We start from the raw sequence: 96,330 nt of genomic DNA, 5'->3' as shown, positions 1-96,330 counted from the left end.
GACTGTTAGAAGGTGTTTTACCAACTATTTTTGACCATTAGATCGGGAAAAATAAAAAATCGCATTGGTTATTCTAGACCAATGCGATTTTGATTTTTAAATCAGAAACTGGAATTCCTCCACCTTCCTCCTCCTACAAAAAAACCCAGAGAAATTCCAAAGTAGCTGTTCTCGGTTTCTCCAATAACATTGTTACTTACATCCACAATATCGCTGACAGGTAAAAAATTATAATCAAGAGAAAGCCTGAACTTGCCTGTCTCAAAACCGCCTCGGACCATTCCAAAAGTTGCGGAATTTGTAGAAAGCTGCCCAATATCATCTCCATCACCTATTGGGTCTTCAATAGCCAGGTTTGAGAACAAAGCCCTTCCAACACCTGCACCTAAAAACGGTGCAAAATTACTTCCTTCTTTGTGGAAATGATAGTCATAAGTCAGGGCAAATGATCCATTACCGGAAACCTCTCCTTTGACAGTTTCATTGGAAGTATTGTAAACCACGTCTCGCGCCATTCCTACTACCCCAAATCTCAATCCGATATTCATGTTGGATTTGAAATTATATTTAGGTTCAAGATATAATAATGCACCTCCACCTCCGACTTTCGGAACAGCAAAACCTAAATCCATTCCTACTCTAAACCTGTCTTCTTGCTGTGCGAAAGCCAGATTCACACTGAGTACTATTAAAAGTGTAATGATGATTTTTTTCATGTGGTCTTGAATTATGTTGGTTAATGTAAGAAAATCGACGTTTATCTTCAAGTCTTAAACCAAAATCCGCCGAAGGCGTTACATTTGCCGAAGATCAAAAACTTTTACGTACGCCATCATGCTTGAGGTTTCGGGATTAATCAAAAAATACGGTAAGCAAAACGCCGTCAACAACATCAGTTTTTCATTACAAGGCGGTGAAGTGGTCGGGCTATTAGGTCCAAACGGAGCCGGTAAAAGTACCACGATGAAATGTATCGTGGGTCTGCTTCGCAAAACCGCAGGTGAAATTCAGATCGCTGGTCATGACCATCTTTCGGTAGCGGCAAAAAAATATTTTTCCTACATCCCTGAAACACCACATGTTTATGACCTGCTGACCGTCAAAGAACACATGCAGTTTATTGCACAGGCTTATGGCATCAAGGATTGGAAAGACAAAGCAACCGAACTGATGGAAATCTATGACCTGACGGACAAAGCAGACAAACTTGGCCGTGATCTGTCTAAAGGCATGCGTCAAAAAGTTTCTATCTGCTGTGCCTTGTTGCCGGATCCACAGGTTTTGTTTTTTGACGAGCCAATGATCGGACTTGATCCAAAAGCCATCAAAAACACCAAAAAAATATTCAAGGAGCTCAAAGACCAAGGAAAAACCATTTTGGTCAGTACACACCTCATCGATAGTGTGGAAACAATCGCAGATCGGATTATGATCATGAAAGACGGCAATATCATCGGAAATGATACCATATCTAATCTCAAGACAGCCTTTAGCAGTGCCGGCGATTCAAGTTTAGAAGACCTCTTTTTAGAATTGACCAAAGATGAATGAGTTCAAACTTCTAATCCGCAAAGACCTTTTTATTCTGGTCAACAATATAAAGCTGATCCTTAGAAATCCCCTGAGGCTGTTACCTTACATATTTGTATTGGGCTATTTCAGTTTTTTCTATTTCCGTAGAAGTGGGAAAAAGTCTGAAATCAATACCGAGGAAATCGGAAACCTTCAGGACGCTGCCGGGCAATTCGAACAGGTTGATTTTGCTGTTCAGAATATTGCCGGGGGAATTACCCTTTTGGCTTTGGCTTTTTTGATGTTTCAGCTTTATAGAGCCACAAAGAAAAATATCAGTTTCTTCAGTATGGCAGATGTGAACTTGCTTTTCACTTCTCCCGTTTCCCCTCCAAAGTTATTGATGTATTACATGATACGGTCAATTGTTCCTTCGCTTGGAGGCTCTTTTATTTTTGTAATTTACAGTACTGCCCAACTCAATGATGTTTTTGACCTCACTCCTTTAAATCTGATCTTGATGTCCATCGGAGTGACCATGTTCTTCTTTATTCTTTCACCAATCAAGTTTCTGATCTACACCCTTAATACCAAGTACAATATCTTGGGTTATATCAAAAACGGGGTTTTTGCACTTGGGGTGATCCTTCTCCTGATGATCTTGATCCCAGGTCTTATGGCGGAGAAATTCTGGCAGGGAATGTTTGCCTGGATCAGTTCTCCTTGGTTTGATTTCTTTCCATTGGTTGGTTGGAGCCGTGGAATTATCACTTTTGTCAGTCATAATAATATCTGGATTTCCCTCGGCTTTATCGGCGTTTATCTTCTTTCCTTTTTGATAATTGTGCAATTGGTACTGACCCACGCAGGATATTATTACGAAGATGTACTCGATTCTACCCAATCCAATGAGGAGGTTAAGGAAAAAGCAAAAGGAAAACAGCAGGCTTCTGAATCTACAGGAAGTCTCAACCTCAATAAGAAACTGGAACTGAAAGACTTCGGAACCGGTGCCACGGCTTTGTATTGGAGAAATTACGTTCACAGTTCAAGACAGGATTTTCACCCTTTATTTGGGCTATATGGTTTGGGATTTTCAGCCATTGCCATCATTATGGCTATTTTATCCAATTTTGATTGGTTTTCTCATAAGATCATTTATGGCTATTTGATCATGATGATTGGTATGTACTTTATGGCTGGAATGGGAAGGACAAGTATTGGAGATCTCAAAAAGCCATATTTCATTTTGATTCCTGCTTCTTGGACTTCCAAATTCTGGAACATGATCAAACTTGATATTTATCAGACATTGATTATGTCGGTGATTATGGTTATCCCAACAGTGCTAATCGCAGATTTGAGCTGGGGATTGATGTTCCTTTTTCCCTTTTGTATGATAGCATTTTACCTGACCGGCTTTGCCATAACACTGACTACACAAGTGGGTTTTGACGAAGGATGGGACCGGAAGCTGATCAAGCCCGTTATTATTGGAGGGGTGTTTTTGTTTGGAATTCTTCCTTCTCTGGCGGCAGGAGTATTTGGGTTTGTCATTTCTAGACAATTTATATTTGCGATGACCGGCGTCAGCATGGGTATATTCATTGTGGCAGCAGTGATGCTGCACGTGACCTTGGATATCATAAGCAAGGTGGAGTTTAAGGAAATGTGATGATTTTTTAGCTCACGCAAAGACGCAGAGGAAAATAAATGATGAATTCAATTATGAATGAATCTGCTGCTCTGTTTCCTCTGGGCACTCTGTGATAAAATTTCGAAATCCCCTTTTTGCGACCATTGCGATACCTTCGTGTCCATTGCGGTAAAAAAAATCAGGAAGTGAATTAGGAAGTCCAAGTCCAAAGACTTGAACTATGCTTGAACTACCCAATTTCAATCCCATATTTCCCCAATAATCCTGGCAGTCCGTCAAGGGCAAACTTTGCCTTTTTGATCCTGCACCGGTCGGGATCGATATTAAAATTGGAAGCATGCCTGAAATCAGCCTTTTCCAAAACGGTATTGTCAAAAACCGCTCCTGAAAGATCAGAACCGTCAAAAACGGATGCACTGAAATCTGCTTCTGAAAAGTCCGCTTCCTTCAACCTGCAATTTTTGAATACCGTCTTCTGCAGCTTCGTTCTGAAAAATGAAGCATGGTCCAAAACACAATTCTCAAATCCCAATACCAGACCTATAATTTCACATTTGTCAAAACGCAAACCCAATAACTTGCAGTCTTTGAAAACCACCTCTCTAAATGCAGTTTTGAAGAGGTTTGCCATGCTCAGGTTACAACCCAAAAATTCACATTCAATAAAAACCGATCCTGACAAGTCCGCATTTGCCAGATCGGCACCCTTGAATGTACATGACTCATATTCTCCTTTTTTGAAAAGTTTGGATTCGAAATCAGCACTGGTGAAAGTTTGGGATTGGAAATAGGAAGGCATACTTAGAGGTTCTATATATTTTTTGGTTGATCTGCAATTCTGACACTTTCCAAATACAATTCAATGCTATTAGATATTAATTGATATTGGATACTCATTGATATTGTTTCTGTTACCAACTCATTATTTGATCTTAAGAGTTTTAAAATGAGTGCGAAAAATTGTATTTAAATATCACACATTATTTGGCAAAAAATAAATTCTTAATTCAATTGCTATTTACCCTTCTGGAAATCAATCTTTCAGTAAAATCATTTACTGTATCCTTATCCAAATCATTCCAAGAACCAGAAAAAGATAAAATCTCTTCTTTATATAAGGCAGGATTTTCAAGCTTAAGGATAAAATTCTCCAACAACTCCAGTTTATCTGAAGGTATCTGTTTGATTTTTTTGGAAAGCCTGTTTCTTAACTCAGTTTCTTTAATCATGGCCGTAACTTTAATTGAATGTAAGGATTTTTACGAAAAATTGGTTTACAAAAAGATTCAATAAATCTCGTTAATCGAAATTCTTACCATTTATTTGTACTAGAATTTAAAGAAATTAATGGAACGGAATCCTTTCCGCATCTAATTGTTCCATTCGACCAGAAGCTTTCCCTTTTCTTCAAAATTTCCCTTATTTTTAATTTCTAACTCTTTGCCCCTGAATATGAAAGCGCTGGTACTGGAATCCTACAATAATCTGGTGTATAAAGACATGCCCGAACCGGAATACAAACCGAATGAGGTTTTGGTTAGGGTCAAGGCCTGCGGGATCTGCGGAAGCGATATCCATGGTTTTGACGGGAGCTCGGGGAGGAGAAATCCACCCCTGATCATGGGACACGAGGCATCCGGAGTGATTGTCGAAGTTGGCGCTTCTGTCAAAAACTACAAGGTCGGCGACCGGGTCACTTTCGACTCTACTGTTTACGACCTTGATGATTGGTACACACTCAAAGGAAAATACAACCTCAGCGATAGCCGGATGGTGCTTGGCGTTTCTCCCAAGGAATATAAAAGGCATGGCGCTTTTGCGGAATATGTTGTTGTACCCGAGCACATCCTTTACCATTTGCCGGATTCGGTGACTTTTGAGCAGGCGGCCATGGTGGAGTCCGTGGCTGTCGCGGCCCATGCCATCGACCTCACGCCCATCAACCTCCGTGACACGGCTTTGGTAGTGGGCACAGGCATGATCGGGCTGTTTTTGGTACAGTTGCTCAAACTTTCCAATGCAGGTACCATCATCGCCATAGACATCGATGACAAAAAACTGGCCCTTGCCAAAAAATTTGGAGCTGACCATACTTTCAATTCTGCAACAGATACCAATATCCCTGAATCCATTTTGGCACTCACCCACAACCGAGGCGCAGATGTCGCTTTCGAAGCGGTCGGTGTCAGTGCAACGATCAAAATGGCAATTGAAAATGTAAGAAAAGCGGCGACTGTGACTTTGGTGGGCAATATTTCTCCAAAAGTAGAAATCCCGCTTCAGGCTGTTGTCACCCGGGAAGTCCGGTTGCAGGGCAGTTGTGCCATCGCGGGAGAATACGGCATCGTCCTCGAATTGATCGAAAAAGGACTTGTCGATGTAGATTCATTGCTTAGCGCTACAGCCCCATTGGAAGATGGTGCAGATTGGTTCAAAAGGCTTTATGCCAAAGAACTCGGACTGAACAAAGTAATCCTTCAACCCTAACCTAACCAACATGTATAGAACCGGAATCATCGGATGCGGCAAAGTAGCCCACCTCCACGCCAAAGCATTGAAGCACCTTCCTACTTCGGATTTTGCAGCAGTATTCAGCAGGACTTTGGACAAAGCAAAATCTTTTGCTTCGGAATATGGCGTAAATGCCTATGACAATATCACGGAGATGGTGGAAAAGGAAAAACTCGATCTCGTCATGGTCTGCACGCCACATCCAAATCACCTTGACCCCACCCTCGAAGCCATGGCGGCAGGCGCACATGTGATCGTCGAAAAACCCTTGGCTTCAACTTTGGAGGACTGTGATGTGATGATTGCTGCGGGAAAAAAATACAACAAGAAACTGGGAACAATCAGCCAAAGGCGATTCTATGAACCGGTCATCAGGTTGAAAAAAGCCATTGACGATGGGAAAATCGGCAGACCCATCCTCGGCACCATCAACATGCTGAGTTGGAGAGATGAGAAATACTATAAATCCGACCCTTGGAGAGGTTCTTGGGAACACGAAGGCGGCGGCGTGATGGTCAATCAGGCACCACATCAACTTGACCTGCTTGTATGGCTGATGGGAGAAATCGATGAAGTATATGGTACTTGGGCCAATATGACCCATCCTTATATCGAAGTCGAAGACACAGCTTTAGCAATTGTAAAATTTAAAAACGGTGGCCTCGGAAGCATCTTCCTCAGCAATTGCCAAAAACCGGGAATCCATACCAAAGTACAGATTCACGGCAGCAATGGCGCTTCAGTAGGTGTCACCCCTGAAGCCGGCGCCATGTTTATCGCAGGCGTATCGGGCATCGCAGGGCCACCGGTCAATGACCTTTGGACAGTTCCGGGGGAGGAACACCTCATCGAACAATGGACCAAAGAAGACACAGAGATATTCAACAGCATCGATCCCACAGTCCATTATATCGAAAAGCAGATCGAGGAATTTTTGGACGCACTTACTGCAGGAAGAGAACCCCTCATCACAGGCGAAGAGGGACGAAAAACAGTAGAGCTTTTCACCGCCATCTACCGCTCTACCCGCGACAACAAACCCGTCAAATTCCCCCTATTCCCAGAAAAAGACAGAAAAGATATGGATGGGAGGTTGAAAGAGTGAATAGATAAGGGATTCGAGAGTTTGGTGAAAATCAAGATTTGACAAACCCCGAAGGGGTGTCAAGATTATAGAAAACCAAGATCTCATAAGCAAAAACCCCGAAGGGGTGACATGTTTCATTGAATCCAATCGAACAAATATTTTTCTTCATATTGAATTTCAAACTTCTTCAAAAATGAAATGTATTCCTGTTTAAAGGAAGTTTTTCTGTGATGCTCTTCTTGGTTTAAAATATATTGATAAACATTATCCAATTGGGAATGGGAATAAGAAAACGCACCATATCCTTCCTGCCATTCGAACCTCCCTTTTACAAATTTATTTTCATTGATGAAGTTGGAAGAATTGTTTTTAACATCCTTGATAAGATCAGATATTGACATCGCAGGTTTAAGTCCAACAAAAACATGTACGTGATCAGTTACACCATTTACAATTATAGGTTTCTGGTTTTTACCTTTTATAATTCCTGCCATATATTTAAACACTTCCTCTCGCCAAGGATTTAGCAAGAGGTTTTCTCTGCCCTTCACGGCAAATACATATTGAATATAGATTTGGGAAAATGTTCCAGGCATGTAGCATATCACCCCTTCGGGGTTTTGGTGGTAAAACAATAATTTTTTTCTATAATACTATCACCCCTTCGGGGTTCAAAATAGAGAATACATTTAGAATGAAAATTGCAGAAATGTTTAGGTTATTTAGCATATCACGCCTTCGGGGTTTTGATGGTAAAACAATAATCTTTTCCTATAATATTATCACTCCTTCGGGGTTCAAAATGGACAATCATATCTCGAATCTTTAAATGAAAACTCGATCCCATTCTCTAAACCACTCTACTTCCGTCTTCCGACTTCCGTCCTTCCCTACTTCCCCCTCCCACTCTTCTTCAATTCAATATCTGTCAGGTCGGCGACTTTGATGGGTTTGCCGGATTCGATGGAATTGCGGGCGGCGATGCCGACGAGGATGGACATGGCTCCGTCACGGGTTCCGGCGGATTGGCGGTAAGGATCGGCCATATTGGGATCCAGGAAAAGTTTATCTTTGAGACGTGTGTCCCCGCCTCCGTGACCACCGCCGCCATGGGGAATCACGATCAATTCTGTTTCTCCAAAGTTTTTGGTCAGGCGGATTTCGTCCTCCTCCTTTTCCTCCCAAGGTTGGCTTTCCTTGATCCAAGCCTCCACGCGGCCTTTGGTACCGTTAAAGGCAATCCGGTAACCTTCATAGGGTGAATATGTCGTAAGCGAGTAGCTCACCTGCACCCCATTCATATACCGGATCTGAACGGCCATTTTATCATAAATATCAATGTCTTCCCTGAAAACACAGCCGTCTCGCAGGTAACCGTCATGGTGCTCATTATTGACATAAAGTTCCACCATGTGCTTGCTTTTGGTGATGTCCCAATAAAAATCGCATTTGGATTTGTGCGGACAGGGACGGCAATTGGTGCTTCGGAAAGGGCCGTTTTTTCCATAAAACTCCAAAGCGCCATAAGCAAAAACTTCCTCCGGATCTGAGTCCAACCACCAATTGAGCAGGTCAAAGTGGTGCGTGGATTTGTGGACAAGGAGCGTCCCTCCTTTGGCTTTGTACCCGTGCCACCTGCGGAAATAATCTGCCCCGTGGGAGGTATTCAGGTACCAATGAAAATCCACAGATGTAATGTCACCGATTTCACCGTTGCGGAGAATTTCATAGATCCGCTGACGGTGGGGAGAATAGCGGTAATTGAACGTGACGATGACCTTCTTGCCGGATTTACGCTCGGCGTCTAGAATAGCCTGACACTTGTCTTCATCTGTGGTCATCGGTTTTTCAGTGATGACATTGATCCCTGCTTCCAAGGCCTTGATGATAAAGATGTGGTGTGTCGAATCCATTGTGGTGACGATGACGACGTCAGGTTTGCGCTCAATAAGCATTTGGTCAAAATCGGTAAAAAGTGGACACTCCACTCCAAGGTACTTCTTCCCAAATTCCAAACGACCGGGATTGATGTCGCACAGACCCACGAACTCGATCTGATCCTTGTATACGTTTTGGACGTCTCTCCCAAACATATTGGCTCCACGAACTCCCAAACCAACGAGGGCAATTTTCATTTTTGCAGCAGGATTGTCATGGAGGGTAAGAGCTTCTGCAATGCCATTGAGAAAAACTGAACCTGCTGCGAGTGTTGCGGATTTTGCTAAAAATTTTCTTCGTGAAGAATCAGTGGAATGGGTTTTCATGGGTTAGAATGTTGGTTGATCTTAAAAATATCAAATTAAGTTTTATTGTCCATCCTTTTCTTTCGGGTAGAATCAGATTTTTTTATGGAAGGAAATCATGCCTCCAAAACAAAACCATGACATTTATCATCTTCTCCAGCAGTATTGGTCATGAAAATCCGCAGTCTAAAAAGTGAAATTTGTGAGAAATATTTGTAGCAATGACAGCAATCGCACCACGACTTCTCCAAAAATATAACGTACCGGCACCACGCTATACCTCCTATCCGACCGTACCTCTTTGGGCCGACGACCTCAAAGAACGAGGTTGGATCAGTTTGGTCAAAAAGGCCTATGAGGACTTTGGGGAATCTGAAGGAATCACGCTCTATATCCATCTTCCTTACTGCGAAAGCCTTTGTACCTACTGCGGCTGCAACAAGCGGATCACCAAAAACCACGCTGTAGAAACGCCCTACATCACTTCGATCATGAATGAGTGGGACGCTTATTTGAAAATATTAGATACAAAACCCAAACTTGCCGGAATCCATCTTGGAGGGGGGACACCCACATTTTTTTCCCCCGAGTCATTGGAAGAAATGTTGGGAATAATCATCGGAAGTTCGGAAGTCATGCCGGATGCCGAATTCAGTTTTGAAGGACATCCCAACAATACCACCCGTGGACATTTGCAGACTTTGTTTGATTTGGGTTTCCGAAGGGTGAGTTACGGCATTCAGGATTTCAACGAGGAAGTCCAAAAAGCAATCCACCGCATTCAGCCCTTCGAGCGGGTCAAGGAAGCCACCGATGTAGCCCGGGAAATCGGTTATACTTCAGTGAATTTTGACCTGATCTATGGCTTGCCGCATCAGACAGCAAAGACGATCAGCGCTACTTTTGAGAAAGTCGCCGAACTCAAACCGGACCGCATTGCCTTCTACAGCTACGCGCACCTGCCATCGGCATTTCCTGCCCAAAAAAGTTTTGAGCAATTCCTCCCCAAGGAATCAGAAAAAAGGAATCTCTACGAAAAAGGAAAACAAATCCTCACAGAGATGGGATACTTGGAGGTTGGGATGGACCATTTTGCCTTGGAAAATGACCCACTTTATATCGCCAAGAAAAACAAAACCCTCCACCGTAATTTCATGGGTTATACTACATCTCCTTCCAAAATTTTGCTTGGCTTGGGCAACAGTTCCATTTCCGATGTGTATTATGCCTACGCCCAAAACACCAAGGAAATAGACCTTTACAAAGAACAAATCAGCTTGGGACATTTTGCGATCAGCAAAGGACACATGATGTCAAAGGAAGATATCGAAACCAGAAACTTGATTTTGAAACTGATCTGCAACCATGAAGCGGATTGGAACTTCTGCTACTATTCTGTATTGGGAAAGAGGAATTGGGACAAACTGAAAACTTTTGCCGAAGAGGGAATCATCGAATTTGACGCCAAGGGAATCAAAATCCTGTCCACAGGACTTCCATTTGTCCGCAACGTATGCATGGTTTTTGACCTCAGGATGCAGGAAAAAGAGGAGAGGAAATTTGGATTCAGTAAGTCGATTTGAAAATGGTTATTTGGTTATTTGGTTAATGGTTAATTGAAGTGATATCAAATCATATCCCAATATCTAATAATATCATTTAAATGCTTTAGTCGTTTTGTAAACCCGTTTAACTATAGAAAAAGCCCCGATATGGGGCTTCTTTTATTTTACCTCGTCATCCTGAATATGAGGTACGAGGATGAAGGATCTCAGAATAAAAGGGATACTTAAGTTCACTACCATTAACGCAAATTTCGGCGTCGTCACCCTGAGTGAAGCGAAGGGTCCCACCTAGTATAATGTGATCCTTCAGTTGTTCCTCCTTCAGGATGACGGGACACCAATCGTCATTATCCTTTTTGTATAAGCCGATTTTATTTACACAGGTGGACCATGGACTTTTTGGCCATTTTTCACCTACTAAAATACGTCATCATCAAGATCGAGCCAGCGGTGCCGTCCATGGTGGGTTCGTTGGTGCTGTAATCGCCCACATCGTCATGGTAGACCACATGTTCATTTTGGAATTGGGCAAAAACATCCGGTTTCAAAAGCCTCAAACCAAGTAGGTTGTTGTAAATCGAAGTATAGACCGGTCCATCTACCAATCCTCCCGGAACCTGCATATCCAACAAGACATAAGGCGCTGTATGCACCTCAACCGGATACTCCCCTCCTTCAGGCATCCGGGTAAACATGGATGTTCCCCAAGGATTTCTACCAAAAAGCCAATCCCGCTGGGCCTTCAAAAAGGGTTCAAACTGCTTGTCCCCACTCATTTTCTCATACAAAATCACCTGAGTCGCCAAGCTTGTCAAGAGATTGTTGCTGCACCAAATGAAAGGAACTCCCACATGAAAAGGGTTTTGCTGCGCCCGCTTCAGGGTATACTTGATTCCGTCAAGGTAATATCCCTCCAAGGTTTTTTGGAAATCCGCATCCACCACGCCATGAAGTGCAAAATGTCCCATGTTGATAAAGGGATACAACTGGTAATGGGAAGCAGAATCTTTGACCGTCCAACTGTCAGCCGTATTGCTCAGCACAGCATATTTTTTAGCTTCTTCCAGGTAGTTCTTGTCCTTGGTGGTTTTATATAATTCGGCAGCCGCCCACTCCATGTCATCCGCCCATGTCTCTTCATTGTAGCGGTAAGGCGCACCGTAGGAATTCCCCTGTTGGTAGCCTTCCTTTTCTCTTCCCATTTGGTACAAGGATATAGCCGCTTTCCTGCATGTCCCGGCAAACTCCGGATCTTTTAAATCTTTTTCCCAGATCCTTGCCGCCAAAGCCAAAGCCGCAGCACTTCTTCCGGCAAGGTTGGCCACTCCCGTTGCTTCACTTTGGTACTTCATCAGTCCCTGTGGTTTTCCCGTGGCAAAGTATGCTGCCCGGTAGCAATTGGCACCCCAACCATAATCCGCGTTGTCTTGGTTTGGAATCTTGAATCCCCTGTGGTCCCGGTCGTCAGCTACCTGATGGAAAAGTTGGTCCGGCGCAGGATGCATTTTGAGAATCCAATCGAGGCCCCACTTGGCTTCGTCCAATACATCCGCGATTCCGTTTGGACCGGATTGACCCAAAGCATTAACCTTGTCCTCAAACCTGTCGGGATACATTTCATACGCCATCAGCATGTGCGCAGTCGCATAGCTTGAAGTTATGAGGTATTTGAGTTGGTCGCCGGCATCGTGCCAACCGCCACTCAGGTCCACATAGGTGCTATCTGCCATCGGGCCAAAAAATGTCCGTCCGTCTTTTGCATGGCAGACCATGTCCAAAGTGGGATTGTAACCACAGCGCTGCTGCCTCATAAATTCCAAAAGAGATTCCTGTTGTCCGGTGTAGGTCCCCTCTCCGATCGGAAAAACCGAAGATTGGGATTTGCTTTTTTTCCCTTGGAGAAAATAATCACCGGGTTCGGTGACTTTGGAAAAATCTGTTTCCCAATAAAGAAAACCTCCCCATTCATTGGTTTGGAGTCGCTCTGGCTTGATTTCCAAAGCTACTTTTCCGGTAGCTTTGTTGATGAGTTGGAAGTTTTCTTTGACTGGAAACTTACTAAAAACAACCGCAACTTTGGTATCGGAAGGCAGGTAACCGAGTTGGTTGATGCGGATGTGGATTTCGTTTTGGGAATATTCGGCGGTCTCGACTCCGCCAAAAATGAAGGTTAATAAGAAAATAAATTGGATCAAATACATAGGTCTACTTTGGATTTCTTGAATTTAAAAATAAGAAAACGCATCCTATAGAATTTACCGATTGTATAAATGAAAGATTTTCTAAAAATCATTTTTTCATAATTTTTATGATTTCCACTGTGTCTTCAATTTCAAACAGCCATAATGGATGAAAATCCAAAATAATCTACCCTACAAATATTATTGACAGCATAAAATAGACTTTTTGATTATCTTAAAAATCCATTTTCAAAATCATTCCTATGAACATCAACCCAAGATCAATCTTCCAATTCTTGCTCTGTTTTTTGGTCAGTTCAAGCTTATTGGCCCAAACCACTTCAATCAAAAAATCCCCGCCCCTTTCTGAAGCACCTCCCCAAAGTGTGGGAATTTCTCCTGAACGGTTAAAGAAATTGGATGCCATGTTGGAGGAGTCCATCAAAAATGAAGAATTGCCGGGCTTGGTAGCGCTCATCGTCCGCAACGGTAAAATCGTTTACCACTCTGCAAAAGGTTTTGCAGATGTGGAATCCAGCAAAGCCATGCAAAAAGATGCGATTTTCAGGATCGCCTCGCAGACAAAAGCCATCACTTCCACCGCGGTCATGATGCTTTGGGAAGAAGGGAAATTCAGGTTGGACGATCCGATTTCGAAGTTTATCCCTGAATTCAAAAATCCGCAGGTTTTGCAGAATTTCCGCTATGGCGATACCTCTTACACTACTGTTGCCGCCAATAAGGAAATCACCATCCGCCACCTGCTGACCCATACTTCAGGTTTGGGCTATGGCGTGATTGATGGGGACGAGCGGATGCGGATGATATACAACAAAGCCGGCATCATCGACCTCTACACTACCGAAAATATCAGCATCGGGGATAATGTGAAGAAGTTGGCCAAACTGCCACTCCACCATCATCCCGGTGAGAAATATACCTATTCCGAAGGATTGGATGTATTGGGATATTTGGTAGAAATCGTGTCGGGCAAGCCATTTGATCAGTTTTTGAGAGAGCGTTTGTTTGAGCCATTGGGCATGCAGGATACCTGGTTTTACCTTCCTGAAACAAAAGCTTTAAGATTGGTAACCATCCACCGCAAAACCGATGGTAAATGGGAAGGATTTCCGACTACCTTCTATGATCCTAATTACCCAATCACAGGTGCAAAGAGATTCTTCTCGGGAGGGGCCGGACTTTCGAGTACTGCAAAAGATTACGCCACTTTCCTTCAGATGTACCTCAATGGTGGAGAACTCAACGGTATCAGAATCCTCAGCCGAACCACCATCGAAACCATGATGCAAAATCAGACCGGGAATCTTTGGGGCGGAGGAAAGCATTATGGGTTGGCATTTGGTGTGGTCAATGAAAAAGGAATCGCCGAAGGAGGTGCAGGAAGTGTGGGAACATTCGATTGGGGAGGCTATTTCAACACGCAGTATTTTGCCGATCCGGAGGAAAAAATCATCGGCATCCTCATGAAACAAACCCAACAAATCAGCGAAGAAACAGGCTGGAAATTCCGTCAGATGGTATTCACCTTGGTGGATGATTGAGGGATAGTTTGACAGTCCACAGACCAAAGTCGACTGTGGATTCTCTTGAACTTCAGGGTTTGTTTGGTGGGGTTTAAATTGAAATTGCTAAAAAGAAGAATTGAAAGTCAGGTGAGAACCTGGCTTTTTTTGTTTTGTCAAAATCTGAGATTAACCTTTAAAACAAATTGGAGCCTCAAACCTGACTTTTGTGATTCTTTAAAAGGTGAAAGATTGTAGCCAAATAAAAATGCTACCGTATGGATTGGGTAAATCAGATATTAGTTATATATTTAGATAATAGGGAATTAGATGTAACAATGGTGTGTTTCACTCCAAATAAGAATGTTTCGCACTTTTTTGCATGAAGTGATTCGTTATTCTTAATTGCCCTTACTTCTAAAAGTTAACTTCATATTCTATCTCTTTTTAATTGAATTAAAAGATGAAATTTTCAATACTAAAACATATGTTAATAAGTGAAGATTAAAACAAAATGCCACAGCCTATATTTTATTTCAGCAAAATATCAAGTTGGGACAAAGTTACCATAGGTTTGTATATAATCCTTTCGATTTTTCTATGGCATTATTTTGGAAATGCAGCAAATAATAAAATACAACGAGACATTCTTTTTGGTTATTCAATCGGGACACAATTTTTCCTTTACTTTTTCAACTACAAATCTCTACGTAATCTGTCTGTTTATTTTTTCTGGGTTGGGATTGGAATTTTACATTTATTCATTTATTTAGAATTAAAAGATGTTGAAATGTTGCAAAATGTTCGTGGACACTCAGCAACAGGACTAAGAAATACAATTATTTTGCTTTTCCTTTTTCAAGTTTTACGTTTTGTTAGTGCAAAGACCCAGGGACAAGAGTTAGTTTGTCCCTCAAAAGGCAGCAGGACAGACTTTTTTGACGAAAGACGAGTTACGATTTTAGACTTTATATTATTTGTAGTTTACATTGCTACAACTTTTTTGCTGCTATTTAAGGACTAGCCTTAAATAATACACCCAATTAAGTATAACCGCGAGGTAACATGTCATGGTCTTTATGCACCACGGTACTTAATTCGCGAACTACTGCCAATATTTATCAACATAATGATCTTTCTGCAATTGTGGATGCGGTTAAGTAATTTATAAGTTTCGTTTTGAGGTATTAAAAAAGCATCGTTCTTCACCTTTTATTCTATGGCTTAACTGCTTAAAGGAACGGATATTGATCATCATTCTCCGCATTAACTTACATTCCTACCCAATAAAAATTCCCGCAATTCCCAAATCTAATTTTTAGATCCGGGAACTGCGGGAATTTGTGTTTTTAGATGGTGCTTAAGATGGAATTATTTCCAAATCAATAAGCCAAAATCCAGATGGTTTCGTCATTGAATTCTCTTCTGAACCTGTTAATATTTTTTGCAGCTTCTTCCATGCTTGGATACACTGCTACTGAAAGCCTGAAATTGGAGGTTCCGTCTGTAGGAGGTATCACGTTGACTTTGTAGGTACCGGAAAGTTCCTTAGCCCTCAAGCTTGCCATGTATTCGGTCTGCCAGCTTTCGATGATGATGTAGTGGTTGTAATTGTTTGATGGAGCAACTGTATAAGCGCCTTCTATGGCAGGGTCTACTTCTATCTCTTCTTCGGAAACTACTATTTCAACATTGACCGGTACAGCCTGCAATTCCGGCACGGCAAGGGTCTCGATTCTTTCTTTCTGATCAGGATCTTCAAATTTGAAAGATTCATAAGGAAGATTTTTTTCAAATGAAGCAAGGTTCATGATGACAAATTCCGTCCTTCTGTTCCTTTGATGCTCTTCTTCAGAACATTCCACTACATCCACACAGTCATTGACAAGTTTGGATTCTCCCATTCCAACGGATCTTACCCTTCGGGATGCAATTCCTTCCGAACTTAAGAAGTTGACAACTGAAAGACCTCTCGATTCAGAAAGCTTTTCGTTGTATTCTGCCTTACCCCTTGAATCAGTATGAGAATACATCTGAAGTCTGAATTGCGGGTTGTCACGCATCACCTCAATAATTTTCCTCAGCTCAACAGAAGCATCAGACCTGATATCGGCGCTGTTGTAATCGTAATAGATATCAAAAATCCTAATCCCTTTGTCAAAGGAAACTTTCTCAGAGTATACATTCAGATCAAGCTTGTTGTTTTGGTTAGGCTTGGTTGAGAAGCCTTCCTTAATCTGATTGAAATATCCTGAGGTAATTGTCTCGATAGTGTAGGTATTGTTCAATGGCAGGATGAAGGCGAATCCTCCCTTTTCATCACTTACCACTGAGGTATTGACTCCTGTAGCGGTGTCCGTCAGTGTCACTACGGTATTTTCTATAGGTTCGCCGGTTTCTTTATCCTTCACGACTCCTGTCACTGTGAAAAATTCTTCTTTCAATTCCTCTATGAAATAAATATCATCAAGTCCCTTGCTTCCATTTCTGTCTGAGGTAAGGAAAACCTGCCCGTTTCTGGATCTATCTTTGAAAAAGAAGAAATCATCTTTGTTGGAATTGAATGGTACACCAAGGTTTTCGGGAGTAGAAAATGAAGTCCCTACCATACTTGACTTATAAATATCCAATCCTCCTAATCCTCCCAAGCCTTCAGATGAAAAGTAAAAGATATCATCATAGATAAATGGAGACCTGTCATTTCCAAAGGTGTTGATGTCTTTTCCAAGACTTACCGGTGAGGACCATTTGTCACTTCCCAAATAATCCACGTAATAAATATCACTTCCTCCAAAACCTCCAGGCATGTCAGAAGAAAAATAAAGTCGTTTTTTGCTTTCATCCCAAAAAGGATCTGCGACGGCATATTTCAGTGAGGAATTGACATTGAGCGGTTTGGCTTCGCCAAATGTCCCGTCAGCCTTCTTTTCTTTATAAAGGATTTCAGGATAAAGTGTTGTTCCAAATCGCCTTCCCTCTCTTTTGTTTGTTTCATTCCCTGCTTCAGTCACAGTATAAAACATCATGCTTCCAGACTTGTGGACCGGTCCGATATGGTTTTCATTTTGGAAAACTTTTGAAAGGGCGATGTTTTCCAAGTCATCATTGGTTTTATTCAAATTGGCTTCATAAACTGTAAGGAAGCCATTGCCGGTCCAGCCATACCTTTGGTTTTTGAGGTTATCAGTCATGACTACTCCTGCTTTTTTATCAGATATCCTGTCTGAACTGAAGAAAATCACGCCTTCGTCAATGGTTAGACCAAATTCCGAAAAAGAAGTATTCAAAGACTTCAATGGTTTGACTTGGAATTTTGTAGGCGTATTCAAGATGGCTTTGGCTTCTCCTGCAGATTTTCTGAGCATCATCCACTTTTCATCTTTGCTTATTTCACCGTTTTTCAAAATCATATTGTCCAATACCTTGGCAGATTCATCAAACTTGGAATTGGCAATCAGTGATTCTGAATAGCGATAAGAATCCTCGGCAGTAAGCTCATCCTTGTCAGCCAAGTAACTGTACCAGGCAGCAGCTTTTCCAAAATCTCTCATTTTATAGTTGGAATAGGCAAGCCCACGGGCAGTTTCATTGTCTTCTTTTTTCTCCCATGCTTGGCTAAACTCGTAGGCCGCATCTTTGAAATTATACAATTCGAGCTGTTGGTTTGCTCTTTTGATACTGCTGTTGTACGAAGAGCACGATGTCCCAATTATGATTGGGGCTAAAAATAGGAGGTGTAGGTATCTTTTGTTCATGGTATTGTTATTTAAAAATGTCTTGGAGAAACCACCCTTACGAGGTTAGGGGCAAACATATACCCGATGGAAATATCGTGGGTGGAAAAATTCCTGACATCAAAGCCTGTAATATTATGATCATATGCGTAACCGATTCTGAGTCCGTTTTTGACAAAAAACTCAAAAAGGAATACTAGGGCTGTTCCTTTTTTCAAATTATCAGACGTTGCTCTGTTGGCATAATCAAGCGCAGTTCTGTAAGTAGTACCAAACCAGAATTTCTCTTTGTAAACCATGGAGGCGGTCAAGTCAAGTCTAGAAGGAGCGTTAAAATCTTCAATCATCATGAATGTTGGGCGCAATGCAATATCAGGAGATAATTCTACTAAACCACCACCTGAGAGGTATAAATGCGTCCTTGGTTCTACAAAAATATCAGTAGTGCCGGATTCATTCATCGGTGTAATCATATTGTCAATCGCTACCCCAAAAAACTTACTGTCATCGTAGTAAAACATTCCCAACTTCAAATCAGGGTAAGAGATTTGGTTTTTTACAGCAGGAATGCTCGGGTCATTGGGATTACCTGTAGAAAGCATGCTCCCATCTATCATAGAACCTATATAACCGACCCCGATTCCAAAACTCAGGTAGCTCGACTGTGCAATGTGAAGGTGATAGGCAATATTGCCATAGACAGCATTGGTACGCTGCGCACCGATCTTATCGCTAATGCCAACTAGACCTACTCCGATTCTCGATTCCGGCAAGTATCCATCCGCTCCGATCGCAAATGTCTCAGGACTTCCGTCCACTCCAGACCACTGCTTGCGGTAGTAGGTCTGAACATAAAGCTGTTCTTTATAACCTGTATAGGCAGGATTGATAAATAGTGGATTAAACATGTATTGGCTAAACTGCGGCACCTGCTGACCCACCAAGTATTGGGAAAACAACAGCATAAAGAAAAATACAAAGGATAATTTTTTCATAACGCTACTTAATTACGGTCAGATAACCGGTGAAAACTTCTTCCTTGCCATCCTGTCCTGAAAGGGTCAACTGATAGAAATAGGTACCTTCGCCTACGCCTTGACCACTCCAATCATTCTTATAATTGTCGGTTCTGAATACTTCTACCCCTAACCTGTTTACAATTACCAATTTATTGTTTGGATATATATCCAAAAGTCCCTTGACTACCCATTCTTCATTGATGCCGTCCCCATTAGGTGAAAATGCGTTTGGTATCAAGAACTCTAATTGACGGTGAGAAACTGAGGCCTGATTATCCAAGTCATTTGAATCCTTTTCATTCGAAATCACATCAGCGATATTGGTGACATCTGCAACTACCTCAGCGGTTACTTCTATTTCAAGGGTGACTATTTCGCCCGGAAGGATTTCTTCTATTTCCAGAATGACCGCATTCTCCGCGATGTCATAATTTGGAGTTCCTTTTGAGGCTGTTGCATTTTTGTACTTAACTCCCTCAGGTAAAGTGTCAGTCAGTACTACAAGGGTAGCTTTGGTATCGCTGATATTCTCCACTGTCAGTTTGTAAAGAAAAGTACTTCCCTTGGCTACGACATTGGCGGATACTTCTTTGGAAAGTTGAAGGTCTACCTGATTCAATGTCAAAGCAGGAGAGGCGGCTTCTACATCCTCAAAATTAGAGCCTGTGACCTGCACCTCATTGATGATGGAACCCTCTTCCAAAGTTACCATTACAGAAACTGTCAAAGTGAGGGTTTCTCCAGTTGGGATCGTTGGAATATTCCAAGTGACGGTATTGTCTTCAATAATTCCTTGATTTGAAGCAGACAATGGCATCAATCCGTCCGGAATCGTATCAGTGATTACCAAATCTTTGGCATCAAAATCACCAATATTGGTCACCTCAATGGTATATTCCACCATATCGCCCGGGGAAGCTGAGGCAACTGAAACCTCCTTTGAAACAGTGACTTCAGTATCTTCAAGCGAATTGTTTATCGTGACTATACTTGGTTCTGAGATATGGGGACTATCGGGGTCAGTTGGGGAAGTCGCAGAGGCAATATTTGAAATCACAACTCCTGTAGCAAGCCCGTCCAATGCATTTACAGTAAGAATAATGTCTAGCTTTTCACCTGCATTGAGGGTTGGGATTGTCCATGTCACTATTCCGTTTGCATGTACGCCTCCATTGTCGGCACTGACAAAAGCAGTCGAAGCAGGAAGGGCATCAGAAACAGTGATGTTTCTAGCTGTACTTGGACCATTGTTTTGAATGGAAATGGTGTATACAATTTCTGCTCCAGCCAAAACTTCCGGAAGAGGAGTAGTTTTGGTGATCGTCAATTCGGCAGAAGTAATGATTTCGACTTCCAAAGCAGGATCTGAGCTACTTTCAACCGGATCATTCAGGTCATCAGGACTATCTGCTTCCGCTATATTCTGGATTTTGGTACCTGCTAAGACATCTTCCCCAACTTTCACAGCCAAAACCAAAACGATAGATTCTCCTGGCTCGATGGTTCCCAAAAGCCATGTGACTATACCGGCATCATGGGTTCCTCCATTCCCTGTGGCAATGAAAGTAGTCCCTGCAGGAAGTACGTCTGTAACCGCAACATTGGTAGCAGGTGCATTTCCCGTATTGCTGACTGTAATGGTGTAAATTATTTCATCTCCTGCAAGGGTGGTATTGGCATCCGGAGTTTTGGTAATTTCGAGAATTGGCGAGCTGTTGTCAATGGTGACAATACTTGGTTCGGAGGATTTAGGGCTTGTTAAATCTGAAGGACTGCTGACTTCAGCGGTATTACTGATTACTGTGGCATCTGGAAGGGCAGCCAATGAAGTCACTGTTACCTGAAGGTTGATTTGGTCTCCAGCCTCAATTGTACCCAAAGACCATTGGACTATCCCGTTTGCAAAGACACCTCCATTCGTGGCACTTACAAAAACTGTTCCCGCAGGAAGCACATCATCCACTATGACTCCAAGGGCATCGCTAGGCCCATTATTGATGACCGAAATTGTATAGACAATATTTTGCCCTGAACGGATGGTCGGTCTGTCGGCCGCTTTGGATATTTCCAAAGTTGCCAAATTTTCAACCGTAACTTCCAGACTTGGATCTGCACTGCTTTCAATAGGACCCTCAAGGTTGTCCGGACTGTCCGCAGTTGCAATGTTCTTTATTTTGGTTCCGGCAGCTGTACTTGGATCAACTTTTACCACTAAAATCAAATCAATGGTGTTTCCTGCTTCCAAAGTTCCCAAAGTCCATGTTACCACTCCTGCGGTGACAGTGCCTCCATTATCCGCCGAAACAAAAGTGGTATTTGTAGGCAAAGGATCAGTCACTGTCAGATTGGTGGCAGGGGCATTTCCTGTATTCCTTACTGAGATGGTATAGGTAATATCCTCTCCGGCATTGACAGTTAAGCTTCCGGGTATTTTGTTGATATCCAAAACCGGCGCAATAACCTCCACTGTAACTACACTTGGGTCGGAGGTGCTGGTATTGGCCGGATCGGCGGGGCTGACAGCAGAGGCGACATTACTTATTTGAGTCCCGTCAGTAAGATTTTGATCAGCAGTGACAGTAAGTATAAGTTCTACCTGCTCTCCTATCGGCAAGTCTGCGATGGTCCAGGTTACGGTTCCATTATTGTGAACACCGCCATTATCCGCATTCAAAAAAGTAGTTCCCGTAGGCAAAACATCCGTAATGAGGACATCTTGGGCGTCTGCGGTACCAAGATTAAAAACCGTTATGGTATAGGAAATGGTATTACCGGGATTGACTTTTGGAGATGCAGCTGATTTGGTGACAACAAGTTCGGGCAAGGAAACCACAGTAACCTCGTTGTCAGGATCAGGTTGGTTTAGTACGGGAATTGCAAGGTCCGGGCTTTGCACCCTGATTCCATTGATGATAATTGTACCGTTTGGCACTGTAAGTCCGACCTGGACGACAAGATTCACCTGTACAGTAACTCCGGGATTGATTGTCCCCACAGTCCAGGTAACAGTACCTGCATTGTGGGTTACGGAATTGTCAGCAGAGATAAAAAATGTACCTGCCGGCAATTGATCTGTGATAGTGACATTGGTGGCAGGTGCCGTACCAAAATTGGTTACTTCAATGGTGTAGGAAATAAATTCGCCTGCAAAAACGGTAGGAGCATTTGCTTTTTTTGTAACCTCGATTTCAGGTTTGACTTCTTCTACAGTAACCTGACTTGGGGCAGAGTTCTTTGGGGTATCAGGATCTGAAGGGCTTACTGCTGTTGCTATATTGCTGAGGACTTCACCTCCCACAAAGTTTCCATTTACCAAAACTACTAATGTAATATCAATGGTCTGACCGGGGGAAAGCAGGCCTATGTTCCAATTCACTGTTCCATTTGAATGGACTCCTCCCCTATTGGTAGATACAAAAGTAGTTCCTGTCGGCAGCACATCCGAAATAGCCACTCCAGTGGCAAAGGCATTTCCGGAATTCGATACCCTAATGGTATAAGTAATGGTTTCTCCAAGCCTTACGGTACTTCCACTTGAGGTTTTGGTGATATCAATAATTGGCTTGATACCTTTGAGTACTGTCACTTGGGCATTATTGGAAACCTTCGGAGAAGCAGGATCGTCGGGACTTGAAGCCTGTGCCTTATTGATTAGGACAGTACCTTCTGTTACACCTAGATTGACCAATACCCTGACGGTCAAAACTTGGGTTTCACCTGCGGCTATGCTGGGAAATTCCCAGGTTACAGTCCCGGCTTGAAATGTACCTCCATTGGTAGCTGTAACAAAGGATGTCCCCACAGGAAGCACATCAGTAACAGTGACATTGGTGGCGGCATCAGGTCCATTATTCACCACATTGATCGTATAAAGAATCTCTCCACCCGCCTGCACTATAATCACATTGGAAACTTTAAAAACTTCCAATCCTGCTGCAGCCTCACCTGTAGCATCAACACCATAAGTATTGGAATTGGCTCCTGAAAGCACATCAGCTCCAGCTTCCATTTTTTCTTCAGAAAAGGAAGGGATTAAATGAGAATGAAAAAAATCTGAGTAGGCATGGACCTGAAACCAGGAGATAATCAGGACTACAAGCAAAACAGATTGTTTGCAAAATTGCTTCATGAACAATCTTATTTAGGGTAGAAATTTATTAACTAAAATAGGCAACTCTAACAGCGATTTTCATAAATCCAGGTCGAGTTTTTACTAGGGGCTTTTAGGCTAATTTCCCACTATTGGCACTTCGGGTGACTTGCCAAACAATGACAGATAGATCATTTATTGGGCTAAAGTACATAGATAGTTTGGAAAAAATAATATTTTAACAAGAATCTTATCCATGGAAATATTATCAAAAAAGCACTACGGAAAAAGGAAATCATTCAAATTAATTTTTGGTAAAATGGCGATTTTAAGCCGTAGGGGCATAAAGTGCAAAGGAGTAGTGATGAATTCCAAAAAAGTGACAAAACAAAAATTCCAGCTTTTTTACAAATTCTCGGATTTGTTGAAAATCCACTCAAATTTTTTTTTGAAAAAAAATATATTTTTTTCCCCTCGACCCTCGTTGAGAGGAATTTTATCAAAAATTTTCTCCAATTTCCATTCTGACTCATTTCAAAATAGTCAATATTAAGAAAAAAAAGTATGGGTGAATTAAGCAAAACTGAGTCTCCAAAAAATCCGGATTCGATCCAAAAATTATTGGAAGAAATAACCGGACTCGAGGCCAATATTTCCGTCATTAAAACACAAATCCAGACCTTTGAAAACACCATCCGTGCAAAGCTTAATCTTCTCATTTCCCGGCTGATTGTTCTCAACCATAAAATGAAAGAAAGACAACAATTGAAAAAAGAAAAAAGACTCGAACAAAAGAGGCGTGGGAAAAACTATAAAGAACCGATCCAATCTATCACAACAAAAAAAATAAACAAAACAGAAAAACCTACCAACCAAGAAGAAGCACTGGAACTCAAACGATTGTACAAAGAAGCAGTGGTTCATGTTCATCCTGACAAAATCGGGACAAATCAGGAAGAGGATGCCATCAAAAACGCCACTGACCTCACTGCCCAACTGAATGGCATCTACAAAAACAGTGACTTGGAGGCCTTGTTGGATTTTTACCAAACTATCATCCTTGCCAATCCCTCCTCAGAAAACAGGCCATTTGAAATGCCAAATGTGAATCCAAAAATCAGGTTGGAGTCACTGATTTCAAAAAAAGGAACTTTGACAAAAAAACTTCAAGAACTGGAGGCCAATTACCTCTACCATGTATTAAAAAATTATGAAGATCCGCTGACCTTCATCGATGAGTTGGAGTTACAGTTTCAGGAAAAAATTGCAAAACTTGAGAAAAGGACCCGGAAATTATGACCTATTTGATCCTGTAATTTAAGGTCAGATTGATCTGTCTGACCACATTCTGGAAATCACCCACTGTCACAAAACCCTCCCCTTCGGTGATAAACCTGTCTCTGCGGGAATTAAAAATATCAGCGATTGTCAAAATCAACTTTCCCCTTCCTTTCAGGACATCCTTGCTTCCTGACAAATCCATAAAGAAGATGGATTTTCGCTCTCCCTGCGCCGTTTTTTGATTTGCTTGGTAATTGGCCCTCAATTGGATATCGTACCCCTTTCCAAAAATAAACCGGGAATTCTGTCTCGCATACCAAGAAACAGTAGTAGCCACAAAGTCGTCCTGAATATTACTCCCGTCTATTTTGGCATAGAAAAAGTTGAAATTGATATCTGCCTTCCACCAAGGGAAAATGGCATAATCGGTCGTGAATTCAATTCCATAAGCCTTTTCAGAATTGAGGTTTTCTGTGATTGTAATGGCATTTCCTTGGTTATCGACTGTCCTGATCCTGTCGATTTTGTCTTTGGTATCCCTGTAATACACGGTCGAAAAAAGTGACCCTTTCTCAAAATATTTGATATGGCCCAATTCAAAAGCATCGGTAAATTCGGGTTCAAGGTCTGGATTTCCACTGAAGAAATTTCTTGCATCTGAAAAAGTCACAAATGGACTCAGGTCATTGTACACAGGCCTTCTCACTCTTCTGCTGTAGCTTAGCTGAAAGGCGTTTTCTTTGCTGACATTGTAGGTTAAATGGGCACTTGGAAAGAGATTGACATAATTCCTCGGGTTGACTTCGTTGGTTTTGACCAAAGTGGTCGTTACATCTGTCAATTCCGTACGCAATCCGCCCTGATAGCTAAATTTGTTGGATTTGTTACCCAAAATGCCATAGATGGCATGGATATTTTCTTCATAGAGAAAGATATTGTCAAGCCCGGGAATTGGAAAAAAATCACCGTTCTCATTCTTTTCCTCCACAGTAAAATCATTTTCCATATTCCTAAAACTGCTCCTCAATCCTGTTTCAAATTTTCCGCCGCCGGTACCAATCGGTTTGGTGTAATCGATCTGAATGAGGTATTGCTTTTCAAACTCATCATTGACCGAAGTCTGTACCAAGGATTGTCCTGGTTCTATCACCCCCTCAGGAGAAAAAGTATCCTCGGTAAACAACTGATCGGAATTTTCCCAATAATCCAGGTAGGTAAATGCGGCAGTAAAATCGTGCCCTTTCTGTTCAAATGAGCGTTTGTAGCTCACGATGATTTCCGAATTGGGTTCCATTTCGGTCTCGTCCTGCCTTCTTTTGCTGTAGCTCTGGAGATTGTCTTTGGAAAAAATGTAATCGTCATACCTGATATCGGTGATCCTGTGCGCATCACTTCTCCTCCACAGATACGAACCTGTCAGGATGCTTTTTTCATTGAAATAATAATCCAATCCCGCCCGGATATTGTTGTTGAGGCTATTGACTACACCCGTGGTGGATTGGTCAGAAATGAAAAGAGTATTTCCTCCAAAAGCTTCCTGAAACAAGGTCCCGTTTCGTGGCTGTCGTCTTTTGGCCAAGCCATAATTGACAAACCAATTGATTTTCTTGTGCCTGTAATTCAGGTTGGCAGCCAATCCAAGATTGAGAGGATCGCCTACTGTAGCTTCAAAAGAACCGTTGAAGCCTTGGTTGTTGTCTTTTTTCAGAATGATATTGATCACGCCCGCCATCCCTTCTGCTTCATATTTTGCGGAGGGATTGGTGATGACCTCGACACTTTCGACCATACTCGCCGGTAGTTGTTGCAGTCCACGGCTGCCTTTGAAACTGACCAAACCTGAAGGCTTCCCATCGATCAGTATCCGCACATTTCCGGATCCTCTCAGGCTGACATTTCCTTCCGTATCTACCGACACCGAAGGCAGGTTCATCAGAATATCGGCAGTCGTCCGACCGGCATTGGCCAAATCCTCACCGACGTTGAATACCCTTTTGTCCAAAGCAAGTTCCATAAAAGCCTTTTCACCTTCCACGACCACCTCCGATAGGTTGCTCATGGTCGGACTGAGCTTCAGAGATTCAAAACGGTATACCGGCTGCTCTTTGGTAACTTGGAATTCGGGACTTTTGAAAGGCTCAAAACCCATAAATTCTATCAAAGCATAGTATGTTCCAAAAGGAATATCGATGGTGAATTCGCCTTTGTCATCCGTGATATTCCCCTCCACAAGCTGCTCGGGACTTTTATAGATGGCTACTGTAGCAAACGAAAGGGGATTTCCTGAATTGGCATCTGTGATTTTTCCTGTCACTTTCCCCTTGCCTCCCTGCTGCGCATGAAGGGGAGCAAATAACAATAGCAAAATTGAGGTAATGACTAAAACCAAAACCTTGGATCGGGATTTTGATGGATTCAGGTGCGGGTTCAAAGTAAGGTCTGAAATTAGGTTTATCAAATAGGCTTGAGGTGATTAGAAATTATCCTCTCCAATCAACAGAAAGCAATATATTCTTTTATCGACCCTGAAAATATTGATTTTTGATCAGTGGAATTTTTCAGACTCCCTTATACTGATTCCTTACTTTTAAACAAATACAACTGCCAAAAAACCTAAATCACAAAATCCTACCTCTACTGTCTTGGCTCCAACAAACAAAACTGATAAGGCTCAAGCCAAAGGTATTCATGGTCAGGACCTACCTGAATTTCTTTTTGCGACCAATGATCGAACAGTGATTCAGGAGACTCTCCTTTTTCCCTGAATGCATACCAAGTCAGGTTTTGGTATTTGTCGCTGAAATTGAAAACCCCATAAAATGACTTTCCTTCAAAAGATCTTAAAAAAGCCGCGATGTGGGTGTTGTGCGGCGATATCCAAGTGAGGTTTTTGTAATCTCCGATCACAGGCAGGTTCTTTCGGATTTTGATCAATGCCTGCATTTGGGAGAAAATCCTGTTTTCGACCGTTCCTTCTTCATTTCTTCTGTTTGCTTTTTCCCAATCAATCAAAGGCCTGTGCAGCCATCTGTTGTCGTAGCTTTTTCCCGGATCATCACTGAAGCTGTAATCATTGGTATACCCTATTTCATCTCCGTAGTACAGCATCGGCATTCCGCCAAGAAATAGGGAATGCGCCTGCATCAGGATGATTTTTTGGATGGAAATGTCTTTTCCTTGGGAATCATTTTCATACAGTGATTTTTCAAGCCCACACAAAGAAGCCAATGTGCCACTGATTCTGGCATCACCGGTTTTGGGATTGAAAGAAAATAGTGCTCCTCTAGCCGGGGTGCCGGGAAGATTTCCGGAATAATAATCCATCAAATACCTGCGGTGCCTGAATGGTGTTTTACCGGTCATTTCAATCATATAATCTTCATAACCCATCCCGATATCGTCGTGGCATCGGGTATAAGAAATCCAGGAGGTTCCAAAGGGTTTTTCCAAAATCGCATGTTGGGCGGCAAGCATCACGTCGGTTTCGCCGGTGGCAAGCATGTCCCATTGCAACGCCATATGGGTGGCGTTGTAGGCAAAATCACATTCCTTTGCAGTGTAATCCCCTGTCCCAAAGTATTTGATGATTTCCTTTGGTGCGACAATGGCTTCTCCCAATATCGCCATTCCCGGAGCAGCCACGAGGACGCATTCCTTGATCAACTGTAGCAGTGTATGTACCTGAGGGAGATTTTGAGAAGTGGTTCCTGTTTCTTTCCAGATAAATGCCGGAGCATCCACCCGCAGCACATCCACGCCGAGATTGGCATAAAACAGGACGTTGTCCAACATTTCCCTAAAGACCAGAGGATTCATGTAATTGAGATCCCACTGGTAATTATGGAAAACCGTCATGACCCATTTTTGACATTCCTCCACATAGGTAAAATTGCCTGCTGCAGCTTCGGGGAAAATCTCAGGCATCTTCTCCTCATATTGATTAGGAATCCACCTGTTGTCAAACATGTAAAAGAAATCCTGAAAATAAGGATCTCCGGATTTGGCTTTTTCGGCCCATTCATGCCTGTGGGAAGTATGGTTGAGGACAATGTCCAGCATCATGTACATCCCTTTTTGCTGCATTTCTTTTCTCAACCCAATCAAATCCTCCAATATGCCAAACTTCTTATCCACCTTTCGGAAATCCGATACAGCATATCCGCCATCACTTTCACCTTCAGGGCTTTCAAAAATCGGCATCAGGTGCAGGAAGTTAACTCCGAGTTCCTCTAGGTAGGGAAGTTTGGTTTTTAGTTGCGGCAGATTCCCCGCAAAACGGTCCACATAGAGACTCATACCGACAAGTTCATTGCTCAAAAACCAATGTCCTTTTTTGGCTTTTTCTTCATCCCTTTTGCAAAGGTCCTTTTCCCGGGATTGGTAGGCACGGACTAGAGTCGCTATCAATTGTTCAAAGAGTTCATCCTTTTGGGGATGGGTACTGTAAATCTGATAGTATAAGTGGGTGATGGAAGCCATTCCGGCATTCAGCCGCGCAATAAAAGCTTTGTCTTTGATAGATAATTTAAGCTCGTTGGCGGAAAGAATATTACGGATGAAGTCTGTCAATGAATGGTCTGTGGCCATGGAAAAGGGTATTAATTTCTTTTGATTTAGTAATTGAACAACAATATCTGTATCAATGTCCGCCTGCCATCGGGGCTGATGCGGTATCGATGTCATGGGTTTCTTTGATTCTCAAAGTGGCCAATGCTGCCAAAAGCAATAATGCCCCGGCAAAAGTGATGGCAAACCCGGGATTGTTGCTGAGGATATATTTGGATATAAATCCAAAACTCAAGGTCTGAAGGATCATCGGGATTACAATCATCATGTTGATAATGCCCATGTAAACACCATATCGTTCTTTGGGGATTTCATTGACCACAAGCAGGTAAGGAATCCCCATCATGCTCGCCCAAGCGATCCCAAATCCGGTCATGGGAACGAGCAGGGCATATTTGTTTTCGATATGGGGAAATGCCAGCAAGCCAACTCCTGCAAGGATGAGGCAAATAAAATGGACTTTGCGAGGGCCGAATTTTTTGGCTACACCTACCAATGCAAAAGCTGACAAAAAGGTGACAATATTGTACCAGCCATTTACCAGACCTGTCCATCCCACTGCTTCTTCAAATAACTTCATATCGGCAGCGGGAGAAGTTTTCCAAACCGATTGGGCGATGCTTTTGGCGGCATTCTGCCAATAGACAAAAAGTGCATACCATTGGAAAAGATAAACCAATGCAAGTTTCCACATCACTGAAGGCATGTCCACAACAGCATGGATGATTTCCAGGTTTTCGCCAAACAGGATCCGTGAATACTTGTTTTTCTCCATGGCAACAATCATCCTCGGGATCAAAGTCCTGTCAAAAACCGAAGGAATCAACAACAGTGCAAAAAGGATATACACCACCAATGAGGTAAACACCGAAAGGAAAAACTGAATAACGGGATTTGGTAGACCCTTATTTTTCTCATTTAATACTGACAATTCCTCTTCACTCGGAGGAATTTCGGGCGTCTTATAGATGCTCCATCCCACCGAAGTAATCGAACAAACAGATCCTAGGAAAAAGGAAGCATACACCCAAACAGGCAGCGACCCCGCCGTACCGGGGATGTACATCTGAAAGATAAAGAGTGAAATATTGGCGAGCGTTATCCCCAATCCGGTAAAGAAACTTTGGGACAAAAACCCTGTGGCATACTGTTCTTCAGGAAGTTTGTCAGCAATCAATGCACGGTAAGGTTCCATCGCGGTATTATTGGCTGCATCCAAGACCCAAAGCAAGCCTGCTGCCATCCAAAGTGAACTGCTGAACGGATAAAGAAAAAGACAGATGCTGCAAAAAACTGCCCCAATGAAGAAAAAAGGCTTCCTTCTGCCAAATCTTGGGCTCCATGTCCGGTCGCTCAAAGCTCCGATGATCGGCTGTATGAGCAATCCTGTCATCGGTCCGGCAAGGTTCAGGATGGGGATTTCATGCGGTTGAGCCCCAAGCATGTCATAGATCGGGTTGACTGCACTCTGCTGCAATCCAAAGCTGTATTGAATGCCAAAAAAGCCGACATTCATATTGATGATCTGTGCGAAGGAAAGCCGTGGTTTACTCATACAAGGGAGGTTAATTGGGTCAGGTAACTTTGAGTTGTTATCCAAAAATGAGGAAACCCAATTTTGGAAATTCTAAAATAGAAAAATAATCTTCTAAAAATTCATCCTATGGAAAACGATGAAATGGCTAAACAGCACTTAGACAGCGTTTTTTGAGGAAGTACCAAACCCAAATCCCGCTTTTTAACCGATCTATAACGGTTGCGGAAAAAGATCGAACAATTGCCTCTTTTTAGTAAAAAAATTTAAAAAAACAGGAGAAATTTATCCTTTGTAAATCAAAAGTCGGAACTTTCATAAACTCTTTCCATCACCACATAATCTATCCCTGCTTTTTCAAAGGTAATTTCCGTTTCTTTCATCCTGAATTTTTGATAAAAACCTGCTTTTGAAATCCTTGCATTGCACCAGATTCGGCTGATGTTTTTTTCTTCCAAAAAATCAAAAATGTACTGAAGGAGTTTTGATCCATATCCTTTTCCCTGAAACTGTTCCAAGGTGGCAAACTTCCTGAATTGGGCTTCCTGCCCGCGGATAAAAACGGAAACCACCGAAATCAGATTCTCCTCCACAAACAACCCAAAGTGGATTCCATGTTCATCTTCAGGAACCCGGACAAAATCAATGGGCTTATCAGGCCACATGACCTGTTGACGGATGGGAAGGATTTGGTCTATAGAAACTTCTTTGATTGTCATCTTTTAATTCTCCTATCAAAAAATCATTTCCAACAAAATAAAAAACAGCGAAGGACAGATCAGGCAACCCAATCCCGTATAGAAAGTCGCAGTCACCGCGCCGTAGGGCACCAATTTGGGATCTGTTGCCGCTAATCCGGCAGCCACTCCACTTGATGTTCCCATCAATCCTCCAAATGCCATAGCTGATTCCGGGCTGTTCAGTCCTATTTTTTGAGCCGCAATTGGCGTAATGATGGTTACCGCGATCGTCTTGACCACGCCTGCAGCAATGCTCAGCGCAATCACCTCCGAACTCGCACCTACAGCAGCACCGGTCACCGGACCTACAATGTAGGTACAAGCTCCCGCACCAATCGTACAGAGACTTGCTGCATCCCGATATCCCCAAGCATAAGCGAGCAGAACACCCATGAAGAAGAAAAGCCCAATACCAAAAAACAAAAAAATCATGCCCAACAAACCCGCCTTCCGTACCAAATAAAAACTAGCTCCGATAGCAGTGGCGACGATCGCAAAATCCCGGAACATCGCTCCACCCAAAATCCCGACTCCCTTGAAAATGGCAATGTCTGACAATCCTTTTTCTCCCCCTGTAAATACTCCACTCACATACCCGAGAACCAAGCCCAAGAAAATGGCAATTGCCGATCCCGGAATTTTGGAGTTCAAAACTTTTTTGGAAAAAAGCTCAGAAAAAGCCACAATTACCCCGATTACCAAAAATCCAACGATCAGGCCGTTTTTCTCTACCAATTTTAGGAATATCTCCATGTCAGATTTTATGGAATTTTTTGAGGATCAAAGGGAAAACAAAAAATGCCGCAAGCACAGGAATTGCCCCGGCCACAACAGCCAAAGTTCCTGTCGAAACTGCGGATTTGACATTGAGGCTTGCCGCCATCGCAATGACCACGGGGATATACATTTTGTTCCAAAAGTCTATGCCGAAATCTATATCAGGACTCATCCAACTGTTTTTAATAAACCATTCCTTCAAGACCATCAAGATGATCATCGCAAACCCTACTCCCCCGACATTGGCATTGATGCCGAGCAGGTTTCCAAAAAACTCACCCAACCACTGCCCGATCAGGTAGGAAAGTGCCAAAAGTGCGACTCCGTAAATTATTTTCATGTTTTCAGATTAAAACAGTTTTTTCAATTCATTTTTGGTGACTTTGCCCATCGCATTTCGCGGTAAATCTTTCACCAAAAGGTACTTTCTCGGAGTTTTGTAGGCAGGCATCCTTTCTCTTATCCAAGCATTAAGGACACTTAAATCTATATTTTTTTCTGTCACCAAAGCTGCGGCTACCAATTCCCCCCATTCCTCATCGGGAATTCCTATGACCCCACAATCCTTGACACCCGGATATTTCCGAAGGACTTCCTCGATTTCTAAAGCGGAGATTTTGTATCCTCCGGATTTGATGATGTCAACAGAATCCCTTCCGAGGATCTTGAAATAACCGTCCTCTACGACGGCGATATCTCCGGTTTTGAACCAACCATCTGATGTGAATGCTTTTGCTGTTGCTTCTGGTTTTCCCCAATATTCTTTGAATACATTCCCACCCCTGACCTGGATTTCTCCTGGTTGGTCCGACGGAATTACCCTGTCGGCCTCATCACATAGTCTGACCTCCACTCCCTTGAGTGGCATGCCGATATAGCCCGCACGCCGTGTACCCTCGTAGGGATTGCTGATGGCCATGCCGATTTCGGTCATGCCGTACCTTTCGAGCAGGTAATGTCCCGAGATCCCGTGCCACTTCTCCATCACTGATACCGGTAAAGCCGCCGAACCGGATACCATCAGCCTGAATTTCTTCAACTTTTCCGTAACCTTCATTTGCTCAGTCTGTGAGAGGTTTTCATAGTAAGCGATCAACTTGAAATAGATGGTGGGAACCGCCATAAAAACATTGACCTTGCCTTCCATGAAAATTTCAAAAACCTTTTTAGCATCAAAATTTGGCAAAAATTGCACGGTTGCCCCGGACCAAAGTGCACAGGAATTGACGTTGATAATACCGTGTACATGATGCAGGGGCAAGATCGAAAGGGTGTAATCCGAAGAACTCCATTGCCAGGCATCTACCAAGGTACTGACCTGCGCTTCGATATTGGCATGGGTGGTCAGGACTCCCTTGGGCAGACTTGTCGTCCCGCTGGTATAGAGAATCATCGCTCCTCTTTGGTTTTCTATTTCAGGTAAATTCCCAGATTCATTTTTAGATAAACCTGACATCCTGGTAAATCGGATGTTGGGCATCATAGAAAAAGGGGACAGGATATCTTCATATTCCGGTCCACAAATGATCATTTCTGCGACCGTATCTTCCACCACATATTGGAGGGAAGGCAAAGGATAAGTGACACAAAGCGGTACCGCTATGCCTCCTGCCCGCCAAATGCCCCATTGTACCGCCACATAATCAAACCCCGGCGCTATCATAAAGGCAATCCGCATTTGGCCAAGGTCCTCTTTTCCCTGAAGGAGATGCAAGGCAATCACCTCACTCCTGTCCAAAAGGTCTCGAAAAGAATATGAATCAGATTGGTCCACAATGGCGCATTTGGTTGCAAACCTTTTGGCATTTTCAATAAGTCGAAGCATAATAGGTTATTTTGGAAGGCTTAAATTAAACCGAAATTCAATCGATTGTTGATGTCGGAGCTAAAAAATGGTCCGAGTTCCAAAAGGCGATCATTTATTTGATCCAACTTGATTGCAATATTCAACAATCAAAGCCTATTTTAGTAAGAATTTATTAGCCTCATCCATATGACATTCAACAGACGCAATTTCCTCAAACTCGCCTCATTGGCCCCCGGCCTGGCTGTTCCTTCATTAAGTTTTGCAAACAGCCAGGAAAAAGACCTTCCAAAGGCTTTGAAAGGGTTAAAGCCCATGACCGCGGACATTGTTCCCATCAGTCGTGAGGAAAGGATGGGCAGGATAGCCAAAGCACAAAGTCTGATGATAGCAAACAAAGTAGATGCGCTGTTTCTCGAACCGGGGACGAGCATGGCGTATTTTCTGGATTTCGACTTTTTTCTTTCCGAGAGGATGGTGGCAGCTGTGATTCCTGCCAAAGGAGAAATTGCCTTTGTCTGCCCAAAGTTTGAAGAAGACAAAGTGACAGAATTGGTAAAATTCGGTTCCGACATACGCACTTGGGAAGAGCACGAAAGCCCTTATCAAGTGGTTGCGGGAATTTTGAAGGACAAAGGCACACCCAATCAGACCGTTGGAATAGAAGAGCGGTCGAGGTTTTTTCTTTATGATGGCATCAAAAAAGAAAGCTCGAGGTTGAATTTTGTCCTTGCAGATCCTATTACCGCGGGATGCAGGATGTATAAATCCCCTGCTGAAATTTCCCTGATGCAAAAAGCCAATGACATCACCCTTGCTGCCTACAAAGTGCTTTTTGATTCGCTTTATGAAGGCATGACCCAAGCGGATTTCAGCAGAGTTGCCACCGAGGCGCATCTGGCTTTGGGAGCAAAAGGCTCTATCGGGGCAAATTTTGGGGAATGGTCTGCATTCCCACATGGAAGCAGCACCCCACAGAAACTCAAAGAAGGCGACCTTATCTTGGCCGATGGAGGCTGCAAAATAGAAGGATATACCTCAGACATCAGCCGTACCATTGTTTTTGGAAAACCAACAGCCAGACATACGGAGGTATGGAACATAGCAAGGGAGGCTCAGCAAAAAGCGATAGAACTTGCAGCAAAACAGGGGACAACCTGTGAGCAAATGGATGCTGTGGCAAGGGGAATTGTCAGCAAAGGTGGATTTGGACCTGATTACAAATATTTTAGCCACCGGCTTGGGCACGGGATAGGCCTTGATGTCCACGAATGGACCAATCTGGTGCGTGGCAACAAAACCCCGCTTCAAGAAGGAATGTGTTTCAGCAATGAGCCTGGGATCTACATCGTGGGTGAGTTTGGCGTCAGGGTGGAAGATTGCTTTTACATGTCTGCCTCAGGACCTAAGTTCTTAAGCGCTCCGAGTCCTGCAATAGACAAGCCTTTTGCTTAGGTTGAAAAGGAAAATACCTGAGAAAAAAAGGGTTTCCGTTATTGGAAACCCTTATTTGTTAAACCCAAATTATCCCGTTTTTCAAGAAATGAAAACGTCGTCATTGTTAAGAAGTATCTCATCGAGGTTTTCTCCAGGGAGGGCAATGATCCTCTCATTTTCCGCATCCCATTCTATTCGTCTGCCGATTTTGTAAGAAAGCCCTCCCATATGCGCGGTGATGGCTTCTTCAAAACCCTCTTGGATCCCACAACTTGGATTTCCACCATTACGGATACAACTCATCCATTCTCTGAGATGAAGGAATGTTGAGTCCACTCTTTTGCCGTCTCGGTAGGTCCAAAGCAAACCCTTGTTGGCAAAATACTTGGCCGTAGCGGAAGTGACTGCATCTACGCCATTGGCACTTGGGTCATATTGGTATATAGGAACAGAAGGATCTACCCTATTTTCTTTAATCAAATCTTGGTATTTGGTAGACCTTGGGTCAGCATAGATGGTGACCATGTTGCCCAACTCCATGGAAGCATCGTGTCCCATCAGTACAGTTCCCCGGTCAAACTGATTTCCCAAAGTAGCACTGTAAACCAAACTCATACCTTTTTCTTTACCTGGGGTCTGACTCGTACCGGTACTGAATTCCGGAAAATCCATGTTGACCTGCATCACGTCAGGCACATTTCTTCCATCCCTGTGTGTATAAACCCCACCCGAGGCAGTCACATATTTGGGAATTCCCATTTTCAAAACACAATTGATCCGGTCATAATCATGTGTCATCAGGTCACCGGATAATCCTGACCCATAGGCCCACCATTTTCTCCACCTGAAAAAATGTTCAGGATTAAAAGGAATTTTAGGGGCTGAACCCAAAAACATATCCCAATCGATGGATTCGGTATTTCCATCGGGATGGATTTCATATTGCCAGGCTCCGTTGTCATCGTTTCTGTTGGTCGCGGTCACGACTAAGGACACGTGACCCAGGGTATTTTTAGCTATAGCATCCTGTGCTGTGAGAAAACTCTGCGTCTGTCTGTGTTGGTGACCGACTGCAAATACTGCTTTGGGATTGTTTCTTACTGCATCTCTGATGGCATAGGTTTCTTCAATGCTGTGCGTCATTGGTTTTTCAACATAGACATGGACGCCTGCATTGATGGCATCTATGGACATCGGAGCATGCCAATGATCGGGAGTGGCAATGATGATTGCATCCACTTCCCCGCTGTTGATTAAATCCAAATGTGTTTTGTACCTTTTACATGGATTCTCTTTGGTATTGAAAGACCGAAGGGCTTTTTCTGCCCTGACATCAAAAATATCACAGATTGCGGTAAGTCTGACGTTAAGTCCCTCTTGGGCTTTAAATTCTGCCAATCGGGTATCATTAGGATTTTCTGCTGCGGATTTGGCCATGTCATCGAGCCATTCTACGGTAGCAAAACCCAAAGAACGCATCAATTGCTCGCCTCTTATCCCAAACCCAATCAGGCCGACCCTTAGCGGTTCCCCGGTCATTGGGCCTGAAGCGGGAGGTGCGGATGCTTTGATATTAAGGGTTTCGAGCAAGAGATTACGCTCGCTCAATGCCTTTTCATTGGACCTGAAACCTGCTGACCACACTGCCCCAAAAATCGGAATACCTCCGAGTATTTTGAGCCATTCCCTTCGGGAAAAGCCCTTGAATAAATTCTTGTCAGTTGCCATATGCTTCAGGGGATTGGGTTTGTGGATACGGTCTTAGGTTTTGCAAAGAGCCTTGCAATTCCAAAAGAATAGTCTGTAGGAAATAAAAAGAGGACAAAAAGCGCAGCGGCTTCTATCAGGTTTTTGTTGACAAGCCAATAGCTTCCCTCACTTGGACCTTGAGGATATCCCGGAAATGGGGGATGTGCCAGGTAATACAACAACAGAAGTCCAATGCCAATGATGCTTGCCCACCTGGTTTTGAATCCTATTATCAGACAAAACCCAACCAAGAGCAAAGCCCCGATATTCAGGGTATCAATGATGGGAATGATGGATTCGCCTGCCATCCATTTGAAAAAAGACTCCATATAACTCGCGCTGAGCAAGTATCCTTTAGCAGTCCAGGAGGGACTGTACAATTTGATAACACCTTCGTACAAAAAGTGCCAACCGATCAGCAAACGGAGCAGTACCAAGCTGCTTGTTTGCAATGAGGTAAATCTGGAAGTTTGATCCATAGGTTTTTTGTTTATTGATGCACGATATTACCACATCAAACCCCAAAAAAACATGATCTAGGTCAATCCAAAACATGATGTATATCCCTCTATGTAGCAGGGATTTTGAAAGGGGAAAAAAGGAAATTCTATTTAGAGAGATAAGGCGAAAATGTTTTTTTCGTAGAATTACGAAATTTTCGTAGGAAGTCTAAAATGTTTCTTTTAAATTTATTTTATGGAAACATTGACGAAATACGAAGAAAGCCTGATGCGGATATTCTGGAAGCTGAATAAAGCTTTGGTAAGAGACGTTTTGAATGAACTGCCAGAGCCCAAGCCACCTTACACCACGCTTGCATCAAATATCAAGCTTTTGGAAAAAAAAGGGTATTTAGACCACAGGACTTACGGAAACATCCATGAGTACTTTCCCACCATTACCCAGACAGAATATAGGAAAACCAGTTTCAACGAATTATTGGAAGACTATTTTGAAGGTTCGGTGGAGAATGTTTTGTCATTCATGGTCAAGGAAAAAGGGTTATCTGAAAAAGATATGGAAGAACTTCAAAAATTGATTGACAACATGGGTAACTCCTCACAGCCATGATTACCATATTCAACTACCTCTTGGAAGGCAGCATTATCCTGCTGCTACTTTATGCTTTTTATGTCATATTTCTTTCCAAACTCACTTTTTTTGGATGGAACAGGGTATACCTATTAGGTTCTTTGGGATTGGCATTGGTCATTCCTTTACTCTCATTTGAGTTGGGTACAGGTTCAATCTCAGCCTTGAACCCTGAGGTTTTAACTTATTACTTACCGGAATTTGCACTGACTCCAGAAGATGGGATTTCCGCCAAATCTATTTTGGTTTATGGAGCTATCCTTATTTACTATTCTGGACTTCTATGGACCATTAGCCGATTGGTATTGGGAATTTTCAAAACCTTTTCTTTGATTAAATCCTCAGAGAAATTCAGCCACAAGGATTTGACAATTGTGGTAAATCCAAAATTTCCACCTTCTTCATTCTTCAATTTTATTCTTTTGCCGGCTTATCAAGAAGGGAATAAAGCCCAGGAATTGATCATTCTCCATGAATCGGAGCATGCCTCAAAATTCCATACACTGGACTTGATTTTCATGCAGCTTACCAAATCGGTTTTCTGGTTTCATCCATTGATCAAACTTTTCGAGTCCAGTATCCATGAAGTCCATGAATTTCAGGCCGATACCAAGGTGACCACTTTTCATCCCAAAAAAGAATATGCCCAACTCCTGTTGAACCTGACAGCAACCAAAAAAGAGCAGCAGTTTGTTAACAACTTCAACCAGTTTCAGCTCAAAAAACGGATTATCATGATGAATACCGCAAAATCCGGATTAATCCATAAATGGAGATTTTTGCTTGCATTGCCTGTTCTTGGATTGATGATTTTTGTTTTTTCCTGTGAAAAGGGTGCTGACAATTCTTTTTCAGAAGTCATGGAAATACCGATGTCAAAGGAGGAAACAGCTCCGTCCATTCCTGATGAAATCAATTCAAAGATTTTGGATGCAGATGAGGTTTTTGATGTAGTCGAGGAATCTCCTGAATTCCCAGGTGGAATGGAGGCGTGGAATAACTTTTTGAAAGACAACCTTAAATATCCAAGTCAGGCAAGGCGAATGGGCATAGAAGGTACCGTTTATTTAGTCTTTGAAATCAAGACCGATGGCAGTGTGCACAATATAGAATTGTTAAGAGGAATCGGTGCAGGCTGTGATGAGGAAGCGAAAAGAGTGATAGGAGAGTCTCCAAAATGGACCCCGGGAAAACAAAGGGGAAGATTGGTCAACGTCAGGATGAGGATACCGATCAGGTTTCAGTTGGGTTAAATCCTTATCGAAAAAGCATACCAGATATTCAAAATAAATCAACCATATAAACTAACCACAAGATGAAAGCAAACAATTCAACCCCAAATTACAAAAGCAATCTTCTCACCGTCCTCCCGCTAATGGGACTGATGATGGTATTTTTTTCCTGTGACTTTCAGGGATATGACGAGAAAGTAGTATTGGAAAATGGCGAAGTGACAAGCAAGAACATAGAAACTAATGAAATTTTTGATGTCGTGGAAGATTCTCCGGAGTTTCCCGGTGGCATGGAAGCTTGGAATGAATTCCTTATGAATAACCTCAAATACCCTGAAAAAGCCAGGGAAATGGGAATTGAAGGCACTGTGTATGTGGTCTTTGAAGTAAGGAAAGACGGTTCGGTGAAAAATGTAGAACTATTGAAAGGAATCGGTGCGGGTTGTGATGAGGAAGCCAAACGCGTCATCATGCAATCTCCCAATTGGACTCCCGGCAAGCAGAAAGGACACACTGTCAATGTCAGGTTGCGGGTTCCGATCAAATTCAAACTCGGGGAAAAAGAGGTAATCGCTTAAAGTTCATAAACCATTTCCATAAATCACCTTTTGTAAAATCAATTTAAGCAATCAAAAACCTTCCCTAAATGAACACCAGCTCATCAAAATCAAAAAGTACAAACAATTTCCTGTTGGTCATCATCTTATTGTCCATGATGGTATTTGTTATCTCCTGCAAAAGCTCCAAAGATTCCGCTTTTTCAAAAACCTTGGACATTCCGATGGGTGAAAATTCTGCTCAAGGATCATCAGATGAAGTCTTTGATATGGTGGATGAATTTCCGCAATTTCCCGGCGGGATCGAGGCTTGGGGAAATTTCATGAAGGACAACCTGAAATACCCCGCATCCGCGAAAGACAAGGGCATTGAAGGAACAGTCTACATTACTTTTATCATCAATAAAGATGGTTCAGTGAGCGATGCAGAGATTCTAAGAGGAATCGGAGGAGGCTGTGATGAGGAAGCGCTGAGGGTTGTCAAAGCTTCACCAAACTGGAACCCTGGAAAAAAAGACGGTAAAATAGTCAGATCCCGAATGAGGCTACCGGTCCAATATGCTCTTGGCAAAAAGGATAAATCCTGAACAATCAAAAAGAGGGATTCTCAGATGGGAATCCCTCTTTTTTCCTAAACAGTGGTATAATCTGCCCAAAAAACTGATTTGACTTTTTACAATTCTATACGCCATAAAGATGTTCATCTAAAAACCCGTTTCGGAATTTTCCTTCGGGGTCGTGTTTGGCGAGAAGGGATTTGAATTCCTCCATTTTTGGGTACCGCTCTTGGAGTTTTTTGGAAGAAATGGTGAATAATTTCGCCCAATGCGGCCTTGGACTAAAGGGTTCCAACTTGGCTTCCATCTGAGGCAATAGTGCCTGGACTTCTGGAATTTCTTGTTTCCAAGTGGTATGGACTGCAATGGAATCCCTTTGGTAGCAGGTACTCATCCACAATTCATCCGTTTTGATACTTCTGATTTCGGAGATGAAAAGGTGAGAAGAGATTTGATCTGCCATTTCCTTCACTGCCATGAGTGCTTCATATCCATTTTCCATAGGTACAAAATATTCTGACTGCAATTCCTTGCCAGCACTTGGCTGAAATTCCATCTTAAAATGTGGCAAGCGCTCATACCAAGGGCCGGGAATCGCCAACTGCTCAGAGCAACTTTCAGCAGACATTTCCTGCACAGGATGCATATGCACTTTTGCTTGTTTGGCTCCGAAAAACTCCTCAGGAAAATCAAGCGCCACACCAGGGACTATTATTCGCTTTACCCAGACTTCATTGACATTGTCACTTTTCCAGTCAATAAACAAGCTTACACTATACCCTGAAGCCATGATTTCCTGGAAATTGTCCTTTAGGACATCCATAGGCATATCCATATACACGACCTGAGCGACCTCAAAAGTCGGAAGCAGGTCCAAAGTCACTTTGGTAACAGGTCCAAATCCTCCCAAACCAACTACGGCACCAAAAAAATCAGGATCTGTTTCTTTTGAAAGCTGAACCAACTCACCTTTGGCGTTGACAAACTCAATGGCAGCAACTCCCGTGGAAAGGTTTCCGTTTTCGACTCCCGAGCCATGGGTGGCTGTGGCTATTGTTCCGGCAACAGAGATATGCGGCAGAGAGGCGAGGTTGTGGAGGGCATATCCGTTTTGATGGAGGTAGGCGCAGAGTTCACCGTACTTGATACCTCCTTCCACCGTAACCTGGTTTTTTTCCTTGTCCAAGGAAATGATTTTGTTCAGATTTTGAAAAGAAATGAGGTTATCGTTGCTGTCAGCAATCCTGTTGAAGGAATGTCTGGAACCCAACACCCTCAGTTTGTTACATTTTTTGACCAAATCCCACTTCCTCCACTGTTTTGGGATAATGAACATTGGTCGTGCTGAATTCAAAATTTTCAGCCCAGTTTTTCAAATAGTCGGGTGTCATGGTTTCTGCGGGTTTTTGGGGGGAGCAAGATAATATCGGTTGGATCAAAACCCCTCCAACGAGGAGGGAAGAGTTTTTTAGGAAGGTTCTTTTTTTCATTTTGGGTTATGTCAAGAAAGAAAGTTTTTATTATTAAATGGCAGCAATTTTTTCTCAATAATTCACCTTCAGTTCTTTCACCTTGGTCGGTAGCCAAACCTGCATTTCACTTGCTCCACGGTTGGCCCAAGTGTAATAGGGAATGGCGGTGATGCTCTTGGTTTCAGTTTTTACAGTGGACCCATCCTCCGAAACGGTCACCACCGGCACATTTGCCTGAATTGCCATCACCCTTTCATTCAGGACCTGATATTCTACTTCCTGAAATTCGGTATTCGCCGGAACCACAATGTTCCAAGCCCTTCCGGCATTGTCAGCTCCCTCCACACAATAAACCAAAGGTCCTCTTTGTAAAGCAATCCTGTCCCGATTGGCTTCCACTTCATTTCTTGATTTTACTTTCCTGATTTCCATAGGCAACGAATATTGGACAATGTCACCTTTGCTCCATTTTCTTGATATGGTGATGTATCCATTTTCCTGTGTGTATTCCACAGGCTTGCCGTTAAGTGTTACGGTGAATTTTTCTTTGGCTGTACCTTCGAATCGATACAAATCCCCGGGTACCGGCTGTTCCTTAGCCCATCCCGGCAACCTTAAATTGAGGCTGTAGGTGGTTTTTTTCTCAGGATTCATGGCGATGTTCACCACCCCATCCATTGGGAAATTGGTTTTGATTTCGACCGGCACATTTACCTTTCCAATTTGGATATTGGTCTGACTTCCGATAAATAAGTTAACCCAAATACCGTCATCCGAGGTAGCATAGATATAATCACCGACAGAAGCCACCAAGCGGGAAATATTGGAAGGACAGCAGGCAGTTCCGAACCATGCCATGCGGGAATGTTGCCCATTGGAAGCCAGCGGATTTCCATAAAAAAACCTATCGCCCTGTAGGCTCAAACCGTCCAAAGCTGCATTGTAAAGACTCCTCTCCAAGACATCGATGTATTTGGAATCCCCTTCCAGGGAATTCATGCGCTGATTCCAGAAAACCATTCCTACCGAGGCACAAGTTTCACTGTAAGCCCTTTCGTTTGGCAGGTCATAATCTACAGAAAAACCTTCATTGCTGCCCGAGGAACCTATCCCTCCTGTGATGTACATGTTTCGGTAGACAACATCTTCCCAAACGGTCTTCATGGCATTCATATACCCATCATCATTTTTTGCTGCCGCTACATCTGCAGCACCGGTGTAGAGATACATTGCCCGGACGGCATGTCCTGTGATTTCTTTTTGTTCTTTGACTGGTACATCATCCTGCGCATATTTTGGACCCCAGTTTTTATTGTTCCAAATTCCCCCTACACCATGTCCACGTCCTCTTTGGTCCAAAAACCAATCTGAAAGTTCAAGGTATCTTTCTTCATTGGTGACTTTATACAATTTGACCAAAGCGAGTTCGATTTCCTCATGGCCGACAACCCAAGGCCTGTTGGCTTGTCTGAAAGTCTGATCAATATGGTCGGCCATCTTGATACCGACATCCAGGAGTTTTCTCTTTCCGGTAGTTTGGTAGTAAGCCACACCCGCCTCGATCAGATGGCCAGCGCAATATGCTTCGTGTTTGTCCATGTCTGTCCACCTGTTTTCCAATCCGGTCAAGGTGTAAAAAGTATTGATATAGCCATCGGCCTCCTGCGCTGCTGCGATCTTATCGATCCATTCGTCCGCCTTGGCTTCGAGTAAAGGATCAGATTGGTTTTTGAGGGAATAGGCAATGGCCTCCAATGCCTTGTAGACATCACTGTCATCATAATAAATCCCTTCGTGCTGCTCTCCTGATTTTCTTGCAGCTTTCGCAAAATTGCGGATCCGCCCGGTCTCCACCTCTGTTTGTTGGATACATACCTGCAAAGCTGAGTTGGCTACTTTTTCCAGTTTTGGTTTCCAAAAAGCATCTGTGATCGTCACTTCCGAGTAACTGATTGGGGTAAGTTTTTTCAATTCTGATTGGCCAAAAACAGGGTTTATCAGAATTGCCGTAAAAAAAAGGACAACATTGGTTTTCATGGGTTATTGGTATTGGGATATGTGAGGGAAGCAATCCGGTTTGATGCATACAAAAGCCTCCTTTACAAATATATCCAATTGTGTCAATTTTGAAAGGTTTGGAATGACAAGCGGTCTGTTCTATGAAAAAGGCTTTGCATTTCTCCCCAAAGGATCCAAAATCTCAGTTTTTGTGCAAAAGGTTGCAGAATGGATTGCAGTATTCAAAAATGCTTTTGATAGATTTGGATTATGAAGATCAGCTACCTGGAAAATTACGACTCCCTCAGTCAATATGCTGCAAAACTTGTCATGGATGAAGTTCAGCTTAAAAGAGACCTGTTGTTTTGTGCCGCTACGGGAAATTCTCCTACCGGAATGTACGCCGAAATGGCAAAAAACAAATCCCTCTTTGACCGGATGCGCGTCGTCAAAATGGACGAATGGGGAATCATTCCGCTCTCCCATCCTGATTCCTGCGAATCCTACATCAAAAAACATGTCTTGGAACCTTTGGAAATCCCGGCTGAAAGGTATGTTGGATTTGATACTGCACCCGAATCGGTAGTGGCCGAGTGCACGAGAATGCAAAACTTTATCAGCGATCAAGGGCCTTTTGACATTTGTATATTGGGATTGGGAAAAAACGCCCACATTGCTTTCAATGAACCTGCTGATTTTTTGCAGCCATATTTTCATAAAGCTGTTTTGGCACCTTCTACGATCCAGCATGACCCTGCATTGTCACAAGGTCCGGAACCTGCATATGGATTGTGTGTCGGGATGAAAGATATCATGCAGACAAGGAAAGTAATTTTTCTCATCACCGGCAAAGGCAAACAGGAAGCAATCCAGCAGATTTTAGAGAGAAAAATATCTACCCAATGTCCGGCTTCTTTTTTATGGTTGCATTCCAATGTAGAATGTCTGGTTGATAAAAATAGCCTTTGAATTAATAAAATTGTATTTTTTAGTTTGATACCCTGAACTTTAATAAAATTTTTTATTTGAAAAATTAATTATCATAATTAGCTGTATTTGCATTTTTTACCAAAAATAATTCTTTTTACTCTTATCTATTTTGGTTAAATTTAGAATAAAACGCATTTAGTTATTTTTTATCATTTGTCAAATACAATTTTAAACCCAAATCAAATTGTCATGAATGAGAAACTAATTTCCCGAATGTCAAGCCTGGTTTTTGTTTTTGCAATCTTCTTGTTTTATGGTTGCAATTACTACAAGCCTGTCACCAAAAACTTGTCAGCTTCGCCTGAAACAAAAGTAGATCAGATAGATTCCCTCAGCCAAAAGACATTTATTCTGCATATTGAGAATAGGGTGTTTTTGATGAGAAATACCTATATCAATAAGGAAAAACAAAAACTCGAGGCGACTTTAGAGGAAGTTCCAATGATCCATCAAACTTATCTCATGGATGATACAGGAAAATTCAAATATGATCCCAAATCGCCCAATGTTCTTCATGAAGTCCATGTTTATGCAAATCTTGACGAGAAAAAGCGCCTTGGGGACCAAGTGGTAATTCCGGTTCAAAATATCAATAGAATTGAATTGATCGAAAGGGATAAGCAAAGGAGCAGTGGAAACACCGTTTTGGCTGTAGTCGGAATTACTGTAGGCACGCTTGCTGTCATTTCTGCCATAGTAGCCTTGACGAAAAGTTCTTGTCCTTTTGTAAGCGTCCATGATGGCGAAAATTATGCTTTACAAGGTGAAACTTTTGGTGGTGCCATCTATCCTTCTTTGGCTAGGGAGGATTTTGTACCCTTACCCGCGGCAGCCATTGGCAGGGAAATAAAAGTCCAAATCAGCAATGAGCTGAAAGAAAGGCAATATACTGACATGGCTGACCTGATTTTGGTAGAACATAATTCCGGTGACCAGATTTTAGTCAGTCCTGATGGTCAATTGTATTTAGCCAAACAAAATATAAAACCAATCTCAGCGACTCTCAATGGCAGAAGCGATATGCTTGATCAGGTTTCAGCTACAGATAATATCCCCTGTTCCTTTAATGACCTTTCGCATGCTTCTTCAGTCAATGAACTTGTACTGAATTTTGACAATCCTGGAGAAAAGAAAAAACTTGTTCTGCAGGTCGATATGAGGAATTCGATGTGGTTGGATTTTTTGATGGCTGAATTCACAAGCAACTTCGGTAGCCGGTATGTAAGCTGGGTGGAAGAACAAAAAAAGCGACCTGCACAGGATTTCATTGATTGGCAGGAAAATCAAAATATGCCACTCACTGTTGCAGTCAAGACAAAGGACGGATGGAAATTGGTAGAAAAAGTAAAAACTATAGGCCCACTTATGAACCGTGAAGTAGCCATTTCTCTTGAAGGTTTCGATCTAGGAAGCGAGCCAATAGAAATCTCTCTTATAACAGGATTTATGTTTTGGGAAATAGACAGGATTTCTCTGACTGAAGTGAGCCCTGTAGCAGAAAGTGCAATCCAAGTTCTCAAACCCTACAAGGCGAGAGATGAAAAAGACAGAGATATTTTAAGTCCAATTATTGAAAAGGATGGGATCTACCTTGAGCAGCTCCAAATTGGAAACAGGGCTTATCTTACCTATCAGGTGAATGATTTTTCAAAGGAAAAGGAATATTCAGCTTTCTTTTATACAAAAGGTTACTATGAGCCTATCCGTGAATTCGAAGGGCCTACGAATAAAAAATTCCTTACCAAATTCAGGGAACCTGGGGCATTTCCTGATTTTAGTAAATACAAATACCAGGAAGTAACGCAATCTGCCTATTTGGTAGCGAAATAAAGGGATGCTATGGAAGAAACTGTCATCAAATCTACAGGGACCATCAATCCCAACCTTACAAACACAGGTGAAGAATCCTATTCTGGCTTGAATCTATCGATCAAGAGAAATGCTCCCGGGTATTTTACAAGAATATTCATTCGTATTTGGGTCAATTTCCATATTGCTATATTGGCTCTCCGTGCTTATGCTTCATTAAAAAAAACCAAGATTGCCCTGGGTGGATTACAGGAATTCAAAAGAAAAGCATTTGGAAAAAACGGGAGAAGAAAATTCAGTGTGAAAAACAACCAATACTGGTTTGGCCTATACGTTCCTCCATTTCCTTCCAGAAATTTTGACAGGCTGATCCTGACAGAGTTAAACCGCTACGTCCCGCACTCATTGCCCATCAATGCCTATCAACAGGTCAATTTTGCCATCACTACCAAATGTCCGATGCGTTGTGAACATTGCTTCGAATGGGATAACCTTAATTTACGTGAAACCTTTTCCCTTTCCCAACTTCAGGAAATTGTCAAAAAACTTCAAAATAATGGTCTGGGCCATATCTCACTTAGTGGCGGCGAACCCCTGGTACGTTTTGAGGATATGTTAGAACTAATCAAATCCGGAGAAAAAAGTACTGAGTGGTGGGTTTTAACTTCAGGTTTTAACCTGACTGACCAAAAAGCAATCCAGTTGAAAAAAGCAGGAGCTACAGGAATTGTAATCAGTCTTGACCACCATGATCCTGAAATAAACAATAAATTCAGAGGGCACAAAGATGCTTTTGGACACGCGGTCAGAGCTGCAGAAGCAACTGTAAAGGCAGGACTTTCTCTCGCCATTTCTGTATGTGTCACAAGGGAAAATGCCAATAGGGAATTTTTGATGAACCACACCACCTTATGTGAAAGCCTTGGGGCTGACTTCATTCAATGGCTTGAACCAAGGGCTGAAGGCCATTTCAGAGACAAAGAAGTGATGCTTCAACCTGATCAAATCACCATTTTGGAAGAGTTATTTGTGGAATTCAATCACGATCCGAAAAACAACCACTTTCCTCCTGTCATGTATCATGGATACCACCAGAGACGCGTTGGCTGTATGTCGGGAGGGAAATTTAGCTTTTATGTAGATGCATTGGGAATGGTACATTCTTGTCCTTTTTGCCACTCAAGTGATTTCAAAATCACAGATTGGTTGGAAATACCAAAAATTGGAAGAAAGGAAATTACTGCTTGTAAGGAAATTTAAGTTTGTTTTTGAAAGAAATTTGGACCTATTCAGGCAATAATTTTTAAGCCGATCAGAATTTTGTCCGCCTCTGTAAAAGTTACTTGTGTATCAGGGGAATAAATTGCAATTTGGGTTTGAGCTGTATTTTGATTTTCAGGGATTTAATTCACTGGAAATCAAATTTTGGTCCGATTAGCAATAAACCCGTTCATGCCTATTATCCGGAAATTTTTAATCCTGTTTTCACTGTTGATTCTGAGCCATTGCTCAGAAAAGAAGGCTCCTATTCTGGAAGATTCCTCCCCGCCAAAATCTCCCCAAGAAGAACTCGAGACTTTCGAAATCGAAAAGGGATTTAAAATCCATTTGGTTGCAGCTGAACCCATGGTGCAGGATCCGATAGCCCTGACATTCGATGAAGATGGCAGGCTTTGGGTAGTCGAAATGAGGGGATTCATGACCGACATCGATGGTACTGAAGAGCAGCAACCTCTCGGTAGAATTTCTGTTTTGGAGGACGAAAATGGCGACGGGGTGATGGACAAAAGCACAATCTACCTTGACAGTCTCATTATGCCAAGGGCTTTGGGCCTGGTCAAAGGCGGTGCGTTGGTTGCCGAGAACAATTCCCTTTGGATCACAAAAGACATGGATGGTGACCTCAAAGCGGATTCAAAAGTACTTTTGGATTCTACCTATTCCCAAAATGGTATTCCAGAGCATTCTGACAATGGTCTGATGAGAAACATCGACAACTGGTACTACAACGTAAAGTCCAAACTGCGTTATAGAAACCAAGGCGGAGAATGGTTGCGTGACAGCACTGAAGCCCGGGGGCAATGGGGTATCAGCCATGACGATCAGGGAAGGTTGTTTTACAATTACAATTGGTCACAGCTGCATGCCGACCTTGTCCCTGCCAATTACCTTTCCAGAAATAAAAACCACTCCCCTTCCACAGGCATTGACCATGGATTGACAATAGACCGAAAGATTTTCCCGATAAGACCCAATCCCGCTGTGAATAGGGGCTATATCCCAGGCACTTTGGATGAGGAAGGGAAGCTTTTGGAGTTTACCTCAGCGTGTTCTCCCCTGGTTTTGAGAAGTACTTTGTTTCCAAAGGAATATTACGGAAACGCCTTTGTCTGTGAAAATGCCGGAAATCTGGTGAAAAGGAATGTTGTGGTCCAAAAAGGTCTTCTTTTGGAAGCTTTTGACCCAAATCCCGGAAAGGAATTTTTGGCCTCGACGGATGAACGGTTTCGGCCTGTCAATTCAACTATTGGACCGGATGGCGCCATGTATATTGCTGACATGTATAGGGGAATGGTGCAACATGGGTCTTATGTGACGCCTTATTTGCGAGAACAGACCTTGAAGCGAGGTTTGGTTTTACCTGTTCATATGGGGAGAATCTGGCGGATTGTTCCGGAAGATTGGGAACCTTCCCCAAATCCCAAACTTTCCAAAGAAAGCTCCATGGACCTAATCAAGCGCCTTTCCCATCCTGATGGCTGGCACAGAGACATGGCCCAAAGGCTGTTGGTCGAGCGGGAGGATGCATCCATAAAAGGAGATTTGGAAGACTTGGTACGAAACGGAAAATCCGAGCTGGGCAGGTTCCACGGACTTTGGACTCTGGAAGGTTTGGGTTTGATAACATCTGATTTACTTTTAGACCTAATCGATGACCCATCCATTTTGCTACAAAAAACGGCAATCAGGCTTTTGGAAATCTTTGCACTTCAAGACAAAACTTTACAGACCAAACTCGGGCAATCATTATCATCCAAAATAAAAGATGCTCCCATCGAAGTTGCCCTGCAAACGGCTTTGAGTGCTTATGCCTTGAATCAGGAAGATGCTTCGGAAATATTGGAGAATGTGATTTCCCGCTTTGGGGAAAATGCTTTGGTCAGGGATGCGGTCATGAGTAGTCTTGGTAACCGAGAATTTGATTTCTTGCAAAAATTATGGGCATCTGAAAATTGGAAAACTTCCGACCCGGCCAAAGAGATATTTTTGGAAATGTTGACTGTTGCCATTGTCAGGAAAAGGGATCCAAAAGAACTGGAAAGGTTACTGGCAATATTGGACGATTCTTCAAAGGATTCGGATTGGAAGCATCAGGTCGTCCTAACCGGTATGGCCATTCAAGCAGCAAACATCCGGACAAAAGGACCTTTGGCTTTAAAAAAAGAACCTTCAATATTTCATAGAACCGATCTTAAAATTGAACCTGCAAGATTAGAAATGCTAAAATCCATGTTTTCGTGGCCTGGCTTTACACCAAAATTGTTAGCAATATCAGCCAATTCTCTGGATGAAAAAGGCATGCAGCAATTTGCGATTGGCAGGCAAAAATACCTCGTAACCTGTGCAGGTTGTCATGGTTCGGACGGTGCCGGAGTCAACAGAATGGGACCGCCGTTGGCGGCTTCGGAATGGGTGATCGGTGATGAAATCCGGCTTTCACTCATCCTCCTTCATGGCATGGAAGGTCCATTGGAAGTATCAGGTAAAAAATACGACGCCCCGGAAATCCTTCCCGTCATGCCCGCCCATTCGACCATGGAAGACGCTTCCATTGCCGCAATCTTGACCTATATCCGTAACGAATGGGGAAACCAAGCTCCTGCCATCAGCGGCAGAACTGTTTCCTCTACCCGGCATACCTCGCAGGGAAGGGTTTATCCATGGACCGCCCCGGAACTTATCAAGCACACCGATTCCCTATCTATCATCCAACCAAACTAGAAACCCTCGACCAAAATGAAATTTACAGATAACCACTTCCGCTCCTTTTCATCTGATCGAAGGGATTTTATTCAAAAAACAGGATTGGCAGCATTGGCTGTGGTTTTCCCATTGCCTTCTTTTTCGATGAATTTTGAAGGGGTTTCGATGGGGATCGTGGTCCACTCCTATGGGGCAAGGTGGAATTCAAAAGTGCCAAGTGAAAAATATCCCGGTTTTGAAAATGCACTCCAACTCATCGAACATTGTGGTCAGATCGGAGCAGGAGGCGTACAAGTTGGAGTCAATAACTGGACCTCGGATTTTTCCAAAAAAGTCAGGGAGCAAAGGGAAAAGCTTGGAATGTACTTGGAAGGAAGCATAGGGCTTCCAAAGTCTCAGGAAGAAATTGACAAATTTGAGAAAGAAGTTTTGGCAGCTAAAGAAGCCGGAGCAACAATCCTGCGAACAGTTTGTCTTGGAGGCAGGAGATATGAAACCTTTAAAACGGAAACTGAATTTCTTGATTTCAAAGCCAAATCCATCCTTTCCCTTCAACTCGCGGAACCTATTGTAAGCAGGCATAAAATGAAGTTGGCGGTAGAAAACCACAAAGACTGGCGTGCAACTGAATTGGTAGAAATCATCAAAGGTCTGGACAGCGAATCGATCGGAGTAACTTTGGATTTTGGAAACAATTATTCACTTCTTGAAAAATCGGAAGATGTCATAGCGCTTTTGGCACCTTATTCATTTTCCACCCATATCAAGGATATGGGAGTCCAGAAATACGAAAAAGGCTTTTTGTTGTCTGAAGTTCCTCTTGGGGAAGGGATAGTCGACCTCAAAAGAGGAATTGAACTTTGCAGGAAATATAATCCCAATATTACCTTCAACTTGGAGATGATTACACGTGACCCATTAGAGATCCCTGTTTTGGAAGAATCCTATTTTGCAACTTTCAAAAACAAACCACGCAAGGACTTGAAAGAAATCTTGCAAATGGTTGACAGGAAATCCTTCAAGGGAAATCTACCTACCATCCAGGGACTCGATCCAGAAAAACGACTGGCATTTGAGGAATCCAATGTCCTCGCAAGTCTTCGGTACAGCAGAAGCAAATTGGGACTTGGGAAATAGAATGTAAAAATTTTAACCATCATCATTTAGATACAGACATCATGAACACTTCAGTCAGTGAATTACCGGGAATCAAACTTTTTGACCTGAGCGGCAAAGCCGCCATCATCACCGGAGGATCCAAAGGGCTCGGTTTGGCAATGGCCGCGGGATTGGCTTCGGCAGGTGCCAATGTCATGTTGGTGGGCCGGGACGGTGCTGTCGCCGCTGAGTCCGCTTCGGAATTGGAAAAAGCATTTAGCATCAAAGCCATCTCCTTTTCGGCAGATGTTTCCTCCAAGGAGCAAACAGAAGCCATGGCCAATGCCGCCATGGAGGCTTTTGGCAGGATCGATATTCTGATCAACAGCGCCGGGATCAATATCCGTGGTGCCATTGATGAACTGGGTGAAGAGGATTTCAAAAAAGTAATGGATATAAATGTCAACGGGACATGGTTGTGCAACAGGGCGGTGGTACCCTATATGAAGATTGCAAATAAGGGAAGCATCATCAATTTGGCGAGTACACTCGGCTTGGTAGGACTCGCCAACAGGACTCCGTATGCTTCAAGCAAAGGAGCAGTAGTGCAAATGACCCGAGCCTTGGCACTGGAATTGGCTCCTTTCAATATCACGGTCAATGCCATCTGTCCAGGGCCATTTCTCACAGAAATGAATTTGCCTATTGCAGATACCGAAGAGGGGAAGAAATTTGTGGTAGGAGCAACTGCCTTGGGCAGATGGGGCCACCTGAAAGAAATCCAAGGAGCGGCCTTATTGTTGGCAAGTGACGCCGGAACGTATATGGTTGGTTCGATGCTGACCGTCGATGGTGGATGGACGGCACGTTAATGAGGAATTAGAAAAATTAAATCCAAACCGAATTTAGTTTGGATATGGGTTTTTAATGAATAATATATTTTGGAGCAAAATCGGTTCTCAGCTTGGTAAAGCAGTGGAAATCGAAGTACAAATGTTCAGTTTTGCACAAAACCAAATCGAGGAACTGCTGTTGTGCTTTGGTTTTTTCTGTCACCCGAATAATGATTTTATTTTGTTTAAGTTACTTTCAACGTGTCTGTGTGGCAAGTATTTAAGGTTAGGTAACTCTTGCTTTAATTTTTCCATTTCAGGGGTTGTCATTTCAAATGCCCAATTAAGTGTTTTAAGGTTTTTAAGTTTAAATAATGTGTCAACACTTTTGTTTGTCGAGTTAATCATTGTCGTACTTAAATAAATTAAGTTTTTTAAGGCAGCTAAAAATTTGAAGCTGTCAACATTTTGCTTTTTATACATTCCGCCTTCGATTGTCAAGAATTTTAGATTTGTCAGTACTTTGAGCAAAGAGAAGTCTGATATGTTTTTGAAATTTTCAATTACCAAAACCTCAAGGCTTGTCAAGTTTTGTAATGGCTCAATACTTTCTATTTTTGGAGAGTCCCCAATTCTTAAATACTTTAAGTTTTTCAGCTTTGATAAATTGTCTAACGATTTGATGTTGCTGTTTTTTATATTCAGCCCAACAAGATTTTGTAATAAGCAAGCACTGTCAAAAATAGTTTGAGGTGTCGTTGTAGTAAACCAAAGTAATTCGATGTTCTTACAAGTTGGTAGAAAGTCAGCCCATTCTTTAATTAATTTTTTTTGTTGTGTTGGTGTCAGTTCGTTACGCTGGGTACAAGCAATATTTAGTTTCGTCTGTCCGGTAAATTGTGATGGATAAGTAATACTGTCTGGTGGAAACCCATTCTCTTTGTCCCATAGCCAAAAGCCATTTTCAATTTGATTTTCTGTCATTAGAATGTCGCTTTAACATGACGAACAATATAATTTTTGAGGAATGAGCCCAATAACTCAATTACTATTTTCAAACAAATAGCGTAATCAGATAAATCACCGATATCGCCGTAACCGACATGATGAGCGTTCCCAAGCTATGCGTTTGATTTCCCTGTTTGATCGAGAGACCTGACAATTGGGTGACTGCCCAAAAGAAACTGTCATTGGCATGGGAAATCGCAATCGCCCCAGCCCCGATGGACAAAGCCGCAAACACCCGCATCGTCTCGGAATCCAAACCCAAACTCACCAAAAGCGGTGCAATGATGGAGGCGGTGGTAATCATCGCCACAGTAGAGGAGCCTTGAGCAGTTTTCAGGGCAAAAGCAATCAAAAAAGGAAGGAAAATCCCCCAATTGGCACTGCTCATATTGGCACTTACCATGTCACCGATTCCTGAGTTTTGAAGCATTTTGCCAAAAACTCCTCCTGCACCGGTGATTAGAATGACAGGGGCTGCCACTAACATGGATTCTCCGATCCAACCTGTAGAAGACAAGAATTTCTTGTCGAATTTGGCAGGCAAAGTGAAAGACAAAAATGCACCGATCAACAAGGCAATCACCGGACTTCCCACAAATAAAATAACCGTGGTGAACATGTTTTCTCCAAAAGGCTGAGTCGGATATTTGGCGATAGATGCCAGAATGATCAAAAGCAAGGGAACCAAAACGGGTAGAAAAGAGGAAAATACAGAAGGTTTTTTAGGACTTTCTTTTTCCAAAACCACCTCTGCAATCTTGGGTTCCAAAGGGATTTTCATGCATGTTTTTTTGATAAAAAAATAACTTGGCACCAATGAAATCAAACTCACAATCAAACCCCAAAAGATAATCATTCCCAAATCAGCCTCCAGAATTCCCGCTGTCGCAATAGGTCCGGGTGTCGGCGGCACAAGAGAATGACTTGCGGTCGCGCCCAACGCTACGGCAATGGTCGTCGCAGCATAGGGTACTCCGCTTTTGAGCGAAAGGGACTTGCTGATGGGATTCAGCATAATGAAAGTACTGTCTCCAAATACCGGGATGGAAAGGATATATCCACTCAGCAGCATGGCCATAGTCACGGACTTTTCACCTATCCATGATAATATCTTCTCGGCAATGACGAGTGCACCTCCTGTTTTTTCCAAGAAAGTACCCATTATCACCCCCAATAATATCAGCAAACCAATGGTACCCAAAACTCCTCCAAAACCATCCGTGATTGATTTCAGGATCAGTTCTACCGGCATACCGGACAATAATCCATACAGGATTGCTCCTACAAAAAGCGCTAAAAACGGATGAATATCATACTTGACAATGGCAATCAGTATCAATGCCAAAGCAAATAAAATGGTCAGAAGGGTCAGCATAGTGGTATTTTGGGTTGGGTTGATTGGAAAAAAGGAATGGAAAAGTTTTGGGATTTACATCCCAAAACCAGCTCTATGCTCTCTGCCTACAAATTGATTTGCTTCTTCGAGATTGGTAATCCTAAGATTTTCACCATCCCAAAGCAACTTCTTTCTGCCGTAAAATTCCATCTGACCTTTACTGTTTTCCCTTCTCAACATATAGCTTCTGATAGCTAAGTTCCCCATCAAAACCGTTTCGGTCATTGGTCCTGCATAGTCAAAAGAGGAAGTCAGACCTTTATGTTCGGCACTGCCAAATCCAGCTTTACATGCATCGACCCACTTACGTTGGTGGCCATATTCGGGCTCAATGTTTGGTTCAGTTTCAGGACCAAATTCAGTGGTTCCGTCATTGAGGTAGAGTTTTGGCATGAGTGGTGAACTGTCGTTGATATTGGTGGAGATGATACCTTTTTCGCCGATGATCAAAACTCCGTTGGCACTGTTGGCACCTCCAATGTCGTGGTCTGCAGGAATAATATCTGGATGCGAAGGTCTGATACCGCCATCACTCCAGGTCATTTCGATAGGTGATTTACTTTTTTGCGTAGCAGCAAAATGAAGTGTGATAAACGAGGAAGCAGGGCAACCTTGGGGATTGTAATCAGGGGTCCACATTTTGGAGAAAACCGAGCCTACACTGCATTCGGCATCTGTAGGATAATGAAGTCCAAGTGTCCTAAAGGGAATATCGATCAAATGGCAACCCACATCTCCCAATGCTCCTGTTCCATAATCCCACCAGCCTCTCCAATTGAATGGATGTAAGTTGGGAGTGAATGGAATCTCGGGTGCAGGCCCCAGCCAAAGATCCCAATTGAGGGCGTTAGGCTTTGAACTTGGATCAGAGGCAGGAAAAGGTCCTCCCTGAGGCCAAACCGGCCTGTTGGTCCAGACTTGTACCTTTGATATCTTCCCCAACTTATCAGAGTCAATCCACTTTTGGACCATATTCAGCAGGTCATTTGAACCCCCTTGGTTGCCCATTTGTGTGACAATTTTTTGGGATCTTGCCATCTCTGTCAGTATCCTCGCTTCCTTGATATTATGTGTCATGGGTTTTTGGACATAGACATGTTTCCCTCTTTGCATGGCAAAAGAAGCCGCAGGTCCATGCACATGGTCAGGAGTGGAAATGGTCACAGCATCGATGTCCTTCTCTTTATCGAGCATTTCCCTGTAATCCGCATAGAGTTTTGCTTTGGGAAAATTCTCAATGGATTTTTTGGCAGAACCCGAAAAGTCCACATCACAAAGTGCAACGACCCTTTCCCTGCCATTAACAGAGGCATTGAAGATGTCGCTTGATCCTTTGCCTCCTGCACCGATAGCCGCAAGATTCAATTGGTCACTTGGGGCAGTAAATCCAACACCTCCCAAAACATGACGGGGAACAATGAATATGGAAGAAGCTATGGCTGCATTTTTTATAAAATTCCGCCTTGATTGGTCAGAAGTTTCCTTTTTGGGTTTTTTCATTTTAATTGGAATTTTGGAATCAGGGATAGTTGTAATTTAAAGAGGAGAATTTTCATTAGCTAAGTTGTCAAAAAGAAATGTCCATATAGAAGGAATTCCTTTTTCATACATAGAATTTTGGACAAAATTCAAAACCGGATTTTTAATCTAACAAATCCATTCAAAATTTTGACATTAAATTATTTACCATTGCTTTTTTATCGTTTCAATGGCTTTGGCCGCCTGATTTTCCATGTTTTCCCAACGGCTTTCCAAAGAAATCAACCCTTCATAACCTGACAATTTCAAAGCCTGATAATAAAGGCTCAAATCCTCTCCGTGGGTTCCGGGAACGGCCCGGCCTTCTTTCTCCGCCACATGGACATGTTTGATGAGATGGCCGTAATTCAGGATGCTTTCGGGTCCTTCGCCCTCCATTTTCATATGGTAGATGTCCGCGAGCAACCTGTAATTGGGATGGTTGACAGCTTTCACGATCTCCCCGGCTTCACTGAGGCTGTTGATAAAATTACATTCTTTGGTATTGAGAGATTCCAACACCACGGTGATATCATACTTGGCGGCGATTGGTCCGAGTAGTTTTCCCAGTGCTATCATTTGAGCGGTAGCTTCTTCTTTCGAAAACCCGTCAGGAACAGACCTGGACCCACTGCTTCCAAATACCACCAACCTCCCTCCTGCTTTTTGTGCCCTGCGAAAAACAACCTCCGCATAGTTCAGAATTTCTGCATGAAGGGCATTTGGACCTACACTTTTTAAGCTTCCGGGAAGAAAAATGATAAATGCTTGGATGGGCAATGGAGATGATTTGGAGGCTTGCAAAATTTGGTCAAACTCTTCCTCACCTTTGGTCGGAACAAGAAAAGACTGCACATTTTCTTCGATAAAGGAGAACCCGGCATTGGCTAAAATTTCCCCATCCTTGTATCCTGCACATGCACCTATTTTGGGGAAAGTGGCACTTTGGGCAAAAGCACCTGACATAGGTAAATATAAACCCATTGCCAGTATACCAACAAAAAAAGCTTTCAATTCGAAGAAGGAGTTTTTTGGGTTCATTGGTTCATTATTTTACTGCTTAAAAATTAAAGCGATAATAAGTTGTCTGAAAAAAAGGGTATTTTCAATTTTATGAAAAGAATTTATGTGAAAGGAGCGGGTTAGCATTCCATAACTTTCAAGTCAACCTTCCAATTATCTCCTTTGCTTCAGGCCATTTGGCTAGGAGTTCGTCGGCACTGTACAACCTAAAATCTCTGAAATCAAAGCCTGGAGCGACCATGCAGGAAACAAGGGAATAAGAATCCGGCTGTTCTACCGTAGATCCAAAAATCACTCCGGGAGGAACCAATTGCTGCGGTCGGTGGCCTTCATTATCAAGTGGGCCTACCAAGAGTTTTTCATAGCCCTTTTCAGAAAGGATATGAACAGTTAGCGGACTGCCTTCATGGTAAAACCAAATTTCATCCCCCGCGATGCTGTGGAATTTGGAGACATTGTCAGAAGTCATCAAAAAGTAAATGCATGTCGCCAAAGACCGCTCAGCACCTGCAGTATCCAAGCGTGATCGGTATGTTTCGGAATAATAACCTCCCTCAGGATGCGGCTTGAGTTGTAGTTTTTCTACCAATTCTTGGATTCGGGTATTCATGTTTTAGGGTTTTAAAATTTATAGCAATTATTAATTAGGCCAAATCTTACCGGAAAGGACTTTGAATTCAATCCTTCCAATTGACCTTTTTGAAGATAATCTTTGTGTAATTATCCTGTTCGTATAGCACTCCTACATTCTTATCATTCACCATGACCAAATCACTGTATGCAGTCCAAGCCTGTTTATTTGGATCATCGGTTCTATCAATTAGTATTGATTTTTCCCAAGTTTTCCCTTCGTTAAAACTAATCTTGAGCGTTAGGTTATTCCTGTCTTTGGGATCTGCAGCATTGGAATGGGCCAAAATGGTTTTTCCATTTATTTCACCTATCGGAAGGATGGAACCTTGACAGACCGGATCGGGAAGCGCTTCTTCGAAATAGGCTTCATCCCAGGTTTTGCCTCCATCGGAAGAATAGGCCAAAATTCTGCTTCTGATATCTCCACGTTGATTTCTGACGCTCATGATCATCCTGTCGCCTGAAAGTTCCGCGGAAATAGCCTCATTCGAGCCGGGAATTTCTATGGACTCAGACAATTGGAACGTCTTGCCATGGTCATCCGAGAAAAATCCATGTGCCCGGTATTCCATAAAATCCTCCTGCGGCGGCCCGACAGAATGGTTGGCCGCGACGTAAATCCTTCCTTTGTATTTCCCTTTTTGAAACTGAAAAGCATGCCCGGGAGTATTCGCATAATGCCTCCAATCTTCTTTTGATTCATATGCGGCATTGAATGCAGGGTTGTTTGGACGGTGAACTTGCTGCGTGATATTGACCGGCTCTTGCCAACTTTTTCCCAAATCCAAAGATTTCATCATCCACACCTCCCTTACCCCCTTGTTCATACGGATATCATATTCATGGTTGTTTCCGGTGTTGTAAAAAAGGTAAACCACTCCATCAGGATAAGCAGGATCATGCAAATCTACCACAGGCGCGGGATTTCCTGCCTGCAACTTGTCATAATCCACCAGCATTTGGATGGCTGACCAGGTCATTCCTCCATTTTCACTCCTTTTCATGACAAGGTTGACATCTCCAAAATCATCAGAACCGTTGACCCGGCCTTCGGCAAAAGCTAAAAAATCCCCATTTGGAAGGTCGATGATGGCCGGAATCCTGTAGATTTTGTGACCTTCTTTTCCTCCTTCAAAAACGATATTTTCTTGAGAGAATCCTTGACTCCAAATCCCAAGAAATAGCAGGGATAAGAATAGTCCGGTTTGAGTAATTTTAATGGTTTTTTTCAAAATATCGCTTTAAAGTATAATCAGGCTGCCATTGATCAGGTTGCCTTAAGATTGATTTATGATCGTATTCCAGAGGTTTGATAACTTTAGCTGTTAAAGCGGCGGTGTCACCGGTTTCTTTTTGCCAAAGTTTCATCAGCTTCAAGAGCGCTTCTTTCTTTTCTATATAATCATCCTCATAAGCTAGATTATTTAACTCTAAAGGATCTTTTTTTAGATTAAATAATTGCGTAAAATCCCGTTCAGGGTAGCGGATCAACTTCCAATCTCCTTCCCGAACGGCCCGAACCGTATTTCTGTAAGCTGTAAAAAGAGAACCCCTGACTTGGGTTTCCTTTCCTTGAAGAATCGGAACCAAACTTTTGCCTGTTACTTCCTTGGGATTTGGCAATCCTGCCAGTTGAGACAAAGTTGGATACAAATCAAACAGATACGTAAGCGCATCAAATTCCTTTCCTTCGGGCACGCCGGGTCCTTTGATGATCAGGGGAACTTTGGTACTGTGCTCGTACAGGTTCTGCTTTCCAAGCAGGCCATGGCTTCCGACTGCCAGACCATTGTCAGCAGCATAGACGATAATTGTGTTATCATATTGCCCATTATCTTTCAAAACAGAAATTATTTTCCCGATCTGCTGATCCAAGTGGGTGATCAATCCATAATAGTCAGAAAGGATCATCTGAATCACTTCAGGCTTTCGTGGCCAGCCAGTCAGGTTTTCATCACGGACGTTCAATTGATCAAACTGAAAAGGGTGAAGCCCCATATAATTTCCCGGAAGTGGCAAGCTTCCATCAGGATAATAGTTGATGAATTCTGGAGCGGGCGAATAGGGATCGTGGGGGACTGTGAAGGCTACATAGCAAAAGAAAGGCTTCCCTGCGCCGTTTTTTGAATGGTTCTGGATGAATTCAATGGCTCCCTCTGTAAAAACCTCCGTGGAAAATCCTTTGATTTGAGGATCTCCCAGTTTCCCATTTTCATCAAAGTCCCTAAGCGCAATGGCATAATGATCTGCCATACCCCCCAGATACACATTTTTAGCTTGCTGAAAAGTCGCCTCAAAGGCCTCTTTTTCATTGTGCCATTTGCCTGTACCAAAGGTTGTATAGCCTGCTTTTGAAAAATCCATCGGCATGGTATTGACCCCATTGAGTCTGTCATAAACTTGAAAAAGACTTTTCCCACTCAAGAGCATCGCCCGGCTTGGAGCGCAGATCGCACCATGGTGTCCCCCCATTACATAGGCGTTGGTAAATCGACTTCCTTCCCTTGCCAATTGGTCAATGTTGGGAGTTTGGATATAAGGATTGCCACTGATGCCAAGGGCATCTGCCCGCTGATCATCTGCAAATAAAAAAAGGATATTCGGTTTTTTGGATTGAGGATATCCGGAAATTGATGTGGTTAATAATAAAATTAACACAAAAGATATCTTCGATTTGGTATATGGCATTTTGGCTTATTTTTCAAACTCGACGATATATTCAGACATGTATTTTCCCAAATCAGAATATTTGAAAAACAACCTTGCCTGCTTCCCAAGCCGCAGACTCGTGTATTTGTTGGCAATGTCATCAGGGGTATTCAGGGGTTGCAGCGAAGGGTACCAAAGCACATGTCCGGGTTTTTCCAGGAGTTTTTGAGGTTTGGTCCAAGCTTGGGAATTATTCCCCTCTCCCAACTCCTTGTGGGGATTGAATGAAATATACAGCTCATCACCAACCCATGATTGGCCCTCCACTTTTCCCATCATCATCACCCAACACTCCAGATAGGTATTCCAACTGACAGATGGCCCCCAATGAAATCCACCTGTTGGGGAAGATGCCGGACCACCACCGTTTTCGACAGGCATTTGGAGGGAAGCCACAGGTTGACCGATTCCATCCCAATCCGCATTGAATCCTTGTCCATCCCATCTCTTGGCTTTCCCCTGAGGGTCGTCGAGTTCGTCAATCCGGATTCGGGCGATACTGATGCATTGCCCACTCCATTCTTTGATCGGGTCATAGGAAGCTGCATCATAAGTTCCGGGATAGCCATATTCACCATAAAAAAGATAAAGATATTCGCCAACAGCCACAGCAGAAGGATCACCTACTCCACCGGCAAAAGTCTTAGAAATATTATGTGGCTTGAGGATCATTCGGGGTTGTTTGTCTTCGAGAAAAAGGCCTTTGTTTTCCCAACTCCAACCACCGTCCGTAGATTTCATGACTCCAATCCTACAAACTGCCGCAGGTGTGATTCTTTCAGTCAGACCCAAAGGCCAGTCCTTGTCGATATAGCCTTCTCCGGTTGCTTCATTGTAAGGGAGGGTTTCAGGATAATTTTCATTGTGGTAGATAGCGTACAAGGTCCTTCCGCTCGGATCTTTTTCATCTTGATAAACGGTCTCAAACCATACTGCCCCATGCAATCCCGGTTCTCCGACAGGGGCATTGACAGGCAATTTGGGGGCAATGTATTCGGCTGCAGGTGTACTGAAGACCTCATCGGCATTGGATCCGCTTGCAAACTTCAGGTCTTCTGCAAATCCCCACACAGGATCCTCTCCGTATTTACCAGGAAAAATCCTGAGCGTATCTCCAACCCAAACTTCAGCCATATTGCAGTCGACAAAATTATTGAAGAAGAAAGTGTCTGTTTCTATGAGTTTGAAAGTGGGCATCGTAAAGTTGATCTCTTCAGTCAGTTCCTCTTTTCCGGGATTTCTTGGATTACAAGAAACCCATAAGATCATAGAACCAAACAGAAGAACGGGAAAAAGGGATTTAAAAGCAGATTTCATAGAAGTGGATGAAGGTTTATGTGATTAATTTTTCAGCATCGGAAAAAGCCTTTTAATTTCCTCTTTAGAGGGCTGGGCACCATATTCACAAATTTCAAAAGCTTCAGCGTACTTGATGTTTAGTACTTTAGTCTCTCCGTACCAGGTTTTTAAAGCTTCAAGGACAGCCGAATTTGGAGCACCGATGCGCTTGCTTTTTAACCATGCTTTTCTTTCCACTTTGTCTGCAGGTACTTCTGCCACATAATTCCCGATCCATGGCAGCCACTCATAAAACTGCGACTCATGGGCATCCATCGCATCTATTTTTTTATCCAAAACAGTAGTAATGTCGACAGCTATGTCTGCTTTAAATGGATACGGTTTTTGGAAATTGTCCTGAAAATAAAGGAAAACAGGGTTTTTTCTCAGAGGCGGTGTATCAGGTGCAATATTGGGAACACCGACCATGTACGCGGCATCCTGAACCAAAATGGCAGTGTAGCGGTGGTCCGGATGGTAATCATTGGAACGGTGCGAGATGACCACATCTGCATCCCAATTACGGATAAGGCGGATGATTTCCAACCTGATAGGTAAGGTGGCGAGCAATTCACCGTCGTGGTGGTCCAAAACATAGTAAGTCACACCCAACCTCCGGCCTGCCTCTTTTGCTTCGGCCATTCTTCTTTTGGCCAACATCCCGCCGCCCTCTTTCATGTGCCCTGCATCTCCGTTGGTCACAGAGACAAACTTGACCTGATGGCCCATTTGGACAAATAGTGCAGCGGTTCCTCCGCCTTTGATGTCACAGTCATCCGGGTGGGCACCGATCATTATGATCCTTAAAGGTCTTTCTTGGGAAAATGCCTCAGGAGTAAAATTGATGAAAAGTAAGGCAATGAGGTAATGAAAGATTTTCATGAAGGGTTATTTGGGCTGTTCAAGATATCAAAAAACAAAAGAAAAATCAATGTCGCCAAGATGAAAGTGAGACTTGGATAGAATGGATTGCAGGCCAATTTGGACTTTCAATATTTTGTGGAAATTCCCGGGCTCTTAATTGTGGATAACTTTGTGATTTAAGCTTTTTTCCAGTGGAAAAATTGTGCAAAAATTATTTGTTAATTTATTGGAAATCAATTATTTGAGACATAAATTTGATACTATCAAGTGAGAGATAAAAGGCTGAAAGTAAAATTTCAGACTAAGGTCAAAAACTCGAGATGAAAAGATGAAGGGGCTGAAAACGGCAACGTAGAAAGTCTGAGAAGGGCAACCACAGAAGTCTTGAAATCATGGATCAAAGTCGAAAGGCGGAGAAATCAGAGTTAGAAAACCTAAGGTCATGAACTCGGGCAACTGAGGGAAAAGTCACAATAACTGTAGCTTGCATGATTTGAAGATTACGGTCTTCAGGTGATGAAGCGGGAAAAATTCGAAAGAATTTCTTCCCGCTTTTGCTTTTAGGCCCTAGTAATTTTTATGCTATGACACGATATTTTTAATGAAATCAGGAAGTCGGAAGTGGTAGAGCAAACACTCCTTTAGGGCTTGAAATTAAACCGCAAAAAGGCAAATTGTATTTTTACCCATTTTCACTTAATTATATAAGGTTCCGTAAACTTTAAATTATCAATCCAATTCATCGGATTCTTTCAGCATAGCCGAAGCTTTTTGACCTAAGTTCCGTTGCAGGTATTGGTTGATCATCCTCAATTCCGATTCCACATTTTTTCCCTCTGCTTTAAGTTCCAATAGGCTATCACGGTATTTCAGATAAGCTGCAATGGATTTTTCATGTTGCTGAAGCCTGGCATATATCAGCCCTTCTTCTTTATCCAATTCAGGCAAGGGGTCTAAAGCCAATTTCCTGGCTGTCTTAAGATATTCCATTGCCAACTGGTTAGATTCAAATTCATTGGATTTTCTCCTTTGGATCCTGCTTAGCAAAAGGTAATCTGTATCCGAAGCCATACCCGATTCTGCAAGTTTCAAAGCGAGTAATTGCGCATAGCTATAATTCTTGAGCTGATATTCCTGCCAAGCGGTAATGGAAACAGCACTTGCAATCGTGTTGAGGTATTGTTGGTCATCCAAAAAATTAACCTGAGGATGCTCATCCATAAATTGGGAAGCAATTTTTTTAGCCATCAATTGCTGTTCGGAAGTATAACCTGCCCCCAAGTTATCTAGCACTTGAGATGAAAGGAAATAAACAGACATTCCAAAATCCGCTGCCAAGCTATAATCATGGTAAACGCCGTTGTTGACTTCATCAACTGCCATGGCTGTTGCAGCTGCTACAGTGGCAACTGTACCCCATATCCTGGCTCTCCGTTCAGCACGAATCACTTCGTTTAAATTTACAAGATTATGTTCGAGTACAGCATGGGCAATGCATTGGGCCAAAATCAGGTTGAGCTCATTTTCAGAACCAGTACTCGCAATCAGGCCTGTGGTAAGCACTATCATTCCATTGTCAAAAGAAAAAGCAATATGTTCGGTAGAGTTCAGAATGACCAAACTGAAATCCGAAGCCCTATCCTTAAGCATGGAATAAGGGTGGATGGAATAGATCAATTGATAGACATAATCATAGAGCATGTCATCCTGCAAAACCATGTTGTTAGCCAGGGCTTGGGAATAATAATCCATGGCATCTTCTATCAATTCCTGCCTGAGCCCACTTTCCCAACCTTTTTTATTGATGGTTTCAGCCCTGTTTTCCATCCAGACATTTTCCCAAAAATCAAGGTCGTTGCCAAGAAGGGAAATCCTGTCCTCATTGAAATACCGATATTCCCCAAAGGAAGACCTGATATAGTATTGAACCGCACCGGTATTGATATTTTTTCTGGTACCCCATACGGTGACGGTATCTCCGACGGCAAATTCCCCAAACGGCCGGATGACGTAGCCTTTGAGCGTGACTTTACTTTGGGAAAAACTAAAATTTGCAACTAAGACAAAAACCAAAAGAAGAAGGTACCTTTTCATAAAAACAGGGGTTTAGGAACATTAAGATCCTTACGGATAAAGATGGTTTTAGGTTGTTTTTGAGAAAGTGAAATATGGATGTGGATAACTTTGTGATTTAAGCTTATTTCCAGTGGAAAAATTGTGCAGAAATTCTTGCTCAATTTATTGGAAATCAATTATTTGAAGCATAAATTTGATTCTATCAAGTGAGAGATAAAAGGCTGAAAGTAAAATTTCAGACTAGGGTCAAAAACTCAAGATGAAAAGATGAAGGGGCTGAAAACGGTAACGTAGAAAGTCTGAGAAGGGCAACCTCAGAAGTCTTGGAATCATGGACCAAAGTCGAAAGGCGGCGGAATCAGAGTCGGAAAACCTAAGGTTATGAACCCGGGCAACTGGGAGAAAAGTCAAAATAACTGCAGCTTGACATGATTTGAAGATTACGGTCTTCAGTTTGTGAAGCGGGAAAAGTTCGAAAGAATTTTTCCCGCTTTTGTTTTATATCGATATGACAGATGAAGCTTTTTGATGATTAGCTTTCAAACAAAAAAGCAGAGACCTCATCGGCCTCTGCTTTTTTGTTTTTTTCGATTATTGAATGGAACCTTGATTGTGTGAACTGGTATTTCACCTATCAGTCTTACCATTTATAAAAGCCGAATTGAAGTTCAAAACAAGTGGCTGTGGACTATTAGCTGTGGTCTGTGGACGATAATCCGACCATTTGAAGCCAAAATCCTGATTTCTCCCTATTTCGGATTATCTTATTTATCTCTAAACTCAATCTCAGAGATACTCATCAGGATTTCTTCACCTTTGGCTTTTGGATTTTTGAAGATGAAATACACATCCTGTTTTCCCGCTGTGGGATTCAACACAACCTGGGCTTTGGTGGCATTTTGCCTTCTCCACGCTACAGGATTGACTCCTTCGGGAGGTCTTCGGAATGCAGACTCTTTTGGAACCATGGCTTCACTCTGTCCGATCAACTGACCTGTCGGGGAGCCAACCCTCACTTCCACAGAACCACCAATAGCATCATTGCGTGGACTTACCTCCACATAAAGATCGATTTGCTGCACCCCTGTCAAGTCCAAGGATTTGAATCCTATGTGGGATTGGTCTCCGATCATAAAGAAATTGACTCTCGGCGTAGTCATCAGATTCACCCCTTTTCTGAAGTCAGAAAGTTGCGGGTCAAGGAACGGATTTCGCAAAGCAATGTAATCCACCCCAGAGAGGGAACCCACATTTCCTGCACCTTTATCAGCATAGGATGCCCTCAAAAGATAGCCTCCCTGACCATTTTCCCCTTCAGGAACCACAGGCGTGACTTTTCCGCTGAGTGGCAAAGAAGCCACTGTCGGTTTGGTTTCATTCATACTGAGGATGAAATCAACCATTCGCCGAGCATCTGCCTCAGATAACTGTGGATGGGCACTCATCCCATGTTCGCCCCATACACCACTGCCTCCATTGATGATCTTTCCGATGAGCAATTTGGTGTTTTCTTCTGTTTTGGGATACCTAGCCGCCACTGCGGTGTAGCTCGGACCGATGGAAGTTTTGTCATATTGGTGACAGGATTTGCAGTCGCTTGCTTCAATCAGGTTTTTGCCAATATTCAAAATCGCCATGTTCTCAGCGCCACTTTGCTTGGAAGCAATTTCTATCGGGTCAAAACCTGCCGGCACATAATCAAAAGTCACAGCGACTTCTTCGGCCTTGATCTTTCCTTCAGCGGATGTACCATCCTCCTTGTCCTCAACCTGAATTGTGTAGGCAAATTCCTTTTCCCCGAAATAGAAGGTTTTGTTCAATCCTCCAAAATCAATCGAAACAACAGGAGGTTCATTCCCTGCAACGATTTCGAAAGTGGCTGAATTTTTCTCTCCCTTGGTATCGGTGACGGCAAGCAACACTTGGTATGTTCCTGCTTCTGTGAAAGAAAATTCCGGATTTTGATCTTTCAATACCTGCTTGAATCCATTACCTGAAGTTATACTCCACTCAAAACTCAGTTTACCCTGATCATAATCATCGTAATCGGAAGTCCCCTCAGCGGAGAATTTGGCAGTCAGGGGAACTCCACCGGCATATTTATCGGCCGAAGCGCTGACATTTGGTTTGCGGTTACCGGCGTTGTATTCGATTTTGACAATACGGGAATTGGCATTGCCACGAAACCAGGCGCTGCCGTATTCCAAGACATACAATGCGCCATCCGGACCAAAATCCATATCTATCGCCGAGCTGAAAGTTTCATTGGGCAGGAACCGCTCCATGGATTTGTAGTCTCCATTTTCATCCATGGTCACCGCCATGATCCATCCCCGCATAAAATCCACAATCAGCCACTTGCCTTCATAATAAGCAGGAAATACAAAAGGCGCTTCTTTTTTGAAATCTGCCTTGCGGAAAACAGGTCCGCCCGTAGCGCTTCTACCCGAACTTCCCAATATGGGAAACTCCTCCGAAACCCCGTAAGGATACCAGATCATCGCAGGCACTACAGGTGTGGGCAAATTCTTGAGACCGGTATTGTTTACCGATTCATTGACAGGATTATTCACGTCAAATGGTGCTCCATAGGTATTGGTAGCAAGGTCATGTTTGTTGTAGGGTTGGTTGTTTCCGATAAAATATGGCCAACCGAAAAATCCCGGACCTTTGGCTTGGTTGAATTCATCGTATCCTTTTGGCCCCCAAATAGAATCGATGGAGGCATCCGGTCCTACTTCTCCCCAATACAGATACCCTGTCTCACTGTCCAAAGTAGGTCTCCATGGATTCCTGTGACCCATGGTATAAATTTCGGGTCTGGTTTTTTCAGTTCCTACAGGAAATAAATTTCCCTCCGGAATCGTATAAGTTCCATCATCTTCAGGATGAATCCGAAGGATTTTTCCCCTCAAGTCATTGGTATTGCCGGGAGCGCGTTGGTCATCTGAACTCTCCATTCCGGGACGCTCGTCAAGGTTGGAGGATCCTACCCGCGGATTCACAGTGTTATTGCCTACGGTCAGGAAAAGGTTTCCTTCTTTGTCAAATACCATCCCTCCTCCGGTATGACAACATTCCTCCCTTTGGGTAGGAACTTCCAAGATTACTTTTTTTGTATCGGCATACAGCGAATCGCCATGCAATTCCCACCTTGCAAGGACATGCTTGGCTTCTGTAGGGTCTGCGTAATACATGTAGATCCAGGAGTTTTTGGCAAAATCAGGATGTGCAATCACACCCATCAATCCCTCTTCTGCTTCCCTTACCCTGCCTTCTTTGTTGGTGTATTTGGTATTGACAGGAATAGTGGCGATGAGCTTCATCTCCCCGGTTTTCTCATCAAAAATCTTGACACCGCCCTTTCTCTCGACCAACAGGATTTTGTTTTGGGGGAGGAAAGTCATTTCCATCGGCTCGTCCATGCCCTCGGTCAAGACGACTTTTGTAAACCGGTTGTCCTCAGGTTTGATGGAGGCGTCTTCAGATTTTTTGCATGAAATCAAGCTGAGCAAAATGGCCAGTCCAAAAACCGTATTTAATCGGCAATTTATCTTGTAAAATTTTATCATGGTTTAATGGGTTTTTGAAATTGGAAAATTTCTTAAATGGTTGTCCGCTGACAATTGTGGTGAACCGCATTATCTCTTAAGCCAATGCTTTTCTGCAAAACTCCAGGCATTTCTGTACTTCCTTGACGGCATCCGAACCTTCTGGAACCTGATATTCCAATTCTATGGTAGCAGGGAATTTGTATTTCTTGTCCCGAATCAATTGGAGGATGTCAGCGATTGGGGTATTCCCCGTTCCCCAAGGGAGATTTCCTTTTCCGTTTGCGGGTGTTTGACAGTCTTTGACATGCATGCTCCAGATTCTTCCCTGCTGTTTTTGGATCAGTTCCATCATATCCGTATGACCCGCAGCGATGTAATGACCGCAGTCAAAATTCAATCCGTTGCTGCTGCTTTGGGACAAAGCTGTATCCCAAAAACCAAAAGTCTGTTGCTCATGTCCATGATAGCCTACCTTCATCTTGTTGGCATCTCCCAATTTTCCTAACCTCAAAGTCTGCGCATCATTTGAAGGATGCTCCAAGGTCACATGGTTAGCGCCAAGGATTTTGGCAGCTTTCATTCCATAGGCCACATCCATATCCGAATTATTGACACCAAAAGTATTTGGTTTGAAAGCATAAAGAGAAATACCTGCATCCTTAAACATTTTGCCTGCCTGCTCAAATTTCTTAAAATCCGTTTTTGACCGCCATTCGGAAACTACTTTGGCATAAGCTTCAGATTGCTGCCTGATATCTGCCAATTCGGCCTTTTCACTTTCAGTCAATTCCTCGCCCCTTCTCTGTTTACCGCCCAACTGAAAACCCCTCATCCTATTGAATGTCGGTTGTGGCATCCCTGCAAAGTATTCCACAGGTTCGCCCATCATTTCCACGGCGCTGATGCCGGATTCTTTGATGTAACGGATATTGGCTTCAAGGCTTTGATCAGGCATGGAGCGAAAAGAATACGTGATGCAGCCAATCTGCACGCCGTTGATTTTTGAATCGGGTTTGTTGTATGACCTGATCAATGCCGGAGCACCCTGCAGCCATGTTGGCGCCAATACCAAACCGGTAGCGCCGATGGCGGATTTGAGGAGAAATTCCCTTCTGTTCTTCATTAAAATTGATTTTTATTTGTTCAATAGGGTTTAAGGTTGAACAACTTAGCAACAATTTTTCTATGCAGCCAAAAAAAATTCAGGAAGGTGATTTTCGCGATTTAATTGGTGAAATATGAGGGTGGCATTTCGCTTTTTGGCTTAGGTGAATTGACCGATGACGCCTGCCTACCGCAGGCAGGGATGACGGATGTTACCAGCTCTTTAAAGTCTTGATGATTCAGTTGTAGTTCTCAGTTTTATTTAAGTCCCTTTAGGGACTTCCAGATAGGAATAGCAGCATGTTGACCATCCTCTGAGGAAGAAAGGTGATTAAATAAATTTCTTACCCGATAAAAAATTTCAGGCTCTTCGGTCTTCCGACTTCGGTCTTCTGACCTGTCTGATAAGGAATTAAGGGTTATTGGCAAAGAAGCTGAGAACCATTTAAATTACTCCATTTCCCCCAAAATCGCCAAAACCAACCTTGCGGAATTCTCTGATGCAGGACCTACAAATTGGTTGAAATTCATGCGGGCGTGGTTGTTGGCATTGTCGCTGCAACTTCGGATGACAATAAAGGGAATGTCCAATGTCCTACAGATATGCGCCACTGCCGCCCCTTCCATCTCGGTAGCCAAAGCCTCAAACTCGGTATAAAGCCATTTTGCCTTTTCGTTGCTGCTTACAAAAATATCCCCTGTCGCAATCACCCCGCTGAAAACCTTTGGCTGCCTGTTTGCAATCGGAACAAAAACCACCTTTTGTGCTGCACTTTCGCTTATCCGGAGCAAATCCTTGTCGGAATCAATGAATAATTCATCATGCCCACCTCCACTTAATTTCCTGAATGGCGCAACAGAAAATCCCAAAGAATCCACTTTCCCGAAGTCATATTGCACCAACTTTTCCCCGATCACCAAATCGCCCGGCAATGCTTCGGGATCCAATCCACCTGCCACTCCGGTAAAAATCAGTGTTGAAATTTTAAAATTCTCGGTAAGTACGGCCGTGCTGTAAGCAGCATTGACTTTGCCCACGCCGGCTTTAAGAATGACAACCTTCTTGCCTTTCAGTTTTCCTTTGTAAAAATCAATTCCGCCCCTACTTACTTTCTTTTGTCCCTGCATGGAATCGAGCAAAATGGCGATCTCCTGATCCAAAGCGCCCATCAGCGCAATCCGTTGGGCAGAGGCAGAAAAGGAAAAACCAACAATCAGTAAAAGGAGTAAAAACTTTTTCATAGCCAAAGAAAGAAAATAGAAAGGAGGGTGATCACGAAAAGGATGGGGTTGATTTCGGCTTTTTTGCCGGTCAATAACTTCAATGCGGTCCAACTGATAAAGCCAAAGGATATCCCCACAGAAAGACTGTAGGTAAAGGGTATCAAAGTAATGGTGAGGAAAGAAGGGATCGCCTCATCAGGTTTTCGCCAGTTGATTTTGGTCAGCGGCATCACCATAAAGGAACCCACCAAGACCAGGGCAATGGAACTTGCGATGGAGGGAATGATGGACAGCAGCGGTGAGAAAAACATAAAAGGCAAAAACAGCAGTCCGGCTGTAACAGCCGTGGCCCCTGTTTTTCCTCCTTCTTCGATTCCCACCGCGGATTCGATGTAGGCCGTTCCCGAACTGCTTCCCACCAATCCTGCAAAAAGTGTTGCCATCGAATCGGTAAGCAAAGACTTGCGCATATTTCTCGGACTGCCATCAGGATCTTTCAGTCCCGAAGCTTCTGCCAAACCCACAAAAGTGGAAATCCCGTCAAACAGAATCGTGAAGGTAAATACAAAAATCACCGGCAGATAGGCATATCGGAGCGAACCCAAAATATCCGCCTTTCCTACCAGACTAAAGTCCGGTATGGCAAACAAACCGGTGTAATTGACCATAGTGGCCACTCCGAAATTGACAGCAGAAGCATCTCCCCACCACCTGCCGATCGGCCAAGCCAAAAGGGTCGTAAAGATAATCCCGTAAATGATCGCTCCCGAAACCTTGCGGCTGATCAAAGCGCCTGTCACCAATAAACCTGTCATAAATGTCAGGCTGATAGGATCCTTGAAAGCGGCCATCCCTACGAGTTTGGCAGTATTGTCCACGATAAAGTGGGCATTTTGAAATCCGATAAAGCAGATAAATAACCCGATGCCTGCCGAAACCGCATGTCTCAGCGCAACAGGGATGGATGCGATGATTTTCTCCCGGGTTTTGAAAACTGAAAGCAAGAGAAAGATCACACCTGACCAAAATACCGCTCCCAAAGCTTCTTCATATGTCAATCCATAACCTTTGACGGCTGTGTATGTAAAGAAAGCGTTGATTCCCATGCCGGGTGCGACTACGATCGGGTTTTGGGCATAAAATCCCATCATCAGACTGCCGAAAGCAGACACCAAAACCGTCGCTGTCAATGCTCCCGAAAAAGGCATGCCTGCCTCCGCCAAGATGGCAGGATTGACGATGATGATGTAGAAAGCCGCAAGGAAAGTGCTCGTTCCTGCAAGGATTTCAGTTCGAAGGTTTGTTGATTTAATTTCCATGCATACTTTTTGAAGACTGTACGTATTTTTACTTTTCTTTTCTTGCAGGAACAAAATCAATTAAAGGAGGATGGTAAAGAATCATATTGCAAGCATTTTGCCATCCAGATTCAGAATCTTTCATTAGGAAAACAACCACTTGGTTAGTCTCATTAACCATCAAAAAAAAGGCATATTCATCAATAATTAGAGGAAAGGTTATTTTTCTGACCTTGGAAGAATAAATATCTGTAAGTTCAATTCGACCTTTAACCAGCGATGGATCAAGCTTTACATTTGGGACATTATGGATTTGATGAAAAATTTCTCCAATATTATTATTGATGAAAACTTCTACTTCGGGACATCCCCTTCCAAGCAGGGTGTTGTGTTCCGAACGCAATAAACTAATCCAAAACCTGATCTCTGATGTATGGTAAAATAATTCAACCTTATCACCATAAACCTTGAAATTACTTGGGTTGAAATTCTCGTTGATGACAGCATATTCTTCATGGTATAGTTCCTGTCCAGCAACGTCCAAAATGGCTAAAAATCCAAACAACATGGAGAATATTAATCTTTTCATATTTATTCTGATTATTTAAGTATAAACACAATACTAACTGATTATTATAGTTGATCAAATTGTTGTAAAAAAATATTATCCAATACTCCATAAACTATTGATAAAACTCTTAAAATTTAGGCATACTGCAATAAATTCTATTTTAATTTATTGTAGATTTTTTTGCGTAGTCTTTAACGGTTTTTCAAAGTAATCAATCAATTTGCCATTGAGTCTTGTTCAAATAAATCGACCAGAAAATGAATCTAATTTTTAGATTAGGCAACCCGAAAGACCACAAATCCCTATGGGAAATTATCCGGCCAATTATCCGCAAAGGAGGCACTTATGTGTTTTCTCCAGATAGCTTGGAACAGGAAATGATGGAGTATTGGATGAGTACGGACAAAAGCACTTATGTGGCAGAAATGGACGGTAAAATCGTAGGCACTTTTTACCTGAAACCAAACCAACCCGGATTGGGAAACCATATCTGCAATGCGGGATTTATGGTCGATGAAAAGGAAAGCGGCAAAGGCATCGGCAGACAGATGGGACTTTTTGCTTTGGCAGAAGCCAAAAAAGCAGGGTACCTTGCCATGCAGTACAATTATGTAATAAGCACCAACCAAGCAGCAGTGAAGCTTTGGCAATCCCTGGGATTCGATATCATCGGAGAAATCCCCGAAGCCTACCGCCATCCTGAAAAGGGATTGGTGGGGGTGTATGTAATGTGTAAAAAACTATAGCTTATTGATCATTTTAATTTTGCTTGAATTTTTTACGGATTTTATACGGACATTTGAAAAAACATGTTAAGCCATGAGTACTGATACAAAAGAACGTGTAAGATTTGATGTAAGGCTCCCCAAAGAACAAAAACAATTCTTTGAGAAAGCTGCCTATTTGGGAGGATACCGTAATCTGACTGACTTTGTTATCCTTACTGTTCAGGAAAAAGCAAAGAAAATTATCAAAGAGAAAGAACAGGTGCTTGCCTCAGAAAGAGATGCAGAAATTTTCTTTGATGCCATCACCAATCCAAAAGAACCATCTGAAAATTTGATAAAAGCCTTAGATGATTACAAGACTTTTTTATCTAATTCAAAATAGGTAATGATTGAACTTTTAGACAAAAAGCACAACAGAGATGTTTTTGACTGTGGGAAAGATCTTTTGAACAACTATTTAAAAAATCAGGCGGGACAAGACATCAAAAGAAAGCTTTCAGCTTGTTTTGTGTTGGCAGAAAGTACCTCAAACCAAATCCAAGGCTATTACACCCTTTCCAATAACAGCATTCCATTAAGCAGTTTTCCTGAACATATTCAAAAAAAGCTTCCTAGATCCTATATTTCCATTCCCACTACTTTACTTGGTAGATTGGCTATTTGACACAAAATATCAGGGCAAAGGAATCGGAAAGATTTTACTGATAGACGCTTTGAAGAGGAGAAGTTTTATGAGAAATTTGATTTTATAAAATTACCCGACAGCGGAAAAATGTTTATTTCAATGAAGACTTTGACCCAGCTTTTTGCTTAAAGAGTTATCTATTAAATTGGATGGTATGTTTGTTTATTGTGTTCTTTATGAAGTGGTAAATAAGTTTTCATTTGGTCTAAAGAATATGAACTTTAGGGCTGCTTTCATATTCTCTCTAATAACTTTTACCAATGTCCTTACATTTACCAAATGGATCAGAGAAGATTTTATTATCCATAATAATTATTGGATTGTCCTTTTTGCTCTGATTTGGTTACCGATGCATTTGACATATTTTGGAAATGATAGAAATCATCTTAAAATAATAAGTCGATTTAAAGGAAGGTCGATTTGGGTGAGGTTTTCTTACTTTATTATAACCGGTCTATATATTGGTTTAACAGTAAAATTATTTTCAATGGTTGTTTGACTAGGTTTTCTCAAGTGAGCAAGATTCAAAAGGGTAAAAAAGAATTTGTTGGAAATGGGAGCTCAATTAAAGCCTTTTCAAAAAAACACCATAGCAAAGTATTATCTGTAACTGTCGCTTGAATTCAAGTTTGTTTATCAAAATCAAAAAAACCGCACCCAATTCCTCGGGGTGCGGTTTTTTTTGATTTCTCGCCATTCTTGTCTCTTCCAAATCAAATTATTTGAAATTAAAAAATAAGGTTATTACCACTTTTTGTAAATGTAACCACATTCCAGACAGCATCTTTATTGACAAGATTTCCTTCAAATGACCGGACTGTTCCCAACCCGTTTGAGATTTTGACATAACAAGTTGTTGGGATACAACCGTTTTCACTGCAACTATAATTATGAACTGCAACTGAATATTTCCCATCGGGTGCTCCATTCATCCAATAAATATTCTCAGGACCAAAGCCATCAATGTCATCTAGGTCAAGATAACCGTCTGAAGCTGATTTAGGGTTTTCAAAATAAATTTTCTCCCCAGAGGGATCAGTTACCCAAAGATCAATATCATTTCCCCCGGTGCTCCAAGACATTGCAATATGAATTACACCACGGCTATCCGGAAGATCGTCGAGATCTGTATTTTCATTAAATATCCTTTTCGCCTCCAGATCTGAAAGTATTTCCTCAAGCGAAATATCTAAACCAGGATCTAAATTCAAATTATTCCAATAATTTCTAGCTAGGACTTGATAATCATTGACTACTTCAACTGTTCCACCAACGAGTTCATTTACACCTTCTGAAATATTATTTTGCAAATTTTGAAGATTATCTAACAACCGGTCCAGACCGCCACTTACAAAAAATGCATTGGCTCTAGTTGCTGCTGATAGGGCAACCCCTCCAACCAAGATTGGTACATAGGCGGGGGATCCTAAAAGGACGCCAACACCTCCAATTACAAGGGCAATATCTCCAATGGGTTGCACTTTTTCTCTAAGAAAAGTAGGGACATCATTCTTTCGGAAGTTTTCTATGAAATCTCCAAATTCTGCTACAAAATCCTCTGTTTGAAGTATGGTGTTCTGACGAAGATTAAGCAAATCCAATCTCGGAATTGGTGCATAAAAGGAACCTCCTTTTACACCGGTTCGCGCTTTAACCCCATCTAGGTTTTTATTGGCAGTGACAAAAGTAGTTTCAGTATTCCAATTGCCTCCCGATTTTACTACTTTTCCCTCAACGATCAGTGTGCCAATACGCTGGATCCAATCATAATGGTAAATCCTGATAAAAAAACTCCCGGGTGATATTGGTTCAAACTCAATTAGGCCTTCCTCTTTTTCCCCTGTTTGGGAATTTATCCCATACATGAAAGCAGGTGCGCCAAAGTCGTCCAATAGTACCACACTTTGTGTTTTTGCCAATTCATCAGTAACAAAGAATGAATTGATTTTGCCTCCCGAACCAAAAAAGGCCAAATGTAAATCCTCCTCAGCTTGAATTGTTGCTTTCAATTGGTGATTTACCGAATAAACTCCATCAGGTACTGTAAATAAATTTAATTTCAACTTTTCCTCGGGGCCGGTTCCTCCATCATCATAACATGAAGAAAAGAATGCCAACAATAAAAAAATAAAATTGCGGAAATTGAATGATTTTTTTTTCATGGTTAGAAATGTTTAATGTTCAAACCAAATTGGTGCAAGGTTTCAAAAAATAAAATAATGAAATAGTATTTGGTGGTTTTGAACTAGAATCTGGGTGTTTTTTTACTCTTAAAAAAACTCATGACTTTTTTTGCCCCAGAATAATTGAAAAATAATCAAACAATAAACCATAAAAAAACCGCACCCAATTCCTCAGGGTACGGTTTTTCACTTTTTTCCTTTTCTTGACTTAGAAATCACATTGTCAGGTTCTGCATTTCGAGTTGGGGGGCAAAGGGCTGGTCATAGTACCTTCTTCCGGTGGCTTTGTACAGGGAATTAGCCAAGGCCGCAAAAACCGGAGGGAAAAGCGGTTCGCCAAGTCCGGTAGGATCTATGTCGTTTTTGACAAAGTGTACTTCTATGGATTTTGGTGCTTCAACCTGTCGGATCATCCTGTACTTGTCGAAGTTGGTCTTTTCAGGAATCCCATCCTTGAATGGCAGCTCGCCAAAGAATGCATTCCCGATACCATCCACGATGGCACCTTCTCCCATATTGGCGGCTGCATCCGGATTGACCACAATGCCGCAATCCACTGCCGCGATGACATTCTTGACTACAGGTTTGTTGTTTTGGATCTCAATATCCAATACCTCAGCAACATAGGAATTGTGACAGAAATACGCCGAAACACCACGATGCAAATTAGGCTCAGGAGAATCCCATTTTGATTTTTCCCTTACGAGCTCCAACACACCTGCATAGCGGGCAGGGTCGTAATCGTTCTTTTCTCCAACCGGATTGGTTTTGGCCCGATCAAGAAGTTCTAGCCTGAAAGCAATCGGGTCTTTGCCCATTTCTTCGGCCAATTCATCGAGGAAGGATTGCTCCGCACTGGCGATAAAGTTGGATCTCGGTGCCCGGAAAGCCCCGATGGTGATATTGGAATTGATTTCCCAACCTTCCGCAAGGTAGTTGTCAATCGCTCCTGCTGGAAATCTGTTAGGCGCAATAGGTGTCTCCGGAATTCCGCCCGCTTTCACATGAAATGCGGTCATGTTATTGTTTTCATCCAAAGCAGCGCGGTAGGTTGCAGTATAGGTTGGCCTGTATACACCCGAAGTCATGTCATCCTCGCGGGTATAAATCATTTTTATAGGGGCATTTGCTTTTTGGGAAATCAAAGCTGCCTCCACCATTTGGTGGCTGTACGCTCTTCTTCCAAATCCGCCTCCCATACGTGCAAGGTTAACCTTGATCTTTTCTTTGGGCAACCCAAGCCTGTTGGAAAGTGTACCGACAATGAATTCAGGAGCTTGGGTCGGTCCATAGATTATGGCTTGGTCGGCAGTTACATGGGCAAAGCAATTCAGAGGCTCCATCGTATTGTGGGCCAAGAAAGGAGCAGAATAGGTGCGTTCGATGATTTTTGCTGCTTTTTTGAATGCCGCTTCAGGGTCGCCGTCCTTTCTGAGAATATTCCCTGGCTTTTGGGAATACTCAGCCATTTTGGCTTTGTGATCTACGGAATTTTCCATACCTGAAGGGACGACTATTTTGGATTTATTTCCACCAAAACCTGTAGCAGTAAAACTTGATTCAGGAGCTTTTTCCCAATCAACTTTCAAAGCCTTTTTGGCATTCAATACTTCCCAAGTAGAATTACCAACGATGGCTACCATTTCGTCAAAAGTTGCAGTATCAAAGACATTCCTTTCGTAATCATCGTTAAATACCTTGATCGAAAACACATCTTTGATTCCGGGCATGGACTGTACAGAAGCCCCATCAAATGCTTTCAGTTTCATCCCAAATCCAGGAGGATGGACGATCGCAGCATAAAGCATCCCTTCTACCTTGTGGTCGATAGCAAAAAGAGGTTTTCCGGTCACGATTTTCTGACCTTCTACATTCTTTTTGCTGTTGCCGATAATCTTGAAGTCCTTGATTTCCTTCAATTTGATTTCCTCAGGCACCTCTAGTGTGGATGCCAAAGAAGCCATTTCTCCATAGCCTGCTTTTTTATTGCTTGCTTTATGGATGATTGTGCCTGCTTCGGTGGTGATTTCTTCGGCGGGAACCTGCCAAGTCTGTGCAGCGGCCAGGACAAGTAATTGACGGGCAGTGGCACCTGCAGTACGCAAAGGTGTCCAACCCTGACGGATTCCCTGACTACCTCCGGTAAACTGTCTTTCAAATCTCTCGGGGAAAAAATCTGCCTGCTCCACCATTACCTTTTTCCAGTCCACATCCAGCTCCTCAGCCAAGATCATTGGCATGGAGGTAATGACGTTTGAGCCAAATTCCGGGTTGGCAGAATAAAGCGTCACAGTTCCGTTTTCGCCGATTTTGATGTAACTGTTCAGTTCAAACCACTCCTTTGGCATAGCCAAAAGTTCTTCTTTGGTGGTAGGTTTACAACCCGCCAACCAGCTAAAGCTGAGCACCATTCCCCCGCCTGCCAGCGCAGATACTTTGAGGAAGGACCTTCTATTGATATGCTTGTTAACAAATGTCATGTTCCTAGGATTTAGAGTGATTTGGAGGCGGTTTTCACGGCTGCTTTGATTCTGAGGTAAGTTCCGCAGCGGCAGATGTTACCGTTCATTCCGGTTTCAATTTCTGCATCACTCGGAGTAGGGTTGTTTTTCAACAAAGCCACAGCAGTCATGATTTGACCGGCCTGGCAATAACCGCACTGAGGCACATCATGCTCCAGCCAAGCTTGCTGCACAGGGTGTTCGCCGTTTTCGGAAAGGCCCTCGATGGTCGTGATTTCCTGATTTTCTACACTGGAAACAGGCAATTGACAGGAACGGACGGCTATGCCTCCCAAGTGAATGGTGCAGGCTCCGCATTGCGCGATGCCACAACCATATTTTGTTCCTGTAAGATTCAGGTGTTCCCTCAGCACCCAAAGGACAGGCGTATTTGGATCAACGTCTACAGTCTGTTTTTTACCGTTGACATTTAGGTTTATCGTTGCCATAGAATTGAAAATTAAGTCTAAAGATAAGTTTTTTTGAGGGTCAATAACTTACGGAAATCAAACATATTGTTCTTGAAATCAAGTAATTGGTTTGAGCTTGAATAATAAATGGACTTCATGGTGTTACTTAAAAAATTGGATTCCATTTTTTTGGTGTAGATAAGTTTTATCCTTTGGATTACGGGATAATTAGGCAAGAATACCCAAATGATTTTTGAAATTGGTTTCAATGGCTGCAATAATTGTTCTGATCAAAATACAAATTGGATAGTGCTAACCTGATGATGAAAAATCCAAGATAGAATTATTTCCTTATTTCCCTACCCCAAATCAATCTCCATCCCTTCCCTAGCAAGATCAAAGTCAAGTTGTCCTGTACGATTGGACTTCAGCGTAGCCAAGACATCTTTCAGTTTACTGTCACTGTGGGAAGGATCATGATGGGTCATCAAAAGCCTTTTTACACCTGAATACCCGGCAAATTGAATGCTGTCTTCCATGCAGGAATGTCCCCAACCTATTCTCCCCATGTATTCTTCGCGGGTAAACTGCGCATCATGCAGGAGAAGATCGGCATTTTCAGCAAGGTCATAACCTGAAATCCATTTTGTTTCATTCAGCAACCCTCTTGGGCCCAAGGCAGGTTCGTGGTCAGGAATATAAGCCATCACAGCATCTCCACAAGTGACTCGGAATCCTACCGTCGGTCCCGGATGGATCACAAATCTAGACACAATGGAAAATGGCCCGATCTCAAAACTGCTGTTGGAAATGTCATGCAGGGTCAGTTTACATGGTAGATCACGGATATGGACGGGAAATAAGGGCGGTGATAAGTACCTGTTCAGCCTTGTCCGCAAACTCTGGGTTGCACTTGCAGGAGCCCAGATATGTACTTCTTTAGACGGATCAAAAAGTGGATTGAAAAACCCCAATCCCTGAATATGGTCCATATGCAGGTGTGTCAATAAAATGTCCACCCTGTCAATTCCTTCGGGAGAGGATACCTTTTGGATCCCCGAACCGCCATCAAGGATAAGTTGGCAATCACCTTCCTTCACAGTCACGCAGGAGGTATGGCCGCCAAAAAAAGATGTTTCGGGACTTGAGGTGGGAATGGATCCTCTGACTCCTTTGATAGATATTTTCATGTGTCCTGGGAATTCCAAAAAATGGCTACTGCTCCCAAGAATTTACCGGTGCGGCCTATGATGGGATAGGAGGTTACCGAAATCTTCTCATTGGCTCCTTTCAAACTTTCAATCCAAAAAACCTTGTGGTGGGGTAGCTGATCGCTTAAGGTATTGACCAAGGGCAAGCCCTCAGGAGGCAGTGGGGCCCCTTCTTCATCCAAAGGTTTGAATATTGTCGACCACTCCTCTACCTTCATTTCCCCGGTATCTTCAAAGGAAGTGCCGAGGATTTTATCCGCCGGCTCGTTGTAAAATATCAGGTTACCTACCGTGTCCGTAATGAATACCGGAATCGACAGGCAATCGGCAAGCTGACGGTTGAGGATAATCTCTATTTCGTAGGAGGCCATCTCGGGAAGATATAGTGTTACCTAAATATAGGAAAACAAATCAAAATAAAGGATAACCTTTCTTTATTTACACAATACAATCTCCCATTTTAGTAGAAACACTTTAACAGTTTATTTTTTACCGCAATGATCGCAGAAGTTTGGCAATGGGGTCCAATGGACACCAATAGTTGCCACTGATGGTTGTGTCTTCAAAAACATTATTCAACCCTTTGGCTAAAGCCAAGATTCCTTTTCTCATTTTTACAACCAAAAGCTAAAGCAGGTGGCAATTGACTTGTGAAAAGCTTCCGTTTGTTTTTATTCATAATTCACCTACCACTGAAAAAATTGATGTTTTTTTGAGATTCGTTTCCACTTTTTTAATGTGATTTCAAAAATTCCTGTGGAGATTTCCCTTTTATTTTTTTAAAGGCCCGGTTAAAAGTTGCTTTGGAATTAAAGCCGGAATCCATGGCATGCGACAACAGTGTAAACCTGTGGTTGCTGTCTGCATTGTACTTTCTGACAAATTCGTCAATCCTGAGGCCATTGATATATTCATTGAAGTTTTTGCCAAAAACCTGGTTGATGGCTGCCGAAAGAAGGGCAGGATTGGTCTGTAGGTATTGAGCAAGTTCTTGTAGGTTCAATTCAGGTTGAAGATAAAGACTGTCATTTTCCATGATTTCTTTAAGCTTTTTGGCTATTTGAACCTTTTCCGGGTCCACACTTTTGGTACTGACCGTTTTCTCTGGCAAAACAGAAGGTTCATGTTTTATAAAATCATCAACCTTATCAAGGTCAAAACTGATCCTTGCAGGCTGCTTCTGGGAAAAACCTTTCAGACCGATATATATGGCCACAGCTGCCAAGGCGAGGTTCCACCACCAATCCTGATAAAAATCCAACTTGAAAATCACATCTATCACAAGCATAACTTCCCTGAATACCAGCCAACCAATCATGGAGAAAATGAAATTTCGAAACCATTTGAAGTCAATGAGCTCGAGGTTGCTAAACTGATCGAGGCTCCACTTTCGGTATTTCCTGTAAATGGACGAACATTTAGACAAGTAATAAACAAAAGAAACAATCAGACAGATCCTCAGCACATAAGTCATCACAAGGTCCAGGGTAGATTGGTGCAGGGTTTCTACCCTTTCAGGTCCTTGCAAAAAGAAGAAAAGCTTATAAACAAAGTATGCCGCATAGGGAAGAAAATGCCATAAATGTGTCTTTTTGAGAACAAAAGAACGGTTGGTCTGGGCTAAAAAATAGAAATAAACGATGGGACCAAACAATAGGCTCACGCTTCTTGGAAAACCATTCAGCTCATTCCAAAGGAAATTTATCCCCGCAAAACCAAAGGTATAATCCTGCAATTCCATAGCAAGGATAAACATGATCCAACCGAGTAGTTTGTCTGACAGCCGTTGGTTTTTGTAGCCCCTGATGAGGAGTAGAATCCAGAGTAAAAGGCTGAAAAAATAGCCGAACTGAAGGGGTGTGGTATAAATTGACATGTATTCGGAATGAGAGGTGCGGCAAGAGGTAAGCCAACATTTGAGGGGGTTGGCTTACTTCAAACCTTTGGGTTCTAAATTATCAATCTTTTTTGATGTCTCGGATCAATTTGGCTACATCAATTTTATCACCCGGCCGGATAGAATCATCCACGGTGAGCAGCACCACTTTTTTTGAACCCATTTTATAGTAAATCTTCTGGCCCATTTTGAGGGAAACGCCACTGTTGGACATGGGGGACAGGTTTGGGTTCATTACATCAGGAATGATCAACGGGATTGATTTGAGTGAAGAATTGTGTAGTGTAAAATTCACTGTAGGGGCATTTTCGGGATTATAGGTATCAGGCTTCTTCTTTACAAAATCAATGGAAAGACTCATGTTTTTCAAGGAATTATTCCTGAGCTTGAGAATGTGGTTTTCGTCTACAGAGACGGTTGCATTCCCGTATCCGCCAAGGCCAAACCCCTTTACTTGCTTGTTGGTGATTGGGTTAATGACCGAAACATCAATAGGCGTTCCTGAGGAGTTGCTCAGGTTGACATCATAAGTAGCAAATTCCGGATAAGTGAGTTCTACGGACTTCATAGAGCCGATTTCAATTTTTTCGTTTTTTACCATCAATACGGTAGCAAAAAGCATAGATGTGAGGAGCGTGAGTGTTTTCATTTTTCTTTCGTGTTTAAGTTTTTTGACACACCTGTGTCTGATTTGATGTCCAAAGAAAACCCATACATTTTCACCAATCGCCTTAAAATATGTTTTGAGACCTCAAATGGAATATTTTGAGGTCTCAAATAATTTGAGACCTAACAAGGAGAAGGTCCAAAAGTTGGCAAAAGGAAGAAATTTCTCACTCAGGTTATAATTAAAATATTGTGGTCACACAAAGTAAAATCCCAATCAGCGAAGCTTCACCTCTTTAAAAAAATCGAGAGTACATTTGACAAAGCGAGAGTCTACTTTAAGATGTTGGTTTACCATCTGACCCCGTCTGAGAGTAGTTTATACAATTGATTTAGGACTGGGTGGGATTTGAAATCCCGGATCTGAAAGGTTAAACACCGGACTTCAGCCCCACAGAATAAATAATCCAATTTTCTTCCATACCTCTAAAATGCCATTCCCAAGAACCGGGAGATAGGTATATTTCATCGCTCAGGGGTACTTCCCAAGTGGAGGGGGGTACTTCGGAAGTACCCCCCTCCACTTCATAGGCGAACTAACTCACCTTTTTACCTACACAGTTTACCTTTTTACACAACTCACTGAGCTCGGAGGTGAACTCACTGACCTTTTAGCACAAGTCACTGAGCTCGGAGGTGAACTCACTGAGCTTTTTGCTCAACTCACTGTGCTCGGAGGTAAACTTACTGACCTTTTTGCACAACTCACTGTGCTCAGAGGTGAATTCACTGAGCATTTTACACAACTCACTGTGCTCGGAGGTGAACTTACTGTGCTTTTTGCTCAACTCACTGTGCTCAGAGGTAAACTCACTGAGCTTTTAGCATAACTGATTCAGTTTGGAGGTAAACTGTTGGTGGTTAGAAGTAGGTAAGGAGTTGGTTTAGGAAACTTGATAGGTTTTTTCCCAATCATTGCCCACAAAAAAACCGGACCATTTCAGGTCCGGTAAAGTCTAAGTTCAAATCAAGGGTTTACTTTTTTAATTTATCCGGTAGGCTTTGGTTTTTTGCCTTGCCCTTCAAACCTCTTACTCAGGTCTTCATAGATGGCTTTTGCATCCGGAGCATTCATTTTTGCGGCTTGCTTCACCGAATTGTAATAACTCAAGGCGCCTTTATAGGCTTCCGATCCTGCAAGCATGGCAGTATCGCTCATGGTGTCATGGATCTGATCTACCATTCTCAATAATGGCATCAAACCCGAAGTTGCATTCCAGTCTTTTTGAAGTTCCCCCAGACTTACAAATGCCGGTAGAAATTCTGAATTGTTGACGGCATAGTCCATGACCTTGTCTACAAATGGACCGGAACCGTCACTCATTTTGGGGATGGATTTGCGCTGCTCGGGTGTAAGCGCAATGACATAAGGTGCCAACAAGCCTTGAATTTGTTGGAGAGCGGCCTTGATAGCCTGGAGATCCGCTTCGGGGATCTCAATGGAGATTCTGTTTTCCATTGATTTGAAAGTTAGAAATGAAACAATATAACTGACTGTACCTTGTACAGCGAATAAAAGATAGTTATCCCTTCAAAAAGAAACAAGGGTTTAGGTAAAAATATTTGTAGGCATTAGTTTAATGTCGTAAAACACCGTAGGAAGGAGGGGTTTTCGGATTTCTAGAATTTGGGATTTATCTTTCGGCTTCCACTTCGACCTATTGACTTATAGAATCGGAATATTGACATAAATTCCGAAAGAAAGCAATGCTGTCATTTATTCAAAATTTGATTTTTTTATAATTTTTCATGGATCAGATAGCATATTATTATCAGCTTTTTGCTAGATTGTTTTATCTTTTACATTCAAATACAGTATCCTGAATTTTAATTTTATCCATCCCTAAACCACAAATCCCATGAAAATTTTTGACAGAGAACAGTTTATTGCCCTTTCCAAAAAATCAGGTTATCCCTTTGTTTCTATCTACACACCGACTTCCCGGTTGAGTACTACTGCTTATAAGGAAGACAAAACCCATTTTAAAAACCAATTGCAGGAGATTAATAGCAGACTCACTTCAGAAAAAGGTTTGGCTTGGAAGGAAGCCGAAAAAATTCTTGCCCCTGCCAATGAACTTTTAGATAACGATGAATTTTGGGAGCACAATTCTGACATGTTGGCTGTTTTCCTTCACGACGGGGAGATGGAGGTTTTTCAATTACCTCTTGAAGTAGCGGAAAGCAGCCATTTTATCGGATCCAAACCGATGCTTCTTCCGATGATTCCTGAGCTTTCGGATGATGGTCACTATTATTTACTGCTATTGAACCTTGACCATATCTACCTCTATGAGGCGACGAGAAACGGGATTCAGGAAATAGATGATGAGGATATTGCCTCTTCCTTTACTGAAGATGAAGAAGGAGCAAGGGGTGATAAAGGTTTTCAGGCAAGGGGTGCGGGGACAGGTTCGCAGTTTCATGGGCATAGCGAAAATTCTGACGAGGAGAGGAAAAAGAGGTTGCTCCAATTTTTTCACAGGGTAAATAACAAATTGGTTCCGGTTCTTAACCGCAACCCTTTGCCATTGTACTTAGCAGGGGTAGAATACCTTGCCCCGATATACAGGGAGGCAAACAGTTACGGATACCTGATGGAGGGCAAGATTACAGGAGCATTCAACCACAATGACATGATGGTTCTCCATGCCAAATCATGGGAAGTTGCGGCACCGTATTTTGAAACAGAAAGACTGGAGAGAAAATCAAGTTTCGGCTCTTACCTCGCCAATGGTCTTGCGGTCAACAATGACAAATTGAAACTGATCAAAGCTGCACTTACAGGTGCGGTGGATACACTTTTGGTAGACAAAGACCACGAGCATTTGTGGGGAACTTATGATGAAAGTGCCCACCAAATTACCCTTTCGGAAACCCAAGAACCGGGAATGCACTGCCTGATCGATGAGGCTGCTGCCAGGGTGATTGATTTCAAAGGCAAGGTCTACCTCGTAGAAACTGACATGATGCCTGATGAAAGCAGCGCCATCGCGGGGATTTTGAGATATCCGCTTTAATGGAATGAAAAAAAGAGTTGCCTCAAATGTGGCAACTCTTTTTCATTTTGATTAAAACATTTTCGAATTGTCAGAAACCCAACCAAATCAAAGGAAGTCATTGCCAAATTTTTACACACAAGGTTCGGTTTTTAAATTTAAATTCTTAATTTAACTGAAATAATATTCTTTAAATTCATCCCTTAACCCACAAATATTATGGTAAATTTCAATTTTGCAAGGAATTCTCTGTCAGTTTTCCTGTTTTCAATGTTTTTACTGGTTGCCGGAATTCCCTTGGCACAGGCACAAAGTCTTCCCGGCGATCATGGCCGATGGATAGGAACTTTGGAAGGTTCGATGGTCGATTCTCAGGGAAGCGGCTTGGTGTATGATTTTCAATTCAAAGAGGACGGTACCGTCGATGTGGAAAAAAGCATGACGGTCCGCAAACTGAAGCAGACCTTCAATTGGTCGATGGAAGGCTCAAACATTGTCCTCTCCGGCGATGCTTCCGGTCCTATCGGAGAACTGTCAGACAGAACCATCACCTACATTGATGACACCCGATACGAGTTCAAGCATGTGGATGGCGAAACAGACGTAGAAATCCGCAAAAGCAAACCCTTTTGGTCTTGGATGCATTTGGTGTTTCTGTTTATTATCCTGATGGTGGGCAATGAAATCTCCAGATATTACAAGGGCGTTTCTTATTTGCTGTATTTCATTCTTCCCATAGTCCTGATCCCACATTGGATGAAGGCCGGATTTGACGGTTGGTTCAGGTGGATCAAACTGTATTCTGCTGTCGCGGGCAGTGTTTTTACGACGATTTTTAGGTTTCATAACATTGATGGAAAAACATGGGCAAAATTTGTGGTCATGTTGATTTTGGCCATCAACATTGCTGAGGCGGTTTTACAGGATTTTTCTCAGCCGGATTTGCCAAACATCATCAATGGCATTGCCGGTGTGTTATGTATGGTGACGATATCAAGATGGAAGGGCGTCAAAAAAGACGAGCAAAAGCCCCATGACATGCTGTGGCCTGGAATGACGACATTTTGGATTTTGGCCTATGATGTATGGAACATTACCTTTGTTTATATTAATTTCCCAAATACCGTTGCATTTTCTTTCATCGTCTTGTTGGCGCCGACAGTAGCTGCCATCTGGATCAAAAAAGGAACCTACCTTCAGGCAAGGGCATTTACTTTGGCAATTTATATGATGTATCTGTTCACTTTCAAAGCCTTTGCGGACAACAGCTTGGGTCTGACTTTTGTGATCCCGATGCCAAGGTCTGAAAACCTGGTATTGATCATGGCTTTGGTTAGCTTGGCCTTCAATGTAGTTTATTTTGTGCTTCATTACAGGTGGAGATTTAAAGGAAAAGCCCCTGCCAATCTTGAAGTGGGGCAAAGCGAATCTGTGCTTTAAAATTTGATATTGATTGATATGGATTCCTACACCATCCACAATCTTTATTTTAAAAGTTTGAGGCTCAAAAAAGCAGGCAATCAAAAAGGCTATCCTGTTCGGGATAGCCTTTTTTGTTGTACTTCAAATTAAATTCTAGAACATTTCATTCAGATTGAGGAAAATGGCTGAAGCGCCGTGAATTCCGCGTCCGTAATCCAATCCGATATTGACCCTGTTTTTTGGACTGATCATGTACCTCAAACCGGCACCGTAACCTGCCTGGAAGTGGCTGAAAAGTTTCACATTGTCTGTCCGGCTGCTGGCAGAAGTGGCATTGACAAAGACCACACCTCCCAATCTGTCTTTTGTCTTTTGCAAAGGAAACCGCCATTCTGCTTCTGTGTAGGTCAGGTCTTCACCCCTGAACCTCCCCATGGTATAAGGCCTTCCTGACCTACCAAACATGTCCCAACCTGTCGCTGGCAAAAACATATAAGGCACTTTGCCTCCTGTCACAAACCATCCATAAGCCCATACTGCAATCAGATTTCTTGGTCTTTCAGGATTGAGGCTGAAATAATCCCGGTATTCCAACCAAAGTTGGCTTGCTCCTTCTGTACTTCCCAAAAATTCGGGATTGAGTCTCAAAGAGGCTAATATCATTTTTCCATCATAAGGATTGGCCACATTGTCCCTGCTGTCCAAAGAGGCATTCAAAGAAACACCGGATTGGGTGTACCCGGCAAGGGGCATATCCTTACCGGTTTGGTATTGGTAATGGTAAGTAAGTCTGGCCGGATCTGCCTCCAAATCCAATTGCTTGTCATCGATATTGGACATGATGTCCAGGTGATATCCCACCCCATAGAAGAACCTGGTGTCTGCATGCCGCCTCAAAGCGGTCTGGTAAAACCTGAAGTGGTCAAAACCCATCATTTCATTTTCAGGTGGACCTTTGACCAGGTCATCTGAAACTTCTCCATCTTCACCTACTACCGTGTGGTACATATAAGAGGCGTCGGTACTCAAGCCATAGGTTGGTTGGCTGTTGAGGTTGTACCTCAGGTCAGTCATCATTAGCCATCTGTCATCCTCCAAAAACATATTTCCCCTTACTTGAAGAAATAACTGGTTTTTTTGGGTGTAAAGAAATGTACCCAAGAAACTCGTCATGCTGGTTGTTTCGGGATTGCCATTGAACCAGTTGAATCCCGGAGCAACCCCATAAACCAAGCCTGTGGTTGGATTTGCTGCTAAGACGGGCATGGGAATAATGGTCACTTTTTTTTCTTTTTTTCCTTCGGGGATGGAATCCATATCCTGGCTGTGGGACAAGGTCCCAAAACCGAAAAGGAATAAAATCAATACTATATTTTTTTGGTTGTTCATCATCAAGGTTATTTAAATTGAATAAACACACAGTCTGCTCCTTAAATCAACGTGTCTAACAAAAAAGGCTACCCTCATCCGGTAGCCTTTTTCTTTAGCGAAATAACAGTTGGAAAAGACTAATTCTCAATATCAGGCCAGTTTGATAAAATGCGGGAAGGTTTTGTTGGTGGCCACTATTGCCTCCTGCTCGGCTAGGGTCAACACCGGCTGACCAAATCCCCATGCTTTTCTCCTGATCATCATTCCAAAATGAACGTAGGCATTGTACACATTGAGACCAAGACTACACATAGCCAAAATGATGATGAAAGTAGGGTCATCCGGAAGCAACACATTGTTTAATGGATGGCTGATCCATTTGGATCCGCTCATGATGTACATCATGTAGGCAGATAAGGTGTAAGCCCTTGCCTGAAGCCATGTGCCCACTTTGTAAAAGGCCGGAATGGTACAGGATAACAGCACGATCAAGCCCATCACTGCATGCTCAGGGATACAGTTACAGATATAACTCCAGTTCCACACGTCATAAGCGATGATCCAAAGCAAGGTCATGTCGGGCCATACCATGTCTTTCCATTTTGAGCTGTCGGCTTTGATGGTCAACCAACCTGACAAAGTGATAATTGAAAGGATTCCGGCAGTACCGTTTAAAAAGTGATAGATGCCTCCAAATCCTGTACCCAATTCAAAATCCCTTAATACTGCTTCCACAATATTGATGGCCAAAATGGCTGCCACTACAAATTTTGCCCATTTGTAATTGTTCAATTTGGTAAACCTGACCAAGGTGAAGAATACCGAACCGGCGAGGGCTGACCATACTTTGGCTACGTGAAACCAGGTATCAACTGCAGTACCTACCGTGGTAATGGGCCAAACATAAATCGTAAGATAAAGTGGGAGAATGACACAAGTAGCCCATACAAACCATTTGGACCACCTACAGAGGTAATTGAAAATCAATAATGCAATCAAAACAGCCGAGGTATGCATGATGGCAGGCCAATTGGAATGCTCCTGCACTTCATAATCAAGTCCGTCTTTGGAAAAAGTGAACAAACCCTCACCTGCTTTGGTCATGGTGACATCATTGAAGTCATCAATGACGCTTGGCGGCCAAATCGGCATGATGGTCAGTTTGTCACCGATCAATTCATACTTCTGTTTTTCCTTGAAATCTTTGTCTTCCGAGTTTTTTTCGGTGACTATGACCGTTCCATCTTTACTGAAGCTAAAAATAAAGACCTGATTATCACTTCGTGTGACCGCATACTTGCCTTCCAAAAACTCCCTTTCTTGGGCAATTAATGGAGAAATAATTCCTCCAAAAAGCAGGAGGGACAGCATTGGCATAAAAAGGATTTTAAGCCAATGAATACTGGTACTTTTTCTCATGTTACTTTTAAATTAAGTTGTGGTTATATGAATGAATAAAAAGATCGCAGCATGAAAGAATTGTTAACAAATTATTAAAATAAGTTCTAATTAATTCTGTCTCAGGTAATTTAAATAATTTTTTAATTTAAAAAAAAACATTTAATGCAAAATTTTGATACATTTTTTCCACAAATAGTCATAATAAAAATTATTAATGTTTATGCCTCTTCTCAAATAGAAAAATTTGATGACTCAAAATCCATTCAAGAAATGAGGTTTAAGTGCCTTATCAAAGTCTTTAAAGAAAGTGAATTCTACCTGCTTTGTTTTTCGGCAATGACCTGAATTCATCACCACAAGTATGGTTTTTCCACGAATTAGAACTTGAATTATCTTGGCATAGCTTTTCAATATTTAGAAAAGCAAATAATGTAGTGGCATATTCTTTTTAGGACCTTGGTTCACCATCTGACTCTTGGTTTGAGGGGGGGTCAAAAGCTTCCGGGGTTGAAAAAACTTATAGGAAATTATCCGGCCCTGAATTTTAACGGACTGGTCTGCAGGTGTTTTTTGAAAAAGTTGTTGAAATGGGTCACTTCAGTAAATCCCAAAGCAAATGCTATTTCTCCCACATTCCATTTGCTGTGTTTGAGCAGGACTTTGGCTTCCTGTATTAGCTTTTCAGCGATCACCTGTGAGGTGGTTTTACCGGTGGTTTCTTTGACAGCGCGGTTGAGGTGGTTGACGTGGACATTGAGGTGCTCAGCAAATTCGGAAGCTGAGCGCAGGTCGATTTGGGGATGGTTGTCCTCGACGGGAAACTGCCTTTCGAGCAATTCCAAAAACATGGCCGATATCCTTTGGGCAGCATTGAATGGCTGTCTGTCCGCCAAGGTATTGGGCTGCAGCTTGAGTCCATAATGGATGAGTTCCAGGATCAGACTTCGGATGCTGTCATACTTGTATTTGTATTCCGAGCTGAAGTCGGTTTCCATTTTCTTAAAAACCGCCTCCACTTCCTCCACCTGTTGGTCGGAAAGTTCAAAGACGTGGTTGCCGGTCGGCTGGAAGATTTCATATTGGCTGATATTGCCAAAGTCATGCATGAAATGTTGGTTGAAGATGCAATATTGGCCTTTCAGGTTCTCATGGTGCTCCCATTTGTATGGGATCAAAGGATTGGAAAATGCCAATGCCTGCTTTTTGACCTCGATGACCTGATCTGCATAGTACACTTCACTTTTGCCCTTCACCAACATGACCTTATAGAAATCCCGTCTCCGGTAAGGTATAGAGGTGGTTTTTCCTTGGGAATAAGGTTCCAACCGGAACATGTTGAAATGCCCGATGTCGTTCCTGATATTCTCAGGAAGCCAATTGAATTTCCTTTTGTAAAATTCTTCTAAACTTTCTGGTTTGTCCATGTTTTTAATGATATATGCTTAAGCGAAATATACTTCGTGAAATAAGCCTTCGACGATATTTGAAAGATATATGCTTAAGCGAAATATATTGATATAAGCCTGCGGCGATATTGAAATGATATTTGCTTCGCGATATATATTGATATATGCCTGCGGCGATATAATTTTTAAGCATCAAGCCTGAGTGGCAGAAATTGAGGCTTAAGTTCCGCAACCTATTTCTACTTTATTTCTATTTATTTCCACCATATTTCTTCTTTGACTCCAACCAATATCAATTAATATCCAGTATCCATCAATATCGATCTCACCCATATATCAATTGTATTTCTACCATATTTCAACCTAGTCAATATCAAATATCCACTAATATCTATTTAAAGTAACGGATTCGACCTTTTGACAAATTCATTGTTGAAGGAATAGATCAGACTGATGTTCCAGATCCAGTTGTCCACTTCAATCTCAGACACTATCACTTTACTGACAATCCCTCCCAAAGATATCGGGAAATTTTTCCTGCCTATGACCATGGATGAACTGGCAAAGAATCCATCTTTTTCATTCATCTTGAGGTAAAACACCTGGGGGCGGGCATTGAAGAAATATTTCTGGGAAATAGGAATATTGGTAAATGAAGGCCCAATGGTCACAAATTGATTGAGTGAATAAGGGACTTTGCCCAAACTTCTCCCTGCGAGGTAGAGAAAACTCAGTTTGGTTTTTGGACTGATGGTGTAGGAGGGCGAGATTTCTGCTGCAAAAAACCTTTGGGTCTTGGTGGTTTCGACCATCTGACCATTGGCATCAGGCTCCATGGTAGTAGTGAAAATAAAGGCAGGATGCGCGCCGACATGCAGGTTAAATTTACCGGACTTGACGATTTTGTACCGCCACCAAAAGACAAAAGACCAAGGCTTACCATCCAATGCGAAACGCAGTTCGGGATCGAAACTCAGCCTTTCGCCGCCCATCGACATTTCGAAAATCGCTGCCGGTCTCCCAAGCGAAAATGCCGGAATGAGAGAAAGTCCGTTGTTGGTCACACTGATATTGCCACGGAAATAGCTTGGTCCTATTCCGGAATTATCCTGAGCAAAAACACCCGTACTTATAAATAGAACAAACACCAAAAGGATCATCGCTTTTCTCAAGGCCAACCTATCAAGACCAAAAATCGAATAGTGTCTTTCCTGTGGTTTTGGCGATGGTTCTTCTCCTATATTTTGGAAATACTGCGTCATTTTCCTGTTTTTGAATGCTTTTTACTTAGTTCGAGTGTACAAAATTACCAAATGAGAAATGGTAATATTAACTTTTTTCAAAGCAAAAATTACGATTTTCAAACAATTGCTGATGGGGAAAATACAGTGGGTTTATTTAAGGATGTTAGGCGACATGATCCATTTGTCCGAAAATCTTTAAAAAACATTCCTTCCATGTAATTGCCGATATGTTCGAAAGCTTTTCAGGAATGTTTTTCTAATTTTAAAAAACCCCAAATACCTGTTATGATGAAGTCACTATTAAAATTAGTCTTGGCATTAATCCCGGTCGCCATGATTGGCTGCAATCCTGCGAAGGAAGAAGAGCAGGCTCCAAAGCGCCCCAACATCATTTTTATCATGTCGGATGACCATGCTTACCAAGCCATATCCGCTTATGATGACCGCCTGATCCAGACTCCCAACATCGACAGGATAGCCAAAATGGGTATGCTTTTTACCAATGCCAGCGTGACAAATTCAATCTGTGCACCAAGTAGGGCCACCATATTGACGGGAAAACATTCCCATCTGAACGGGAAAGTGGACAACCATTTCCATTTCGACACCACCAATGTGACCTTTCCCCAACTCCTTCAGGAATCAGGCTATCAGACAGCGATGTTTGGCAAACTCCATTTTGGAAACAATCCCAAAAGCTTTGACCAGTTCAAAATACTTCCCGGTCAGGGGGCATATTACAATCCGGAATTTATCACCAAAAACGAAGGCAATATCACCGTAGACGGCTATGTGACGGACATCGTGACGGACATGACCTTGGATTGGCTCCAAAATGAACGAAAAGCAGAGCAGCCCTTTATGCTGATGTACCTCCACAAAGCGCCACACAGGTCTTGGCTGATGGCCGAGCGTCATTTGGAGGATTTTACAACGAGGACTTTTCCTGAGCCTGCTACACTTTTTGATGATTATGCAGGCAGGACCTCGCCGGCTGGAGAGGCAGAGATGAATATCCTGAAGCACATGAGTTGGGCGGGAGACAACAAGGTTTTTCCTGAAGTGATGGATGAATTGGGCATACCCGAAATCGGGTTTGACAAAAGCCGCTATGAATATGAGTACAGCCGCTTTACTCCATCCCAAGAAGCCAATTTCATGAAGGCCTATTCCAAAGTCAATGCCGACTTCAAAAAAGCTTATCCCTCCATGACCGATCAGGACAAGATGAAATGGAAATACCAACGGTACATGCAGGATTATCTTGGAACCATCCAGGCTGTCGACGAAAATGTCGGAAGGCTTCTCGATTACCTCGAAGCCAATGACCTGATGGAGAATACCATCATCGTCTATACTTCGGATCAGGGTTTTTATTTGGGGGAGCACGGCTGGTATGACAAGCGATTCATCTACGATGAATCCTTCAAAACCCCGCTTTTGGTGGCTTGGCCGGGACAGGTGAAGGCAGGTACCCGTTCAGATGAACTGGTCCAAAACCTTGATTTTGCCCAGACATTCTTGGAGGCTGCAGGCGTCCAAGAACCGGAGGACATGCAGGGGGAAAGCTTGGTTCCGCTTCTCACAGGACAGCAGGAGAAATGGACAAGGGATGCCGTGTACTACCATTACTACGAATACCCCGCAGAGCACATGGTCAACCGCCATTATGCCATCGTGACCAAGGAATACAAACTGATCCATTACTATTATGTGGAAGACCAATGGGAATTGATCGATCGGAAAAAGGATCCCATGGAGCTCCGCAATGTATACAAAGATCCGGCCTATTCAGAGATCAGGGAAGATCTTCATAAGCGACTAGAAGCACTGAGGACCAAGTACAAGGACAATTCCCAAATCAGTCAAAGCTATATCAACGACCTGATGAAAGATGCCTCAGACGGAAAAGTGTTTGGCGTGACCAAGGAAAAAGTCGAAGCAATTAAGGAAAGAAGGAATAAAATAGAGCAGTCAGGAAAATAATCTTCCTTTGGAAATAAGTGGACGAAATGATGGTAAACTTTTGATTGGTATGACGATTTGAAAAAAATTAGAAAATCTAAATTTTATCTTTTGGCACTACTCAATCTCCATTTCCAATAGGGCATAACTCAGAGATTTCCCATGGGCATCCAAGGCCAGAGAAGTGGTCACACCCGGCCCCAAAGCCTGATAACAGGTAAATTGTAAGGCATGAATCCCCGGAATTTCATAGCGGATCACCTCACCTTTGATCAGGTGGGACAGATGGGCTTTGACCTTTTCTGCAGTGACTTCCCTCAGCAACCATTCATAATCCTTTTCCTCAAAAGGAATCAGAGAAAGCATCAGGATATTTCCTTTATCTCCTGCCCGGCTGTGAGCTATTTTGGAAAGTTTGATCATGATTCTAAAATTTCAAAAGTTGTTTTGACCTTGTTCCGGTCCATCAAAACTGACACTACTCCTAAAAGTTCCCGGACGCTTTTCCTTGCTCCCCCTCCCCCTGCAGGCCCGTTGGTATAAAGTGCTTCGACCTCTTCACCGATAAGTGCCGCAGTTTTTTGGTCCTTGGATTTTCCTGAGACCCTCAGCCTGATCTCATAGGGAATTGGTGAGTTTCCAAAATCAGTACCATGGAGTGAATTCAGACCGATGTAGTCGATTCGGAATTCAGGATACAGGTGGCCGATCCGTTTTTCAATGATGACCCCGGCCAATTTGGCCCTTTCCAAGGCATGGGCACCTGCATAGGAAATCTCCCCTTCACCCACAAATCCCGCTTCATAACCCACACTGACTTTGAGTTTTTCAGGTTTGGGCTTGCCGCTTCCTCCAGAGATCTGAATTGTATCATTTTCAATTTGATCGATTTTCACTTCTCTGAAATCTGCCACAACATCAGGCGTAATATATTTACTCGGGTCAATCACTTCATACAAAAGCTGTTCCTTGGCTGTTTGGACACTTACCTTCCCTCCTGTTCCTGGTACTTTGGAGATAGTAGCCGTTCCGTTGTCGAGAATGTCAGCAAATGGAAATCCAAGGTTTTCCAGCCCATCAACAGGCTTGCTGACAGGATCTGCAAAATATCCACCCGTGATCTGTCCTGCGCATTCCAACAAATGCCCAATGACAGTTCCTTTTCCCATGAGCACAGGATTATTGCTATTCCAAGAAAACTCATGCACCATCGGGGCCAAAAAAAGTGAAGGATCCGCAACCCTTCCGGTCAGAATTATATCCGCCTCGGATTGCAAAGCAGGCAATAACGTAT

The 96,330-nt window shown here is 42.6% G+C and carries 75 protein-coding genes and 1 pseudogene (1 of these 76 cut by a window edge); 27 read left to right on the top strand and 49 right to left on the bottom strand.

Features of this window, described 5'->3' with window-relative positions:
• Positions 1-101: 101 nt before the first annotated feature.
• Positions 102-716, bottom strand: coding sequence for a hypothetical protein (locus tag NU887_RS17610; protein ID WP_258424696.1), 615 nt, complete (start codon positions 714-716; stop codon positions 102-104).
• 118 nt (positions 717-834) lie between these two features.
• On the opposite strand from NU887_RS17610, the gene NU887_RS17605 reads away from it, so the two are divergent.
• A complete protein-coding gene (locus NU887_RS17605) occupies positions 835-1,551 on the top strand; it encodes an ABC transporter ATP-binding protein (RefSeq protein ID WP_258424695.1) in 717 nt (238 codons plus the stop codon).
• Entirely contained in the window at positions 1,544-3,187 is a 1,644-nt protein-coding gene (locus NU887_RS17600) for a putative ABC exporter domain-containing protein (protein ID WP_258424694.1), read from the top strand. Before NU887_RS17605 ends, NU887_RS17600 begins: the two co-directional genes overlap by 8 nt.
• Positions 3,188-3,398: 211 nt before the next feature.
• Here NU887_RS17600 and NU887_RS17595 read toward each other — a convergent pair whose 3' ends face one another.
• Both NU887_RS17595 and NU887_RS17590 read right to left on the bottom strand, forming a co-directional pair.
• Positions 3,399-3,968 (bottom strand): pentapeptide repeat-containing protein, encoded by a 570-nt coding sequence (locus tag NU887_RS17595; protein WP_258424693.1) that lies wholly within the window; start codon positions 3,966-3,968, stop codon positions 3,399-3,401.
• 208 nt (positions 3,969-4,176) lie between these two features.
• Positions 4,177-4,398, bottom strand: coding sequence for a hypothetical protein (locus NU887_RS17590; RefSeq protein WP_258424692.1), 222 nt, complete (start codon positions 4,396-4,398; stop codon positions 4,177-4,179).
• Between the two features lie 223 nt (positions 4,399-4,621).
• Here NU887_RS17590 and NU887_RS17585 point away from each other — a divergent pair, with 223 nt between their 5' ends.
• Positions 4,622-5,656 (top strand): galactitol-1-phosphate 5-dehydrogenase, encoded by a 1,035-nt coding sequence (locus NU887_RS17585; protein ID WP_258424691.1) that lies wholly within the window; start codon positions 4,622-4,624, stop codon positions 5,654-5,656.
• Positions 5,657-5,666: 10 nt separating this feature from the next.
• Complete coding sequence (locus NU887_RS17580) at positions 5,667-6,785, top strand: Gfo/Idh/MocA family protein (RefSeq protein ID WP_258424690.1); 1,119 nt, start codon at positions 5,667-5,669, stop codon at positions 6,783-6,785.
• Positions 6,786-6,901: 116 nt separating this feature from the next.
• On the opposite strand, the gene tnpA is transcribed toward NU887_RS17580, so the two are convergent.
• Together tnpA and NU887_RS17570 are read right to left on the bottom strand one after the other, a co-directional pair.
• Complete coding sequence (gene tnpA / locus NU887_RS17575; RefSeq protein WP_258424699.1) at positions 6,902-7,363, bottom strand: IS200/IS605 family transposase; 462 nt, start codon at positions 7,361-7,363, stop codon at positions 6,902-6,904.
• A gap of 294 nt (positions 7,364-7,657) precedes the next feature.
• Positions 7,658-9,031, bottom strand: a complete 1,374-nt coding sequence (locus NU887_RS17570) for a Gfo/Idh/MocA family protein (RefSeq protein WP_258424689.1) — start codon at positions 9,029-9,031, stop codon at positions 7,658-7,660.
• Between the two features lie 200 nt (positions 9,032-9,231).
• On the opposite strand from NU887_RS17570, the gene hemN reads away from it, so the two are divergent.
• Positions 9,232-10,593 (top strand): oxygen-independent coproporphyrinogen III oxidase, encoded by a 1,362-nt coding sequence (gene hemN / locus NU887_RS17565; protein ID WP_258424688.1) that lies wholly within the window; start codon positions 9,232-9,234, stop codon positions 10,591-10,593.
• Between the two features lie 392 nt (positions 10,594-10,985).
• Here the strand turns inward: hemN and NU887_RS17560 are convergent, their stop codons facing one another.
• Positions 10,986-12,776: a glycoside hydrolase family 9 protein gene (locus tag NU887_RS17560; protein ID WP_258424687.1), complete on the bottom strand. Its 1,791-nt coding sequence runs from the start codon at positions 12,774-12,776 to the stop codon at positions 10,986-10,988.
• Between the two features lie 242 nt (positions 12,777-13,018).
• On the opposite strand from NU887_RS17560, the gene NU887_RS17555 reads away from it, so the two are divergent.
• The gene (locus tag NU887_RS17555; protein WP_258424686.1) at positions 13,019-14,317 is read left to right on the top strand and encodes a serine hydrolase domain-containing protein; all 1,299 of its coding nucleotides are present in this window, start codon (positions 13,019-13,021) and stop codon (positions 14,315-14,317) included.
• Between the two features lie 475 nt (positions 14,318-14,792).
• Positions 14,793-15,302, top strand: a complete 510-nt coding sequence (locus NU887_RS17550; RefSeq protein WP_258424685.1) for a hypothetical protein — start codon at positions 14,793-14,795, stop codon at positions 15,300-15,302.
• A 358-nt stretch (positions 15,303-15,660) separates the two neighbouring features.
• On the opposite strand, the gene NU887_RS17545 is transcribed toward NU887_RS17550, so the two are convergent.
• Genes NU887_RS17545 through NU887_RS17535 form a run of 3 tightly spaced genes read right to left on the bottom strand, consistent with a single transcriptional unit; the run spans position 15,661 to position 23,160 of the window.
• Positions 15,661-18,033 (bottom strand): OmpA family protein, encoded by a 2,373-nt coding sequence (locus NU887_RS17545; protein ID WP_258424684.1) that lies wholly within the window; start codon positions 18,031-18,033, stop codon positions 15,661-15,663.
• Between the two features lie 11 nt (positions 18,034-18,044).
• Entirely contained in the window at positions 18,045-19,007 is a 963-nt protein-coding gene (locus tag NU887_RS17540; RefSeq protein ID WP_258424683.1) for a PorP/SprF family type IX secretion system membrane protein, read from the bottom strand.
• A gap of 4 nt (positions 19,008-19,011) precedes the next feature.
• A complete protein-coding gene (locus NU887_RS17535; protein WP_258424682.1) occupies positions 19,012-23,160 on the bottom strand; it encodes a DUF7507 domain-containing protein in 4,149 nt (1,382 codons plus the stop codon).
• Positions 23,161-23,685: 525 nt separating this feature from the next.
• Here NU887_RS17535 and NU887_RS17530 point away from each other — a divergent pair.
• The gene (locus tag NU887_RS17530) at positions 23,686-24,420 is read left to right on the top strand and encodes a hypothetical protein (RefSeq protein ID WP_258424681.1); all 735 of its coding nucleotides are present in this window, start codon (positions 23,686-23,688) and stop codon (positions 24,418-24,420) included.
• A 1-nt stretch (position 24,421) separates the two neighbouring features.
• Here the strand turns inward: NU887_RS17530 and NU887_RS17525 are convergent, their stop codons facing one another.
• From NU887_RS17525 to NU887_RS17495, 7 genes are all read right to left on the bottom strand, one after another.
• Positions 24,422-26,779 carry a TonB-dependent receptor gene (locus NU887_RS17525; protein ID WP_420839788.1) on the bottom strand — a complete coding sequence of 786 codons (2,358 nt, stop codon included), beginning with the start codon at positions 26,777-26,779 and terminating at the stop codon, positions 24,422-24,424.
• Between the two features lie 257 nt (positions 26,780-27,036).
• Positions 27,037-29,085 carry an amylosucrase gene (locus tag NU887_RS17520; RefSeq protein WP_258424679.1) on the bottom strand — a complete coding sequence of 683 codons (2,049 nt, stop codon included), beginning with the start codon at positions 29,083-29,085 and terminating at the stop codon, positions 27,037-27,039.
• A complete protein-coding gene (locus NU887_RS17515; protein WP_258424678.1) occupies positions 29,042-30,523 on the bottom strand; it encodes an MFS transporter in 1,482 nt (493 codons plus the stop codon). The genes NU887_RS17520 and NU887_RS17515 overlap by 44 nt, the downstream gene beginning before the upstream one ends.
• Before the next feature lie 278 nt (positions 30,524-30,801).
• Positions 30,802-31,221, bottom strand: a complete 420-nt coding sequence (locus NU887_RS17510) for a GNAT family N-acetyltransferase (protein WP_258424677.1) — start codon at positions 31,219-31,221, stop codon at positions 30,802-30,804.
• Between the two features lie 15 nt (positions 31,222-31,236).
• The gene (gene madM / locus NU887_RS17505; protein WP_258424676.1) at positions 31,237-31,995 is read right to left on the bottom strand and encodes a malonate transporter subunit MadM; all 759 of its coding nucleotides are present in this window, start codon (positions 31,993-31,995) and stop codon (positions 31,237-31,239) included.
• Between the two features lies 1 nt (position 31,996).
• Positions 31,997-32,359 carry a malonate transporter subunit MadL gene (gene madL / locus NU887_RS17500; RefSeq protein WP_258424675.1) on the bottom strand — a complete coding sequence of 121 codons (363 nt, stop codon included), beginning with the start codon at positions 32,357-32,359 and terminating at the stop codon, positions 31,997-31,999.
• A gap of 9 nt (positions 32,360-32,368) precedes the next feature.
• Positions 32,369-33,844: an acyl-CoA synthetase gene (locus NU887_RS17495; RefSeq protein ID WP_258424674.1), complete on the bottom strand. Its 1,476-nt coding sequence runs from the start codon at positions 33,842-33,844 to the stop codon at positions 32,369-32,371.
• Positions 33,845-34,012: 168 nt separating this feature from the next.
• Here NU887_RS17495 and NU887_RS17490 point away from each other — a divergent pair, with 168 nt between their 5' ends.
• On the top strand, positions 34,013-35,278 hold the full coding sequence (locus NU887_RS17490) for a M24 family metallopeptidase (RefSeq protein ID WP_258424673.1): 1,266 nt from the start codon (positions 34,013-34,015) through the stop codon (positions 35,276-35,278).
• 81 nt (positions 35,279-35,359) lie between these two features.
• Here NU887_RS17490 and NU887_RS17485 read toward each other — a convergent pair whose 3' ends face one another.
• Together NU887_RS17485 and NU887_RS17480 are read right to left on the bottom strand one after the other, a co-directional pair.
• Positions 35,360-36,988 (bottom strand): Gfo/Idh/MocA family protein, encoded by a 1,629-nt coding sequence (locus tag NU887_RS17485; RefSeq protein WP_258424672.1) that lies wholly within the window; start codon positions 36,986-36,988, stop codon positions 35,360-35,362.
• Between the two features lie 5 nt (positions 36,989-36,993).
• Complete coding sequence (locus NU887_RS17480; RefSeq protein WP_258424671.1) at positions 36,994-37,488, bottom strand: DoxX family protein; 495 nt, start codon at positions 37,486-37,488, stop codon at positions 36,994-36,996.
• A gap of 217 nt (positions 37,489-37,705) precedes the next feature.
• On the opposite strand from NU887_RS17480, the gene NU887_RS17475 reads away from it, so the two are divergent.
• The 4 genes from NU887_RS17475 to NU887_RS17455 all read left to right on the top strand — a co-directional run bounded on the left by NU887_RS17475 (position 37,706) and on the right by NU887_RS17455 (position 40,477).
• The gene (locus tag NU887_RS17475) at positions 37,706-38,080 is read left to right on the top strand and encodes a BlaI/MecI/CopY family transcriptional regulator (protein ID WP_258424670.1); all 375 of its coding nucleotides are present in this window, start codon (positions 37,706-37,708) and stop codon (positions 38,078-38,080) included.
• Positions 38,077-39,354: a TonB family protein gene (locus tag NU887_RS21260; protein ID WP_420839787.1), complete on the top strand. Its 1,278-nt coding sequence runs from the start codon at positions 38,077-38,079 to the stop codon at positions 39,352-39,354. Before NU887_RS17475 ends, NU887_RS21260 begins: the two co-directional genes overlap by 4 nt.
• Before the next feature lie 62 nt (positions 39,355-39,416).
• Positions 39,417-39,911: an energy transducer TonB gene (locus tag NU887_RS17460; RefSeq protein WP_258424669.1), complete on the top strand. Its 495-nt coding sequence runs from the start codon at positions 39,417-39,419 to the stop codon at positions 39,909-39,911.
• Positions 39,912-39,979: 68 nt separating this feature from the next.
• Positions 39,980-40,477: an energy transducer TonB gene (locus NU887_RS17455; RefSeq protein ID WP_258424668.1), complete on the top strand. Its 498-nt coding sequence runs from the start codon at positions 39,980-39,982 to the stop codon at positions 40,475-40,477.
• Positions 40,478-40,571: 94 nt separating this feature from the next.
• On the opposite strand, the pseudogene NU887_RS17450 reads toward NU887_RS17455, so the two are convergent.
• Positions 40,572-41,937 (bottom strand): annotated as a pseudogene (locus NU887_RS17450) (FAD-binding protein).
• 54 nt (positions 41,938-41,991) lie between these two features.
• Positions 41,992-43,956 carry a glycoside hydrolase family 127 protein gene (locus NU887_RS17445; protein ID WP_258424667.1) on the bottom strand — a complete coding sequence of 655 codons (1,965 nt, stop codon included), beginning with the start codon at positions 43,954-43,956 and terminating at the stop codon, positions 41,992-41,994.
• 43 nt (positions 43,957-43,999) lie between these two features.
• Between NU887_RS17445 and NU887_RS17440 the strand changes: the two genes are divergently transcribed.
• From NU887_RS17440 to NU887_RS17410, 7 genes are all read left to right on the top strand, one after another.
• Entirely contained in the window at positions 44,000-44,191 is a 192-nt protein-coding gene (locus tag NU887_RS17440) for a hypothetical protein (RefSeq protein ID WP_258424666.1), read from the top strand.
• Positions 44,188-44,886 carry a 6-phosphogluconolactonase gene (locus tag NU887_RS17435; protein ID WP_258424665.1) on the top strand — a complete coding sequence of 233 codons (699 nt, stop codon included), beginning with the start codon at positions 44,188-44,190 and terminating at the stop codon, positions 44,884-44,886. The genes NU887_RS17440 and NU887_RS17435 overlap by 4 nt, the downstream gene beginning before the upstream one ends.
• A gap of 210 nt (positions 44,887-45,096) precedes the next feature.
• The gene (locus tag NU887_RS17430) at positions 45,097-46,737 is read left to right on the top strand and encodes a hypothetical protein (RefSeq protein WP_258424664.1); all 1,641 of its coding nucleotides are present in this window, start codon (positions 45,097-45,099) and stop codon (positions 46,735-46,737) included.
• Between the two features lie 9 nt (positions 46,738-46,746).
• Positions 46,747-47,976, top strand: coding sequence for a radical SAM protein (locus NU887_RS17425; RefSeq protein WP_258424663.1), 1,230 nt, complete (start codon positions 46,747-46,749; stop codon positions 47,974-47,976).
• Positions 47,977-48,168: 192 nt separating this feature from the next.
• Positions 48,169-50,718, top strand: coding sequence for a DUF7133 domain-containing protein (locus NU887_RS17420; protein WP_258424662.1), 2,550 nt, complete (start codon positions 48,169-48,171; stop codon positions 50,716-50,718).
• 15 nt (positions 50,719-50,733) lie between these two features.
• A complete protein-coding gene (locus NU887_RS17415) occupies positions 50,734-51,837 on the top strand; it encodes a sugar phosphate isomerase/epimerase family protein (protein WP_258424661.1) in 1,104 nt (367 codons plus the stop codon).
• A gap of 41 nt (positions 51,838-51,878) precedes the next feature.
• Positions 51,879-52,670, top strand: a complete 792-nt coding sequence (locus tag NU887_RS17410) for an SDR family NAD(P)-dependent oxidoreductase (RefSeq protein ID WP_258424660.1) — start codon at positions 51,879-51,881, stop codon at positions 52,668-52,670.
• 180 nt (positions 52,671-52,850) lie between these two features.
• On the opposite strand, the gene NU887_RS17405 is transcribed toward NU887_RS17410, so the two are convergent.
• The 15 genes from NU887_RS17405 to NU887_RS17335 all read right to left on the bottom strand — a co-directional run bounded on the left by NU887_RS17405 (position 52,851) and on the right by NU887_RS17335 (position 72,944).
• The gene (locus NU887_RS17405; protein ID WP_258424659.1) at positions 52,851-53,615 is read right to left on the bottom strand and encodes a protein phosphatase 1 regulatory subunit 42; all 765 of its coding nucleotides are present in this window, start codon (positions 53,613-53,615) and stop codon (positions 52,851-52,853) included.
• A gap of 70 nt (positions 53,616-53,685) precedes the next feature.
• On the bottom strand, positions 53,686-55,014 hold the full coding sequence (locus NU887_RS17400) for a GntP family permease (RefSeq protein WP_258424658.1): 1,329 nt from the start codon (positions 55,012-55,014) through the stop codon (positions 53,686-53,688).
• A 54-nt stretch (positions 55,015-55,068) separates the two neighbouring features.
• On the bottom strand, positions 55,069-56,535 hold the full coding sequence (locus NU887_RS17395) for a Gfo/Idh/MocA family protein (protein WP_258424657.1): 1,467 nt from the start codon (positions 56,533-56,535) through the stop codon (positions 55,069-55,071).
• A gap of 183 nt (positions 56,536-56,718) precedes the next feature.
• On the bottom strand, positions 56,719-57,594 hold the full coding sequence (locus tag NU887_RS17390) for a sugar phosphate isomerase/epimerase family protein (RefSeq protein ID WP_258424656.1): 876 nt from the start codon (positions 57,592-57,594) through the stop codon (positions 56,719-56,721).
• A 118-nt stretch (positions 57,595-57,712) separates the two neighbouring features.
• On the bottom strand, positions 57,713-58,186 hold the full coding sequence (locus NU887_RS17385; protein WP_258424655.1) for a cupin domain-containing protein: 474 nt from the start codon (positions 58,184-58,186) through the stop codon (positions 57,713-57,715).
• A 67-nt stretch (positions 58,187-58,253) separates the two neighbouring features.
• Positions 58,254-59,441, bottom strand: coding sequence for a sialidase family protein (locus tag NU887_RS17380; RefSeq protein ID WP_258424654.1), 1,188 nt, complete (start codon positions 59,439-59,441; stop codon positions 58,254-58,256).
• Entirely contained in the window at positions 59,425-60,867 is a 1,443-nt protein-coding gene (locus NU887_RS17375; RefSeq protein ID WP_258424653.1) for a sulfatase family protein, read from the bottom strand. The genes NU887_RS17380 and NU887_RS17375 overlap by 17 nt, the downstream gene beginning before the upstream one ends.
• A 36-nt stretch (positions 60,868-60,903) precedes the next feature.
• Positions 60,904-62,235 (bottom strand): hypothetical protein, encoded by a 1,332-nt coding sequence (locus tag NU887_RS17370; protein WP_258424652.1) that lies wholly within the window; start codon positions 62,233-62,235, stop codon positions 60,904-60,906.
• Between the two features lie 24 nt (positions 62,236-62,259).
• A complete protein-coding gene (locus NU887_RS17365) occupies positions 62,260-63,138 on the bottom strand; it encodes a PIG-L deacetylase family protein (RefSeq protein ID WP_258424651.1) in 879 nt (292 codons plus the stop codon).
• Positions 63,139-63,849: 711 nt separating this feature from the next.
• Positions 63,850-65,214 carry a M48 family metalloprotease gene (locus NU887_RS17360; protein WP_258424650.1) on the bottom strand — a complete coding sequence of 455 codons (1,365 nt, stop codon included), beginning with the start codon at positions 65,212-65,214 and terminating at the stop codon, positions 63,850-63,852.
• Between the two features lie 746 nt (positions 65,215-65,960).
• On the bottom strand, positions 65,961-68,768 hold the full coding sequence (locus NU887_RS17355; RefSeq protein WP_258424649.1) for a PQQ-dependent sugar dehydrogenase: 2,808 nt from the start codon (positions 68,766-68,768) through the stop codon (positions 65,961-65,963).
• A gap of 76 nt (positions 68,769-68,844) precedes the next feature.
• A complete protein-coding gene (locus NU887_RS17350; RefSeq protein WP_258424648.1) occupies positions 68,845-69,873 on the bottom strand; it encodes a sugar phosphate isomerase/epimerase family protein in 1,029 nt (342 codons plus the stop codon).
• Between the two features lie 431 nt (positions 69,874-70,304).
• Positions 70,305-71,096, bottom strand: a complete 792-nt coding sequence (locus tag NU887_RS17345) for a 5'-methylthioadenosine/adenosylhomocysteine nucleosidase (RefSeq protein WP_258424647.1) — start codon at positions 71,094-71,096, stop codon at positions 70,305-70,307.
• Positions 71,093-72,397, bottom strand: a complete 1,305-nt coding sequence (locus NU887_RS17340; RefSeq protein ID WP_258424646.1) for an NCS2 family permease — start codon at positions 72,395-72,397, stop codon at positions 71,093-71,095. Before NU887_RS17340 ends, NU887_RS17345 begins: the two co-directional genes overlap by 4 nt.
• A 28-nt stretch (positions 72,398-72,425) precedes the next feature.
• A complete protein-coding gene (locus tag NU887_RS17335) occupies positions 72,426-72,944 on the bottom strand; it encodes a hypothetical protein (RefSeq protein WP_258424645.1) in 519 nt (172 codons plus the stop codon).
• A gap of 260 nt (positions 72,945-73,204) precedes the next feature.
• Here NU887_RS17335 and NU887_RS17330 point away from each other — a divergent pair, with 260 nt between their 5' ends.
• The 3 genes from NU887_RS17330 (at position 73,205) to NU887_RS17320 (ending at position 74,339) form a co-directional block, all read left to right on the top strand.
• Positions 73,205-73,693 carry a GNAT family N-acetyltransferase gene (locus NU887_RS17330; RefSeq protein ID WP_258424644.1) on the top strand — a complete coding sequence of 163 codons (489 nt, stop codon included), beginning with the start codon at positions 73,205-73,207 and terminating at the stop codon, positions 73,691-73,693.
• 73 nt (positions 73,694-73,766) lie between these two features.
• Entirely contained in the window at positions 73,767-74,057 is a 291-nt protein-coding gene (locus tag NU887_RS17325; RefSeq protein ID WP_258424643.1) for a type II toxin-antitoxin system TacA family antitoxin, read from the top strand.
• A 3-nt stretch (positions 74,058-74,060) separates the two neighbouring features.
• Complete coding sequence (locus NU887_RS17320) at positions 74,061-74,339, top strand: hypothetical protein (RefSeq protein ID WP_258424642.1); 279 nt, start codon at positions 74,061-74,063, stop codon at positions 74,337-74,339.
• A 749-nt stretch (positions 74,340-75,088) separates the two neighbouring features.
• Here NU887_RS17320 and NU887_RS17315 read toward each other — a convergent pair.
• The 7 genes from NU887_RS17315 to NU887_RS17285 all read right to left on the bottom strand — a co-directional run bounded on the left by NU887_RS17315 (position 75,089) and on the right by NU887_RS17285 (position 83,211).
• Positions 75,089-76,522 (bottom strand): YfaP family protein, encoded by a 1,434-nt coding sequence (locus tag NU887_RS17315; RefSeq protein WP_258424641.1) that lies wholly within the window; start codon positions 76,520-76,522, stop codon positions 75,089-75,091.
• A gap of 236 nt (positions 76,523-76,758) precedes the next feature.
• Positions 76,759-79,023, bottom strand: coding sequence for a xanthine dehydrogenase family protein molybdopterin-binding subunit (locus NU887_RS17310; RefSeq protein ID WP_258424640.1), 2,265 nt, complete (start codon positions 79,021-79,023; stop codon positions 76,759-76,761).
• Positions 79,024-79,034: 11 nt separating this feature from the next.
• On the bottom strand, positions 79,035-79,493 hold the full coding sequence (locus NU887_RS17305) for a (2Fe-2S)-binding protein (RefSeq protein WP_258424639.1): 459 nt from the start codon (positions 79,491-79,493) through the stop codon (positions 79,035-79,037).
• Positions 79,494-79,813: 320 nt separating this feature from the next.
• Positions 79,814-80,644: an MBL fold metallo-hydrolase gene (locus NU887_RS17300; protein ID WP_258424638.1), complete on the bottom strand. Its 831-nt coding sequence runs from the start codon at positions 80,642-80,644 to the stop codon at positions 79,814-79,816.
• Positions 80,641-81,036 carry a transcriptional regulator gene (locus tag NU887_RS17295; RefSeq protein WP_258424637.1) on the bottom strand — a complete coding sequence of 132 codons (396 nt, stop codon included), beginning with the start codon at positions 81,034-81,036 and terminating at the stop codon, positions 80,641-80,643. Before NU887_RS17295 ends, NU887_RS17300 begins: the two co-directional genes overlap by 4 nt.
• A 362-nt stretch (positions 81,037-81,398) precedes the next feature.
• Positions 81,399-82,541 carry a helix-turn-helix domain-containing protein gene (locus tag NU887_RS17290; RefSeq protein ID WP_258424636.1) on the bottom strand — a complete coding sequence of 381 codons (1,143 nt, stop codon included), beginning with the start codon at positions 82,539-82,541 and terminating at the stop codon, positions 81,399-81,401.
• An 82-nt stretch (positions 82,542-82,623) separates the two neighbouring features.
• Positions 82,624-83,211 carry a hypothetical protein gene (locus NU887_RS17285; RefSeq protein ID WP_258424635.1) on the bottom strand — a complete coding sequence of 196 codons (588 nt, stop codon included), beginning with the start codon at positions 83,209-83,211 and terminating at the stop codon, positions 82,624-82,626.
• 685 nt (positions 83,212-83,896) lie between these two features.
• Between NU887_RS17285 and NU887_RS17280 the strand changes: the two genes are divergently transcribed.
• Positions 83,897-84,058 (top strand): hypothetical protein, encoded by a 162-nt coding sequence (locus tag NU887_RS17280; RefSeq protein ID WP_258424634.1) that lies wholly within the window; start codon positions 83,897-83,899, stop codon positions 84,056-84,058.
• A gap of 158 nt (positions 84,059-84,216) precedes the next feature.
• On the opposite strand, the gene NU887_RS17275 is transcribed toward NU887_RS17280, so the two are convergent.
• Entirely contained in the window at positions 84,217-84,687 is a 471-nt protein-coding gene (locus NU887_RS17275; protein ID WP_258424633.1) for a hypothetical protein, read from the bottom strand.
• A 400-nt stretch (positions 84,688-85,087) separates the two neighbouring features.
• On the opposite strand from NU887_RS17275, the gene NU887_RS17270 reads away from it, so the two are divergent.
• Both NU887_RS17270 and NU887_RS17265 read left to right on the top strand, forming a co-directional pair.
• Complete coding sequence (locus NU887_RS17270; protein ID WP_258424632.1) at positions 85,088-86,248, top strand: baeRF7 domain-containing protein; 1,161 nt, start codon at positions 85,088-85,090, stop codon at positions 86,246-86,248.
• A gap of 198 nt (positions 86,249-86,446) precedes the next feature.
• Positions 86,447-87,667: a DUF5692 family protein gene (locus tag NU887_RS17265; RefSeq protein ID WP_258424631.1), complete on the top strand. Its 1,221-nt coding sequence runs from the start codon at positions 86,447-86,449 to the stop codon at positions 87,665-87,667.
• Between the two features lie 135 nt (positions 87,668-87,802).
• Here the strand turns inward: NU887_RS17265 and NU887_RS17260 are convergent, their stop codons facing one another.
• The 4 genes from NU887_RS17260 to NU887_RS17245 form a co-directional block, all read right to left on the bottom strand.
• Positions 87,803-89,041: an outer membrane protein assembly factor gene (locus NU887_RS17260; RefSeq protein WP_258424630.1), complete on the bottom strand. Its 1,239-nt coding sequence runs from the start codon at positions 89,039-89,041 to the stop codon at positions 87,803-87,805.
• A gap of 129 nt (positions 89,042-89,170) precedes the next feature.
• Positions 89,171-90,439, bottom strand: coding sequence for a DUF5692 family protein (locus NU887_RS17255; protein WP_258424629.1), 1,269 nt, complete (start codon positions 90,437-90,439; stop codon positions 89,171-89,173).
• 509 nt (positions 90,440-90,948) lie between these two features.
• Positions 90,949-91,845, bottom strand: a complete 897-nt coding sequence (locus tag NU887_RS17250; RefSeq protein WP_258424628.1) for a helix-turn-helix domain-containing protein — start codon at positions 91,843-91,845, stop codon at positions 90,949-90,951.
• Between the two features lie 377 nt (positions 91,846-92,222).
• Positions 92,223-93,089 (bottom strand): hypothetical protein, encoded by an 867-nt coding sequence (locus tag NU887_RS17245; RefSeq protein ID WP_258424627.1) that lies wholly within the window; start codon positions 93,087-93,089, stop codon positions 92,223-92,225.
• 270 nt (positions 93,090-93,359) lie between these two features.
• Between NU887_RS17245 and NU887_RS17240 the strand changes: the two genes are divergently transcribed.
• Positions 93,360-95,057: a sulfatase family protein gene (locus tag NU887_RS17240; RefSeq protein WP_258424698.1), complete on the top strand. Its 1,698-nt coding sequence runs from the start codon at positions 93,360-93,362 to the stop codon at positions 95,055-95,057.
• 96 nt (positions 95,058-95,153) lie between these two features.
• On the opposite strand, the gene NU887_RS17235 is transcribed toward NU887_RS17240, so the two are convergent.
• Both NU887_RS17235 and NU887_RS17230 read right to left on the bottom strand, forming a co-directional pair.
• Entirely contained in the window at positions 95,154-95,459 is a 306-nt protein-coding gene (locus tag NU887_RS17235; protein WP_258424626.1) for an AtuA-related protein, read from the bottom strand.
• Positions 95,456-96,330 carry the 3' portion of an acyclic terpene utilization AtuA family protein gene (locus tag NU887_RS17230; protein ID WP_258424625.1) on the bottom strand. The gene runs 448 nt beyond the window's last position, so the window shows 875 of its 1,323 coding nt (coding positions 449-1,323); its start codon lies beyond the right edge, outside the window; the stop codon is at positions 95,456-95,458. The genes NU887_RS17235 and NU887_RS17230 overlap by 4 nt, the downstream gene beginning before the upstream one ends.

Source organism: Aquiflexum gelatinilyticum (genome assembly GCF_024741135.1).
Lineage (GTDB): Bacteria > Bacteroidota > Bacteroidia > Cytophagales > Cyclobacteriaceae > Cognataquiflexum > Cognataquiflexum gelatinilyticum.
Note: the sequence above shows the minus strand (reverse complement) of the source record. Positions and strands in the feature narration are given on the sequence as shown.

Bases quoted from the DNA above. Each gene is read 5' to 3' on its own strand.
- NU887_RS17610 (WP_258424696.1), bottom strand. From the start codon at position 716: ATGAAAAAAATCATCATTACACTTTTAATAGTACTCAGTGTGAATCTG.
- NU887_RS17605 (WP_258424695.1), top strand. From the start codon at position 835: ATGCTTGAGGTTTCGGGATTAATCAAAAAATACGGTAAGCAAAACGCC.
- NU887_RS17600 (WP_258424694.1), top strand. From the start codon at position 1,544: ATGAATGAGTTCAAACTTCTAATCCGCAAAGACCTTTTTATTCTGGTC.
- NU887_RS17595 (WP_258424693.1), bottom strand. From the start codon at position 3,968: ATGCCTTCCTATTTCCAATCCCAAACTTTCACCAGTGCTGATTTCGAA.
- NU887_RS17590 (WP_258424692.1), bottom strand. From the start codon at position 4,398: ATGATTAAAGAAACTGAGTTAAGAAACAGGCTTTCCAAAAAAATCAAA.
- NU887_RS17585 (WP_258424691.1), top strand. From the start codon at position 4,622: ATGAAAGCGCTGGTACTGGAATCCTACAATAATCTGGTGTATAAAGAC.
- NU887_RS17580 (WP_258424690.1), top strand. From the start codon at position 5,667: ATGTATAGAACCGGAATCATCGGATGCGGCAAAGTAGCCCACCTCCAC.
- tnpA (WP_258424699.1), bottom strand. From the start codon at position 7,363: ATGCCTGGAACATTTTCCCAAATCTATATTCAATATGTATTTGCCGTG.
- NU887_RS17570 (WP_258424689.1), bottom strand. From the start codon at position 9,031: ATGAAAACCCATTCCACTGATTCTTCACGAAGAAAATTTTTAGCAAAA.
- hemN (WP_258424688.1), top strand. From the start codon at position 9,232: ATGACAGCAATCGCACCACGACTTCTCCAAAAATATAACGTACCGGCA.
- NU887_RS17560 (WP_258424687.1), bottom strand. From the start codon at position 12,776: ATGTATTTGATCCAATTTATTTTCTTATTAACCTTCATTTTTGGCGGA.
- NU887_RS17555 (WP_258424686.1), top strand. From the start codon at position 13,019: ATGAACATCAACCCAAGATCAATCTTCCAATTCTTGCTCTGTTTTTTG.
- NU887_RS17550 (WP_258424685.1), top strand. From the start codon at position 14,793: ATGCCACAGCCTATATTTTATTTCAGCAAAATATCAAGTTGGGACAAA.
- NU887_RS17545 (WP_258424684.1), bottom strand. From the start codon at position 18,033: ATGAACAAAAGATACCTACACCTCCTATTTTTAGCCCCAATCATAATT.
- NU887_RS17540 (WP_258424683.1), bottom strand. From the start codon at position 19,007: ATGAAAAAATTATCCTTTGTATTTTTCTTTATGCTGTTGTTTTCCCAA.
- NU887_RS17535 (WP_258424682.1), bottom strand. From the start codon at position 23,160: ATGAAGCAATTTTGCAAACAATCTGTTTTGCTTGTAGTCCTGATTATC.
- NU887_RS17530 (WP_258424681.1), top strand. From the start codon at position 23,686: ATGGGTGAATTAAGCAAAACTGAGTCTCCAAAAAATCCGGATTCGATC.
- NU887_RS17520 (WP_258424679.1), bottom strand. From the start codon at position 29,085: ATGACATCGATACCGCATCAGCCCCGATGGCAGGCGGACATTGATACA.
- NU887_RS17515 (WP_258424678.1), bottom strand. From the start codon at position 30,523: ATGAGTAAACCACGGCTTTCCTTCGCACAGATCATCAATATGAATGTC.
- NU887_RS17510 (WP_258424677.1), bottom strand. From the start codon at position 31,221: ATGACAATCAAAGAAGTTTCTATAGACCAAATCCTTCCCATCCGTCAA.
- madM (WP_258424676.1), bottom strand. From the start codon at position 31,995: ATGGAGATATTCCTAAAATTGGTAGAGAAAAACGGCCTGATCGTTGGA.
- madL (WP_258424675.1), bottom strand. From the start codon at position 32,359: ATGAAAATAATTTACGGAGTCGCACTTTTGGCACTTTCCTACCTGATC.
- NU887_RS17495 (WP_258424674.1), bottom strand. From the start codon at position 33,844: ATGCTTCGACTTATTGAAAATGCCAAAAGGTTTGCAACCAAATGCGCC.
- NU887_RS17490 (WP_258424673.1), top strand. From the start codon at position 34,013: ATGACATTCAACAGACGCAATTTCCTCAAACTCGCCTCATTGGCCCCC.
- NU887_RS17485 (WP_258424672.1), bottom strand. From the start codon at position 36,988: ATGGCAACTGACAAGAATTTATTCAAGGGCTTTTCCCGAAGGGAATGG.
- NU887_RS17480 (WP_258424671.1), bottom strand. From the start codon at position 37,488: ATGGATCAAACTTCCAGATTTACCTCATTGCAAACAAGCAGCTTGGTA.
- NU887_RS17475 (WP_258424670.1), top strand. From the start codon at position 37,706: ATGGAAACATTGACGAAATACGAAGAAAGCCTGATGCGGATATTCTGG.
- NU887_RS21260 (WP_420839787.1), top strand. From the start codon at position 38,077: ATGATTACCATATTCAACTACCTCTTGGAAGGCAGCATTATCCTGCTG.
- NU887_RS17460 (WP_258424669.1), top strand. From the start codon at position 39,417: ATGAAAGCAAACAATTCAACCCCAAATTACAAAAGCAATCTTCTCACC.
- NU887_RS17455 (WP_258424668.1), top strand. From the start codon at position 39,980: ATGAACACCAGCTCATCAAAATCAAAAAGTACAAACAATTTCCTGTTG.
- NU887_RS17445 (WP_258424667.1), bottom strand. From the start codon at position 43,956: ATGAAAACCAATGTTGTCCTTTTTTTTACGGCAATTCTGATAAACCCT.
- NU887_RS17440 (WP_258424666.1), top strand. From the start codon at position 44,000: ATGCATACAAAAGCCTCCTTTACAAATATATCCAATTGTGTCAATTTT.
- NU887_RS17435 (WP_258424665.1), top strand. From the start codon at position 44,188: ATGAAGATCAGCTACCTGGAAAATTACGACTCCCTCAGTCAATATGCT.
- NU887_RS17430 (WP_258424664.1), top strand. From the start codon at position 45,097: ATGAATGAGAAACTAATTTCCCGAATGTCAAGCCTGGTTTTTGTTTTT.
- NU887_RS17425 (WP_258424663.1), top strand. From the start codon at position 46,747: ATGGAAGAAACTGTCATCAAATCTACAGGGACCATCAATCCCAACCTT.
- NU887_RS17420 (WP_258424662.1), top strand. From the start codon at position 48,169: ATGCCTATTATCCGGAAATTTTTAATCCTGTTTTCACTGTTGATTCTG.
- NU887_RS17415 (WP_258424661.1), top strand. From the start codon at position 50,734: ATGAAATTTACAGATAACCACTTCCGCTCCTTTTCATCTGATCGAAGG.
- NU887_RS17410 (WP_258424660.1), top strand. From the start codon at position 51,879: ATGAACACTTCAGTCAGTGAATTACCGGGAATCAAACTTTTTGACCTG.
- NU887_RS17405 (WP_258424659.1), bottom strand. From the start codon at position 53,615: ATGACAGAAAATCAAATTGAAAATGGCTTTTGGCTATGGGACAAAGAG.
- NU887_RS17400 (WP_258424658.1), bottom strand. From the start codon at position 55,014: ATGCTGACCCTTCTGACCATTTTATTTGCTTTGGCATTGATACTGATT.
- NU887_RS17395 (WP_258424657.1), bottom strand. From the start codon at position 56,535: ATGAAAAAACCCAAAAAGGAAACTTCTGACCAATCAAGGCGGAATTTT.
- NU887_RS17390 (WP_258424656.1), bottom strand. From the start codon at position 57,594: ATGAACCCAAAAAACTCCTTCTTCGAATTGAAAGCTTTTTTTGTTGGT.
- NU887_RS17385 (WP_258424655.1), bottom strand. From the start codon at position 58,186: ATGAATACCCGAATCCAAGAATTGGTAGAAAAACTACAACTCAAGCCG.
- NU887_RS17370 (WP_258424652.1), bottom strand. From the start codon at position 62,235: ATGAAATCTGCTTTTAAATCCCTTTTTCCCGTTCTTCTGTTTGGTTCT.
- NU887_RS17365 (WP_258424651.1), bottom strand. From the start codon at position 63,138: ATGAAAATCTTTCATTACCTCATTGCCTTACTTTTCATCAATTTTACT.
- NU887_RS17360 (WP_258424650.1), bottom strand. From the start codon at position 65,214: ATGAAAAGGTACCTTCTTCTTTTGGTTTTTGTCTTAGTTGCAAATTTT.
- NU887_RS17355 (WP_258424649.1), bottom strand. From the start codon at position 68,768: ATGATAAAATTTTACAAGATAAATTGCCGATTAAATACGGTTTTTGGA.
- NU887_RS17350 (WP_258424648.1), bottom strand. From the start codon at position 69,873: ATGAAGAACAGAAGGGAATTTCTCCTCAAATCCGCCATCGGCGCTACC.
- NU887_RS17345 (WP_258424647.1), bottom strand. From the start codon at position 71,096: ATGAAAAAGTTTTTACTCCTTTTACTGATTGTTGGTTTTTCCTTTTCT.
- NU887_RS17340 (WP_258424646.1), bottom strand. From the start codon at position 72,397: ATGGAAATTAAATCAACAAACCTTCGAACTGAAATCCTTGCAGGAACG.
- NU887_RS17335 (WP_258424645.1), bottom strand. From the start codon at position 72,944: ATGTTGTTTGGATTTTTAGCCATTTTGGACGTTGCTGGACAGGAACTA.
- NU887_RS17330 (WP_258424644.1), top strand. From the start codon at position 73,205: ATGAATCTAATTTTTAGATTAGGCAACCCGAAAGACCACAAATCCCTA.
- NU887_RS17325 (WP_258424643.1), top strand. From the start codon at position 73,767: ATGAGTACTGATACAAAAGAACGTGTAAGATTTGATGTAAGGCTCCCC.
- NU887_RS17320 (WP_258424642.1), top strand. From the start codon at position 74,061: ATGATTGAACTTTTAGACAAAAAGCACAACAGAGATGTTTTTGACTGT.
- NU887_RS17315 (WP_258424641.1), bottom strand. From the start codon at position 76,522: ATGAAAAAAAAATCATTCAATTTCCGCAATTTTATTTTTTTATTGTTG.
- NU887_RS17310 (WP_258424640.1), bottom strand. From the start codon at position 79,023: ATGACATTTGTTAACAAGCATATCAATAGAAGGTCCTTCCTCAAAGTA.
- NU887_RS17305 (WP_258424639.1), bottom strand. From the start codon at position 79,493: ATGGCAACGATAAACCTAAATGTCAACGGTAAAAAACAGACTGTAGAC.
- NU887_RS17300 (WP_258424638.1), bottom strand. From the start codon at position 80,644: ATGAAAATATCTATCAAAGGAGTCAGAGGATCCATTCCCACCTCAAGT.
- NU887_RS17295 (WP_258424637.1), bottom strand. From the start codon at position 81,036: ATGGCCTCCTACGAAATAGAGATTATCCTCAACCGTCAGCTTGCCGAT.
- NU887_RS17290 (WP_258424636.1), bottom strand. From the start codon at position 82,541: ATGTCAATTTATACCACACCCCTTCAGTTCGGCTATTTTTTCAGCCTT.
- NU887_RS17285 (WP_258424635.1), bottom strand. From the start codon at position 83,211: ATGAAAACACTCACGCTCCTCACATCTATGCTTTTTGCTACCGTATTG.
- NU887_RS17275 (WP_258424633.1), bottom strand. From the start codon at position 84,687: ATGGAAAACAGAATCTCCATTGAGATCCCCGAAGCGGATCTCCAGGCT.
- NU887_RS17270 (WP_258424632.1), top strand. From the start codon at position 85,088: ATGAAAATTTTTGACAGAGAACAGTTTATTGCCCTTTCCAAAAAATCA.
- NU887_RS17265 (WP_258424631.1), top strand. From the start codon at position 86,447: ATGGTAAATTTCAATTTTGCAAGGAATTCTCTGTCAGTTTTCCTGTTT.
- NU887_RS17260 (WP_258424630.1), bottom strand. From the start codon at position 89,041: ATGATGAACAACCAAAAAAATATAGTATTGATTTTATTCCTTTTCGGT.
- NU887_RS17255 (WP_258424629.1), bottom strand. From the start codon at position 90,439: ATGAGAAAAAGTACCAGTATTCATTGGCTTAAAATCCTTTTTATGCCA.
- NU887_RS17250 (WP_258424628.1), bottom strand. From the start codon at position 91,845: ATGGACAAACCAGAAAGTTTAGAAGAATTTTACAAAAGGAAATTCAAT.
- NU887_RS17245 (WP_258424627.1), bottom strand. From the start codon at position 93,089: ATGACGCAGTATTTCCAAAATATAGGAGAAGAACCATCGCCAAAACCA.
- NU887_RS17240 (WP_258424698.1), top strand. From the start codon at position 93,360: ATGAAGTCACTATTAAAATTAGTCTTGGCATTAATCCCGGTCGCCATG.
- NU887_RS17235 (WP_258424626.1), bottom strand. From the start codon at position 95,459: ATGATCAAACTTTCCAAAATAGCTCACAGCCGGGCAGGAGATAAAGGA.